Source organism: Candidatus Portiera aleyrodidarum BT-B-HRs (assembly GCF_000300075.1).
GTDB classification, from domain to species: Bacteria; Pseudomonadota; Gammaproteobacteria; order Johnevansiales; family Johnevansiaceae; genus Portiera; species Portiera aleyrodidarum.
On record NC_018677.1, the window covers coordinates 1 to 115,343 of the forward strand.

At 26.4% G+C, this 115,343-nt stretch carries 100 protein-coding genes, 8 tRNA genes and 1 pseudogene (1 of these 109 running past the window's edge); 87 read left to right on the forward strand and 22 right to left on the reverse strand.

Annotation, left to right across the window (positions count from 1 at the left end; genetic code table 11):
• On the forward strand, positions 1 to 1,926 hold the full coding sequence (gene dnaK / locus C530_RS00005) for a molecular chaperone DnaK (RefSeq protein WP_014894920.1): 1,926 nt from the start codon (positions 1 to 3) through the stop codon (positions 1,924 to 1,926).
• Between the two features lie 15 nt (positions 1,927 to 1,941).
• On the forward strand, positions 1,942 to 2,985 hold the full coding sequence (gene dnaJ / locus C530_RS00010; protein WP_014894921.1) for a molecular chaperone DnaJ: 1,044 nt from the start codon (positions 1,942 to 1,944) through the stop codon (positions 2,983 to 2,985).
• A 1,390-nt stretch (positions 2,986 to 4,375) separates the two neighbouring features.
• On the opposite strand, the gene C530_RS00015 is transcribed toward dnaJ, so the two are convergent.
• From C530_RS00015 to rpmH, 15 genes are all read right to left on the reverse strand, one after another.
• On the reverse strand, positions 4,376 to 5,767 hold the full coding sequence (locus tag C530_RS00015; RefSeq protein ID WP_014894922.1) for an NADH-quinone oxidoreductase subunit N: 1,392 nt from the start codon (positions 5,765 to 5,767) through the stop codon (positions 4,376 to 4,378).
• 2 nt (positions 5,768 to 5,769) lie between these two features.
• Entirely contained in the window at positions 5,770 to 7,245 is a 1,476-nt protein-coding gene (locus C530_RS00020; protein ID WP_014894923.1) for a complex I subunit 4 family protein, read from the reverse strand.
• Complete coding sequence (locus C530_RS00025) at positions 7,242 to 9,125, reverse strand: NADH-quinone oxidoreductase subunit L (RefSeq protein ID WP_014894924.1); 1,884 nt, start codon at positions 9,123 to 9,125, stop codon at positions 7,242 to 7,244. The genes C530_RS00020 and C530_RS00025 overlap by 4 nt, the downstream gene beginning before the upstream one ends.
• Positions 9,122 to 9,430, reverse strand: a complete 309-nt coding sequence (nuoK, locus tag C530_RS00030) for an NADH-quinone oxidoreductase subunit NuoK (RefSeq protein WP_014894925.1) — start codon at positions 9,428 to 9,430, stop codon at positions 9,122 to 9,124. Before nuoK ends, C530_RS00025 begins: the two co-directional genes overlap by 4 nt.
• Complete coding sequence (locus C530_RS00035) at positions 9,427 to 9,915, reverse strand: NADH-quinone oxidoreductase subunit J family protein (protein WP_014894926.1); 489 nt, start codon at positions 9,913 to 9,915, stop codon at positions 9,427 to 9,429. Before C530_RS00035 ends, nuoK begins: the two co-directional genes overlap by 4 nt.
• Before the next feature lie 14 nt (positions 9,916 to 9,929).
• Positions 9,930 to 10,469, reverse strand: coding sequence for an NADH-quinone oxidoreductase subunit NuoI (nuoI, locus tag C530_RS00040; protein WP_014894927.1), 540 nt, complete (start codon positions 10,467 to 10,469; stop codon positions 9,930 to 9,932).
• A 1-nt stretch (position 10,470) separates the two neighbouring features.
• On the reverse strand, positions 10,471 to 11,421 hold the full coding sequence (gene nuoH, locus C530_RS00045; RefSeq protein ID WP_014894928.1) for an NADH-quinone oxidoreductase subunit NuoH: 951 nt from the start codon (positions 11,419 to 11,421) through the stop codon (positions 10,471 to 10,473).
• Positions 11,418 to 14,099: an NADH-quinone oxidoreductase subunit NuoG gene (gene nuoG / locus C530_RS00050; protein ID WP_014894929.1), complete on the reverse strand. Its 2,682-nt coding sequence runs from the start codon at positions 14,097 to 14,099 to the stop codon at positions 11,418 to 11,420. The genes nuoH and nuoG overlap by 4 nt, the downstream gene beginning before the upstream one ends.
• Before the next feature lie 6 nt (positions 14,100 to 14,105).
• The gene (gene nuoF, locus C530_RS00055) at positions 14,106 to 15,407 is read right to left on the reverse strand and encodes an NADH-quinone oxidoreductase subunit NuoF (RefSeq protein ID WP_014894930.1); all 1,302 of its coding nucleotides are present in this window, start codon (positions 15,405 to 15,407) and stop codon (positions 14,106 to 14,108) included.
• Positions 15,394 to 15,900 (reverse strand): NADH-quinone oxidoreductase subunit NuoE, encoded by a 507-nt coding sequence (gene nuoE, locus C530_RS00060; RefSeq protein ID WP_014894931.1) that lies wholly within the window; start codon positions 15,898 to 15,900, stop codon positions 15,394 to 15,396. The genes nuoF and nuoE overlap by 14 nt, the downstream gene beginning before the upstream one ends.
• 42 nt (positions 15,901 to 15,942) lie before the next feature.
• Positions 15,943 to 17,706: an NADH-quinone oxidoreductase subunit C/D gene (gene nuoC / locus C530_RS00065; protein WP_014894932.1), complete on the reverse strand. Its 1,764-nt coding sequence runs from the start codon at positions 17,704 to 17,706 to the stop codon at positions 15,943 to 15,945.
• A complete protein-coding gene (locus C530_RS00070) occupies positions 17,699 to 18,346 on the reverse strand; it encodes an NADH-quinone oxidoreductase subunit B (RefSeq protein ID WP_014894933.1) in 648 nt (215 codons plus the stop codon). The genes nuoC and C530_RS00070 overlap by 8 nt, the downstream gene beginning before the upstream one ends.
• Before the next feature lie 18 nt (positions 18,347 to 18,364).
• Positions 18,365 to 18,706, reverse strand: a complete 342-nt coding sequence (gene ndhC, locus C530_RS00075) for an NADH-quinone oxidoreductase subunit A (protein ID WP_014894934.1) — start codon at positions 18,704 to 18,706, stop codon at positions 18,365 to 18,367.
• A 438-nt stretch (positions 18,707 to 19,144) separates the two neighbouring features.
• The gene (locus tag C530_RS00080) at positions 19,145 to 19,468 is read right to left on the reverse strand and encodes a hypothetical protein (RefSeq protein ID WP_014894935.1); all 324 of its coding nucleotides are present in this window, start codon (positions 19,466 to 19,468) and stop codon (positions 19,145 to 19,147) included.
• Positions 19,468 to 19,602, reverse strand: coding sequence for a 50S ribosomal protein L34 (gene rpmH / locus C530_RS00085; RefSeq protein WP_014894936.1), 135 nt, complete (start codon positions 19,600 to 19,602; stop codon positions 19,468 to 19,470). The genes C530_RS00080 and rpmH overlap by 1 nt, the downstream gene beginning before the upstream one ends.
• 3,243 nt (positions 19,603 to 22,845) lie before the next feature.
• On the opposite strand from rpmH, the gene C530_RS00090 reads away from it, so the two are divergent.
• Both C530_RS00090 and C530_RS00095 read left to right on the forward strand, forming a co-directional pair.
• Positions 22,846 to 25,068, forward strand: a complete 2,223-nt coding sequence (locus C530_RS00090) for a DNA gyrase subunit B (protein ID WP_014894938.1) — start codon at positions 22,846 to 22,848, stop codon at positions 25,066 to 25,068.
• Positions 25,069 to 25,700: 632 nt separating this feature from the next.
• A tRNA-Ile gene (locus tag C530_RS00095) sits at positions 25,701 to 25,774 on the forward strand.
• On the opposite strand, the gene glyS is transcribed toward C530_RS00095, so the two are convergent.
• Both glyS and C530_RS00105 read right to left on the reverse strand, forming a co-directional pair.
• Positions 25,734 to 27,695: a glycine--tRNA ligase subunit beta gene (gene glyS / locus C530_RS01475; RefSeq protein ID WP_080585999.1), complete on the reverse strand. Its 1,962-nt coding sequence runs from the start codon at positions 27,693 to 27,695 to the stop codon at positions 25,734 to 25,736. The genes C530_RS00095 and glyS overlap by 41 nt on opposite strands.
• Positions 27,688 to 28,551 (reverse strand): glycine--tRNA ligase subunit alpha, encoded by an 864-nt coding sequence (locus C530_RS00105; RefSeq protein ID WP_014975204.1) that lies wholly within the window; start codon positions 28,549 to 28,551, stop codon positions 27,688 to 27,690. Before C530_RS00105 ends, glyS begins: the two co-directional genes overlap by 8 nt.
• A 2,271-nt stretch (positions 28,552 to 30,822) precedes the next feature.
• Between C530_RS00105 and ilvA the strand changes: the two genes are divergently transcribed.
• From ilvA to C530_RS00200, 19 genes are all read left to right on the forward strand, one after another.
• A complete protein-coding gene (ilvA, locus tag C530_RS00110) occupies positions 30,823 to 32,394 on the forward strand; it encodes a threonine ammonia-lyase, biosynthetic (RefSeq protein WP_014894940.1) in 1,572 nt (523 codons plus the stop codon).
• 26 nt (positions 32,395 to 32,420) lie between these two features.
• Entirely contained in the window at positions 32,421 to 33,194 is a 774-nt protein-coding gene (locus C530_RS00115; protein WP_014894941.1) for a ferredoxin--NADP reductase, read from the forward strand.
• 1,321 nt (positions 33,195 to 34,515) lie between these two features.
• Entirely contained in the window at positions 34,516 to 35,340 is an 825-nt protein-coding gene (gene atpB, locus C530_RS00120; RefSeq protein ID WP_014894945.1) for a F0F1 ATP synthase subunit A, read from the forward strand.
• A 37-nt stretch (positions 35,341 to 35,377) separates the two neighbouring features.
• Positions 35,378 to 35,602 (forward strand): F0F1 ATP synthase subunit C, encoded by a 225-nt coding sequence (gene atpE / locus C530_RS00125; RefSeq protein ID WP_014894946.1) that lies wholly within the window; start codon positions 35,378 to 35,380, stop codon positions 35,600 to 35,602.
• A gap of 54 nt (positions 35,603 to 35,656) precedes the next feature.
• Positions 35,657 to 36,127, forward strand: coding sequence for a F0F1 ATP synthase subunit B (atpF, locus tag C530_RS00130; RefSeq protein WP_014894947.1), 471 nt, complete (start codon positions 35,657 to 35,659; stop codon positions 36,125 to 36,127).
• Positions 36,124 to 36,645 (forward strand): F0F1 ATP synthase subunit delta, encoded by a 522-nt coding sequence (locus tag C530_RS00135; protein ID WP_014894948.1) that lies wholly within the window; start codon positions 36,124 to 36,126, stop codon positions 36,643 to 36,645. Before atpF ends, C530_RS00135 begins: the two co-directional genes overlap by 4 nt.
• An 11-nt stretch (positions 36,646 to 36,656) precedes the next feature.
• Positions 36,657 to 38,189 carry a F0F1 ATP synthase subunit alpha gene (gene atpA / locus C530_RS00140; protein ID WP_014894949.1) on the forward strand — a complete coding sequence of 511 codons (1,533 nt, stop codon included), beginning with the start codon at positions 36,657 to 36,659 and terminating at the stop codon, positions 38,187 to 38,189.
• A 4-nt stretch (positions 38,190 to 38,193) separates the two neighbouring features.
• Entirely contained in the window at positions 38,194 to 39,060 is an 867-nt protein-coding gene (gene atpG / locus C530_RS00145) for an ATP synthase F1 subunit gamma (protein ID WP_014894950.1), read from the forward strand.
• Between the two features lie 23 nt (positions 39,061 to 39,083).
• The gene (atpD, locus tag C530_RS00150) at positions 39,084 to 40,454 is read left to right on the forward strand and encodes a F0F1 ATP synthase subunit beta (protein ID WP_014894951.1); all 1,371 of its coding nucleotides are present in this window, start codon (positions 39,084 to 39,086) and stop codon (positions 40,452 to 40,454) included.
• 220 nt (positions 40,455 to 40,674) lie between these two features.
• A complete protein-coding gene (atpC, locus tag C530_RS00155) occupies positions 40,675 to 41,103 on the forward strand; it encodes an ATP synthase F1 subunit epsilon (protein WP_014894952.1) in 429 nt (142 codons plus the stop codon).
• A 57-nt stretch (positions 41,104 to 41,160) separates the two neighbouring features.
• Complete coding sequence (gene argF, locus C530_RS00160; protein ID WP_014894953.1) at positions 41,161 to 42,180, forward strand: ornithine carbamoyltransferase; 1,020 nt, start codon at positions 41,161 to 41,163, stop codon at positions 42,178 to 42,180.
• A gap of 1,584 nt (positions 42,181 to 43,764) precedes the next feature.
• Positions 43,765 to 44,391 carry a 3-isopropylmalate dehydratase small subunit gene (gene leuD, locus C530_RS00165; protein ID WP_014894954.1) on the forward strand — a complete coding sequence of 209 codons (627 nt, stop codon included), beginning with the start codon at positions 43,765 to 43,767 and terminating at the stop codon, positions 44,389 to 44,391.
• Between the two features lie 6 nt (positions 44,392 to 44,397).
• Positions 44,398 to 45,483: a 3-isopropylmalate dehydrogenase gene (gene leuB / locus C530_RS00170; RefSeq protein WP_014894955.1), complete on the forward strand. Its 1,086-nt coding sequence runs from the start codon at positions 44,398 to 44,400 to the stop codon at positions 45,481 to 45,483.
• Between the two features lie 25 nt (positions 45,484 to 45,508).
• Positions 45,509 to 46,600, forward strand: coding sequence for an aspartate-semialdehyde dehydrogenase (gene asd, locus C530_RS00175; RefSeq protein ID WP_014894956.1), 1,092 nt, complete (start codon positions 45,509 to 45,511; stop codon positions 46,598 to 46,600).
• Positions 46,601 to 46,603: 3 nt separating this feature from the next.
• A complete protein-coding gene (gene truA, locus C530_RS00180; protein WP_014894957.1) occupies positions 46,604 to 47,428 on the forward strand; it encodes a tRNA pseudouridine(38-40) synthase TruA in 825 nt (274 codons plus the stop codon).
• A gap of 20 nt (positions 47,429 to 47,448) precedes the next feature.
• Positions 47,449 to 48,084: a phosphoribosylanthranilate isomerase gene (locus C530_RS00185; protein ID WP_014894958.1), complete on the forward strand. Its 636-nt coding sequence runs from the start codon at positions 47,449 to 47,451 to the stop codon at positions 48,082 to 48,084.
• Between the two features lie 35 nt (positions 48,085 to 48,119).
• A complete protein-coding gene (locus C530_RS00190; protein ID WP_014894959.1) occupies positions 48,120 to 48,722 on the forward strand; it encodes a LysE/ArgO family amino acid transporter in 603 nt (200 codons plus the stop codon).
• A 10-nt stretch (positions 48,723 to 48,732) separates the two neighbouring features.
• Positions 48,733 to 49,998 carry a serine--tRNA ligase gene (gene serS, locus C530_RS00195; protein ID WP_014894960.1) on the forward strand — a complete coding sequence of 422 codons (1,266 nt, stop codon included), beginning with the start codon at positions 48,733 to 48,735 and terminating at the stop codon, positions 49,996 to 49,998.
• Positions 49,999 to 50,576: 578 nt separating this feature from the next.
• A tRNA-Arg gene (locus C530_RS00200) sits at positions 50,577 to 50,650 on the forward strand.
• Positions 50,651 to 50,659: 9 nt separating this feature from the next.
• Here C530_RS00200 and C530_RS00205 read toward each other — a convergent pair.
• Together C530_RS00205 and hisS are read right to left on the reverse strand one after the other, a co-directional pair.
• On the reverse strand, positions 50,660 to 52,240 hold the full coding sequence (locus C530_RS00205; protein WP_014894961.1) for a GTPase: 1,581 nt from the start codon (positions 52,238 to 52,240) through the stop codon (positions 50,660 to 50,662).
• Positions 52,212 to 53,516, reverse strand: a complete 1,305-nt coding sequence (gene hisS, locus C530_RS00210; protein ID WP_014894962.1) for a histidine--tRNA ligase — start codon at positions 53,514 to 53,516, stop codon at positions 52,212 to 52,214. The genes C530_RS00205 and hisS overlap by 29 nt, the downstream gene beginning before the upstream one ends.
• A 1,935-nt stretch (positions 53,517 to 55,451) precedes the next feature.
• On the opposite strand from hisS, the gene lon reads away from it, so the two are divergent.
• From lon to C530_RS00250, 8 genes are all read left to right on the forward strand, one after another.
• Positions 55,452 to 57,776: an endopeptidase La gene (gene lon / locus C530_RS00215; RefSeq protein ID WP_014894963.1), complete on the forward strand. Its 2,325-nt coding sequence runs from the start codon at positions 55,452 to 55,454 to the stop codon at positions 57,774 to 57,776.
• Positions 57,777 to 57,818: 42 nt separating this feature from the next.
• Positions 57,819 to 59,657, forward strand: a complete 1,839-nt coding sequence (ilvD, locus tag C530_RS00220) for a dihydroxy-acid dehydratase (protein WP_014894964.1) — start codon at positions 57,819 to 57,821, stop codon at positions 59,655 to 59,657.
• A 1,669-nt stretch (positions 59,658 to 61,326) separates the two neighbouring features.
• The gene (locus C530_RS00225) at positions 61,327 to 61,581 is read left to right on the forward strand and encodes a tRNA delta(2)-isopentenylpyrophosphate transferase (RefSeq protein ID WP_014894965.1); all 255 of its coding nucleotides are present in this window, start codon (positions 61,327 to 61,329) and stop codon (positions 61,579 to 61,581) included.
• Positions 61,582 to 62,022: 441 nt separating this feature from the next.
• Positions 62,023 to 63,198 (forward strand): ATP phosphoribosyltransferase regulatory subunit, encoded by a 1,176-nt coding sequence (locus C530_RS00230; protein ID WP_014975208.1) that lies wholly within the window; start codon positions 62,023 to 62,025, stop codon positions 63,196 to 63,198.
• Between the two features lie 1,237 nt (positions 63,199 to 64,435).
• Positions 64,436 to 65,860, forward strand: coding sequence for a Fe-S cluster assembly protein SufB (gene sufB / locus C530_RS00235; protein ID WP_014894968.1), 1,425 nt, complete (start codon positions 64,436 to 64,438; stop codon positions 65,858 to 65,860).
• A gap of 1,931 nt (positions 65,861 to 67,791) precedes the next feature.
• Positions 67,792 to 68,529, forward strand: a complete 738-nt coding sequence (gene sufC / locus C530_RS00240) for a Fe-S cluster assembly ATPase SufC (protein WP_014894969.1) — start codon at positions 67,792 to 67,794, stop codon at positions 68,527 to 68,529.
• Positions 68,507 to 69,544, forward strand: coding sequence for a SufD family Fe-S cluster assembly protein (locus C530_RS00245; protein WP_236858727.1), 1,038 nt, complete (start codon positions 68,507 to 68,509; stop codon positions 69,542 to 69,544). The genes sufC and C530_RS00245 overlap by 23 nt, the downstream gene beginning before the upstream one ends.
• A gap of 2 nt (positions 69,545 to 69,546) precedes the next feature.
• Complete coding sequence (locus C530_RS00250) at positions 69,547 to 70,785, forward strand: aminotransferase class V-fold PLP-dependent enzyme (RefSeq protein WP_014894971.1); 1,239 nt, start codon at positions 69,547 to 69,549, stop codon at positions 70,783 to 70,785.
• A gap of 1 nt (position 70,786) precedes the next feature.
• Here C530_RS00250 and mnmA read toward each other — a convergent pair whose 3' ends face one another.
• Together mnmA and infA are read right to left on the reverse strand one after the other, a co-directional pair.
• The gene (gene mnmA, locus C530_RS00255; protein ID WP_014894972.1) at positions 70,787 to 71,851 is read right to left on the reverse strand and encodes a tRNA 2-thiouridine(34) synthase MnmA; all 1,065 of its coding nucleotides are present in this window, start codon (positions 71,849 to 71,851) and stop codon (positions 70,787 to 70,789) included.
• 6 nt (positions 71,852 to 71,857) lie between these two features.
• Complete coding sequence (gene infA / locus C530_RS00260) at positions 71,858 to 72,076, reverse strand: translation initiation factor IF-1 (protein WP_014894973.1); 219 nt, start codon at positions 72,074 to 72,076, stop codon at positions 71,858 to 71,860.
• Positions 72,077 to 72,146: 70 nt separating this feature from the next.
• Between infA and C530_RS00265 the strand changes: the two genes are divergently transcribed.
• From C530_RS00265 to lysS, 56 genes and pseudogenes are all read left to right on the forward strand, one after another.
• Positions 72,147 to 72,218, forward strand: a tRNA-Glu gene (locus tag C530_RS00265).
• Between the two features lie 15 nt (positions 72,219 to 72,233).
• Positions 72,234 to 72,307: transfer RNA gene (locus tag C530_RS00270), tRNA-Gly, on the forward strand.
• 11 nt (positions 72,308 to 72,318) lie between these two features.
• Complete coding sequence (locus C530_RS00275; RefSeq protein WP_014894974.1) at positions 72,319 to 73,257, forward strand: ABC transporter ATP-binding protein; 939 nt, start codon at positions 72,319 to 72,321, stop codon at positions 73,255 to 73,257.
• Entirely contained in the window at positions 73,254 to 74,015 is a 762-nt protein-coding gene (locus tag C530_RS00280; RefSeq protein ID WP_014894975.1) for an ABC transporter permease, read from the forward strand. The genes C530_RS00275 and C530_RS00280 overlap by 4 nt, the downstream gene beginning before the upstream one ends.
• A 14-nt stretch (positions 74,016 to 74,029) precedes the next feature.
• Positions 74,030 to 74,113 (forward strand) — tRNA-Ser (locus C530_RS00285).
• Positions 74,114 to 74,156: 43 nt separating this feature from the next.
• Positions 74,157 to 75,095 carry a phosphogluconate dehydrogenase (NAD(+)-dependent, decarboxylating) gene (gene gnd / locus C530_RS00290; RefSeq protein WP_014894976.1) on the forward strand — a complete coding sequence of 313 codons (939 nt, stop codon included), beginning with the start codon at positions 74,157 to 74,159 and terminating at the stop codon, positions 75,093 to 75,095.
• Between the two features lie 1,069 nt (positions 75,096 to 76,164).
• A tRNA-Gly gene (locus C530_RS00295) sits at positions 76,165 to 76,235 on the forward strand.
• A gap of 7 nt (positions 76,236 to 76,242) precedes the next feature.
• Positions 76,243 to 76,315: transfer RNA gene (locus tag C530_RS00300), tRNA-Thr, on the forward strand.
• Positions 76,316 to 76,333: 18 nt separating this feature from the next.
• Positions 76,334 to 76,406 (forward strand) — tRNA-Trp (locus C530_RS00305).
• 20 nt (positions 76,407 to 76,426) lie between these two features.
• On the forward strand, positions 76,427 to 76,771 hold the full coding sequence (gene secE / locus C530_RS00310) for a preprotein translocase subunit SecE (RefSeq protein WP_014894977.1): 345 nt from the start codon (positions 76,427 to 76,429) through the stop codon (positions 76,769 to 76,771).
• Between the two features lie 15 nt (positions 76,772 to 76,786).
• Positions 76,787 to 77,344 carry a transcription termination/antitermination protein NusG gene (gene nusG, locus C530_RS00315; RefSeq protein ID WP_014894978.1) on the forward strand — a complete coding sequence of 186 codons (558 nt, stop codon included), beginning with the start codon at positions 76,787 to 76,789 and terminating at the stop codon, positions 77,342 to 77,344.
• A 1-nt stretch (position 77,345) separates the two neighbouring features.
• On the forward strand, positions 77,346 to 77,783 hold the full coding sequence (gene rplK / locus C530_RS00320; RefSeq protein WP_014894979.1) for a 50S ribosomal protein L11: 438 nt from the start codon (positions 77,346 to 77,348) through the stop codon (positions 77,781 to 77,783).
• 20 nt (positions 77,784 to 77,803) lie between these two features.
• Positions 77,804 to 78,493 (forward strand): hypothetical protein, encoded by a 690-nt coding sequence (locus C530_RS00325; RefSeq protein WP_014894980.1) that lies wholly within the window; start codon positions 77,804 to 77,806, stop codon positions 78,491 to 78,493.
• Positions 78,494 to 78,529: 36 nt separating this feature from the next.
• Positions 78,530 to 79,030, forward strand: coding sequence for a 50S ribosomal protein L10 (gene rplJ, locus C530_RS00330; RefSeq protein WP_014894981.1), 501 nt, complete (start codon positions 78,530 to 78,532; stop codon positions 79,028 to 79,030).
• Positions 79,027 to 79,392 carry a 50S ribosomal protein L7/L12 gene (gene rplL / locus C530_RS00335; protein ID WP_014894982.1) on the forward strand — a complete coding sequence of 122 codons (366 nt, stop codon included), beginning with the start codon at positions 79,027 to 79,029 and terminating at the stop codon, positions 79,390 to 79,392. Before rplJ ends, rplL begins: the two co-directional genes overlap by 4 nt.
• Before the next feature lie 77 nt (positions 79,393 to 79,469).
• On the forward strand, positions 79,470 to 83,537 hold the full coding sequence (rpoB, locus tag C530_RS00340; protein ID WP_014894983.1) for a DNA-directed RNA polymerase subunit beta: 4,068 nt from the start codon (positions 79,470 to 79,472) through the stop codon (positions 83,535 to 83,537).
• A gap of 41 nt (positions 83,538 to 83,578) precedes the next feature.
• On the forward strand, positions 83,579 to 87,697 hold the full coding sequence (gene rpoC / locus C530_RS00345; RefSeq protein WP_014894984.1) for a DNA-directed RNA polymerase subunit beta': 4,119 nt from the start codon (positions 83,579 to 83,581) through the stop codon (positions 87,695 to 87,697).
• Positions 87,698 to 87,754: 57 nt separating this feature from the next.
• Positions 87,755 to 88,123: a 30S ribosomal protein S12 gene (gene rpsL / locus C530_RS00350; protein WP_014894985.1), complete on the forward strand. Its 369-nt coding sequence runs from the start codon at positions 87,755 to 87,757 to the stop codon at positions 88,121 to 88,123.
• Between the two features lie 4 nt (positions 88,124 to 88,127).
• The gene (gene rpsG, locus C530_RS00355; protein WP_014894986.1) at positions 88,128 to 88,601 is read left to right on the forward strand and encodes a 30S ribosomal protein S7; all 474 of its coding nucleotides are present in this window, start codon (positions 88,128 to 88,130) and stop codon (positions 88,599 to 88,601) included.
• Between the two features lie 26 nt (positions 88,602 to 88,627).
• The gene (gene fusA / locus C530_RS00360) at positions 88,628 to 90,763 is read left to right on the forward strand and encodes an elongation factor G (RefSeq protein ID WP_014894987.1); all 2,136 of its coding nucleotides are present in this window, start codon (positions 88,628 to 88,630) and stop codon (positions 90,761 to 90,763) included.
• A gap of 21 nt (positions 90,764 to 90,784) precedes the next feature.
• On the forward strand, positions 90,785 to 91,984 hold the full coding sequence (gene tuf, locus C530_RS00365; protein WP_014894988.1) for an elongation factor Tu: 1,200 nt from the start codon (positions 90,785 to 90,787) through the stop codon (positions 91,982 to 91,984).
• Positions 91,985 to 91,987: 3 nt separating this feature from the next.
• Positions 91,988 to 92,302 (forward strand): 30S ribosomal protein S10, encoded by a 315-nt coding sequence (gene rpsJ / locus C530_RS00370; RefSeq protein ID WP_014894989.1) that lies wholly within the window; start codon positions 91,988 to 91,990, stop codon positions 92,300 to 92,302.
• Positions 92,303 to 92,304: 2 nt separating this feature from the next.
• Positions 92,305 to 92,889 (forward strand): 50S ribosomal protein L3, encoded by a 585-nt coding sequence (rplC, locus tag C530_RS00375; RefSeq protein ID WP_014894990.1) that lies wholly within the window; start codon positions 92,305 to 92,307, stop codon positions 92,887 to 92,889.
• Between the two features lie 17 nt (positions 92,890 to 92,906).
• Positions 92,907 to 93,521, forward strand: a complete 615-nt coding sequence (gene rplD / locus C530_RS00380; RefSeq protein WP_014894991.1) for a 50S ribosomal protein L4 — start codon at positions 92,907 to 92,909, stop codon at positions 93,519 to 93,521.
• A 2-nt stretch (positions 93,522 to 93,523) separates the two neighbouring features.
• Entirely contained in the window at positions 93,524 to 93,781 is a 258-nt protein-coding gene (rplW, locus tag C530_RS00385; protein WP_014894992.1) for a 50S ribosomal protein L23, read from the forward strand.
• A gap of 21 nt (positions 93,782 to 93,802) precedes the next feature.
• The gene (rplB, locus tag C530_RS00390) at positions 93,803 to 94,603 is read left to right on the forward strand and encodes a 50S ribosomal protein L2 (protein WP_014894993.1); all 801 of its coding nucleotides are present in this window, start codon (positions 93,803 to 93,805) and stop codon (positions 94,601 to 94,603) included.
• Between the two features lies 1 nt (position 94,604).
• Positions 94,605 to 94,883 (forward strand): 30S ribosomal protein S19, encoded by a 279-nt coding sequence (rpsS, locus tag C530_RS00395; RefSeq protein ID WP_014894994.1) that lies wholly within the window; start codon positions 94,605 to 94,607, stop codon positions 94,881 to 94,883.
• Positions 94,884 to 94,896: 13 nt separating this feature from the next.
• Positions 94,897 to 95,238: a 50S ribosomal protein L22 gene (gene rplV, locus C530_RS00400; RefSeq protein ID WP_014894995.1), complete on the forward strand. Its 342-nt coding sequence runs from the start codon at positions 94,897 to 94,899 to the stop codon at positions 95,236 to 95,238.
• A 14-nt stretch (positions 95,239 to 95,252) separates the two neighbouring features.
• Positions 95,253 to 95,933 (forward strand): 30S ribosomal protein S3, encoded by a 681-nt coding sequence (gene rpsC, locus C530_RS00405; protein WP_014894996.1) that lies wholly within the window; start codon positions 95,253 to 95,255, stop codon positions 95,931 to 95,933.
• Position 95,934: 1 nt separating this feature from the next.
• Positions 95,935 to 96,348 (forward strand): 50S ribosomal protein L16, encoded by a 414-nt coding sequence (gene rplP / locus C530_RS00410; RefSeq protein ID WP_014894997.1) that lies wholly within the window; start codon positions 95,935 to 95,937, stop codon positions 96,346 to 96,348.
• Between the two features lie 3 nt (positions 96,349 to 96,351).
• Positions 96,352 to 96,543 (forward strand): 50S ribosomal protein L29, encoded by a 192-nt coding sequence (gene rpmC / locus C530_RS00415; protein WP_014894998.1) that lies wholly within the window; start codon positions 96,352 to 96,354, stop codon positions 96,541 to 96,543.
• Positions 96,540 to 96,791, forward strand: a complete 252-nt coding sequence (rpsQ, locus tag C530_RS00420) for a 30S ribosomal protein S17 (RefSeq protein ID WP_014894999.1) — start codon at positions 96,540 to 96,542, stop codon at positions 96,789 to 96,791. Before rpmC ends, rpsQ begins: the two co-directional genes overlap by 4 nt.
• A gap of 16 nt (positions 96,792 to 96,807) precedes the next feature.
• A complete protein-coding gene (gene rplN / locus C530_RS00425; RefSeq protein WP_014895000.1) occupies positions 96,808 to 97,179 on the forward strand; it encodes a 50S ribosomal protein L14 in 372 nt (123 codons plus the stop codon).
• Between the two features lie 6 nt (positions 97,180 to 97,185).
• Complete coding sequence (gene rplX, locus C530_RS00430; RefSeq protein ID WP_014895001.1) at positions 97,186 to 97,488, forward strand: 50S ribosomal protein L24; 303 nt, start codon at positions 97,186 to 97,188, stop codon at positions 97,486 to 97,488.
• Complete coding sequence (gene rplE / locus C530_RS00435; protein WP_014895002.1) at positions 97,485 to 97,988, forward strand: 50S ribosomal protein L5; 504 nt, start codon at positions 97,485 to 97,487, stop codon at positions 97,986 to 97,988. Before rplX ends, rplE begins: the two co-directional genes overlap by 4 nt.
• 23 nt (positions 97,989 to 98,011) lie before the next feature.
• Positions 98,012 to 98,317: a 30S ribosomal protein S14 gene (rpsN, locus tag C530_RS00440; RefSeq protein ID WP_014895003.1), complete on the forward strand. Its 306-nt coding sequence runs from the start codon at positions 98,012 to 98,014 to the stop codon at positions 98,315 to 98,317.
• A 27-nt stretch (positions 98,318 to 98,344) separates the two neighbouring features.
• Positions 98,345 to 98,728 (forward strand): 30S ribosomal protein S8, encoded by a 384-nt coding sequence (gene rpsH / locus C530_RS00445; RefSeq protein WP_014895004.1) that lies wholly within the window; start codon positions 98,345 to 98,347, stop codon positions 98,726 to 98,728.
• A gap of 607 nt (positions 98,729 to 99,335) precedes the next feature.
• Positions 99,336 to 99,866, forward strand: coding sequence for a 50S ribosomal protein L6 (gene rplF / locus C530_RS00450; RefSeq protein WP_014895005.1), 531 nt, complete (start codon positions 99,336 to 99,338; stop codon positions 99,864 to 99,866).
• Between the two features lie 7 nt (positions 99,867 to 99,873).
• A complete protein-coding gene (gene rplR / locus C530_RS00455) occupies positions 99,874 to 100,227 on the forward strand; it encodes a 50S ribosomal protein L18 (RefSeq protein WP_014895006.1) in 354 nt (117 codons plus the stop codon).
• A gap of 39 nt (positions 100,228 to 100,266) precedes the next feature.
• Complete coding sequence (rpsE, locus tag C530_RS00460; RefSeq protein ID WP_014895007.1) at positions 100,267 to 100,782, forward strand: 30S ribosomal protein S5; 516 nt, start codon at positions 100,267 to 100,269, stop codon at positions 100,780 to 100,782.
• A gap of 116 nt (positions 100,783 to 100,898) precedes the next feature.
• The gene (rplO, locus tag C530_RS00465; RefSeq protein WP_014895008.1) at positions 100,899 to 101,351 is read left to right on the forward strand and encodes a 50S ribosomal protein L15; all 453 of its coding nucleotides are present in this window, start codon (positions 100,899 to 100,901) and stop codon (positions 101,349 to 101,351) included.
• Positions 101,348 to 102,541: a preprotein translocase subunit SecY gene (gene secY / locus C530_RS00470; RefSeq protein WP_014895009.1), complete on the forward strand. Its 1,194-nt coding sequence runs from the start codon at positions 101,348 to 101,350 to the stop codon at positions 102,539 to 102,541. The genes rplO and secY overlap by 4 nt, the downstream gene beginning before the upstream one ends.
• An 85-nt stretch (positions 102,542 to 102,626) precedes the next feature.
• Positions 102,627 to 102,740 (forward strand): 50S ribosomal protein L36, encoded by a 114-nt coding sequence (gene rpmJ / locus C530_RS00475; protein WP_014895010.1) that lies wholly within the window; start codon positions 102,627 to 102,629, stop codon positions 102,738 to 102,740.
• A 12-nt stretch (positions 102,741 to 102,752) separates the two neighbouring features.
• The gene (rpsM, locus tag C530_RS00480) at positions 102,753 to 103,103 is read left to right on the forward strand and encodes a 30S ribosomal protein S13 (protein ID WP_014895011.1); all 351 of its coding nucleotides are present in this window, start codon (positions 102,753 to 102,755) and stop codon (positions 103,101 to 103,103) included.
• A gap of 5 nt (positions 103,104 to 103,108) precedes the next feature.
• Positions 103,109 to 103,501 carry a 30S ribosomal protein S11 gene (gene rpsK / locus C530_RS00485; protein ID WP_014895012.1) on the forward strand — a complete coding sequence of 131 codons (393 nt, stop codon included), beginning with the start codon at positions 103,109 to 103,111 and terminating at the stop codon, positions 103,499 to 103,501.
• Between the two features lie 12 nt (positions 103,502 to 103,513).
• Entirely contained in the window at positions 103,514 to 104,125 is a 612-nt protein-coding gene (gene rpsD / locus C530_RS00490) for a 30S ribosomal protein S4 (RefSeq protein ID WP_014895013.1), read from the forward strand.
• Positions 104,126 to 104,133: 8 nt separating this feature from the next.
• Positions 104,134 to 105,126, forward strand: a complete 993-nt coding sequence (locus C530_RS00495; RefSeq protein ID WP_202947204.1) for a DNA-directed RNA polymerase subunit alpha — start codon at positions 104,134 to 104,136, stop codon at positions 105,124 to 105,126.
• Positions 105,127 to 105,140: 14 nt separating this feature from the next.
• Positions 105,141 to 105,491 carry a 50S ribosomal protein L17 gene (gene rplQ, locus C530_RS00500; RefSeq protein ID WP_014895015.1) on the forward strand — a complete coding sequence of 117 codons (351 nt, stop codon included), beginning with the start codon at positions 105,141 to 105,143 and terminating at the stop codon, positions 105,489 to 105,491.
• A gap of 1,615 nt (positions 105,492 to 107,106) precedes the next feature.
• Positions 107,107 to 107,424 (forward strand): 50S ribosomal protein L21, encoded by a 318-nt coding sequence (rplU, locus tag C530_RS00505; protein WP_014895016.1) that lies wholly within the window; start codon positions 107,107 to 107,109, stop codon positions 107,422 to 107,424.
• Between the two features lie 4 nt (positions 107,425 to 107,428).
• A complete protein-coding gene (gene rpmA, locus C530_RS00510; RefSeq protein WP_014895017.1) occupies positions 107,429 to 107,695 on the forward strand; it encodes a 50S ribosomal protein L27 in 267 nt (88 codons plus the stop codon).
• Positions 107,683 to 108,666 carry an Obg family GTPase CgtA gene (gene cgtA, locus C530_RS00515; RefSeq protein ID WP_014895018.1) on the forward strand — a complete coding sequence of 328 codons (984 nt, stop codon included), beginning with the start codon at positions 107,683 to 107,685 and terminating at the stop codon, positions 108,664 to 108,666. The genes rpmA and cgtA overlap by 13 nt, the downstream gene beginning before the upstream one ends.
• Positions 108,659 to 108,898 carry a 30S ribosomal protein S20 gene (gene rpsT / locus C530_RS00520; protein ID WP_014895019.1) on the forward strand — a complete coding sequence of 80 codons (240 nt, stop codon included), beginning with the start codon at positions 108,659 to 108,661 and terminating at the stop codon, positions 108,896 to 108,898. The genes cgtA and rpsT overlap by 8 nt, the downstream gene beginning before the upstream one ends.
• A gap of 69 nt (positions 108,899 to 108,967) precedes the next feature.
• Positions 108,968 to 110,853 (forward strand): annotated as a pseudogene (locus C530_RS00525) (isoleucine--tRNA ligase); the annotation flags it as partial.
• A 69-nt stretch (positions 110,854 to 110,922) separates the two neighbouring features.
• Positions 110,923 to 111,759, forward strand: a complete 837-nt coding sequence (locus C530_RS01595; RefSeq protein WP_238533391.1) for a class I tRNA ligase family protein — start codon at positions 110,923 to 110,925, stop codon at positions 111,757 to 111,759.
• Between the two features lie 623 nt (positions 111,760 to 112,382).
• Positions 112,383 to 113,309: a peptide chain release factor 2 gene (gene prfB, locus C530_RS00530; protein ID WP_050981383.1), complete on the forward strand. Its 927-nt coding sequence runs from the start codon at positions 112,383 to 112,385 to the stop codon at positions 113,307 to 113,309.
• Positions 113,310 to 114,800: a lysine--tRNA ligase gene (lysS, locus tag C530_RS00535; RefSeq protein WP_014895023.1), complete on the forward strand. Its 1,491-nt coding sequence runs from the start codon at positions 113,310 to 113,312 to the stop codon at positions 114,798 to 114,800. It begins immediately after the preceding gene.
• On the opposite strand, the gene rsmD is transcribed toward lysS, so the two are convergent.
• On the reverse strand, positions 114,765 to 115,343 hold the 3' portion of the coding sequence (rsmD, locus tag C530_RS01480) for a 16S rRNA (guanine(966)-N(2))-methyltransferase RsmD (RefSeq protein ID WP_014895024.1). Its footprint extends 36 nt past the window's final position; 579 of the gene's 615 nt are visible here — the last part of the coding sequence; its start codon lies beyond the right edge, outside the window — the gene reads right to left on this strand; it ends in the stop codon at positions 114,765 to 114,767. The genes lysS and rsmD overlap by 36 nt on opposite strands.

The following is a 115,343-nucleotide window of genomic DNA, read 5'->3' on the forward strand; positions in this document are numbered from 1 at the left end:
ATGATAAGAATTATAGGTATTGATTTAGGTACTACTAACTCGTGTGTTGCAGTTTTAGAAAATGGAAAAAGTCGTGTTATAGAAAATTCAGAAGGTGCCCGTACTACTCCTTCTATAATTGCATATACTGATGATAATGAAATATTAATTGGACAAACCGCAAAACGGCAGGCTGTAACTAATCCGTCTAATACTTTATACGCAATTAAACGTCTTATTGGGCGTAAATTTAATGATGATATAGTGCAAAAAGATATAAAAATGGTGCCATATAAAATTGTAAGTGCTGAAAATGGAGATGCATGGGTACAAGTGAAAAATAGAAAATTAGCACCCCCACAAATCAGTGCAGAAATATTAAAAAAAATGAAAAAAACAGCAGAAGATTATTTAGGGGAAAAAATTACAGAAGCTGTAATAACTGTACCAGCTTATTTTAATGATTCACAAAGACAAGCTACTAAAGATGCTGGGCGCATAGCAGGGCTTAATGTTAAACGTATAATTAATGAACCTACAGCTGCTGCTTTAGCATATGGTATGGATAAAAATAGAGGGGATAAAAAAATAGCTGTTTATGATTTAGGTGGTGGAACATTTGATATATCAATCATAGAAATAGCTGATGTTGACGGTGAAACTCAATTTGAAGTTATGGCAACTAATGGGGATACTTTTTTAGGAGGAGAAGATTTTGATCTTAAATTAATAAACTATATAGTTAAACAATTTAAATTAGAAAGTGGGGTTGATTTATCTGGAGATTCTTTAGCAATGCAACGTTTAAAAGAAGCAGCTGAAAAAGGAAAAATAGAGCTTTCTAGTTCTCAACAAACAGATATTAATTTACCTTATATAACTGCTGATAAAACAGGTCCTAAACATCTTACTTTAAAAATTACTAGAGCTAAATTAGAATCATTAGTTGAAGATTTAATAAAAAGATCGCTTTTACCTTGTAAAAAAGCTATAGATGACGCCAAATTAACTACTAAGGAGATAGATGATATAATATTAGTCGGTGGTCAAACACGCATGCCTTTAGTACAAAAAAAAGTGGCAGAGTTTTTTGGCAAAGAAGCTAGAAAAGATGTAAATCCAGATGAAGCTGTAGCAATGGGTGCGGCTATTCAAGGAGGCGTATTAGGTGGCGATGTAAAAGATGTTCTTTTATTGGATGTCACTCCTTTAACTTTAGGTATAGAGACTATGGGTGGTATAATGACTCCTTTAATAGAAAAAAATACTACAATACCTACTAAAAAAACACAAATTTTTTCAACAGCAGAAGATAATCAAACAGCTGTTACTATTCATGCTTTGCAAGGAGAAAGAAAAAAAGCGTTACAAAATAAATCATTAGGTCGGTTTGATTTGACTGATATACCCCCAGCTCCTCGAGGAACACCACAAATAGAAGTAGCTTTTGATTTAGATGCTAATGGGATCTTAAATATTACCGCTAAAGATAAAGCAACTGGTAAAGAACAGTCTATAATAATCAAATCTTCGGGTGGTCTTTCAGAAGAGGAAATAAATAAGATGATTCAAGATGCAGAAACAAATAAAGAAGAAGATAAAAAATTTGAAGAATTAGTTCAAACAAGAAATCAAGCAGATGGCATGATTCATACAATACGTAAAACATTAAAAGAAATAAAAAATGAAGATGAAAAAAACAAACTTGAATCTTTAATTAATAACTTAGAACAAACTTTGAAAAGTGATGATATCAAAACAATCAAAGAAGATCTTAATAAACTCACTGAAGAATATAGTACAATATATCAAAAAATATATTCAGAAAAAAAACCACAAAATCATAATTCTGAACCAGCACAAAAAAACGCAGAAAAGTCTTCTAGTAAAAAAGAAGGAGATGTTGTGGATGCTGAATATGAAGAAGTTAATAATAAAACAAAATAAAGGCTTGATTTAGTAATGTCCAAACGCGATTATTATGAAATTTTAGGTGTTAATAAAACTGCTGATCAAAAACAAATAAAAAAAGCATTTCGTAGATTAGCTCAAAAATATCATCCTGATAGAAATCCTAACAATAAACAAGCAGAACAAAAATTCCGTGAAATATCTGAAGCGCATGAAGTTCTCTCCGTTAAAGAAAAAAGAAATGCTTATGATAAATTTGGCCATTCAGGATTAGATGGACGGCACACAAATAATAGTTTTCATACAGGTTTTAGTGACATGTTTTCCGATGTTTTTGGAGATATTTTTGGTAATAACAACAACAACAATACGCCTCAAAGAGGTTCTGATTTACGTTATAATTTAAATATTAAACTCGAAGACGCTATTTATGGAACAAAATTAAATATTAATTTAACAAAGCTAGTAAAATGTAATAGGTGTAATGGAACTAGGTCTGAACCTGGTTATAAAAACAAGTATTGTCATAGTTGTAAAGGATTGGGACAAATACGTATGCATCAAGGTTTTTTTTCTATACAACAAACTTGTCAAAATTGTAATGGGACCGGTGAGATTATAGATAAATATTGTATGAGTTGTAATGGGGAAGGACGTATAAATGATAAAAAGATTTTATCAATAAAAATTCCACAAGGTGTAGATAATGGGGACCGTATAAGAATTACAGGAGAAGGTGAATGTGGTGTAAATGGAGGCCCATATGGTGATTTATATGTCCAAATATCTATTAAACCACATAAAGTGTTTACTAGAGAAGGTAAAAATTTATACTGTGAAATACCAGTTAACTTTGTTGATGCTGCATTAGGAGGTATATTAGAGGTGCCTACGCTTGAAGGCAATACGGTAAAATTAAAAATTCCAGCGGAAACACAAACAGGAAAACAATTTAGAATAAAAGGTAAAGGAGTAAAATCAATACGTAGTAACTTACCAGGAGATTTAATTTGTAAAGTAATCATAGAAACACCTGTTAATTTGAATAGATTTCAAAAAGAATTATTACGTAATTTCAAAGCTAGTTTTGTTTAATTTATTAACTTTTTTATTTGTTGTGTAGTTGTCATTTTATTTATTTTTAACTATTTTTCGGTTTTAGTATTTTCTGTCTTCTTAATCGTTGTTTTTATTTTGCTTTTTGTTTTATTTGTTTTTTTTAGATTTTTTATTTTTTTTTGATGGAGTTAGCTGTTATGTTTTTTTGTTCTTATTATTAGTTGTTGTATTCTAGTTTATATTTTTTTATTAGTTATTTTATTTGGCTGTTATGTTTTGTTTGTTAAACTTGTGTTATTTTGTTTTGCTGGTATATTTGTATGTATAGAATTTGTTGTATTATGAGTAAGTAAGGGAAAAGTAGTTATATGCAAAATATCAAAATATAATAAATGATGGTTTAAAACGGTTAAAAGGTTTTTTGTTAACTGGCTAAAATAGTGGTAAGTTTGTTGTTAACAGATTATTGTTATAATTAATAAAAAAAATATATGTTAATATATATAATTGCTTTAGAATTTAGAATTTAGAGGTTAGAGTTGTTAGGTTAGAGGTTTGTTTAAAAGCTTTTAGAGGTTGGTTTAAAGAGTTTTTATTTATTTTTATTAGAGGTTTAATGTTTGCTTTAAAGATTTAAGACTTTATTTATTAGAGGTTATTTGTTTAGAGGTTAGAGTTGTTAGGTTAGAGGTTAGAAGTTTAAATAGTTAAAATGGTTGCTTTTATTATTTATTAGAGGTTATGTGTTATGTGTTAGATTTTAGATTAAAGATTTTATATGTTAAAGGTAAAAGGTAAAAGGTAAAATGTAAAATAAAAGAGGTTAGTTGTTTAGAGGTTATCTGTTGCTGTTGCTGTTGCTGTTGCTGTTAGAGGTTTATTTTTAAAAAAAGTTAATTGTTTAAATGTTTGCTTTTATTATTTATTATTAGATGTTTTCTATGTTATTTTTTAGATGTTAGTTGTTTAGTGGTTATATTAAAGTAAAGTTTTTATATGTAGTAAAAAATTAAAATATTGTATTTATATTATTTATGCTTTTTTTGGTTTTTAATAATAAGTTAACAACTAACATTAACTATCAACAAACAAAACAAATTTACAAGAAACAAATACACTAAAGCTAATAAACAACAAACCTTTTTCCCTTAAGCTATCAACTAATTAACAACAATTTTTACAATTACTAATAAACAACAAACATTTAGTTACGCTAACAAAAATTTACTACAACCATTTCTTTTTAAAATAACAAACATACAACTATATACAAACATACCTTTTGATTTTAACAACACAAAACATAACTACAAATAAAAAAATAAAAGCAAGTAACACATAACTAGCACAACGAAAACAAACAACAAAAAAAAATAAAATTACATATCACATATTTACTTAAAAAAAAGAATATAATTAAATTAGATTAACTAAAGACTCTTATTAACGAAATTATATTTTGTGGAAATAGTCCGAAAACTAAAATAAATAAAGATAAAGATAAAACCAAATAATAAACAAAAGAGTTGAGATCAAAAATAAGTTGTTTTTTATTTACATTCATATATAAAAATGAAATTATTCTAAAATAATAATAAATTCCTATTGAATTGCCTATACCTATAGAAATAAGTATAAACCATAATTGATAATTTAAGGCATTTAAAAATATATAAACTTTACCTATAAATCCTGCTGTTAAAGGTATACCAGCTAAAGATAACAACATTATCGTTAAGACAATAGCTAAATCTGGTTTACTCCAAAATAAACCTTTATAAAAAGATAACGTTTCATTATTTATTAAACTTATAATGCCAAATATACCTAAAGTTGTTAAAGTATAAGTTAATAAGTAAATATTTATTGTTTCAAGTATAAATTTACAAATATGCATTTGCATTGCAATTATTACTGTAAGTAAATAACCCAAATTAGCTATCGATGAATAACCTAATATACGTTTTAAATTATTTTGTTTAAGCGCTAAAATATTGCCAAATAGTATTGTAACAATAGAAATTATAGTAAGTACATTATTTAAAAAACTAGTTATATTGGGTAAGATCATTAACAAACGCATGAAAGCTACAAATACGGAGATTTTAGTAACAGTGGCGATAAAAGCTGTAATTGGGGGCATTGTTCCTTCATAAAGATCTGGCGTATAACTGTGAAAAGGTATAATAGATAATTTAAATCCTAAACTAATTAGAATTAACACAATGCCTATTATTGTCCATAAAGTAGTATTATCATCTAATTTAAAATAATAATTAGTAAACGTTAAATTTCCATAATAAAAATATAATAAAGCCATACCAAACAGTAAAAAACAAGATGCCATAGAAGAAAGTACCATATATTTAATTCCTGATTCCAAAGCTTTTAAATCATTATCTTTATCATTACGTAAATAAATTATTAGCCCATATAAAGCGATAGACATTAATTCTAATCCAATAAAGAAAGTAGTCATATGTATGCTTAAAACTAATAATATAGCTCCAATAGTTGAACAGATTATTAACATATAAACTTCTTCATTTTTATTTAAATATGTATAAGAAAAAATAGAACAATATAAAGCTGATATTAAAATTAAAAACGTATAAAATAAGGAATAATTATCTATCATTATTAAAGGATAAAATAAAGTATGTTTAATCAAAAATATAGATAATAATGAAATTAATAACCCTATTATGGTTATTATAAATATAATTAAATTTTTACGATTAAATGATATAGTAATAATTAATATTATTAATGTTATAAATAAAAAACTAATAGGTAATATTTGTGCATTCTTAATCATTTTTAATAAAAAAACATTGTTTTTTGTGCGATGTTGGTTATAGATTTAATTGATAAATCAAAAATTATTTGAGGATAAAAACCACTAATAAATATTAAAAATAAAATTATACTTAATATATTTACTTCACTGAAATTTAAAAATATATTTTTTAGAGCTTTATTTTTTGTTTTTCCATAATATACTTTATGTATTAAGTTTAATGAATATATAGCTGTTAATATTAAACCTAAACTAGAAATTATAGTTATTTTTGGATATAATTTAAAATTACCTAATAAAATTAAAAATTCCCCGATAAAATTTCCTGTTCCTGGTAAACCTAAGACTGCTAATGTTAATGATAATGCAAAACCAGGAATAGCTCCTAACTTACCAAATAATCCTCCCATAAAACGTATATCAAATGTATTTAATCGTTCATAAAGTAAGCCACTTATTATTATTAAACCCGCAGACGATAATGTATTTGAGATAACAAACATAATAGCGCCTTGTAATGATAAAATATTACTTGAAAAAATACCTATTAAAACATACCCCATATGTGATATGCTTGAATAAGCCATTAATCTTTTAATATTTCTTTGAGAAAAAGCCAAAACTGCACCATAATATATACTGATAATACCAACTATCATTGCATAAGGCGCAAATGAAAGTGATTGTTTGGGAAATAAACCTAAATTTAATCTTAATAATCCATAAGCTGCTGTTTTTATCAAAATACCTATTAAATCCAAGCTCCCATATTTAGGATTTTTAGCCATAACATCTGGTAACCAAGTATGTAAAGGAAAGATTGGTAATTTTATTGCGAAAGAAATAAACAAGCCTAACATTAATAAAACTCCTACTTTGTCCCCGATTTGAGCATTTACTAAACTTTGATACTCAAAAGTTAGTTTTCCAGTTACATAAAAGTTACTTACTACTAAAGTGAAAATTGTTATTAACAATATTACCCCTGAAATTTGAGTATAAATAAAAAATTTTATAGCTATTTGTTCTTTATATGCACTTCCCCACATAGAAATTATAAAATACATTGGAAATATCATTATTTCCCAAAAAAATAAAAATAAAAAAAGATCCATTGCAAGAAACACACCAATAATTGAACCTAAAATCCACAACAAATTAAAATAAAATAATCCAATACATTTATTAATTTCTTTAAAAGAACAAATGATAGATAATAAACCCAATACTACACTTAATAAAACCATACTTAAAGATATACCATCCACTGCTAAATTAAGATATATACCAAATCTATCAATCCATATTGTTCGGTATTTAACCACCCATATATTGGTTGTATTTAGATTTAAATAACATAAATATATGGATAAAACTAACAGTATAATCATAGTAAAAAGAGCTGAACAACGTGAATATTTTATATTTATTTTTTCAAAACTTAAAGATAACAATCCACCGATAAAGGGTATAAATAAAAAACATAACAATATCATAAAATATTACTCATTAATAATGAAGTTATAATACCAACAATAAATATTGTTAAATAAAAACTTAAATTACCATTATGTAGTTTTGTCATTACAGTATAAAAAAACAAAATTACTTTATTTATTATATTATTTATTATGAAAGTAATACAATCAAATTTATTTATCCGAACTAAATATAAATAAGGTATAATTACTAATTTAATATATAACCAATCAAACCCTCCAATAGTATATATAATATTTAGAACTAATTTTCCTAAAACAACTTCAATTATATCCATGTAATAAACATTAGAAAATAAAAATATTTTAGCAGCTATGGTAATACCAACTATGACAATTATTGAAGAAATTATATTACAACAATTTTCTACTTCTATATTATACATTGTAATTTCCTTTTGCATAGGTATTTTAATTAAAGAACCTAAGTAAGTAGATAAAATTAATAATATAAATAAAGGTAAATTATGTGATACATTATATATTAATGGTTTTTGGTTATTAAAAAAAATAATAAACTTATTAATATTTTTGTTAAACATAATTAAAATAGTGCGAAATGTATAAATAGATGTTATAAAAGCACCAACTAAACCTACTATCCAAATCTTGTTGTAGCCACTTATTTTAGATAACAAAATAATTTTTTCTTTTGAATAAAAACCAGCTGTAATAATGGGTAATGCAGATAAAGCTGAACCACCTATAACAAAACAAAAATAATATGCTATTCTTATGTTTTTAGATAAAGATAAAAATATTGATCTAATCTTTAAAATATTTTGTGAGTGTTTACAACTAATTATTAAAGAACCAGCTGATATAAATAATAAAGCTTTAAAAAATGCATGTATCATCACATGAAATATAGCCGCATGCCATGCTTTTATTCCTATAGCTACAAACATATAACCTACTTGACTCAATGTTGAACAAGCCAAAATACGTTTAATATTGTTTTGAGTTAACGCAGAGATACCTGCTAATAATAAAGTAATTGTTCCAATTAAGCCAATTGTATTAAGAGTTATTGGTGCGAGTTCAAATAAGAAATGTGTTCTAATTATAAAATATACTCCCGAAGTGATCATAGTTGCTGCATGAATTAATGCAGAAACGGGAGTTGGTCCAACCATAGCATCAATTAACCAAGTATGTAAAGGAATTTGTGCGGATTTACTTATTGTTCCAAGCATAAACATAAAAGCAATAAGTTCATATCTAAAAGAATTAGTATTATTTAATAAAGAAAATTTAGTTAAAAGTTGTTGAATATCGAAAGTATTAAATTGAATCCATACAAAGAAAATACCTATGGCAAAAAACAAATCGCCTATTCTTGTAGTAATAAACGCTTTAAAACCAGAAATAACATTATTATAAACACGATAATAATAACTAATTAATAAATATGAACAAAATCCTACACCTTCCCACCCTAACAACAATAAAATTAAATTATCACCTAAAATTAATATCAACATATTTAACATAAATAAATTCATGTACAAAAAAAATCTAGACAATAAATAATCTTTCTTATATTTAAAATTTTCACACATATACCAAGTAGAAAATAAATGAATTAATAATCCTATTCCATTAACTATACAAATCATTACTACTGATAAACCATCAATATAAAAATTAAAATTTATTTTTACATCATATATACTAATCCAACTATATAAATGTTCTAAAAAAGGATTAGGTTTTAAATAATAATAAAAGGCTAGTAATATTGCAAATATTGTAGAACTAACTATTGATCCAACACCAATTATACAAACCAATATTTTTGACATACATCTTAAACTAGCTAGTAATAGTGTACTAATTAAAGGAAATAAACAAATTAAAATTAATATCTTCTTCATCCTTTTAACCTACTAAATTTATCTATATCAAAACTTTTTAAATTTTTCTGTAATTGAATTAATAAAGCTAACCCTATACTTATTTCTGCTGCAGCTACCGTCATAATTAAAATAAACATAACCTGACCATCTGGTTGCCCCCAATACTCTCCAGATATAACATAAACATAAGCTGAAGAATTTAACATTATTTCTAAACAAATAAATATAACAATTATATTTCGACGAATTAATAAACCGAATATACCTATAAAAAATAAAATTAAAGATAATATAAAAACATAATCTATGGGGATTAACGTCATTGTTTACGTCCTAAATAAGAAGCAATAATTAATGCTGTTAATAAAATGATAGCGGATATTTCTACAGTAATTAAATATGTTGTAAATAATAAAACACTAAAAGGATGTGGAGTGTGTGGTATTGTACTACCCACTAAAATATTACGATTATTTAAACCATATTTGAGAATAGTGATTAATAATAAACCTAATAAAGTTATTGTCAAACTAGATGTACTTATCCAATTTTTTAAATTAATAAAACTTAATTTCTTCTTAATAGGATTTAGTAACATCATTACAACAAAAACAAATAAGACCATAATTGCACCAGCATAAATAATAATTTCTAAGACTCCAGCATAATTTGCTCCAATAAAAAAAAATATCATAGAAATTGAAATCAATGATATAATAAAGTGCAACAAAGCATGTATAATATTATTACTTATAATAACGTTCAACGTTGAAACTATTGCAATTATTGCTGAAATATAAAATAACACAATTTACCTTTTTATTATGGTAATAACGATTTTACATTTATTGGTTTTTTTTCTTTTTTACCAAAGCCTTTACATTTATCAAAACTAGCTATTCCTGTATTTTCATAAAATTTGTAATTATGATCTTTTCCTGTACCATAAATTAATAAATCTTCTTTTTCAAAAACTAAATCTTTCCGTTTAAATTCTCCTAACTCAAAATCCGGCGTTAATTGAATAGCTGAAGTTGGACAAGCTTCTTCACATAATCCACAAAAAATACAACGTGTAAAATTTATTCTAAAAAATAAAGGATACCAACTTCCATCTTTACGTTCAGCTTTTTGCAAACATATACAATCCACAGGACATACCACTGCACAAAGATTGCAAGCAACACACCGTTCTTTACCGGTATTATCTCTAGTTAATACAATACGACCTCTATAACGTGGTGATAAATATACAGATTCTTCTGGATATTGTAACGTAACTCTTTTATTAAAAGAATGTGTAAATATTATATAAATCGTACGAAAAATACTAAATATTGAAATAATTAATTTTCTTATCATTTTATGTATTGTAGCATAATATTATTATACCTGTTAATAGTAAATTTATTAAATTTAAAGGCAAACAATATTTCCAACAAAAGCTCATTACTTGATAATATTTTGGTCTTGGTATTGAAGCACGAATAATAATAAATAACACAATAAAAACTAATATTTTAGTTATAAACAAAATTAATAAATGTAAACCTGAACAACTCTTATACCCACAAAAAAACAAATTTACAATTAAAATAGAAATTAAAATAATATTAACATATTCACTAATAAAAAACATGCCCCATTTCATTCCAGAATATTCTATGTGATAACCATCTGCCAATTCTTGTTCTGCTTCTGGTTGATCAAAAGGATGTCTATGCGTTACACATATACCAGAAATTAAAAAAGTTATAAATCCTATTGTTTGAGTTATTAAAAACCAAAAATGAGTATTTTGATAGTCAATAATATTTATTAAATTTAATGATCCTGAAATAGAAACTATGCCCATTAAAGAAAGACCTATAAACACCTCATAAGAAATTGATTGAGCTGAAGCTCTAATAGCTCCTATTAAAGCATATTTATTACAACTTGAATATCCAGCAAACAGAATCGAATATACATTTATACCTGCCATAGCTATAACAAATAAGATTCCAACATTATTTAAATCAGTTTCATTATTAATTGCATTTGGTAATATAATAAAAGACAAAATTATTGTAATTAAAGATATAATAGGTGAAAAAACAAATAATTTATTGTCTGAAAAAGGTGGAATCCAATCTTCTTTAAATATAATTTTAATAACATCAGCAATAAATTGAAATATTCCAAACAATCCCACTCTGTTAGGACCATATCTATCTTGCCACAAACCTAAAGCCCTACGCTCGATAAAACTCATAAAAGCTCCACTTATAAATATAACAACTATAAATATAATATGTTTTATTATATTGTTCATTTTATTATTATAATTTTAAAACACATACAAAAAATTTCTAATGGTATTCCTTTAATACCAAACGGAAAACCTATAAACCCATTACGCATATTATTAGTATTTTTAATTATAATATTTACTTCCTTGTTATTAACAATAGCTTTAATTTTAGATCCTGGAGTTACTTTTAGCAATTTTATATCCTGTTTACTTATTTTTATATAAGGCTTTTTTGTACATTTGTTAATAGAATGTGTTAATGCACTATTTTCTTCACTACCTAATAGATGATATATTGGAATAATTTGCCAACGTTTATTTTTTTTAAACCCAACATATTTATAATATGATAAATACTTTTTTTTCTTACAATAATTTATTAACCTAATACCTGGATTGCCTGCATATAATTTTACACCTATTTCTTTTTGAAATTTATTCCATGCTTGAGGCGAATTCCATCCTGGATACCAAGCAAATGCTATTTCAGAACTATTATAACCTTTTGTTGAAAACGTAAAAGTTGAATAAATATCTTTATGAATTTTTTTTTCATGTATTTGAATGTTTGAATTTATAGCAGTGCGTCCACTTAGTCTGTGAGGTAAACGTGCTAAATTTCTTTTCAATTGTGATAAATTTAATATCCTGTTAAAAGCAGGATGATATTTAGAACATACCTTTAGTACATCATTTAAATGTATCCATTCTAACTTACTATTTTTTTTTGCTATAGTTAATGCATGTAACCATCTCCAACTTTCTTTTGTTAAATCTCCAGTACGATAATAACTTGGTTCATAAATTTTAAAAAATCTTTGTGCTCTACCTTCATAATTAATTAAAGTACCATTACCTTCCGCTATAGTTGCTGCAGGTAAAACAACATTAGCCTTATCAATAGTTGTATTTTTTTTATAATCAATCAAAATAATTTTTTTATTTTTTAATGCATTATAAACTAAAGATGATTTCATACGACGATAAATATTATTTTCTAAAATGATTACTGCATCTGCTTTATTTTTAATTAGTTTTTTTATTGCCCAATTTAAAGATTTTCCTCCTAACATAGTAACTCCAACACTATTAGAATCATTACTATTTAGTATTATAGATCCTTTTTTTCCTAAAAATTTAAATGCACGAGATATATTATAAGCAGATTTTAAAACTAAAGAATGTTTTAGTGAACAACCACTAATAATTAATGGTCTTTTTGAGCAACGTAATTTCTTTAAAAGTTTTAATAAAATTTTTTTGTTGTTATTATTAAATGAGTTTAATTTTTTTTTTGGGGAGTTATGATCTATGGAATTAGCTATTGCAAATCCGAATTTTGTAATTTCTTCTTTAGTACATATAACTGTTTCATAAGCTATAGCATCTAATCTAGTTTTATTTGTTGTAAAAATATATATAGGATGTTTATTTTCATTATTAATATTCTTAACATCCCATTCATATATTTTATATTTTTGTGCAATATTAAAAGAACCTCTTTGAGCAGCTTGTCTTACTGCTAATGCAATTCTTGCTGAAATTTGAGTAATATCTTCACCTAAGATAATGATAAGATCGTGATCTTCAATATCAATTATTGAAGAAAAAGGTAAAGCACCTTTATACAAAACATCTATATTTATTTTTAGACACTCTACTTCCCTTTTTTCAATGCCATTAGAAAAATTTTGTTTTCCAACTAACTTGCATAATGCAAAATTACTTTCTATACTTGCTCTTGGAGAACCTATACCTATAACTCTATTAGATGTATTTAACAAAGCAATACTATAATCAATTGCTAAATCTATTGATTTAATAGGATTATTATTTATAAAAGGTATCCGATTACGATTAGAACTATTTATATAACCATAACCAAACCGTCCTCTATCGCATATAAAATAATGATTAATTTTACTATTAAACCGATTTTCTATTTTACGAATTTTACCATACCGTTCTCCTACATTTAAATTACAGCCACAAGAACATCCCGTACAAATGCTTGGAGCATATTGTAAATCCCATTTCCTTGCATAATGCATAGAATATTGTTTATCTGTAAAAACTCCAGTGGGACATATCTCTATTAAATTTCCAGAAAATTCATTTTCTAATCTACCATTCCTAAGTCTACCAAAATATATGTTATTACTACTACCAAAAACTCCTAAATCTTTACCACCAGCATAATCTTTATAAAATCTTATACACCGATAACACGTAATACATCTATTCATTTCGTGATTTATAAAGGGTCCTAAGTATTGGTTTTTATGAGTTCTTTTATTAAAATTATATCTTCTACTATTATGTTTTAGTATCACTGTCATATCTTGTAAATGACACTGTCCACCTTCTTCACATACTGGACAATCATGAGGATGATTAGTCATCATTAATTCTATTATTTTAGAACGACAACTAAAACCTTCTGGATCTTTTGTAGTTATAAACTCATTTTTTTTAATTGCTGATGTTGTACAAGCTATAACTATCTGTCCTAGTGTATCGTCTCTATTATTGTATCTTTTAATGATACATTGTCTACAAGACCCTACACTTCCTAAAATAGGGTGCCAACAGAAATAAGGTATGTCTATACCAAAAGATAAACATATTTCTAATAAATTTTTTTTATTTCTATTATTTTTTATTTCATAATCTTTATTGTCTACATTTATTATTGTCATAATCAATTAAACCATTAACTTATCAAAATCATTACGAAAATATTTTATTGCACTAATTAAAGGTTCACTTGCTCCAGGTGCAAGAGCACAAAAAGTTTTTCCATTTGTTAATTGTTTTGTTAAATCTATCAATATATCTAAATCCTTATATTTACCTTTCTTATTTTCTAAAGTTTTTAATATTTTAACAATCCATGGCAAGCCTTCACGACACGGAGTGCACCAACCACATGATTCTCTATTAAAAAACTTTTCTATATTTTTTAAGAAATATATTATATTAACAGTATCATCAATAGCTAATATTATAGCCGTACCTATTCTTGTACCTAGTTTTCTTATTCCATTTGAACACATTTGCACTTTTAAATGTTTAGGTAATAAAATTCCTGTGCTTGCACCACCTGGTTGCCAGGCTTTTAATTTATAACCCTTTATCATTCCTCCAGCAAACTCTTCTATTATTTCCATTGCTGTTATACCCATTGGAACTTCCCACAATCCAGGATTTTTTACTTTACCTGAACAACCCATAAGTTTTGTTCCATTATCTTCTGATCCAGGTAAACATAACTTCTTATACCAATTAAGACCATAGTTTATAATAGAAGGAATATTACATAATGTTTCTACATTATTTATTACTGTAGGTTTTCCCCACGCACCTAGTTGACCAGGAAAAGGCGGTTTTCTTTTTGGATTTGCTCTATAACCCTCTAATGAATTAATTAAAGCAGTTTCTTCACCACAAATATATCTTCCAGCTCCTGAATGAACACATATATCAAAACAAAACTCAGAATTTAAAATATTTTTTCCTAAAAAGTTTTTTTTACGAGCTTCTTTTATAGCAATATTAATAATATTTATTGCATCAATATATTCTCCTCTTATAAAAATATACCCTTTATAAGAATTATTTGCGTAAGCTGCAATTATCATACCTTCTATTAATAAATGAGGTTCTTGTTCTAATAATAATCTGTCTTTATATGTATTAGGTTCCATTTCATCTGCATTGCATAATAACAAACTTTCTTCATTTGTTAAACTCCATTTTATTCCAGTTATAAAGCCAGCACCTCCTCGACCTTTTAAGCCTGAATCTTTTATTTCTGTTTTTACCTCTTCTGGTGTTGATTTTTTTAATATACGTTTCACAGCAATATATCCTTCTTTTTGTACGTATTCATTTAACCATATTGTTTTACCTTCTTTATTTAATCGCCAAGTCAATGGATGAGTTTCTTTTGATTTTTTTACTATATTTGCTGTACAAACTGACTTTATGCGTTTATTTACAATCATTTTTATAAATTTCCAAAATATTACTTATATTTTTTTTTATTAATTTAGAATAAAGTTCATTATTTATCATCATATTTGGGGCTTTATCACAATTACCTAAGCAACATATAGGCAATAATGTATAACGTTTATCCTTAGTAGTTTCTCCAATACTTATTCCTAACAAAAATTTTAATTGCTTATAAATAAATTCATAACCATTTATATAACACGTGATACTATCACATAACAATATTATATTTGTTCCTACTGGTTGTCTGTAAATTAAATTATAAAATGTGGCTATACTATCGAGTTCCGTTGGAGTTATTCCTATTATCTTTGCAAGATCATTAATAATATTATCAGATATCCATCCTCTATATTTTTGTATTATTTTCAAAGCACCAATTGAAGCTGCTTTACTATTTTTATAATTGTTTTTTTCAATAATAATTTCTGTAATTTCTTCTTTAGTTAATTTTTTAAACCTTTTAAGGTAACTATTTTCCATAATCCATTCCATTCCATTCTATTCTATTGTATTGTATTGTACTTAACGATCTACATCTGCCATTACAAAATCAATACTTGCAATATGTGCTATCATGTCTGGTATGTACGCTCCTTGCATTATTGTAGACAGATGTTGTAAGTTAGGATAACTAGGTGTTCGTATGCGGGTACGATAACTAGTTGCATTACCATCAGAAATTAAATAATAACTATTAAGCCCCTTCGTTGCTTCTATCATTTGAAAATTTTCATTTTGTTCTAATATTGTTCCCCAAGACATTTGTAAAAAATGTGTAATTAATGTTTCTATATTCTTTAACATTTTGTTTCTATTAGGAGGTGTAACTAAATGTTGTTCCATTTTTATACTTCCTTCGGGAATATTATTTATACATTGTTTAATAATTCTTAAACTTTGATACATCTCTTCTATTCTTATATTTGCTCTATCAAACACATCTCCATTTGTACCTATTGGTATATCAAACTCTACTTTATCATAACCGGAATAAGGTCTATTTTTTCTTACATCAAAATTTAAACCTGTAGCTCTTAAATTTGGCCCTGTTATTCCCCACTCCAATGCTTCTTTAGTATTATAAGATGCAATAAATTTAGTACGTTTTCGTAATATGTAATTATTCATCATTGCCTTATTATATTCTTTAAGCCTTTTATTTATCCATTTTATAAAGTTCTTGATTAATTTATACCAACCTTTTGGCAAATCATGAGCCAATCCTCCAATACGAAACCAAGCAGGGTGCATACGAAAACCCGTTATAGATTCGATTATTTCATAACATTTTTGCCTATCTGTAAACGTAAAAAACACTGTACTCATAGCACCTAAATCTTGTAAAAAAGTACCTAAAAACAGCATATGCGAATTTATTCTAAATATTTCCATCATCATAACACGTATTATTTTTGTTCTTTCGGTAACTTGTATCTTTGCGATTTTTTCAATTGCTAATATATAAGGTAAATTATTTATTACGCCACCTGTATAATCAATTCTATCAGTGTAAGGTAAATAACTATGCCATGCTTGTCTTTCTCCCATTTTTTCTGCTCCACGATGATGATAACCTATGTCTGGCATACACTTTTCTATTTTTTCTCCACAAAGCTGCATTATTATTCTAAAAGCTCCATGTGCAGAAGGATGATTCGGTCCAAAGTTTAAAAACATATTATTTTTCTTATTTGAAAGTCCCCATTCGTCAGGAATTAAACATAATGAGTTTTGTTCTTTATATTGCTTATATCTATTTATTTTTAAAACTTTAAATTCAGTTGCACGTGATGGATAATCTTTACGCAATGGATAGCCTTTCCAATTTAAAGGCATTAATACTCTTCTTAAGTTTGGATGGCCATAAAATTTAATTCCAAACATATCATAAACTTCGCGTTCATACCAGTTTGCATTCTGCCAAATTTTGACAATTGATGGTATTACTAAGTTTGGTTCTATTACCGCTACTTTTATTATTAAATCCTTATTATCTTTTATTGACAACAAATGGTAAACCACTGTAAAATCTGCCTTTGGTAAATTTTTTCTGTTATTTCTTAATCTTTCATCTATGCAATGTAAGTCATATAACATGTCTATTTTATATTGTTTGTTTCCATTACGTAAATATTTTATTATATCAAACATTTTATTTTTTTTTACCCATACAACAGGTATTCCCATTAAAGTCTTTTGTGAATACAAAATGTTTTTTTTTCCAAATTTTTTATATAATATTTTTAAAACCATTTGTTCTTGTTTTCTTACTTGTTTATTAAACATTCTTTTGTGTGCGTAATTTTTTTGTTTTAATACGCTTAATATATTTTTTTTGTTTTTGATTTGGCATATCATATCTATAAATCTTCTGATCCCCTATTATCCAAGATAAAGGCCGTCTTTCTTTATGTATTGATTTTTGTAACAATTGTATTCCTTGTAAAAAAGCTTCCGGTCTAGGTGGACACCCTGCTACATAAACATCTACAGGTAATATTTTATCTACCCCTTGTACAACTGAATAACTATCATACATTCCACCTGAATTTGCACAAGAACCCATTGAAATTACCCATTTTGGATCTAACATTTGATCATATAAATGCTGTATTACTGGAATCATTTTGATAAAACAAGTTCCCGCAATTACCATTAAATCTGCTTGCCTAGGTGATGATCTAATAACTTCAGCTCCAAATCTAGATATGTCATGTGGTGATGTAAAGGAAGTTGTCATTTCTACATAACAACAGGATAATCCAAAATTAAAAGGCCATAAAGAATTTTTACGCCCCCAATTAATTAATAACTTTGAAAGTTTTTTAAGTTTACATAACCAAATATTGTTTCTTAGTTGCTCAAAGTTTTTATCTTTCTCTCTAGTGGTTTTTTTAAAATCTAAGTTATTTAATATGTATTTCATTGTTTTCTCCATTTAAAGTTACTCAAACACTCCATTACATACATCATATATTAAACCTACTAATAATATAATAATAAATAAAACTATTTCTATAAAACCTTGCCATCCAATCTCTCTAATTGCACTTGCCCAGCTAAATAAATAAATCGCTTCTAAATCAAATATTACAAATAATATGGCTAAAATATAAAATTTTGCAAAATAATTAATTTTTTTTATTGAATTTATAGAAATTATTCCTGATTCAAAAGGTATTTCTTTGTTAGGCGACCAACTATATCCCCCTAAAATATATGATATTATGCTTATCATTACTAAAATTAATAAGGTGATAATTAAAAAATTCAACAATTTATTCATATCTATATTAATCTCTTTTTTTTTCTATTGATTGTTTTTTATTAGTTAGATCTTTAGAATTTGTATGTAAGATGATGTTTGTTGCTTTTATTTTTAATTAGAGATTAGAGACTTGAGTTTTTGTTTAAAGTTTTTTGTTTTGAGTTTTGTGGTTTGAGTTTTAAGATTAGAGTTTGTATGTTAGAGGCTAGTTTAAAGAGTTTTGTTGTTAGAGGCTAGTTTAAAGAGTTTTGTTGTTAGATGTGTTTGAAAGCTTGTAGCTTGTAGCTTGTAGCTTGTATGTTGTAGAATGTAGAATGTAGAATTTAGATGTATGGTATTTTATGGTTTGTGTGTTGCAGTTTTGTGTTATGTGTTAAAGTTATGATTAAACGGTAGAAAGGGTTAAAAAAAATAGACTAATGTTTAAATAAGGATGTATGGAAAAACAGATTAGTCTTAAATATTATTTACTTTAGTTAATAAATTAGTTAATAACATATAATTTATTGTTTTAAAAATGTATTTGCTTATATAAAAACATAAATAGACTTGAATAAAATTATAGTTAAATATTCTTATATATTCTTTTAATAATCTTTTTAAAATATTACGATAATTTGCTTTGTTTATTATCTTAGTTATAAAAGCTTTATATATTATCGAAGTTTCATTAGTTATAAAAAAACCAACACAAAAAAAATGCTTGTTGATTGCTTTAAAATTATAAGCTTTATTGATGGTTTTATGAACATTAAAAGGTTTAATTACTTTATAATTCATTATTTACAAAGTATGTTACGTTTTTTTTTTCTACGATTTGAAATAATTCTTCTTCCAATCTTAGTACTCATCCGTCTTCTAAAACCATTAACACGTTTTATTTTTATTTTACTAGGTTGAAAAGTTCGTTTCATGAATATCTCCTTTATTTATTTTCTTTAGTATTAATCTATATACTGAACCGGCAAATTTAAATTATATTTAAACCACCAACTAGTTTCTTTTCTTCTGTACCTTAATACTAATTGATATAAATGTACCTTAATACTTAACGAAAGAACTAGATACTTATTTAAGTTACTACTTTCTTTTTAACAAACCTTTGTTTTTTTAAACCCAAAGACTATACCTTTAATAAAAAGCATCAATTTAAACAAACCCAATTTTATGTTTCTATAACCACTACAATTTAACAATACTTCAACAATACTATATCTCTCTTTTTATTTACAATTTAAATTATCAATTGTTTACTAATCAACAAAATACTTACAACTATTTATTAACAACACTGTAATCTCATCTAAACACATTAATCCCTTACTCTACTGTTTTATTTTTTTTACTTGTTGATTCGTTGCTAAATGTTGCTTATTTTTTTATTTATGTTCTGTTTTAGATTATTTTGTTTTTGCTGTATTATTTACTTGTTTAATTGCGTTGAGCTCTCTATGTTTTACCATCGAAATGGTATACTTCTTGTTTTTTTTGTTTTATGTTTATTAATTTATGCTTTATGTGTTTTGATTTTTGTATTTTGTGTTATTTTTACTCTGCTTAGTTTGTCCTGTTGTTATATTGCTTGTTATTTTTTTTTTATTTTATTATGTGTATATTGTTTATGTGACCGTAAACTTTCTATTTTATTACCGTTATACAAGTTTAAACTTTTCAATTTTTGTTAGCTTTTTAAAATGTTCTTATGTATTAAAGCGTCTTTATTTACCATATATGTTATATTGTTACTGTATTATCTTTTCTGATTTTGTGTAGTTGTAGTTATGGTTTATGGTTTGTGGTTTTTGGTTTTTGGTTTTGTACCTGTGTTTTCTGTTATCATTTAGCACTTATGTTTTTTTTTTGTTTGACAATTTTTGTGTTTTCTGGTTTCTATTTTTTTTCTGCTTATTATTTTCTTCTCTTTTATTTTGTTGTATTTTTGTATCAGTGTCTTTATGTTTTGTTTAGTTGTGTTTGAAAAAAATACTATCGGTTATTTAAATATGTTATATGTTTATTAGTAAGGATAAAAGTGAAAGCTGTTATATGCTGCTTAAATTAGATGTTAGATGAGATTTTAAGATGTTAGATATTTGATGGATTGTTTTTAAGAGGTTTGCTGTTAATTATTGTTTTTAAGAGGTTTGTGGTTGGAAGATATGTTTTTATCTGTTAGTTATTAGAGGTTTGTTGTTTTTATGTTAGAGTTTAGAAAGTTTCTGGTTAGAGGAATTTTTGTTTAAAGTTGTTGTTTGATGTGTTTTTTTTAGAGGTTATTTTTTAGTTTATTGTTTTTTTGTTGTTAGTTTTATGTTTTTTCTGATGTTTGTTGCTTTTATTGTTAATTAGAGATTAGAGTTTGGTTTTATGTTTTTGCTTTTGAGTTTTTATGTTTATGTTTATATTTTGTTTTGTTTAAAGTTTATTTATTAGATGTTGTTGTTTAGAGGTTTAGATGTTGGTGTTTTTAGATGTTAGATTGTTTTTTTATCTTTTAGAGGTTATATTATTATTTTTTATGTTTTGATGTTTGATGTTTGATGTTGTATGTTGTTTAAAACAGTTAAATTGTTAGTCTGTTATTTGAAAATTTATTATATGTTATTTGTTTAGATGTTTAGATGTTATTTGTTGTTTAATTATATTATTTTTAAGAATTTATGTTAAATGTTAAATGTTGTACTATTAATAAATTAGAGGTTATATTAGATTTTAGTTTTGTACGAAATTTGATTGAATGATTTTTGAGGTTGTATGTTAGAGTTTTATTTTATTTTTGTATGTATCTATATTATTAGAGGTTAATAGTTGTGTAATGTAACAGAGTTTGTATACCTGCTTTTCTTTTACAACAACAATAAGAACTAACACCATTTGTATGTTGCATTATTTATTTATTAGATGTTGATTTTTTGTTGTTTTGTTAAACTGTTTGCTGTTATGCTTTGTTTTATTAATTAGAGATTAGAGATTAGAGATTAGTAGTTAGTTGTTAATAGAAGTTATAAGTTGTAAGTTATTTTTTTATTTTAATGTGTTGTAGTTTAAACATGAACATGATCATGATGTACGCTATTACATGATAAGAAACGTGTTACTTGTGTTATATAACTAAGTAATACATACAAATGTAAGTTTGTTAGATAATATACAGTAGGCAGTAGGTTTAGTGTGTATAAATGTGTAAAGTTGTCATCAATGTGTTGTGTTAACAGAATTATTGTTTTGATATTTGGTGTGTTGAAGGATATGTTGTTTAAAAGATAATAAAAGTTGTAGAAGAAAAAGGAGATATGTTAGTTTGAATTATAGGAAGGGGTTTGTTGTTTTGGGTTTGATAGAAACTGTGTAAATCGAAAGTCTGGGTTATGGGTCAACAGGTGTATAGTAAATATAAAATGTAAATACGTTAAAAGAGAAGTTAGGTTGGTTATTAAAGGAGGTTTGTTAAAGTATTTGTGTATAAGGTTAAAATTGTGTTATTTGAGTAGTTTGTTAAATTGTTTTGTGTGTGTGTATATGTATGGGGTAGGTTTTTGAGAAAGAAAAGAGTTGTATATTTATGGGGTGGGGTGGGGTTACTATACGATTGGAAAGTAATAGGATTATAGGTTTGATGGAAGACAAAATAATGGACAAGTATTTGTTAATAGTTACTTAACTTAAAAAAGAGTTTATGAAATGGTAATAAAGATGTATAAATGGTGAAGAAGGATGTTAGTATAAGTAAATAATGAAGATTAAAAAAGTCAAAAGGTAATAAACTAAAAAAAAAAGAAGAATCATATTTATAAAAAAAAATGAGTTATTAAAAAGTAAAGAGATAAAACAAAAATTGTTTAAACGGTTACACAGAAATTTTATAAATATATACTAAACTAAAGAAATAAATCAAGCAAATCACAAACGTGATAAAAAATATAATATAAATTACTCAGGGTAATAAAACTTAGTTTTAAGGGATAGTTGTTAATAGATGTCTTTATCAAGATGTGATAGAAACAAATTCTATATATACTTTATATAATAAATATAATAGTTGATTATGAAAAAAAACTATAAATAACAAAAGACTAAATTTCTTTATAACAAGGAATAATTATTTTAATAGATTGTAATAAAAGCATAAGGTTTATTTAAAATGTTTATAATTTTTTATGTATGATTCATCCAAGATTAAGATCTTAAAAGGTTTAGATCCTGTAAAAAAAAGACCAGGAATGTATATAGGCAATACAGATGATGGTACTGGTTTGCACCACATGTTATTTGAACTTATTGATAATTCTATTGATGAATATTTAGCAGGTTTCTGTACAACTATTAGAATACAAATTATAAAGTATAAGATACTAACAATTGAAGATAATGGAAGAGGAATACCTATAGATACTCACTCATTCGGCATATCAGCTGCAGAGATAATTATGACTATATTACATGCAGGAGGAAAATTTGATAATGATTCTTATAACTTTTCTGGCGGTTTACATGGTGTAGGTTTATCGGTAGTAAATGCTTTATCTGAATTTATGAAATTATATATTTATAGAAAAAATAAATCTTATAAACAACTATATTTAAATGGAATACCAACAACGCCTTTAAAAACAATTGGAAGAACAAAAAAAAACGGTACCAAAATAAGTTTTAAACCTTCAACAAAAATTTTTATAAATAGCAGTTTAAATTACAATATAATCTATAAAAGATTACAAGAAATGTCTTTTTTAAATAAGAAATTAAAAATCGTTTTAATAAATAACGAAAAACAAATAGTATTGTATAATGAAGGTGGAATTAAGACGTTTGTTGCAAAACTTAATAATCATAAAACTAATATATGCCCAATTTTTTATTTACATTCAAAAAAAACAAATATGCTTATAGAAGTAGCAGTTCAATGGAATAATTCATTTACAGAATTAGTTAAATGTTACACAAATAATATACCACAAACTGACGGTGGAACTCATTTGTTTGGTTTTCGCACAGCTTTAACAAAAGTTATTAAAACGTATATTAAAAAGGAAAACATAAAGAATAACTATTCTATAAATAGTGATGATATAAAGGAAGGAATAACTGCAATTATAGCTATTAAAATGCAAAACCCAAAATTTTCTTCACAAACAAAAAATAAATTAATATCATCAGAAATAAAAATAGCGGTAGAAAACGAATTAAACAAAACATTTTATCTTTATTTATTAGAGCATCCTAAAGAGTCAAAAAACCTTATAAATAAATTTATTAATTCCGCAAAAATACGAGAATCTTCTCGTAAAGCAAGAAATGTTGCTAGAAAAAGACTAGCTTTAGATGTTGCTAAATTGCCGGGTAAATTATCTGATTGTCAAGAAAAAAATCCAAAAAAATCGGAATTATATATCGTAGAGGGCGATTCTGCTGGTGGATCAGCTAAGCAAGGAAGAGACAGACGTATACAAGCAGTTTTAGCTTTAAAAGGAAAAATAATTAATGTAGAAAAATCAGGGTTTGAAAAAATATTTGTATCAAATGAAATAGTCACGTTAATAACGGCATTAGGTTGTGGAATAGGACAAAAAGAATTTGATATAAAAAATTTACGTTATCATACAATTATAATTATGACAGATGCAGATGTAGATGGTTCACATATAAGAACATTATTATTAGCATTTTTTTTTAGATATATGCCTAAACTAATTGAAAATGGTTATGTATATATTGCACAACCACCTTTGTTTAAAATTAAACATATAAAAAAAGACATATATATAAACAATGAAAAAGATCTACATAAACATACACTTAAAATATGCTTAAAAGAAAAACAACTTCTAAGCAATAAAAAATATATAAGTATAAAGAAATTACTGTTGAAGTATATAAGTGTTTATAATATTTCAAACAAAAGAAAAAAAAGTGATTTAAAATTAGAAAAAAATTATTTAAATGATGCTTATTATCTAAATAAGTTTTATTCTTTCTATTTTTATTTAAATAAATTGGTATTATCATCTAATATCTATTACGTGTTAATAAGCTTTAAAAAACAACTAAACAAATTAAATAATTTTAATGATAAGATTAATTTATTCTTTAATAAAAAGATATTTAAAAGTTTTTATAAACTCTATGATTTAATACAACTTATATTTTACAAATTGTTCTATAAAAGTTTTTATATACAGAGATATAAAGGGTTAGGAGAAATGAATCCTAATCAATTATGGGAAACATCAATGAACCCCTTTAAACGAATATTATTCAAAATGATAATTAAAGACGTTTGTAAAGCAAATTTACTTTTTAATATATTAATGGGTGAGAGCGTTAAACCTAGAAGACACTTTATCCAAAATAATGCGTTACTTGCTAATATAGATCTTTAGTTTTATACTACTACTACAAGTAGTAGTACTTCTTTACTGGTTTTTCTTTTTAATTTCTATATTTTTCTGTAGCTGTTATATTTTTTTTTGTTACTCTTTGCACTTTTTTTTTATTATATTTTTATGTACTTTTAAAGACTTAAGTATTGTTATATCTTTTATATATTTTTATGCTATCTATTATAAACATAATTTATTGTTTCTGTTCTTTTTATGTTTAAAACTGTTTTGGTCGATTTTGGCTTTTGATTCTCTTAGTTAAATGATGTTGTTCTTGCTTTTAGTTTACTTATATTGTTTAAAGTTTATAGATGTTTTATAAGTTTTTGTTGCTTGGGGTAAGTAAATATTGTGTTGTGCAGTGAGAGAAATGTATAAAAGAGGAACAGGAACAGGAACAGGAACAGGAAGAGGAATAGGAATAGGTAGTAGTTAGTGTTATCAGTTAATAGGGGTTATCAGAGTATAAGTTAAATGTAAGATATAATAGAAGTGGTAGCGGGTAGATTCACATATGTAAGTGTAAGTATGTTAAAACTTTTTAAAATAGATAATTTGTATAATGTTAAAGAATATATGAATAATAAAAAGTTGATTTAAAGCATGGTTTGTGAATGCCGCTATAGATGGTAAGGCCTATAGCTCAATAGGTAAGAGCAGAGGACTCATAATCCTTGTGTTGTAGGTTCAAGTCCTACTAGGCCTATAAAATCAGAAAGTCGGATAAAGATATTAAATATAGTTAATAAGATTAAAATGTTGTTTTTAGTTACATTAATATTATTCTGAAAAATTTGAAGAGCTTTTATATATGCGTTAAATTTAGTATGTAGCGTATAACTTATATAAAAAATATCTTTGTAGTTACAATTACCGTTACTTAGTAACTTATTATAGGTTTGTTTAAAAAATAATATTGAATTAAATAATTTATATTCTGCATTTGTTTTTAAATGTCTTATATTAACTGTCTTTTTTAAAAAGCAATTATGTTTATATTTTTTTTTAAATTGTTTTATAAAGTTATTTATTCTTTTATTAATTTCTATTATTTTGTAAATAAACGTATTATTAGTTAATAAATAATTAATTATATAACTCCGTCTAAACAAATCATAAGGACAATAACTTGTATGTTGTATAGAACCAAAACTTGTTTTATAGATATGTATTTTGTAAGTTATAATTAATAGTTTGTCTGTTATAAAACATATTATGTCCTTTACAAAATGATTAAGTTTTAAAAAACAGTTGTACTGAGAAAAGGAATACAGAATCAAAAACCATAAATCTAAATTATATTCATTTAAAATAATAAGTTTTAATATTATATAAGCTAATCTTCTTGTAAAGAAAATATCCTTACTATTATTAAATTTATAACCCAAATAAAAAAAACCTATTAAATCGTCTATTTTATTTGATAGGGATAAAGATATACCTTCTTTTGTATAAGGTAAAATATTTATATATTGATTTGGTAAATATTGTTGATACAATGTTTTATAGATTTCAAGTTTCTCTTTATTTATATAGCAATAATAAGATCCAATTAATCCTTTAAATAAGTTAAACTCATTAACAAAGTATGTAAGGAAATCACATTTTGCTAAATATCCAGCTCTAATAGTAATGTAAACATTTCCACCTATATATTGTACATATTTTTTTAAAATGGTAATAATTCTACGAGTTTTATCAGCTAAAGTACCTAAGTTATATTGAAAAATTACTAATTCTAAATCTTTAAAACGTTCATATAAATTTCTTTTTAAATCATATAGTACCAAACATAAAATATCATAAAAACAAATGTTTATATTCATTTCATAAAAAGTTATTAATTTTTTTTTATTTAAAGTATTTACATTTACAATAACAATGTATTTATTTGTTATAATGTTTTTTTTATTTAATAAAAGAAACCCTTTTTGTTTAAAATTAATAATAAAGATTGTTATTTCCTTCGGAAAATTTTTAAATATTTTATTAAAGTTTATAACTATCGCTACGGGCCACTCAACTAAATGAGTAATAAATCTTAATAGGACTTGATCTATACTTACGACTAAATTATGTTTATTAGAATTATATAAAATCATATGTCTAATTATTTCACATCTATAATTTAATTTAACAAGTACATAACCAGGATACTTTACTTTTAATAAGTATTCATTACTATTTTTTAGTTTTATATATTTTTTACAATGTATTATATGACCATAAGTTTTTCTATTAGACAACATATTAAATAATTTAATGTTTATTATCTTTTTATTAAATAACAAAATAAACCATGTTATAGGACGTATAAACTTTTTTGACTTTTGTCCCCATCTCATTTGTTGTAATGCTGATATCTTTGTTAAAAAGATTTTTATAGCAATTTTAAGTATATGTTTTAATTTATTAACCAAAACTTTGTGTATACTGTCTATATGTATGGCAATACGTCTAGCTGTTGTAAAAACATTTATTGTATTAAAATAAAAATTTTCTTTATTTTGTTTATAGGTATATGTTCTGAATTTTTGGTTTAAAATTCTTATAATATTGTTGATGATAATTTCATTAGCTTTTATAGGTAAGTTTTCAAAACCAACTTCAATAAATAAATTATTCATAATTGTTTATATATTTTTTTGCAATTTCAAAAGCCATAGATCTTACGCGATGTATATACATTTTTTTTTCTATAAAATCTATAATTTTACAAGAATCTAATAAGTTTAAAATGTGTGATGATTTTAATAAATTTTCATAAGCAGGCATGATTAATTTTTTTTGTAATAAATGAAAACACGTAGTTTCATATTTTAAAAACTTTTTTAACAAATTTTGTTTGTTTAAACAATTAAAGTTATAAGTTGATTGTTCTTTTTCATTTTGTAAAAATAGCTCACCATAACTAATATTTTTATTCCATTTTATGTCATATATATCATCTATACTTTGCAAATGCATCGCTATTCTTTCAAGTCCATATGTAATCTCTCCTGTAACAGGAGAACAATCTATACCTCCTATCTGTTGAAAATAGGTAATTTGTGTAATTTCTATATTATTTAACCATACTTCCCAACCTAAACCCCAAGCTCCTAAACTAGGTGACTCCCATTTATCTTCTAAAAATCTTATATCATTTAATTTTAAATTAACACCTAACGTATTTAATGAATCTAAATAAAAATTTTGAAAGTTTTTTGGTGAAGGTTTAAAAACAACTTGAAATTGATAATAATGTTGTAATCTATTTGTTTTATTTCCATATCTACCATCTTTAGGCCTTCTACAAGATTGAACAAAACAAGTTTTAACAACTTTTATAGTTTTATTTATAGACGTAAAAAAAGTAAAAGGATGAAATGTAGCAGCACCTATTTCTAGATCAAAAGGTTGTAAAATAATACAACCCAAATTAGACCAAAACTTTTTTAAACTTAAAATTATTTTTTCAATAGTAATATATTTTTTTTTCATTCTACTTGTTTTCAGTTTATATTTTTTTTATAGGTATTTTTTTATATTAGTGTTTTTTTTTTTAACTTTCAATTCTTTTTTTTTAACTAATTCTTTGTTTTATTATTTTTCTATGTTTATTGCTATTTGCTTTAGATCTTTGCTTTTGTTGTTTTTATAGTTATTTTTAGCTGTTTTTTATTATTTGCCTTTGATATTTGCTCTTGCTCTTGCTTTTGCTCTTGCTCTTGCTCTTGCTCTTGCTCTTGTTATTGTTATTGTTTTATGCATTATATGTTTTGTTAAAATTAATAGTTGTATTAGATAATAGCAGTAGTAAAAAGTTGCAATTGATGTTAGCTCTTGTTTATTATATGTTAGTTTTGGCTGTTAGTTTGTATTGGTTATAGGCTGTTTGTTAAGTTATTAATTGTTAGAGGTTATGTTGTAGTTTGAAAAATTCAGCTTTCAGAATTCAGCTGTTAGCTGTTAGCTGTTAGCTGTTAGTTTAAAGATGTTGCTTTTTAGAGATTAGAGATTATACTGTTTGCTTGAATTGTTTATTAGAGGTTTTAGGAATTGTTTTGTTTGTTTGTTAGTTGTTATTTATTAGAGGTTTATTTATTTTGGAGGTTGTATGTTAGAGTTTTTATATGTTTTATTTGATTTTTTATATTCTATGTTTTTTTTGCTTTCTTTGTTCTTCTCTTTTTAGTATTTTGTATGTTTTTTTCTGTATATTGTTTTGTTTTTATCTGTACTATAGTTAAGCCTTGTATAAACTCTTTCGTCTTTTTCTATTGTCTTTAGTATTATGTATAGCAATACTACTATATTGTGTATGTTTAAATTTTAGATATTGTAGGCATTATGTTGTATTTTAGATATTTAGTTATTTGAGGTTTGAGGTTTTGTTAATTTTGTTAGTTAGAGGAAGTAGGATGTTATTATGTTGGATAGAGCTTGTAGCTTGTATGTTGTAGGTTGTAGGAAAGTATTGGCTAAAAAGATTAAAGCTTTTTGAGGTTATATTGTTAGTCTGTTAGAGGATTTGTTTTAAAATTAGAGGTTAGAGGTTAGAGGTTATTTGTAATTTGTTGTTGATAAAAGTTTTATGTTTGATATTGCTTTTTGTGTTAGCTGTAATTAATGTTTGATATTCTGTGTTAACAGGATAAATGCACGATGTTATAGGAATTGAATTAAAGTTAGCTGTTATAAAGTTTATGGGTTATGAGTAAGGTGTATTTGTGTTAGTAGTTAGGTAAGAAGTTGTTAAAGTAAGGTAGTAGAGGTAGGTTGTTAAATAAGTAAAAGTGTGTTATGTAAAGAAAAAAATAGATTTAGATGATTTGTGGAAGCTGTTAAATAAATTAGTGAAATGCTAAATGTGTGTAATTGGATAGGTTAATGTGGTAAAAAAGGTTTGTAGGTTAGACTAGAACGTGTTAAAGGAAAAAAGAGAGAAGAAATTGTGGTTAGGGGTTGTATAAAGTTTTTTTTATAGGAAAAAGGGTGTGTATAATTATGGTTTTATGAGGTGTTTGTAAGAAGTAATATAAGAAAGGTAAAGAGAAAAAAAGAAATGTAGTATAAAAGAAAAAAGGGTTTGTATAATAATGGTTAAATGCTGTGTTAGGTAAAAGAGAGATATTTGTTTTTGGTAGAGTGATGAGAAGGTTAGTTAAAATGTATTAGATGTTGTTTTGTTTAACATTTGTGGTAAAAAATAGATGAGTAGTTAAAAGATAACTGATAGATGTGGTATATATATGAATTGTTTTAAAGTTAAGTACATAAAATTATTAATTGTTAATGGTATTAGGGGTATGCGTTTTGTTGAATATGTCTTATTAACTTAATTAAAGGTTAAATTTTAGCTTAGATGTTTTATTTGTCTATTATTTAGCGATAACAGGCATTATTGAGTTATTTTCGGTATAGGTAAAGTAAATGTATAATCATATTAAAAATATAAATTAGATGTTATGATTAATAGTTGATTAAATAGAATATAGATAGAGTGGTGTTATTGGTATTAATGGAATAATAGTAAGATTAGTATACAGGTTATATGTAAAAATGGAAGAGTCGGATAGGTTGTCAAAAAAAATAAGAGAAGTTATATAAAAATGGAAGAGTCGGATAAGTTGTCAAGAATATAAGAGATATTATATGAAAAAAAGTAAAGATATTCGGCAATATAAGTTTAAAAAAACAAGTAAAGTCGTACAGTTTTACTAATAGAATAAAATTAAAATCATAAAATAAACAAAAAAAAAAGAAATAAATATGAATAACAGTGAATATAAAAGATATAACTTCATAGTAGAGAATTATGTAAAAAAAATACTTAAAGCAAAAGTGTATGAACTTGCTAAAGAAACACCTTTAGCTTGTACGCCGTTACTTTCTACTTATTTAAAAAACAACATATTTATAAAGCGTGAAGATTTACAACTAAACTTTTCGTTTAAAGTTAGAGGCGCTTATAACTGTATGAGAAACTTATTAAAAAATAAGAATATTCAATGCGTAATTACAGCTTCAGCTGGAAACCATGCACAAGGAGTTGCTTTAGCGGCAAAAAAATTGGGTATAAAATCAATTATTATTATGCCAAAAGTTACACCTGAAATTAAGGTTTTATCTGTACAATCGATTGGATGTGAAGTTTTAATAAAAGGTGATAATTTTAATTCGTCTTTAAAGTATGCGTTAAGTTTAGTAAAGAATTATGGTTATACTTACATACCTCCTTTTGATGACACAGAAGTTATTGCAGGTCAAGGCACTTTAGCGATGGAAGTATTAAAACAATATAAAAATAAAATACATGCAATATTTGTTCCAGTTGGCGGAGGAGGATTAATTGCAGGTATTACAGCGTATCTAAAATATTTACGTCCTAAAATAAAGATCGTTGGTGTAGAGCCAGAAGATTCTGCTTGTTTAAAAGAAGCAATTAAATATGGTTATCCAATAACATTAAATACTATAGACATGTTTGCAGAAGGAGTAGCAGTATCACGGGTTGGAAAGAAGCCTTTAAAGTTAATAAAAAATATATTAGACGATCTAATAACTGTTAATATAGATGAAATGTGTAGTGCAGTAAAAGATATATTTGAAAATACAAGAGCATTGGCAGAAGTTTCAGGAGCTTTATCTTTAGCTGGTTTAAAAAAATATATAATAAAACAAAACATTACAAATAAAAATTTAATTTGTGTTAATACTGGAGCAAATATTAATTTTGACAAATTACAATATATAGCACATAGAACAGCACTAGGGGAAAACAAAGAATTAATATTAGCTATAAAATTACCTGAATCTATAGGGAGTTTAAAAAGTCTATGTAATATAATAGGAAACAAGAAAAGGTTTACTGAATTAAATTATCGGTTTTTAAATAAAAAAAAAGCAAATATATTGATAGGTTTAAAAATAATTCCAGGGAATGAAGATAAAAAATTAGTAATTAATAATATACGTAAGGCTAAGTTTTTAGTTAAAGATATGAGTTCAAATGAATTAATAAAAATACATATTCGTCATTTAATTGGAGGACAAGTAAATAAATTTACAAATAAAAAAAATTATAAAGAAGAATTATATTGTTTTGAATTTCCAGAAAAAACAGGAGCATTAATAAAATTTTTAAATAGTTTACCAGAAATATTTAATATTTCTTTATTTCATTATAGAAATTATGGCTATGCCTATGGTCGTGTTTTAATAGCTATTCAATTATATAAAAATAAAAAACAACAAGTAGAAAGTAATTTAGATAAGTTAGGTTATAGATATTGGAACGAAAGCAAAAATGTTGCTTATAAAATGTTTTTAAATCAAAATTGAAAATAATTATGTAATGGAGAATTTGATTGAAAAGTTTTTGTCTTGAAAAAATTTTAAACGTTGTTCATTGGAATCATAATTTATTTAGTTTTTTTATTACCAAACATAAAACTTTTCGTTTTAATAATGGGCAATTTATACTTATTGGTTTAAATAATAATAAATACTATAAATTAATAATAAGAGCTTATTCTATCGTTACCCCCAATTATGCAAATCATATTGAATTTCTTTCAATAACAATAAAAAACGGAAAATTTACATCATTATTAAAAAATATAAAAATTGGTGATTATATACTAATAAGTACAAAATCTTCTGGAAGTTTAATACTTGATAATATTCGAATTGGTAAAATTTTATATCTTTTATCTACTGGAACTGGTTTAGCACCATTTATAAGTTTAATACAAGATCCACTGATATATAACAGGTTTGACAAAATTATTTTAATACATGGAGTAAGTTATATAAAAAATATAGCATATAAAACTTTTGTTAATAAAAACATTTTTTATAGGTATATTGTTAACATAAAAACAAAGTTAATTTATTATCCAACAATTTCTAGGGAAATTTATATAAATAAAGGTAGAATAACAGAGCTTCTTATTAAAGGAACCTTATTGAAATGTTTAAAGTTACCTTTTCTTAATTTTCATTATGATAAGTTAATGTTATGCGGTAATAGAGCTATGTTACAAGAACTTATATATTATTTAACTAAGTTATCTTTTAGATTTTCAATAATAAATAATCCAAATGATTTTGTATTTGAATATTCTTTTATAAGCAACTAAATTCACTAAAATGTATTTTACGATTTACGACATATTACTAACTTATACTACTAAATATAACATAACAACACATTTGCTAACATCTTTACGAATTAATTTATATACCAGATATACGGTTTCTTATAATTTATAACTGCTTTTTATATCAATTTACTATAAAAACCAAACAATCGTTTAACCTTTCAAACAATTTTTAATTTTTATAAACAGCACAATTTTCATATACACCACTATCACTCTAGTTTTACAGTTACCTTACACCAAGATAAATAAGAAAAAGCACTTAGCTAAATTTTAATAACTTAGCCATTATCAATTTACCTTTTATATATAACATACTCCCATTGTCTACTAGTCCATTAGATCAAATTGACATAACTAATACAGTATCTTTAACAACACAATAATATATTTAACAACTGTACATAACCTTTTAAATAGTATTAAACTTTAACTTTTAACACAAGACAGCTTAACACAACCTACCATTAAGACCTTAAACAATGGCCAATAATTTCAACAAACATAAGACTTACACATACAGATAACAAAACATATCATATAACGTATTAAAAGATATACAGATTACACATAACACAAAAGCATAAATTATCAATAAATATAAAAAAAAAAGCAGTTACCTTAAACCTCTTTAATACAACAACCTCTAACAAACACCTCTTACTATTAACTACCAACTATCTAACATCTTTAAATAAACATCTAACAAACAAACCACAAACCACAAACCACAAACCACACATCAAAAGTCTTAAAAGCAAACAACCTACAACCTACAAATAAACAAAAGCTATAATCTTAAAATTTTTAAGCAACAACTAACCTAGTTTTATTTATTATACAACTCTTTTTCGCTAATAATTAATTAAATACAACAGCAATAATATATCCTCTAATAACTTAAAGCTTTAAAACACAAACCATCTAAAGTGACAAATCTGAAACAGTGTAAAATAAATAAAAAGGAAAAAAAAAGTTAACAATCAAACTAACAGCAAAAAAAATAAAAAAGAACACAAGCAGAAAACAAAAATCAGAAAAATTAACACAGAACATAAACAAAAATCAGAACACAAGCAAAAATTAACATCATAAAACAAAAACATAGAGAAAGAAAAAAAAAGAGAAATAATATTGATTTTAAACTTAACACAAAACAAATATAAAAGAATTCAGCAAAAACATACAAGCGAAAATCACACAAGCAGAAAACATAAAAGTATAAATAAAAACGCATAACATAAATACATAAATAAATAAACATATAAAAGAAAATATATAAAAACGCAGAAAACATATTATGAAAAATTTAATTTATACGAAGTATATAAAACATCATTTGCAAAATTTAACAGTTGGACTAACGAAAAAAAACGTTTGGGTATTAGCACATAATATAGAACAAATAAAAAGTATGGGTTTTATTTCAATTAATTTAGATTCAATATTGGTTTCTATAGTTATTGGTTTATTATTCTTTTTTGTATTTAAAAAATGTTCGTTGTTATTGAATTATACAACTAGTCCTAAAGGGTTAAGAAATGTAGTAGAATATATAATTGAAAACATAAACAACATAATAATTAATAACTTTAAATATAAAAATGATTTAATAGGACCGCTGTCAGTAGTTATTTTAATGAGTATTTTATTAATGAATTGTATAGATTTGTTACCTATTGATGTTATAAATATATTTTTATATTGGCTAAAATTAGATCAAAACATTAAAGTGTTAGCAACATCAGATATAAACATCACAGCAGGTATGGCAATAAGTGTGTTTTTTATAATAAATTTTTATGATATTAAAAACAAAAGCTTAACCGGGTTTTTGAAAGAAATTTGTACACATCCATTTAACAAGTTAGTTTGTATACCGTTTAATATTATTCTAGAAATAATTAATTTATTAATGGAACCTTTATCTTTATCTTTACGTTTATTTGGAAATATGTTTGCTTCAGAAGTTATATTTATTTTAATAAATATGTTACCTTTTTGGATGCAATGGATTTTAAGTTTCATTTGGGGAATGTTTCATATTTTAATAATACCTTTACAATCTTTTATTTTTATGATGTTGACTATAATTTATTTCAATAGATCGTATAAAACTAATTAATTAAGATGAAATCAATAAACATGGAGAAAACATAAAAATGGAAATTTATATAGCAGCAGCTATAATGATAGGTTTAGGTGCGGTAGGAACGGGAATAGGCTTTGGTATTATAGGGGGTAGATTGTTAGAATCAACTGCACGACAACCAGAATTAAGTAATTTATTATTAACTCGTACTTTTTTAATGACAGGATTAATAGATGCTGTACCAATGATTGGTGTAGGTATTGCTTTATATTTAATTTTTGTAGTAGCAGGTTGAAAGGAATCACTTACATTAAGTTAAAACGTTAAGGTTAAGGTTAAGGTAATCTTTGTGAATATTAATTTAACTATTTTATGTGAAGTTATAAACTTTTCTATTTTAATATGGTGTTGTAAAAATTTCATTTGGCCGCCAATAAAAAAAAATATATTAGATAGAGAAAAAACAATAAATAATGCTTTAACAGCTGCTAATATAGCAAAAAAAGAATTATATAAAGCAAAAAAAGAATCAAAATATATTTTATGTATAGCAAAGAAAGAAGCAGATTTAATATTAGAAAAAGCACGATTACATCACAATGTAATACTTGAAAAAGCAAGAAATATATCGAAAAAAGAAAGTGATATTGAATTAAAAAACAGGAAAAAGTTATTTGAAGAGCATTTGGCAATTAGAAAAAAAGATTTGCATGAAAAACTAATAAAAGTATCTTTAATCGGTTTAGAAAAATTATTAGAAAGTTCAATAAATATAAACATAAATAAAGAAATTTTTAAAAAGTTAGTAAACAAAATATGAAAATATCTGTAAAATTAAAAAAAAACAACCCATATTTAAAAGCATTATGGACAGTATCAGTTTTATCAAAAGATTTAGATAAATGGAAAAATAGAATAAAAATTGTTGAGTTTATTTTAAATTATTATAAAAAAAATAATGTATGTAAAAGTTTTTGGGTTAAGACACAATTAAAAAGGGTTTTAGATACAGACAGTTTAAAAGTAATAAAGTTATTATTAATAGCTAATCAAAATAAGAAAACAAAATATATTTTATTGTATTATGAAAATAAGATACTACAACAATATAAGATTATGAGTATAGAAATACTTAGTGCTTTTATAATGAACAAAAAGCAAAAACAACAAATAACAAACAAAATAAGTTTAAAATTAAAAAAAAAAATTTTTATAATAAAGATCAAAATAAAAAAAAAGATAATGGGTGGCTTTATTATAAAGCTTAAAAATATAAATATAGATTGTTCAATAATCGGTAGATTAAATAAATTAAAAAATAATATATTAGGGTATTAGGATGATGAATTATGAAACAATTAAAGTTTTCTGAACTTAGTAATATAATCAAAAAAGAACTTACAAATATTAAGTTTCAATTAGATTTGAAAAATGAAGGAATCATTATAAATGTATTTGATGGAATCGTTCGAATGTATGGATTATATGATGCTATGTATGGTGAAATAATAGAATTTGTGGACAATATTTTTGGTTTAGTCTTTAATATTGAACGCACGAATGTAGGTATAGTGATCTTAGGCGATTATAAGAATCTTTCAGAAGGAATGAAAGGTAAATGCACAGGTAACTTATTAAAAGTACCTGTCGGTTTAGAACTAATTGGTAGAGTTGTAGACACATTAGGAATTGCTATAGATGGTAAAGGAACAATAAAAACAAAAAAAAAAGATTTAATTGAAAAAATAGCGCCAGGTGTTATCTGCAGAAAAACTGTAAATCAACCATTAAACACAGGTATAAAAGCAATAGATTCAATGATTCCAATAGGTTTAGGGCAAAGGGAATTAATTATTGGTGATAGAAATGTTGGAAAAACATCGCTATGCTTGGATGTAATTTTAAATCAAAAAAATAAAGATATAACTTGTATATATGTTGCTATCGGGCAAAAAAAATCTAATGTTGTAAAAATTGTAAATGTTTTTGAGAAATATGGAGCTATGAATTATACAATAGTAGTTGTTGCTTCGGCATCAGACCCGGCTATAATGCAATATTTAGCCCCTTATACAGGTTGTACGATGGGTGAATATTTTCGTGATAGAGGAAAAAATGCAGTAATTGTATATGATGATTTAACAAAACAAGCTTGGGCATATAGACAAATATCATTGTTGTTAAAAAGACCACCAGGAAGAGAAGCTTATCCGGGGGATATTTTTTATATCCATTCAAAATTATTAGAAAGAGCTTGCAGGGTTAATAAGAAGTTTGTTGGTAATCAGACAAAAGGAAGAAGAAATACAACGGGGTCATTAACAGCTTTACCAATTATAGAAACAAAAGGTGGAGATGTATCAGAGTTTATTCCTACAAATGTAATTTCTATAACCGATGGGCAAATTTTTTTAGAAACAAATTTATTTAATAATGGCATAAGACCTGCAATAAATGTAGGTTTATCAGTGTCAAGAGTAGGTGGTTCTGCACAGACTAAAATTATAAAAAAATTAGGATCAGGTATTCGTTTATCTTTGGCTAAATATAGAGAGTTAGAATCTTTTGCACAATTTAGTTCAGAATTGGATAAAATAACTAAAAAACAAATTATTAAAGGAAGAAATATAACAGAATTAATGAAACAAAAGCAACTAAACAAAAGGAGCGTAGCTGAATTAGCAATTTTATTGTATGCTGCAAATAAAGATTATTTAAACGATGTAGATATAAAAAAAATAGCTTTTTTTGAAAACGAACTAATAAAATATTTAAATATAAAATATAAAAAAATAAGAAATTTGATAAATAAAAAAGGTAAAGAAGAGTATATAGAGCAATTAAAACAAATATTAGAAAAATTTAAAGAAAATCATAGGTAAAAAATTGATAATAGCGACAAAAGAAATAAAAGTACAAATTGAAACTATAAATAATACAAAAAAAATTACTAGTGCTATGGAAATGGTATCAGCTTCTAAATTGCGTAAAATACAAAATAGAATGTTATTAAGTAGGTATTATACTCAAAAAATAACAGCGTTATGTATCCGTATTTTAACTGATCAAAATATAAATTATAAAAATAAGTATATTACTTTAAATAAAAAAAATAAAAAAACTTGTTATATTTTAATAACGAGTGATAAGGGACTATGTGGAGGTTTAAACATAAAGGTATTCAGAAAATTATTAACTTATATAAACAACAATAAAAACAATTATTGTTTTTGCACTATAGGAAGAATTGGTAATAAATTTATAAAAAAATATGGTGGAGAAATTGTATGTTATATAAAAAAAATAGGAGAATATCCCAAAACCAATGAGTTTTATAATTTAATAAAACTAATAATCAAAGATTATGATGAAAATAATATTGATTGTATTCAAATAATATATAATAAATCAATAAATTCAATCAAATCATTACCGATAATAAAAACGATTTTACCTCTAACTAGAAATATAAAAGAAGAAATCATAAAGAAAATAGTTTATATTTATGAAACTTATGATTTTAATAAATTATTAAATAATATCTTAACTAAATATGTTGAAGCTCAAATATATCAATCTGTATTAGAAAATATAACTTGTGAACAATCAGCGCGAATGATGGCAATGAAAAAAGCAACAGAAAATGCCAACAATTTAATAATAGATTTAAATAATACTTATAACAAATTAAGGCAAGAAAATATAACGCAAGAAATTTCTGAAATAGTAAATGGAGCCGCAGCATTAGTATAATTATATTACCACAAGGAAATAAAATGAATGGAAAAATTGTCCAAATTATTGGTGCAGTAATTGACGTAGAATTTAAAAATAATAACTTACCTAAAATTTATTATGCATTAAAAGTAGTAAACCTTAGTTTAACTTTAGAAGTTCAACAACACATCGGTGATAATATAGTAAGAACTATAGCTATGGGATCAACTGAAGGTATAAAGCGAAATTTAAAAGTGATAAACACAAAATCTCCTATAAAAGTACCCGTAGGTGTTCAAACATTAGGTAGAATAATGAATGTTTTAGGTGAAACTATAGATGAAAAAGGCCCAATTAATGAGAAAACAAATATGTCAATTCATAAAAAACCACCTAAATATATAGAACAATCTATTAATAATGAAATTTTAGAAACAGGTATTAAGGTAATAGATTTAATGTGTCCTTTTGTTAAGGGAGGTAAAATAGGCCTTTTTGGTGGTGCTGGTGTCGGAAAAACTGTAAACATGATGGAATTAATTCGAAATATAGCGATCGAACATTCAGGATTTTCTGTTTTTGCAGGAGTAGGCGAAAGAACACGTGAAGGAAATGATTTTTATAATGAAATGAAAGTGTCTAAAGTTCTTGATAAAGTTGCTCTAATTTATGGTCAAATGAATGAACCATCAGGTAATAGATTTCGTACAGCATTAACAGGCTTAACAATTGCAGAGGCATTTAGAGATGAAGGTAGAGATGTGTTATTATTCATCGATAATATATATAGGTTTACATTAGCAGGGACGGAAATATCAGCTTTATTAGGAAGAATGCCTTCGGCTGTAGGCTATCAACCGACATTAGCAGAAGAAGTTGGGATGTTACAAGAAAGAATTACTTCAACCAAAAAAGGGTCAATTACATCAATACAAGCAGTTTATGTGCCAGCTGATGATTTAACAGATCCATCTCCATCGGCGATTTTTTCTCATTTAGATGCTACCATAGTATTATCTCGCAAAATTGCAGAGTTAGGCATTTATCCAGCTATAGATCCTTTAGAATCAAATTCTAGGCAATTAGATCCTTTAGTAGTGAGTAAAAACCATTATAAAGTTTCTTTAAAAGTACGAAAGATTTTACAACGTTATAAAGAATTGAAGGATATAATAGCTATTTTAGGGTTAGATGAATTGACTGAGGAAGATAAAAACATTGTAAATAGAGCTCGTAAAATTCAAAACTTTTTATCACAACCTTTTTTTGTTGCAGAGATATTTACAGGTAAAGTAGGTAAATATGTAAAAGTTGAAGATACTATTTTAGGAGTAAATCGTATTTTAAATGGAGAATTTGATGAAATTCCTGAACAAGCTTTTTATATGATTGGTGATATTGAAGAAGTTAAAACTAAATATAAACCATAATCACAATAAAAACATCTTACCATTAACACCTCTTTAAACATCAACACCTCATAATATAATAACAGTTTGTACCTACATAACGAAATAAAAGATCATACAGCATAATTAAAGTAAGCTAAAAAGTCTCATAAAAATAGGCAAAAAATATAACACAGAAAAAAAACAAAAAAATATAGTAATAAAAAACATAAATATAAAAGAGAGTAGACTTGGAATTCATATGAACAGTATTCAATGTGATATTATGAGTATAGACTGTTTAATCTTTTCAAAAAAAATAAAACAAATAACAGCAATTGGTACGGAAGGGGAATTAGGCGTTTTATCAGGACATACCCCATTTATAACACAATTAAATTCAGGTCCTTTAATAATTACACATATTAATAATAAGAAAGAAATTTTTTATTTAGATGGTGGTTTAATTGAAGTTGAATCAAATATGATTTCATGTTTATCTTATTCTATTATTAAAGCTAATGAGATTAATGAATATGAACTAACTAAAAATATTAATGAAGCTAAAGTTTTAATTAAAGAAAAATCATCAACAATAAATTATACACGCGCAATTGCAGATATATCTTTAGCACATTCTCGCTTACGTACTTTAAAACAATTTAAAACTACATTAACTAACAATGCTTAACATAAACTAAAATATATACAAAAAATGAAAGACTAAACCGTGTAAGGAAAAAAGTAAATGAATTTACGTAATAGGAATCTTTTAAGCTTAATGAATCATACTAAAGAAGAAATCAATTATTTATTAAATCTAGCAAGTTATTTAAAAAAGTCAAAATATATAGGTAATGAATATCCTAGATTAAAAGGTAAAAATTTAGCTTTGCTTTTTGAAAAACCATCAACTAGGACTCGGTGTGCTTTTGAAATTGCAGCTAAGGATCAAGGTGCTAATGTAACTTACATTGATTCTAACTCTTCTCAACTTGGAGCAAAAGAAACTATTAAAGATACAGCAAAAGTATTAGGTCGTATGTTTGATGCAATTCAATATAGAGGTTTTAGCCAAAAAATAATTGAAGAGTTAGCAAAAAATTCAGGTATCCCGGTTTTAAATGGATTAACAAATGAATTTCATCCAACACAAGTTTTAGCTGATGTATTGACTATGTTAGAGCATAGTAACAATAAATCTTTTAATAAAATAAAATATGTTTATTTAGGTGATGCACGTTACAACATTGGAAGATCTTTATTGTTAATTGGTGCAAAACTTGGAATGGATGTACGAATTGCTGCTCCTAAACAATTTTGGCCAGAAGAAAAATTTTTTATATTTTGTAACAACATAGCAAAAAAAAACAATTCAAAACTACTTTTAGTTGAAGATCCTTATCTTGCTGTAAAAAATGTAGATTTTATATACACGGATGTTTGGGTTTCTATGGGAGAAAGCGAAGAGGTATGGTGTGAAAGAATTAATTTTCTTTCAAAATATCAAATAAATAACGAACTTATAAAACATACCAATAATTTTAAAGTTAAAGTAATGCATTGTTTACCCTCTTTTCACAATACTGAACCATTTGTTATAAATAACTTATTTAAAAAACATAAGCTTATAAAAAACAATCAAACTTTATTGAATGGTTTTGAAATTACTGATGATATTTTTGAATCTTCATTTAATATTTCTTTTGATCAAGTTGAAAATAGAATACATACAATCAAAGCTATTTTGGTTTCTACGTTGAGTTAACCCCAAACTACTATAACTTTAATCAATAACTATTTTAACAACCTCTTTTAACACTTCTCTACTTTACAACTACTTTATTATTACCTACAACAACAAACAATTGTCAAATAACATAATAGTATAAAAAACAGAAATAGACCTCTAATAATAAAGCCATCCTCTAAAAACAATATAACACATAACAACAACAACTATGCTTAAATACAATAACAAAAATCATCTAACAGATAAAAACTCTAACAACAAACCTCACCTCTAAAATCTTAAAAGCAACATCAAACAACATACCTCACCTCTAAAATCTTAAAAGCAACATCAAATAACTAACAGATAAAAAAAACCATCTTAAAACTTTAAAGCAACTTCTTTTTAAAAACCATCAAACAACAAAAAATAATAACTATCCTCTAAAAAATAATCAAAAACCTCTACATAACAACAAATAATATATAAAAAACAACATATTACTTCTAACCAACAACCAACAACCAACAACCAACTACCAACTACCAACTACCTACTACCTACTACCTACAACCTCTAACCTAACAACTCTAACCTCTAAACTCTAATAACTAAAACTCTAAACAAATAACAATTTTAACATCTAATAAATAAACCTACAACCTAAAAATATAACCATTTTATTTTAACATCTAAACTCTTACCTCTTTAACATCTTTAAATAAACATCTACAAAACAACAAATAACCTCTAACGTTTCTAAAAAACCAATCTCCAATTAACATCAAACAACCTCTTACACAGAAATAAGTAACATCTAACACATAACAACATAAAAAGAAAAAGATCTAGCAAATTTATTATAAAAACATAACTAACCCTCTAACAAAAAAAAACATAAATAAATAAACAACAAAACTAATAATCAATAACAACAAACCTCTAACACCTAATTATTTAACAATTAACAATATTTAAGCATAAGTTGTATTACATAACAAAAACACAAAACAATATTTAATAAAATTATAACAAATAAGAATTGAAATAATTAATAATACAACAAACTTATAAAAAAAGAAGAAGGTAAAACAGCTAACAAATAGTTATAAAAAATAACAACAAACGACTAACAAAAAAAAAGAAATAACAAAGAATAAACAAAAAGCAAAAAATAAAGAGGTAGTAACAAACCTAAAACCTAAAACCTAAAACCTCAAACCTAACAACTCAAACCTCAAACCTCAAACCTCAAACCTCAAACCTCAAACCTCAAACCTAACAACTCAAACCTAAAACCTAAAAAACAAACATCTAACATCAAACATCAAACAAATAAACTCTAAATAACAAAAAAAGAACATAAAAACTAAGAGTAAACACTAACAAAAAAAATATAACGCATAAAAAGAAAACAAAAGCTAAAACAACAGACATCTAATATAAAACATATAAAGCTAAAGAGAAACAAACGGTTGTATAAAAAGAAAATAAACATAACACATAACAGAAAAAAGTAGTAACGGCGCGGGAAAGTTTGTAAAAAAAAAAACGAAAAAAAAACACAATAATAAAAATAAGAAAGCAGTTTAAATAGGTATTTTGCTGTAGAGGTTTAAAATGGAAAAAATTATTAAGCACAAAGGATTAGTTGTACCTATAAATAGATCAAACATAGATACTGATTTAATAATTCCTAAGCAATTTTTAAAAGCAATAAATAGTAGTGGATTTGGTTTAAATTTATTTGATGGATTGCGGTATATTGATGAAGGTTATCCAGGAAAAAAAAACAGATTAATAAATAAAGATTTTGTTTTAAATAAATCTAGATATAAAGGAGCTAGTATATTATTAACACGTAAGAATTTTGGATGTGGAAGCTCTAGAGAACATGCAGTTTGGGCACTTAAAGAGTATGGTTTTAAAATAATTATAGCGCAAAGCTTTGCAGAAATATTTTATAATAATGCATTAAAAAATGGTATTCTAATTATAACGGTCAAAAAAAATTTGATAAAGGATCTGTTTTTATCTGTTTGCAAAGAAAAAGGTTATATGGTAAATATAAATTTACCAAAACAAATATTATATAATAAAAGTGGAAAAAAGTTTAAGTTTACAATAGATCCGTTTAGCAAATACTGCTTAGAAAATGGGTTAGATGATATAGGGATTACATTTAAAGAAATAAAACTTATTAAAAAGTTTGAACATATTCATAACAAAAAAAATCCTTGGTTATAAAATAATATGAAAAATGAAATTTTGATTTTACCTGGTGATGGTATAGGGCCCGAAGTGATCAATGAAGCAGTTAAAGTAATTAAAGTTTTGCAAAAAAAGAAATTAATTAATTCAGTTATTCGTTATGCGAAAATTGGCGGCTATGCAATAGATACAGTTGGTTTACCACTTCCAAATGATACATTAAAAGCAGCAAAAGCATCTCGCTCAATTTTATTAGGTGCTGTAGGAGGTCATAAGTGGGATAATATAAAAGACTTTAATAAACGCCCGGAATATGGATTGTTAAAATTACGTAAATCATTAAAGTTTTTTGCTAATTTAAGACATACTTGTTTTAATCCACAAGTATTATCATCAAGCATAAAATCAGAAAAATTATCAAATGTTAATATTTTGCTTGTAAGAGAATTAAGTCAAGGTATTTATTTTGGTAAGCCAAGAGGTGTTTTATATAATAAATATTTTTTACGACATGGTTATAACACATCAAAGTTAGATGAAAAAGCAATACGTAGAATTGGTATAATAGCTTTTGAAATTGCTAAAACCCGTAAAAAAAAAATTTGTTCAGTAGATAAAGCTAACGTTCTAGAAGTTTCAAGGTTATGGAGAGAAATAATTTCTGATTTAGCCAAGTCATATCCGGAAGTAAAAGTTTCTCATATGTATGTTGATAATGCCGCTATGCAAATTATATTATCACCAAAAATCTTTGACGTAATTGTTACTGGAAATATGTTTGGAGATATCATCTCTGATGAAGCGGCTAATTTAACGGGATCAATAGGTATGTTGCCTTCAGCTTCTATAAATTCAATAGGACAATCTTTATTTGAACCTTGTCATGGAAGTGCTCCAGATATTGAAAATAAAGGAATTGCTAATCCTATTGCTACAATTTTATCAGTTTCAATGATGTTACATTTTTCCTTACAAAAACCTTTATTATCTAAATATTTAAATGCTTCTATAAGTAATGTTTTGAAGAAAGGATTTCGTACAGCAGATATAAAATATACTGGAATAAAAATAGTTTCTACAAAACAAATGGGTGATTTAATTATTGAAGAATTTGAAAAATTAATTTAAACAAAATTATTAGGAAAATCAATTAATGCTTAAAATGGGTTTCGTAGGTTGGAGAGGTATGGTAGGTTCAGTTTTAATTCAACGTATGCTTGAAGAAAATGATTTTAATTATATTGAACCTATTTTTTTTTCTACAACTAAATTTGGTAAAACAGGTCCTATTTATGCCACAAAGATACAAAATGCTTATGATTTAAACAAACTAAAAAAATTAAATGTCATTATTACTTGTCAAGGAGGGGATTATACAAATCGGATTTATAAGAGTTTACGTAATACTGGTTGGAACGGTTATTGGATTGATTCATCAAGTAAACTTAGAATGGATAGTAATTCAATTATTGTTTTAGATCCTATAAATATTAAAATTATAGAACAAAGTTTATATTTAGGCATAAAAAATTTTATTGGAGGAAACTGTACAGTCAGTTTAATGTTGTTAAGTTTGGGTGGTTTATTTCAAAATAACCTTATAGAATGGATTACTTCTATGACATATCAAGCAGCTTCAGGAGCTGGATCAAAGCATATGATTGAGTTATTAAATCAGATGCGTATACTTGGTAATATCGTTAAGAAAAATAACAATGCAAAATCAATTTTAGAAATAGATTCAAAAATTACTAAGTTTATGGGTAAGCTACCAATAAAAAATTTTGGAGCTCCTATAGCTGGGAGTTTAATGCCTTGGATAGACAAAAAGATGGATAATGGACAAAGTAAAGAAGAATGGAAAGGAAATGTTGAAACTAATAAAATATTAGGTTGTTCTCCTAATACAATTAAAATAGATGGTATATGTGTGAGAATTGGTGCTATGCGTTGTCATTCTCAAGCATTTTTTATTAAGTTGAAAAAAAATATTCCTATAAAGGATATAGAATCAATAATTAAAGAACATAATCCTTGGGTAAAAGTTATAAAAAATAATAGTACTCAAAGTTTAAAAAAATTAACACCAGCAGCAGTAACAGGTACTATGTCAATACCAATAGGGAGATTACGTAAAGCTAGTATAGGAAGCAAATTTATAACTGCATTTACAGTAGGAGATCAACTATTATGGGGGGCAGCAGAACCTATAAGAAGAATGCTAAAAATACTCGTTAATAGATAACTTATGACTTTGTTTTATAATTTAAATTTTATTTATGGACGTATAGTTTTAGGTGTTGAATATATTGGTTGTGAATATTTTGGTTGGCAACTACTTAAACATTTTAATACAATACAACAACAAATAGAAGAAGCTTTAAAGTATTTTACAGGACATTCAATTACTTTAAAAGCTAGTTCGCGAACAGATTCTGGGGTACATGCAATAAAGCAAATAGCGCAGTTTGATACATTTATATGTCGTAGTCAAAAAGCATGGGTATTAGGTCTAAACTCTAAATTACCTAGTGATATACGAATTCGTTGGGTCGTTAAAGTATCTGATAAGTTTAACTCGCGTAAAGCAATTGCTAGAAGATATAACTATTTAATCTATAACAAGTTTGTACATTCAGCTTTAATAAGGAATACTAGGATTTGGCAGAAAAAACCTCTAAATATAAAGAAAATGCATATTGCTGCTCAAAGTTTGGTTGGAAAACATGATTTTACATCTTTTCGTTCTTCAAGTTGTAAATCTATAAATACAATTAAAATTTTACATTTTATTGAAGTTCGTAGCTATGGTCCAATAGTTATAATTGATATACAAGCAAATTCATTTTTACATCATATGGTAAGAAATATTGTTGGAGTATTAGTAGACATAGGTAAGTGTCGTCGTTCAGTAAAATGGTGCAAAAATTTATTATTAAAAAAAAATCGCAAAGAAGCAGGTAAAACAGCAACAGCAAAAGGATTATATTTGGTTGATGTTCTATTTAATAAAGAATTACAAGATCAACTACCAACAGAATATATAGGTTCACATCAGTTATTTTATATTTAGAAAAATGGAGTATATTTAAAATGAAAACTAAACGAGTAAAAGTAAAATATTGTGGAATCACTAATAAAGAAGATCTAAAAGATGCTGTAAATTCTGGAGTTGACGCACTAGGTTTTATACTTTGGCCTGGTAGTAAACGTTCTGTTGATATTCATCGGTTAATTCTTTTATCTACTAAAGTTCCTGTTTTTGTTTGTCGTGTTGGTGTTTTTTTTAATCAAAGCTATGACTTTATATCTTCTTGTACTCCTTTTTTGGATAGTTTACAATTTCATGGTAATGAACATTCTAAGTTTTGTAATTTATTTAAGAAACCATGGATAAAAGCATTACGTATGTCTCATAATATAGACCTACTGATGGAATCAGAAATTTACAGCAAAGCATATGGGTTACTTTTAGATACTTATTGTGCATGTTTACCAGGAGGTACAGGAAAAAGTTTTGATTGGTTTAAAATAAAACAAAACCTTAACAATAATATAATTTTAGCAGGTGGATTAAATTCTTTAAATGTAAATAAAGCTATAAAAATAGTTTTACCATATGCCGTAGATGTTGCTAAAGGTATTGAATTATCAGAAGGTATAAAAGATCATTATAAAATGAATGCTTTTGCTATAGCCGTTAACAAAGCTAATATATTGTTTTTTTAGGCAAACTTTTTATTAAAAATAATAGGATAGACACAATGGGTTTATTATCTGGATGCAATGGTTTAATATTAGGTGGAGCTTTAATTATAGTTATAGGAGCACAAAATGCATTTGTTTTAAATCAAGGATTACGTGGTAATTATCCTTGGATGGTTGCATTTATATGTGCATTGTGTGATGTAATATTAACTGCAACCGGTGTTGCAGGACTTTCAGTTTTTATTCAAAACCATAAAGATTTTATTATTATAGCACGTTGGATAGGTATATTTTTTTTAATATTACAATCTATAAAAGCGTTTGTACGTATGCGTGAATCAGAACAACTACAACTTCTAAAAAATTGTTATAAAGGAAGATTAAGTATTTTTTTTTATACCCTTGCTATTACATTACTTAATCCACATGTTTATTTTGATACTTTATTAATGTTAGGTACTATTGGGGCATCTCAGGCTTGTCCATTTATGTTTGTTTTAGGCGCTGGATTAGCTTCTTTTTTATGGTTTTTTAGTTTAATTTTTATAGCTAGAACATTTAAATTATTACTAGCGTCTTCTAAAGTATGGAGATTATTGGATTTAATTACGGGAATAATTTTGTTATTTGTCGCTTGGCAATTACTACTACCTTTTTAAATAAAAATATATGTTAGATATTAAATTAATTTGCAACAATTTTAATAATGTTGTTAAAAAATTAGCCAGCCGTGGTTATGAATTAGATATTAAAAAAATTAAAACGTTGCTAGAAATACGCAATAAGTTTAAAACTAATACTGAAACTTTACAAAATAAACGCAATATTATATCTAAAACTATAGGAAACAACAAGAATTATATATTAAAAGTACAAAAGTTATTTGTAAAAGTAAAAAAAATAAATCATAAACTTCATAAAAATATTTTATGTTTAGAAGTAACCAACAAAAAAATTTATAATATTTTATTTAAAATACCAAACTTACCACATAATAGTGTACCAATTAAAACCAATATAGAGATAATACGTTGGGGAGTTCCTAAATCATTTAACTTTTCCATACGTGATCATATTAAGATAGGCTTATTAAATGGTGATATTGATTTTGAATTAGCAACTAAAATAACTGGTTCTAATTTTACTTTAATACGTGGAAATTTAGCTAAATTACATCGTGCTTTAATACAATTTATGTTAGATAAGCAAATTAATGATCATGGTTATGAAGAAATGTATGTGCCATATATAATTAATAGAACTTCTTTAGTAGGTACAGGTCAATTACCTCAATTTAATAAAAATGTTTTTGAACTTGAAGGAGAAAATGAATATTTTCTTATTCCTACAGCTGAAGTCCCTTTAGTTAATAGTGTCAGTGGTAAACTTTTCAATGTTAATGATTTACCAATTAAATTAACAGCACATTCTCCTTGTTTTAGAAACGAACCTGTATCTTATGGAACTGATTCTCGTGGTATGTTGAGACAGCTACAGTTTGATAAAATAGAATTAGTTCAAATAGTACATCCTGAAAAATCTTATGTTGTATTAGAAGATATGACTAACCATGCTGAAGAAATTTTAAAAGCATTAAATTTGCCTTATAGAGTTATAAGTTTATGTAAGGAAGATATTAGTTTTTGTGCATCTAAAACTTATGATATAGAAGTTTGGATTCCTAGTCTTGAAACTTATTTAGAGATTTCATCGATATCTAATTGTGAGGATTTTCAAGCAAGAAGAATTAAAACTAGATTTCGTATTAATAAAGACAAAGCAAAGCCTAAATTTGTACATACACTTAATGGCTCTGGACTAGCTGTTGGTCGTTGTTTGTTAGCCGTATTGGAATATTATCAAAACGAAGATGGCTCTATTACAGTTCCAGATAGTTTGCGCTCTTATATGTGTGGTATTAACCGTCTTTATTAGTTCTTTTTTTTTTAGTTTTTGCTGGTTTTTTCTTTTAACCCTTACTACTACATATACCCCTAACATAAAAACACAATTTACCACTTTTTGCTAATAACTACACTACTTTTACAAATACATAACTATTTAACAACACCTACTGTTATATTTTTATATTCTTAATAACTTTTAACTATAATTAAACAATAACTAATAGTTAACAATATAAGCTATTAATTAACATCACAAAAGCATTAAACCTAAGTGCTAAACACAACTACATAACAAACTTTTTAACACAATATTCCATTTAATAATACAACTACAATTCATAATTTTTACAAAACACAAACAATTAAACTGCTAACACATAAACACATAAGCATTTATACTATCAGCTATAAAAAATAAAACAAAACTACATAACTTTTAAGAACAAACAAACAAATGATTTTTAAGCTAACAGCTTTTAATCAAATAACAACTTTTTACATAACTAACCCTCTAACAAAAAAAACATAAAATATAAGTCATTACAATATTTTGTATATACTACTAAAACATAACAACACAACAAGAACAGCAAAAAAAACAAAAAAGCGCCTGTAACTCAATTGGACAGAGTATTTAACTACGAATTAAAGGGTTGGAGGTTCGATCCCTCTCAGGCGTATTATAGTTTCTAAAAAAAATGAAGTTGTAAAAATAGGTTTGTTATATTGAGTTTTTGTACAAGAAAATTAAATAAATATCTTTTATAATGATTTGGTAAACTTTGTTTGGTTGTTTGCCCAAAAACAACAATAATTATAGGATTTATATTTATTTGTTTTGCTAATAATAATTTAAAATTATGCTTGTTTTTAAAGAGGGGTTTTTTTTTTATTGCTAAATTTAGCAAGTTTGTTAAAAATTTAATAGACCAAAATTTTGTCTTTAAAAACACAAATAAGTCAAGAGAATTAAAAATGGAAACGAAATTATAAAGATATAAAGCAGAAATAAAATGCATGGTTAAAATTTTTGTAAATTGATATAACTTAGAATACAACAACTGATGTATAAACATAATTTGTTTGTTATTGATTGCATCACATTTATTAAAAATTAAAAATAAATGTTTTCCTGAAAATAAAATCTGTTTTAAAAGAAAGATATCTTGTTCGAAAAAGCCCCTAGTTGCATCGATAACATAAAAAACAATATCATAGTGATGTATAAACTTACTAAATAGTTTAAGTTGTTTTATAGTGTTAGTTATTCCTTTTGTATCTGTTAACAGAAATAAATGATTTTTATAGAGGATTTTAATCGTTATATTTTCTCGTGTAGTACCAGGTTGATGATTAATAATTAAACGCGTTTCTTTTACTAAGCTATTTATTAGTGTTGATTTCCCAACATTGGTTTTACCAATAATACATATATTTGTAAGATTACTAGTTTTATGATTGTTGTTTTGTTTATGCTTATTTTGGTTAGTTGTTATTTGTTTAAAGGCTTTGAGTTTAATAGGATTTTTATTAATAGGTTGTTTTATGGTTGTTATTTGTTTAAAACTTTTGATAATATTTTTATGTTTGCTGTTTATTAATAGATTGTTATTGGTTATTTTATGATGTGTGTTTTTGATTTTGAGAGTTTTGTTTTGTGTATGCTGGTTAGTTTTTATTATGTTAGTTGTTATTTTAAGATGTGTGTTGTGAAGTAAAAAGGGTTTAAGTGTTGTGTTTTGTGTTTGATTTATATAATTGGTTTTATTATCATTAGACAAAATACCAGAAATTCTTGTTAACAAATGTTTTATATTAATTTTGTGTAAAGCAGAAATAAAAAGTGTTTGATCGTCATAATTTAAATAATTAAAAGAACACGGTATCATATAATCAATTTTGTTAATAATAAATATTATTGTTTTATTTTTTTTTTGTAAAAACTTAATGATTTTTTTGTAAAAAGAATCTAAGTGACTGTAAGCTGTTATTAAAAACAAAATGATATGTGCTTCTTGAATAGCTATTTTTGTTTGTTTATTTATACAATAGGTTAGATTGTTTGTTTTATAAGAAAAGAAATCAGTAGAAAGTGCAGCTGTATCTATTAAAGTGCAGTTTTTATTATTTAGTTGTAATATTCCATACTTTCTATCTCTTGTAAAAAAAGGAATATTGTTTGTTATAGAATCTTTATTTTTTGTTAAGCAATTAAACAATGTTGATTTTCCTACATTGGTTTTACCAATTATTGTAATAATTTGACTCATAATAAAATATTGATTTCAGAGTGTTTATTAACGGTTTTAAAGCTAATAAGTTTTGTGTTTTTTTATATAAATCTTTTATAGACACTTTATTCTTTTGAACTTCATTCTCTCCATAAATTAAAAGAATATTTATGTTATTTTTCTTTGCTTTATATATATTTTTTTTAAAAGATGTATCACAAAAAGTGTTTTGTATAATCAAATTAGGTAATTCATTACGAAGAAACTCTAATAGTTTAATTGATTTAATTATAATAGTTTTTTTATTTGAAATTGTAATAAAACAAACATGACTTTTAATTTTCATATTAGTTGGAAGTTTATTTGTGGTTTTTAATAACAATATTGTTCTTTCTAAGCCTATAGCACAACCTATAGCTGGAGTTTTTTTACAATTAAAAAATTTTAATAAATAATCATACCTACCACCAGCACATATAGTATTTTGACTACCTAAAGCTTTCGTTTTCCATTCAAAAACAGTGCGTGAATAATAATCTAAACCTCTTACTAAGTTTTTATTTATTTTGTATTTGATGTTTGTGTAATTTAAAATCTTTTTTAAATATTCAAAATGTTTAATAGATTTTTGATCTATATAATCTAATATGTTTGGAGTATGTGTTACTATATATGTTATATTCTTTACTTTAGTATCTAATAATCTTAAAGGATTTTTATACATCTTATATATTAGATTGCTATCTAAATAATTTTTAAACTTTTTTAAATACTTGAACAATATATTTGTGTATAATCGTCTTGATGTTTTTGAACCCAAAGAATTTATTTCTAAATGTAAATATTTTTGCACCCCTAATGCCTTGAATATTCTATTTGTCATTATTATTATTTCTGAGTCCATCTCTGGACCATGTTTATTAAAACTTTCTACTCCAAATTGATGAAATTGCCTAAACCGACCATTTTGAGGATTTTCATATCTAAACATTGGACCAACATACCACACTTTTTGTGTTTGATTTGTCATATGATTTTCTAGTATAGATCTAATTATAGAAGTAGTGTTTTCAGGTCTTAATGTTAATTGTTTTTGCTTTTTATCCTTAAACGTATACATTTCTTTTTTTATTATATCTGTAGTTTGTCCTAAAGAGATGGTAAATAAATTAGTTTGTTCAATAATTGGTGTTCTAATCTCTAAATATAAATGCTGATATAAAATCATTTTAATTTTATTTTCTATATATTGCCAAATAACAGATTTTTTAGGTAGAATATCATTCATACCTTTAAGAGATTTTATTGTTATCATAAACTATATCTGTTATATTGTTTTGTTTAAACAAAGATTATATTTACTTAAATACTAAATAAGCAATATTAAAACTACATTGCTAACTAGATTTAAATAATAGAAAATACAATATGTAAAAAAACTCTAATAATAAAACAATTTTTTTAACACACACAAATAATCTACTCAACGCCATTTTACAATCTTAATTTAATTCTTTCCTTTCTTATACAAACATAATTCTTTTTAACAAATAACAATTACCACTTCTACATACAATACAATTTTCTTTTCTTTTAACCAACACCATTAAACCACAACATTTTTATTTAATAACTTTTTAACAACAAAACTTCTACTAATACTACTGTTTAATAAGCCATGATTTTTATTTTCTTTTCTTTCTTTTTTTATCATTTATCACAAACAACAAATTCTTAACCAAATACATACTTGAGATTGCTAACACATAACATAATTATCATACAAAAAACATCCTTCTGCTAACATTTGCTAACTTATAACACAAAACACAAACAACAACATGTTACCATCCATTTATTTTTTTTATATAACATATTTTTTTCATTCTACACTTAACCTTTAAACATAGTTTAGAAAAAATATAACTACACAAGTCTTATATATCAAACTAAACTAATATAATATAACATAACATAACATATAATAAATGAAATACACAAACCAAAAATTTAACAAAAATCACTAATACACAATCAAAAAAAAAAACTATATATAATAACAACATACAGCTAAAATATATACAAAACAAAAAAAACAAGAAAGAATATACACGGTTTAGTAAAAAGCAATAACGATATAAAAATTTAAAGAATAAACAAAAACACTGAACAATAACACAATTTTAAAGATATTTTTTTTAAGTACAACACAATTTTTAATAAATAATATAAAACTATTAGTTTTACACAACCACTTACAAACTAGTTATAAATTAGTTTTTCAACTTACATCAATACCAATACAACCATCTCTTTAGCAATACTACATAGTGTTGTATTTATTATTTACATTATTTATAATTAGCATAACAAGTTACGATATTAAGCATTAAACAAACAACATCAAAAATAACAACAATCCTAAATTATTAAATATACTTCAAAATTCACAACTCTTTTAAGTACAAAAAATTCTATACATTAATCATAAAACATAAGACATAAGAACTATTTAACAACCATAACCACAATTCACAAAACATAAAACATAAGACATAAGAACTATTTAACAACCATAACCACAATTCACAGCAAAACAAATATTTTTATAATACATATAACTCAAATATGTTAACGAAATTAAGAAAGAACAGATAACACCTAACAACTAAAAAAAGACAAAACAGCAAATAACAAATCTAAACGGACATAAAGCATAACATATAACCCAACTTAGCAAAATAAAATACAATAGAGAATAAAAATACAGCAATTAAATAAATTCAGCGTTAATCAAAACATAAAAGAAGAACACATACAGCAACTAAATAAAAAGATTAAACTAAAACTCTAACATAAAGCAAACACAAACGCACATACAGATAACACAAATACAAAACACATAACAACTAATACAATGAAAATAACAGCTAAAAGTTAACACAAAAACTAAAAAACATAAAATATAAGAACGAAGACATATAAAATAAAAAAGCACAAAACAAGGAGTAAACAAGCTTATATAACAAAAATATATCCTCTAACACATACCTACAAAACTGCCAACTAACATCAAACATAAACACATAGATCTTAAAATAGAATACATATAACTCAAAACAAAAAAAAAACAATAACAAACAGAAAAAAAGTTAAAGCGAAAATATATAAAATCAAAAAAAACAAAAATCAGAAAACTAAAGAAAACGAATAACACAGAACAAAAACAAAAATATAAAGGACGAAAATAGTGTCAAATAATCAAATATTGCCAGAAAGTATTTATTTACTGCCCATAAATAATAGGCCGTTTTTTCCAGCACAAATACAGCCATTACTAATAGATAAAAATAGATGGGTTGAAACTATAAAAAGAGTGTTTAATACAAAACATGGTTGTTTAGGCTTAAGTTATGTTGGAAACAATAAGATTGTTGAAGAAAGTCCAAAAATTAAAGAATTTCCTATGATGGGAACAATTGTAAAAATCCATCGTACAGATGGAGATCAAATTCAATTGATAGCTCAAGGTTTAAGACGTTTTAAAATAATAAATTGGATATCAAATAAAGCTCCATTTTATGTAGAAGTTATATATCCTAAAGAAAATATAAATAAAGAATCAAATGAGACACGCGCGTATGCAATTGCTATGATAAAAGGAATAAAAGAATTATTACCAAATAATCCATTATATGGTGAAGAATTAAAAAAATATTTAAATAGATTTAGTCCTAGTGATCCAGGCCCATTAACTGATTTTGCAGCAGCAATTACATCAAATAAAGGTAAAGAGTTACAAAATATTTTAGAAACATTATCAATTTTAAAACGTATGCAATTAGTGCTACCTTTGTTAAGAAAAGAAATAGAAATTTCTAATTTATATAATGAAATATCACAAAAAGTAAATTTGCAAATGCATGAAAGACAAAGAGATTTTTTTTTAAGAGAGCAATTAAAACTTATACAAAAAGAATTAGATATAAAAAAAGACGAAAGAAAAACAGATATAAATACATTTAAAAAACGTATAAAAAGGTATAATTTATCAACAAAAGCAAAAAATAAAATAAACGAAGAAATAAATAAATTAAAAATATTAGACATAGGATCTCCTGAATATAGTACAACTCGTAATTATTTAGAATGGTTAACAAAAATTCCTTGGGGAATTGTCTCGAAAGATATAATTGACATAAAATATGCACGGAAAATATTAAATAACAATCATAATGGTTTAATTGATATAAAAGAAAGAATTATTGAATTTTTAGCTGAATGTACTTTTAAAGGTACTGTAGGAGGCTCAATTTTGTTATTACTAGGTCCACCCGGTGTGGGAAAAACATCGATAGGAAAATCTATAGCTAATGCTTTAGGAAGAAAATTTTATAGAATATCATTGGGTGGTATACGTGATGAAGCTGAAATAAAAGGACATCGGAGAACTTATGTAAGTTCAATGCCAGGAAAAATAGTTCAAGCATTAAAAGATACTCAAGTCTTTAATCCTGTCATTATGTTGGATGAAATAGATAAAATTAGTCAAACATATAATAATGATCCAGCATCGGCTTTGTTAGAGGTATTAGATTCAGAACAAAACAATGAATTTTTTGATAATTATTTAGATATAAAGGTAGATTTATCTAAAGTAATTTTTATATGTACAGCAAATCAAATAGACACAATTCCCATACCTTTATATGACAGAATGGAAGTGATTCGATTGTGTGGTTATATTTATGAAGAAAAATACACTATAGCGAAAAAATATTTATGGCCTAGATTATTAAAAAAAGATAATTTACCTAAAAAAAGTATAAAAATTACCTCGCCAGCATTAAAACAAGTTATTGAAGGATATGCTAGAGAATCAGGAGTAAGAACTTTAGAAAAACAATTACATCGTATTATTCGTAAATCAGCAGTGAAATTATTACTAAATAAAAATAAAGTGATCAAAATTTCAAAAAATAATTTAAAAAATTATTTAGGTTTACCTAAATTTAAAAAAGAACCTTCGTTGAAAGGTATAGGTGTAGTAACAGGATTAGCATGGACGCAACTAGGTGGTGTGACTTTACCAATAGAAGCTGTTAAAATAAATAATTTAAAAAATGGATTAAAATTAACAGGCAATTTAGGTAGTGTAATGAAAGAGTCAGCCAAAATAGCATACAGCTATATATTAGCGAATATAAATCATTATAAGATAAATAAAAAGTTTTTTAATAAATATTTTATACATTTACATGTTCCAGAAGGCGCAGTGCAGAAGGATGGCCCTTCTGCAGGTATTACTATGACAACAGCTTTAATATCTTTAGCTACGTTAAAAAGTATAACAAGAATTATAGCAATGACCGGAGAAATTACGTTAACAGGTAAGGTATTAGCAGTAGGAGGAATAAGAGAAAAAATAGTAGCAGCTAGAAGAAGTGAAATATTTGAAATATTACTACCAAAAGGAAATAAAAGTGATTTTGAAAACTTACCAAATTATTTAAAAAAAAATATAAAAATTCATTTTGTTAAAGACTATAAAGATGTTGCAAAACTAGTATTTTAACATATTGTTGATTCTTTTAGTTATTTATTAGGTAAATAAAACATGAATACTTATAGATCGTATACAACGACAAAAAAAACCATGGTTGGAGCACGAGCTTTATGGCGTGCGACGGGAATGAAAGATAATGATTTTTATAAGCCAATAATAGCAATTGCTAATTCTTATACAGATTTTGTGCCTGGTCATATCAATCTAGATAAGGTAGGAACTATTATAAAAAAGTCAATTATAAAAAATGGAGCTAACGCAAAAGTTTTTAATACTATTGCGATAGATGATGGTATCGCTATGGGTCATAGCGGAATGTTGTACTCGTTGCCTTCAAGAGAACTTATAGCGGATTCAATAGAATATATGGTAAATGCGCATTGTGCTGATGCTTTGGTTTGTATTTCTAATTGTGATAAAATAACGCCAGGTATGTTAATAGCTTGTTTTAGATTAAATGTACCTACAATATTTGTTTCGGGGGGTGCAATGGAAGTAGGTAAGTTAAAAAAGGAAAAAAAAAATATAAATTTAGTTGATGCAATAATAATAAGTGGATCAAAAGATAAAAAAAAAACAAAAAGATTAGAAATAGAAAAAAATGCATGTCCTACTTGTGGTAGTTGTTCAGGTATGTTTACAGCAAATTCTATGAATTGTTTATTAGAAGTGTTAGGTTTGACATTTCCAGGCAATGGGACGTTGTTATCAACTCATAAAAACAGAAAATTATTATTTAATAAAGTAGGCAAACGAATTGTAGAATTAACTAACGAATATTATAACAAGAACAAAAAAGTTTTACCTCGTGATATTTGTGTAAAAAATTCGTTTGAAAATGCGATGATAATGGATATAGCAATGGGTGGATCAACAAATACAATACTTCATTTATTAGCGATTGCTACAGAAGCAAACATAAAGTTTAAATTAAAACATATAGATATATTATCAAAAAAGGTGCCTCAATTATGTAAATTATCTCCAAATACAAATAAATATTATATTGAAGATTTTCATAGAGCTGGAGGTGTTTTTGGATTGTTAGGAGAATTAAATAAATTAAATTTATTAAATATTAAGGTATCCACTGTACACAGTAAAACATTAGAAAAAGCTCTATATAAATGGGATATTATGTGTTCTAATGATAAAAATATATTAAACTTTTATAAATCAGCTCCTGGGCGTATAATAACAACAAAAGCGTTTTATCAGAACAATCAATGGACTGCATTAGATAAAGATAGAGTTACTGGTTGTATACGTAATCTAAACAATTGTTACTCCTCAGATGGAGGTCTAGCTATTTTGTTTGGTAATATAGCAGAAAAGGGATGTGTTGTTAAAACAGCTGGAGTTTATAGAAAAAATTTATTATTTAAAGGAAGGGCTAAAGTTGTATATTCGCAAGAAAAAGCCGTCCAACAAATATTAAAGAATAAAATAAAAAAAGGGGACATTTTAATTATATGTTTTGAAGGACCTAAAGGTGGCCCTGGTATGCAAGAAATGCTATATCCTACCTCTTATTTAAAATATAAACATTTAGATAAATATTGTGCTTTATTAACGGATGGAAGATTTTCAGGTGGTACTTCAGGTTTATCCATTGGACATATATCTCCAGAAGCAGCTGAGTATGGCAATATAGCATTGGTTGAAGATAATGATGTAATAAGTATTAATTTAAAAGAAAGATATTTAAATGTATTGATTAATAAAAAGTTATTAAATAATCGTAGAAAAATAATGATTAAACTTTATAAAAACAAATGGACGCAAATAACTAACCGTAAGAGAAAAATAACTAACACGTTGAAATTGTATTCACATTTTGCTACATCAGCAGATACAGGTGCTACAAGAAAAATAATATGTTATAAATGATTTACTTTTTTTTATAAAAAGACTTTACACATTACATTCCAATAAATAAAACAAAACAAAACGTAAATAACTATATTTTCATAATTTTTATAAAACAAATCATAACAAAGTTCATAGTTTTTATAAAACAAATCCCAACAAAATCCATAGCTTTTTCGTTAGAAAAAAAATTACAAAACAAAGAAATAAATTTTAAATAGAAGAAAAACTTTATATAAACAATTCAACACTTTAAATCTCTTAACTAATGATTTTTATCTTATTCAATATAAACATATAAAGATTAAGCTTTATATATAATAGATATATTAACAAACATATTGTTAACCAATATTTAAACTTTTATTTTTAAACAAAACATCAATTATATATTATTAGTTTAATATATTTTTTTTTGAATTTGATTTGGATTACATAAAGATTTTAACTTGAATAATATCTACTAAACTTAAAACTTACTAAACAACAAGTTTTTTATAGACACAACTATTCAAACACTCCATATCTGTTCTATCTTTTCTATTTTTCACATCTAATTTATTTTTACACAGGAAAATAATAGGCATTTATACTTGTGTACATGTGTTTTTTTTTATCGGTATCGTTAATACGTAATATATGTTTTTAGATATACGTTTAAAATAAGTATTTTATATTTTCTTCAAATAACTAATACTAAATATTTTGTTTTTATACAATTAATGTTTTTTTACAAACATATTAATACCTTTTTGTTCAATTTATCATTACAAATTCTATTAAATAACAACAAAACCTTATTTTACTTGTATACCGTATGACATATATATTTTTCAAACTATACAATACAAAATACAACTCTTATAGTTAGTTAAGTATTAAACAAACAAGTTTAAGCATTTATAATTTTAACAACAAAATTAACTTAACCAATAAATTTAAAAGAAACAACTACTATAAACAAACACATTAATCTACTATTTAAACATTACATCCACTACTAACAATTTAACCCTTAACCCTTTTCTACATCTACATTCATTAAACCTACAGCATATTTTACATAGTATATACAACCTTCTATATATTAGTAAACTTTACAAGTCTATACAAAAAAGAATAGTTACTATACAGCATACAACTTTAAGCAATAAACAACATACAGCAGAACCCAATAAATCCATTAACCATACTAATAAAAAAACTGTAATACAAAAGCTAAACAAAAATATCATCTAAAACCATAATAACAAACAAAAAAAAATACAACACATAACATAGAAAAAGTAGAAAAAAAAAACAACAAAATAGCATATAGACAAAAAAAAAGAACAGTAAACAGCAAAGAAAAAGAGAAAAATTATACAATACAGAAAAAGATGGTTATATAGTAAAGAAAAAACCATAAAAACACAGAAAGCTAACCATCAAAACTAAACAAAAGACTACGTAGATAAATAGAAATATATATAAAAAGTATAAAAAAAATAAGAATATAAGTAAAATTAGATATGGGGACCACAGCATCAGGAAAAAAAGTTAGCTATAACTTTAAAAGAATATAAAATTGTGAGTTAATTAGTGTAGATTCAGCTATGGTTAATAGAAAGATGGATATCGGAACAGCAAAACAAAAATATAGATATCATGAATTAATATATATAAAAATAATAATGAAAAATATTTAGATTTGGATTTTCGTAAAGAAGCAATAAAAACAATTAGTAAGTTAGGAAAGATTCATATTTTAGTTTGTGGTACAATGTTTAATTTAAAAACTTTATTAGAAGGAATAGCAACAATAACTTTTTACAATATTAAATTAAGCAATAAGTATTGTTTATTATTTAATAATAAATTATTTCATAAAACTGTATTAAAATTATATAATAAAGACATTTATCGAATAAAACGATTATTAGAAGTATATTTAAATACTGATTAATTAATATTGGAAAAACAATAATAAAAATTTAAATGAAATGTAATAAAAATTATTATTAAACACAATAACAAGGAAAACTTATATAAAACCGTGTTAATACGTTTAAATATTATTTTTGAAAAAGCTTTCATCACACAAGTATAAATGTTAACGTTTATGAAAAATATGTATTTAGAATTACCTGAAAATCGAAGTATAGGTTATCGGAAAATTGGTGACTTTGTTGATGAAAAATATAATTATTTTATTTTAAAAGATAAGATTTAATCAGCTAATAGAAACTTAGCAAAAAAAAAATTATGGTTACAAAAATATAAAGATGCTTTTTTGTTAGATGCTTATAAACATAAAAATAGAAATAGAGATTAGGTTGTATAATTAGTTGAAATAAATATTACAGAAGAATGGAAAAAAAAATATATTATATAGTATTATAAATGTATGAAAAATTATGAAAAAAATTTATTACCTGATGGTATAAAGGAAATATTACCCCCACAATCTATAAATATAGAGAATTTAAGAAAAAAATTATTAAATTTATATTATAAATATGGTTATAACTTAATTATACCTCCCCATATAGAGTTTTTAGAAACATTATTGAATGTTGTAGGATATGATTTAGAACTACAAACAGTTAAGTTAATTGATATGTTAAGTGGTAAATTAATTGGTTTAAGTGCAGATTCAACACCTCAAATTGCTAGGATAGATTCTAATGTATTAAAAAACAAAGGACCGTACAGGGTGTGTTATTGCACAAATGTGTTTCGTGCTTTTCTTGATGAAGATCAGAATGATTTAGAAAGAACGCCTATACAAGTAGGAATAGAATTGCTAGGATATAAAGGTTTAGAAGCAGATATTGAAATAATAATTCTTACTATAAAAAGTTTAATAGTATCTGGCGCAAAACATATAAATTTATCAGTTGGACATATTGGCATATATAAAGTATTAGTAAAAAAATCTAAAATAAAAAAAAAATATTTAAAACAGTTGTTTGAAGCCATAGACAATAAATCATATACTGATGTAGATCTTTTAATAGATAAAATAAACGTTGATTTTAAAGTAAGGAAAATATTTAAACTGCTACCTAAATTACATGGTGATTTTAAGATTATACAAAAAGCATATAAAACAATATCGTATATTAAAGAAATAAAAGTACTGTTAGATGAATTAAAAGAAATCTATAAGCTTATAAATAAAAAAGTAAAAAATATCTCTATATATTTTGATTTATCAGATTTAAAAGGTTATCAATATCATAATGGTTTTATATTTACAGCTTATGTGTCTGGTGTCGTAAAACCATTAGCAAAAGGAGGTAGATATGATATTGGTCAAAAATATGGAAAGCAAAGCCCAGCCACAGGGTGTACTTTTGATTTAAATTTACTTATATCCTTACATGAGAAACAAGAAAATATAAAAGAAGGAATATTAGCACCTTTTTTAGAAGATAAAAAATTAGAAAAAAAAATAAATGAGTTAAGATTTTATGGAGAACAAGTTATACACGAATTACCAGGAGTTTGTACGAAGGAAAATAATTGTAACAGAAAGTTATGTTTAATAAAAAAAGAATGGCAAATAAGATGTTTATAAACAAAATAAAGATTATGTTGAGACAAGAATATAGTTTTAAATACTATTAATACAATTTGTGATGAATGTAAAGCAAAAGTAGTAGATTATGTAACTTATTTATCCATAAATACAGTCGTTCGATAAAATTGTGGTCATACACTAGTTAGAAAAATAAAATTAATACCATAAGTTAGTTTAAGATCGAAGGAAATTTGTATAATAAGCAAAGGAGTCGTTAGTTCATAAAATAATTTGTTGAAGTAAATAGACATTATAAAACTTAATAAAAGATTTATTATTTCATAATAATGTTTAAAAAAAATTGACTAACATGTACTGTTAGATATAGCAATAGAAATTTATTTAAATCAACAAAAATCGGCACTACTAAGTGTGTAATTTTCCCAGTATACGAAGACATACTAGCTATAAGATTTATTAAAATTAGTGATATCTTATTTAAGGAACAGTTTTATTTTAAAGATACAATAAGTTAAATTTTTAGTTTTGTATTGAAAATTCTTTTATAAATAAACAATTTACATTAAAATCAAGTCTTTGAGCACACAATTGTTTTACTAAAAAGTTTACGTAAGTTCTTTTAAAAAAAATATAATAAATGTTAAAAAAAAATTTTTTGTCAAAGGTATTTTGTTAGGAGCACAATTTAAAAATTAGATATAGACTTATCCCTATGTTACGAGCTCAACTACTATTTATTTGTGGTCTTATCCCTATGTTACGAGCTCAACCACTATTTATTTGTGGTCTTATCAATTGTACTTGTGGTTTTTATAACTTAACAATACAACTAATTGTCTTTAAAAAAAGAAAATAGGTATATATTTATTTATTAAAGCAAACGAACAAGGTAAAAACACTGGTATTTAAAAGAAGCTGTTTATTGTTTAGTAAGTAAAGTTTGTTATATATTAATAATAATAAAATATATGCTTAAGTAAGTTATAGGTTTTAGAACTTAAAAAAAAGATTAAAGCATATGTCTTGATTTAAAAAATTAGTATAAATACAACAGTCTTAAAAACAGTATAAATACAACAGTCTTAAAAACGTGAAAGGTTTGAGGCAACCCAATAACGGTACTGTGAATTAGCTTAGAAAACATTACCAAAATAATCAAAAGTTAATATTAGGTTTCTATAGAAAAAACAAAATATTTAACTCGTGATTAGATCGCCATGATAAAATATTAAGGATACTATCATATTAAAATTTACTTTAAGAGAAACAATAGGTGAGAAATACAGATAAAACTTTAGTAAAATTGTTTGATAAAAAAGACTATAAATATGGTTTTAAAATAAACATCGCTAGTAACGTACAGTTACCAGGTTTAAATAAAAAAATAATACGTAATTTATCGAAACAGAAAAAAGAACCAAAATGGATGTTAAAATGGCGATTAGAAGCTTATTTAAAATGGTTAAAGATGAAACCACCCTTTTGGGCTATATTTAAAACACCAGAAATAAATTATAAAGAAATGTCTTTTTATAGCTCGCCCCAAAAAAAATATTTAGATAAAAAGTTATTACATGTTTACAAAAAATTAGGTGTGAATTTGTATGATAAAAAAAAACAAACAATAGCTATAGATGCGGTTTTAGATTCAGTGTCAATCGCAACTACATATAAAAAAAAATTATATAAATTAGGAATTATTTTTTGCTCTATTTCAGAAGCAATAATGAAATATTGTGATCTAATACAACTATACTTAGGGTCAGTTGTACCGAATGATGATAATTATTTTGCTTCATTAAATTCTGCAGTATTTACAGATGGATCTTTTGTGTTTTTACCAGAAGGAAAAAAAAGCCCTATAGAATTATCAACTTATTTTCGTTTGAACTCTGAAAAATTAGGACAATTTGAAAGAACTTTAATAATATGTGAGAAAAGAGCAGAAGTTTCTTATTTAGAAGGTTGCACAGCAACTATATACGATTCGAATCAATTGCATGCTGCTGTCGTTGAATTAATAGCTTTTGAAGAGAGTTATATAAAATATTCTACAGTACAAAATTGGTATCCAGGTAATAAATTTGGCAAAGGAGGCATTTATAATTTTGTAACCAAACGTGGTTTATGTAAAGGAATAAAATCAAAAATCAGTTGGATTCAATTAGAAACAGGCTCAGCAATAACATGGAAATATCCTTCGTGTATCCTGTTAGGTGATTTTTCGAAAGGTGAATTTTATTCAATGGCCATAACAAATAATAAACAAAAAGCTGATACGGGAACTAAAATGATTCATATAGGGAGCAATACAAAATCTACAATAATTGCTAAGGGTGTTGCTATTGGTAAGTCTAAACAAGCTTATAGAGGTTTAGTTAAAATTAGCAAACACGCCAGTAACTCAAGCAATTTTACTCAATGTGATTCATTAATAATAGGCAAAACAAGTACTATTTACACAATACCTTATCAAGCTATAAAGAACGATACGGCAATAGTAGAACATGAAGCTACTGCATATAAAATAAATAAAGAAAAAATGTTTTATTTAATGCAACGTGGTATAAATAAAGAAAATACTATAAATATGATAGTAAATGGCTTTTGTAAAGATATTTTTCAAAAATTGCCAATGGAGTTTGCAGTTGAAGCGTCTGCTTTGTTAGAAATTACATTAGAAGGGTCGTTAGGTTAAACTTTTTTATGCTTTAGTGTTTACTTGTTTTATTTTATGCGTTATCTGTTATCTTTTTTGTTGCTTTTTTACTCTTTTTGTTATGTTGTTTAGCTTATATCTGTTTAATGTCATTTAAAACATTTGTGTTATGTTTGTTTAATGTTGTGTAAGTGGTTTAGCTGATAAATGTTGTTTATAATAAAGAAATTATGCGTTTAGTATTGAATTTATTTTTGGTAAATTGTTTTGCTTGAATGCTAATGTATAAAAAAAAAGATGTTGTAGTAAATTTATAGTTAATTAGTTAGTAAGGATTAAAATGTTAAGCAGTTAGGTTTGTTATTGGTTTTGTGTTTGCTTAATGTTAAAGCAGTTAGGTTTGTTTTTGCTGTTTATGTTAAAGAAGGTATGAAAGTTGTATCGTTTAGAAAATAGATAAACTAAAAGCTTGGTGTTAAATTACTTATTTTATGTTAAAGGTTAAGTTTTGGATAAAACTGTTGTGTGTGATAGGTAAACTAAAAGCTTTTATGAAAATATATTATGCTTAAAGAATAGGTTGTTGCTTGTTTGTTTAAGGGTAGGTGTAGAAACAGTAAAGGTGTTGTATTTTGTATAAAAATAGAAAAGAGTAAAAGTATAAAGGGGTAAAGGTTAGTGGAGTGGTTAAATGTTAAGTAGTTAGATTGTAGGTCTTTAGGTTTGTTTATTTTTGCTTAAGGTTTGTTTGTTTTGTGAGTGGTGTTAGTGGTTAAATTAAAGGCTAAATAGTTGGTGGTTTTTTTTTTGCTTGAGATATAGGTTTGTTGGTGTATGGTATGGTTTGTAGTAAAATATAAAGGTTTTGTGATTTGTTTATGGCTTTGTATTAAATGTTTTTGCTTAATCTTATATTTTTTTAAATTCTGTATTTATGGTTGTTGTTTTTTATAACTTAAAAAGTTAAACTCAGTTCTCTTTTTATACCAATGTGTATATAATGTTTTAAGGCTTAATGCTATAGGTTTTAGGTCGTTATGTAGTTGTGGTTTTATTTTTTGTTGACTTTTTTCTTTTTCTTTATGTTTAGTTTTTTTTATGCTTATTTAAATTCCATTTTTTTCGTTGTATTATTTTACATATAAGTGTATTTGTATCTACGTATTGTATTATAAACTATAAAGGTTGTTGTATAAATATATAGTAAAAAAAAAGAAAGAAATGAAAGTAGGTAGATGTTGTATAGCTAAAAAAAAAGATGGTGTTAATAGTTTGTGTTCGTAAAAGGTTTGTGTTAAGAGGTGTTAGAAGTAGGGTTTGTGTTAATAAAATGTGAGTTTGTATTTAGCTGTATGTGTAAAGTGTGTAAGCTGTAAAAATTGTGGATTACGTATTGTAATTTGTAAGCAGCTGTATGCATGGTGTAGTGTGTTTATGGTATATAGTCGGTTCTGTGGATATGGGTTGTAAATTAAAATATTGTTGTTTTTTTTTATAGAAAACAAAAGAGCTAATAAGAAATTGATTGTTTTGTATTAACAAAAGAGCTAATAAGAAATTGATTGTTTTATATATATTGGTGTAGTGTGTGTAAAAAATATTATGTAGAAGTGGTAAGTTAGTTTTGAAAGTTTTGTTATGTATTGTGGTTGGTGTGTTATGTTCAACATATTGTAAATAGGTGAGTTATTATATCAGTTGTATTCATATGAAAAAAGTATGGTGTAAAAGTATTAAGTTTATTGACTAATTTATATATTGTATAATTAAAACTAAAAAGTTTATGGTTAAATTAAAAGCTAGTAGCTCTAAGTTCTTAGTTTAAGGTTTATATTATAAATGCTGTAGGGTAATAGGTTTAAAGTAAACGTTTTAAAAATGATGTTGTTAGTAAATTATGTTTGTAAAATAAATATGCTGTATGGTTAGAAAGAAAAGTAATGTAAGTAAATATTAATGGTTATATTAAAATGTTAAAAATAGAGAATTTAAAGGTTAATATAAAAAAAAATAATATATTACAAAGTATTAACATAAAGATAAAAACAGGTGAATTACATGTAATAATGGGGCCAAATGGGTCAGGGAAATCAAGTTTAGTATCAACATTGGTTGGAAAAGAAAATTATACAATAAAGAACGGGAAATTGTTTTTTAATGGTATTAATATTTCAGAGCTAAACATAGAAGAAAGATCTAAAGTTGGAATGTTGTTGAGCTTTCAAAATCCCATTTCTATAGCAGGCGTTAAAAATATATATTTTTTACATACAGCTTTAAATGAAAAATTAACGTATTTACAAAACGAAACAATAACTGTTTTACAAGTAATAAAAAAAATAAAACAAAAAATGAAATATTTAAAAATAGAAAAAAAACTTTTAAATAGAGATGTAAATGAAGCATTTTCAGGTGGGGAGAGAAAAAAAAATGAACTTTTACAAATGTTATTGTTAAAACCAAAAGTCGCTTTACTTGATGAAATAGATTCAGGATTAGATATAGATTCAATGAAAGTTGTATCAAATGGAATAAATTTGATTAAATCTAAGAAATGTTCGATTGTTTTAATTACTCATTATAAACGTATATTAAATTATATAGAGCCTAATTTTATACATATTTTAGTTGATGGAAAGATTATAAAATCGGGTGATAAAACTTTAGTAAATGAAATAGACCTCTTTGGTTATAAAAATTATGTGTGATTTATTAAATATTGATGCTTATATGATTGTATTTATAGATGGTAAACTGTCAAAAAAATACTCAAATGTAATTAACTCATGTGAAGTAAATATAATTTATTTAAAAAATAATCTTATGAATAAAGAAACTGATAAAATAAAAAAAAAATATTACACTTATAGTGGTTTAATACTTAATTTAAAATCAAATATAAAAATAAAAAAACCAATTTATATGTTACATATTTCAAAACAAAAAATATATAAACAAATTAATTTAAAAATATTAGTTTTGGTTGAGAAAAAGCTAAAAATACAAATTTTAGAGCATTATATAAATAAAAGTAGCAACAAACATATAAATAATATAAAAATGGAAATGAATATTAGTGACGAGGCAAAGATTACATGGTTTCATTTAGTTGCTTTAAATACAATAGATTATTGTTTATCAAATATTGTTGTAAATCTAAGTAAATATAGTAATTGTGAGTTTTATAATATAAAGATATATAGCTATTTTTTGTATTATAACTTAGAAATTAATTTAAAAGATGAATATAGTAAATGTGATGTGGTAGGGTTGTTTTCTCCGAAAGATAAAAATTTTATAAGAAATAACATAATTATTAATCATATAACGAGTTTTACAAAATCTAATGTAAATTATAAAGGTTTAATAAGTTCGACAGGACTTTTACATTGTTATATCAACATAAAAAAAAATATAAAAAATATATATGGCATTCAAAAATCTTCAAATATATTATTGTCTAATAAGGCTACGATTAAAACAAATCCGAAATTAAAAATAAAATCAAAAGATGTGGTCTGTACACATAAAACTATTGTTGGTAAAATAAATGAAGATTATATTTTTTATTTGAGAACAAGAGGATTAACAAAACCGTTAGCTAAATCATTAATATTATTAAGTTTCATTAATGACTTTTTAACTAAAATTGAAATAAAAGCGTTTAAACGATATTTAGGTTGTACAAAAATAATAAAGTTAAAAGATGCTTATAGACAATAAAAATGTTAATAAATTATATAAAACTAAAAAACAAAATTCTTAAAATAAGAGAAGAGTTTCCTATATTAAAAAATTGTATACACAAACTATATGAGTTAATTTTTTTTGATAATGCAGCGACAAGTCAAATGCCAAACAATGTAATTAACATAATGAATGAATATAATAACTATTATAATGCTAATATACATAGAGGAATAACTTATTTATCAAAGGAAGTTACAATAGCATATGAACGCACAAGAAAAATGGTTTGTAAAAGTATAAATGCAAAATATAAAGAAGAAATTATATTTACAAAAGGAACTACAGAATCTATTAATATAATATCAAATAGTTATGGTAATTTATTAGACAAAGGAAGTGAAATTGTAATTTCTATGATGGAACATCATTCAAATATCCTACCTTGGAAAATTTTATCAATAAATAAAGGATTTAAATTAAAAATAATCCCAGTAACAGAAACTGGGTTAATAGATATAAAAAGATTTCACAACTTATTGACACATCAAACGAAATTAGTAGTTATAACACATGTTTCTAATGTATTAGGTACAACAAACAAACTTAACATATTATCAAAAATAGTTCATAAAAAACAAGCTTTAATATTAATAGATGGAGCGCAAGCTATTTCCCATAAAAAGATTGATGTACAAAAAATAAAGATAGATTTTTATGTTTTTTCTGCCCATAAAACTTATGGTCCAACTGGAGTTGGTATACTATATGTACGGTTAGACATCTTAAACAAGATGGATCCTTGGCAATATGGTGGAGACATGGTAAAGTATTTTAGTTTTTTTAAAGAACAAATTATATATTCAGAATTACCTTACAAATTTGAAGCCGGTACACAAACAATATGTAATATTATAGCTTATTATTCGTCTTTAAAGTGGTTAACAAAAAATTTAAAGTTGATTAAAACTTGGGAAAAACTTTTAGTATATTTTATCATTAAAGATTTTCAACAAATAAAAACAATTCATATTATAGGAAGAAGTAAAAAAGTTTCAGTGGTATCTTTTCTTATTGAAGGTATTAATTCACATGATATAGGGTTAGTATTGGATAAATATGGAATTGCTATTAGAACGGGCCATCATTGTGGCCAACCCATATTAACTAATTATGGAATAAATACAGTTTGTAGAGTCTCATTTGCCTTATATAATAATTTAGAAGAAATAAACACGTTTATAAGAACATTAAAAACACTAATAAAAATATTTTAACTTAGGTTCTATTATAAGTGCTAGAAATAATAGCGCCACCGAAACAAATATTATTGTGATATAAAACAATTGTTTGTCCTTCAGTTATGCCTTTTTGTTTATATAAAAAAGAAACTTTTATGTAATTTATAAAGTTATAAACGATACACTGTTGATCTATTTGTCTATATCGTATTTTAGCATATAAAGTAATTTTATTAATTGTTTTATCAAACGGATTTTTAAGCCAAATTACATTATTTGCAATTAAAGAATTAGTATATAAAATTTTATTTTTGGTCTTAGCGACAGATAGAATATTTTTATGTATTTTTTTTTTTATAACATACCAAACAGTTTTATTAAAAGTTTTGGTGATATTAAATCCATTAGTTTGTCCATTTGTATAAAAGAAAAGGCCTTTATGTTGTCCGATAATAAGGTTATTTTTTGTTACGATGTTACCAAAGTTAAACGGAAAAAACTTGTTTAAAAAAGATGTAAAGTTGTGATTTCCTACAAAACAAATACCAAAAGATTCTTGTTTAAAATTTAATTTATAAAAAAGAAAGTTTGCAAGTTTACGTATTTCAAATTTATTATAAAATCCTATAGGAAAAAGAAGTTTGTGAATATAATATTTATTTATATTATAAAGGTAATAACTTTGATCTTTATTTAAATCAAGACTTTTAAAAAACAACTTATTTGTTAATCTAATATAATGGCCAGTTGACATATAATCAGCGTTTAATACATTAAACGCATATTTTGTTAATAAATTAAACTTTATTTCTTTATTACATAAAGAATCTGGATTTGGGGTTTTACCATAAATAAATTCTTGAAGAAAAGTTTTAAAAACATTACTCCAATATTCAGATGTAAAATTTACAATATGTAAAACTATTTTTAATCTATTACATATATATTTAACATCAGAAACTTCGTTTTGTAGTTTACACTGACTGTTTAACTCCCAATTTTTCATAAATAACCCTTCAACCTTATATCCTTTTTGTAACAGTAAAAACGCACATAAAGAAGAATCTATTCCTCCAGACATACATACAATAATTTTTTTCATAATAACTTACCGCGAACGATATATTATACGACCTTTTGTAAGATCATAATGTGTTATTTCAACTTTTACTTTATCTCCTGTTAAAATTTTTATATAATTTTTTCTAATTTTACCAGATATATGTGCTGTTATAACATGCCCATTGTCTAATTTAACTCTAAACATGGTGTTTGGTAATGTGTCTATAATTCTTCCTTCCATTTCTATTGTGTCTTTTTTTTTCATATCTTCTTACTTCCTTACATATTTTTTATTGACATTTTTTACCTTTGATTTAATAATATTATCTTATTCTGTCCCTTTCGTCTAGTGGTTAAGACACTGCTCTTTCACGGCAGTAACATGAGTTCAATTCTCATAGGGGACAAAAGAAAGAAGAAAGGCGGAAATAGCTCAGTTGGTAAGAGTGTCACCTTGCCAAGGTGAAGGTCGCGAGTTCGAGTCTCGTTTTCCGCTAAGAAGGAAGTATGAAAAAATTAGCATTAAATATAAAAAAATTAACAAAAATTTATAAAAAAAAGAATTATGCGTTAAAAAATATAAATTTAGAGGTTAGAAAAGGAGATTTTTTTGCAATATTGGGACAAAATGGAGCAGGAAAATCAACAACAATAGGAATAATAAGCTCTTTAATAAAAAAGACTTGTGGAAAAATAAAAATTTTTGACACAGATATAGATAAAGAAAATTCAAAAGCTAAATGTAATTTAGGTTATGTATCGCAAGAATACAATTTAAATCAATTTGAAAAGGTTGAAAATATTCTTTTTACACAAGCAGGATTGTATGGCATCTCAAAGAAGTTTTCTAAAGTACGTATTTATAAATTGTTACAAGATTTAAGTTTATTTAAACAACGAGAAATAATAGTTAAAAAGTTATCAGGTGGAATGAAAAGAAGATTAATGATTGCGCGTTCTTTAGTACATAATCCAAACTTGTTGATTTTAGATGAACCAACAGCAGGGTTAGATATTGAATTAAGAAAAAATATATGGGATTATATGTACAATATAAATAAAAAAGAAAAGAAAACTATTATTTTAACAACACACTATTTAGAAGAAGCTGAAAGATTGTGTAGAAATGTTGCAATTATAAAGAAAGGTAGAATTATAAAAAATACAAGTATGCAATCGTTATTAAGTAAAATAGATAGAAATACATTTTTATTAGAAACAAAACATCCTTTAAAAAAAATTCCTTACATTACAGGAGTAAAATTACAAAAAAAAGATTCTTATAACTTTATAATTTCATTAAAAAAAGGAACAAAATTAAATGAGATTTTTAATATATTTGATAAAGCTAACATAGAGATTGTGGCTATGCGGAATACTTCTAATAGATTAGAAGAAAGGTTTTTAAATATAATTGAAAAAGCTAACATAGAGTATAAGATTTGAAACAAAAAAGAACTATTATAGCACTTAGTACATTAATTAAACGAGAAGTTGGTAGATTTTTACGAATTTGGCCACAAACTCTATTACCATCGTCAATTACTACTACCATGTATTTTTTTATTTTTGGTAAATTAATAGGTTGTAAATTAGGTAATATGGATGGTTTAAGTTATATAACTTATATATTTCCAGGTTTAATAATGATGGCGGTAATAACAAATAGTTATTCAAATGTAGCGTCTTCTTTGTTTGGTAATAAATTTCAACGTTCTATAGAAGAGTTACTCATATCTCCTATGCCTAGTTTTTTGCTAGTAGACGGTTTTATTTTAGGGGGGTTGTTTAGAGGTTTATTAGTAGGTTTAATTGTTACTTTTGTAGCTTTACTTTTTACAAAAATAAATATTGTACATCCTTTTTTAACAATAGTAATAGTGATTTTAACATCTATATTATTTTCATTAGCAGGTTTTATTAATGCATTAGTAGCGAAAAAATTTGATGATATCTCAATTATCCCGAGTTTTGTTTTAACGCCTTTAACTTATCTTGGGGGTGTTTTTTATAATATAAATTTACTACCAGAGTTTTGGAAAAATTTGTCATTAATCAATCCAATAGTTTATATTGTGAATACTTTTAGATATGGGATTTTAGGTGGCTCAGATCTTGTTATAGGAAAATCATTAATTGCAATAATTATATTTATATTATTTTTTTATATAGTTTCATTACGTTTATTAAAAAAAGGTATATAGTTAGTCTGAATATTGGAGAGGTGTCCGAGTGGACTAAGGAGCACATTTGGAAAGTGTGTAAGTTTTAGACTTCAAGGGTTCGAATCCCTTTCTCTCCGTTAAATCAAAGAACATAAAGATCATTAGGAGAATAAAATAAATATGCAAATAGGTATTATTGGTTTAGGTAAAATGGGAGGTAATATTTCTAAAAAATTTTTAAAAAATAAATATACTTGTTATGTTTTTGATAAAAATAGAAAGAATATAAAACACATAGAAAAAAGGGGAGCACTAGGCGTAAACTCTTTAAAATGCTTGGTTTTAAGTTTATCGAACCCTAGAACAATTTTGTTAATGTTGCCAGCAGGGAAAATAACGGAAAAAATCATTTTAAAAATCACAAAATATATGGAAAAAGGAGATACGATTTTAGATGGGAGTAATGGGTATTTTAAAAAAGATATCAAAAGATCTGAACAATTATTTATAAGAGGAATTAATTATCTAGATGTAGGTGTTTCAGGGGGAATATGGGGTTTAAAACGAGGTTATTGTATGATGATCGGAGGAAATAAAAAGATTTTTGAAAAAAAAACGACTATATTTTTTAGTTTATCTTCAGACAATTCAAAATGTTATATGTATTGTGGTAAAGTTGGTTCAGGGCATTTTGTTAAAATGATACATAACGGTATAGAGTATGGAATGATGCAATCTTATGCCGAAGGTTTTGATATAATTCATAATATAAACAACAAACATGTACTTTATAAACATCGTTATAACTTAAATATATATGATATTTCTGAAATATGGCGTAGAGGAAGTGTAATTGAGTCTTGGTTGTTAGATTTGATTTCTATTTCTTTAGCGCACGATGTCACTCTCAATGATTTTAGTGGTAAAGTGAATGATTCAGGTGAAGTGCGATGGCTTGTACAAACAGCTTTAGAAGAATCAATGCCCTTAGACGTTTTAACTACCTCTTTATATGTTCGTTTTAAATCGAGGTATAATAATAGATATGGTGATAAATTGCTATCAGCTATGCGCAAACAGTTTGGTGGCCATATAGAACTTTTATATCCTTCTTCCTAATTACTTCTTTTTTTTTTACTTGTTGTTTTCTTTTTTCTTTATAGTCTTTTTTATACCAACATCAAACATCAAACATCAAACATCACCTATCACCTATCTAACATCTATAACTTCTTACTAACAACCAAATATCAACTTCTTACTACCAACATCTAACAACAAAATGGCTAACTAACTAACTAAAACATATAAACACCAACTACTAAACTATAACCATATAAATACAATAATATAACATATAAACACAACAAACTAAATAACGAAACACAAAAATATAACAGAAGACAAGATACTAAACTTCAAAATTATAACTAGAAACAACAAACAACAAACAACAAACATCAAACATCTACCTACAAACTACTTAAATACACACATATAACTACAAACTAATAACTTATAAACATATTATATAAAAAATAAATAATAATAACATATATATGTATAAAATATAAAAAACTATATATAAATACAAACTTTTAAAAGCAACAAATAACATCTAAATAAAAACAAACTAACAACTCTAACCTCTAACATTCTTTATTCATACATATAACATCTAATAACTAACATAACTTTAATATTACATATTAGTAATTAATATAACCGAAACCAATAAAACAACACCAGCAAATATATAAATTCTAAATAACATAGAACAATATAACGAAATAACAATATACCATATATAAACAACATATATGGAAAGATAAAGGCAGATAAAAAAAAAGAAAGCAAACATATGATATCTAATAACATCATCTAAATAACATTAAACATATAACTTAGAAGAAAAGAAACATCTAACAGCAAAAATTACACTAAACATATAACATAAATAAAAAAGCTATAAAAAGGGAAAGATAATTAAGAACAACACATCTAAACACTAAATATTAAATATAACAGGTAATAAAAAACAAAAAATTATAAATGCTAACAGCTATAAACATAAAAACTTAAGAATTAAGAAAAATAAAACTGCAAAAAACAAAGAATCAGATGAGCAATACTGCAAAACTACACTATATAAGTAAATAACACAGAACAAAGCATGCCACATAAACAGGCGAACATAGTTTAAGGGTAAAACATTAGCCTTCCAAGTTAATGATACGGGTTCGATTCCCGTTGTTCGCTAATAATCGCTCATGTAGCTCAGTTGGTAGAGCACACCTTTAGTAAAGGTGAGGTCAACGGTTCAATTCTGTTCATGAGCTCAAGCAGTTATAGTTGTAAGGTCAGTAGCTCAATTGGTAGAGTAGCGGTCTCCAAAATCGAAGGGTGGGGGTTCAATTCCCTCCTGGCCTGAAGAAAAAATAGGAAAAACGATGAAAAAAAACAAGCAAAGCAAAAAAAAAGATTATTTAAAGTTGTTGTTTTCTATTCTGAATATATTAATTGCAATGTATTTATTAAAAAAAAATAAATATATATTTTTATGTTTGTATAGTTTGAGTTTATATTTAATGTTAGTTACTGTAAAAGGAAAAGAATTAAGAATTATAGGAAAGATTGCAAAAAAAGAAATACAAAGTGTAGTGTGGCCAAAAAAAAAAGAAATAATAAAGACAACAAGCGTAGTTTTATTAATTATATTTATAATAAGTATTATAATATGGACATTAGATACTTTAATTAGTGGATTAATAACAATTATGATAAATCAAAGCTAGTTAAAGGGAAAACAAGTGAAAAAAAGATGGTATGTTGTTAATATATATTCAGGTTATGAAAAACAAGTTATAAGTGATTTAAAAACTAGAATTAAAAGATATAAATTAGAAACAGCATTTGGAAAAATGATAGTACCTTCAGAAACTTTGTTTGAAAAGATAATAGTACCTTCAGAAACTTTGTTTGAAAAGATATCAGGTAAAATACGTAAAAGTGACCGGCAATATTATCCAGGATATATATTAGTAGAAATGGAATTAAATGATAAAACATGGAATTTAGTAAATGAAACAAAAAGAGTAGTTAGATTTATAGGATCAAATGTAAAAAAACCTGCCGTTATAAAAAAAAATGAATTTAAACAAATACTAAGTAATGTAAAAAAACATATAGATCAAAAACTTTTAAAATTAGGAGAAAGAATAAGAGTGCTAGAAGGTCCTTTTGCTGAGTTTACAGGTATTGTAGAAGAAATAAATTATGAAAAAAAGAAAGTTAAAATTAGTGTTTTAATTTTTGGCAGATCAACTCCAGTAGAAATAGACTTTTATAAAGTAATTAAGGATATCTAAAATGATTGATAAAAAAAAAATAATAAATGTAGTTAAAATACAAGTAGAAGCAGGTAAAGCAAATCCTAGTCCACCAATAGGACCTATCTTAGGACAACAAGGAATAAATATAATGGAGTTTTGTAAGAAATTTAATTTAGAAACTCAACATATAGAAACTGGTATGCCAATTCCCGTAATAATAACGATATATTCAGATAGAAGTTTTACTTTTCGGATAAAAAATCCCCCTGTGTCAAGTTTATTAAAAAAAATCATTGGTATAGAAAAAGGATCAAGTGAAAATAATAAAAAAAAAATAGGAAAAATAACAAATAAACAAATAAAAGAAATAGCAAAAACTAAAATGCATGATATGAATGTAATAAAAATAAAATCAGCCATAAATTGTATAAAAGGTACAGCAAAAAGTATGGGTTTAGATATAATAGATGATTAAATAAAACGAGGCAGGTAAAAATGGGACCGTTTTCCAAAAGAAAAAAAATAATACAAAATAATATTAACAAACATCAAAACTATAAAATAAAGGAAGCGATAGAACAGTTAAAAAAATATAGTTTAGTAAATTTTGTTGAAACAGTAGAAGTTGTTATAAAATTAGGAAAAAAAAAAGTTTTAAATAAAGTAATAAAAAATACATTAAATATACCTTATGGTTTAGAGACTAATAAAAAAAATATTGTGTTTGTAAAAACAAAGGAACTTAAAGAAAACGAAATAAAAAGTTTATTAAAGTTAGGTGTAGATACATTAAGTCTAGATGAAATCAACAACGCCAAAAACAAATATAAAATTCATTATATTTTATGTGAATCAAAAAGTGCAGATATATTAAGACAAGCACATTTAAAAGCAAAAGTATACATGATAAATAACGAAAATCTTACTAAAAATATTTTAAACAAAGTTAACGAAATAAAAAAAGGAAAAATCACTTATTGTGTAAATAAACATGGTAGAATAAACACAGTTATAGGAAAAATAACTTTTTCGATAAAAGAAATTAAAAGAAATTTAAAGGCTTTAATAAAAGATGCTTTAATAAAAAAATCAGTATGCAATACAAGTAATATATCAGATATATATATATCGACAACAATGGGTCCAGCATTAAGGCTTGATAAATGTGAAGTTAGATTTTTGTGATACTGGCATACAATCACTCATAAAAGGAGTAAGAGTTTGAAAAAAAAAATAAAAAACAAAGCATTAATAATAAAAACAATAAATAAAAATATAATTGAATCAACATCAATTATGGTAGTAAACTATAAGTATATTAATTCAATAAATATGAATGTATTATATACAACAGCAAAAAAAAAAGATGTTAAGTTGTATGTTGTTAGAAATAGATTACTTATCAAAGCAATAAAAGGAACAAAATATGAAGGTTTAAAGGATTATGTGCAAGGACAGATAATGCTATGTTTTTCTAAAAAAAATATAAATGATAGTTTGGTGTTATGGAAAAAATTAAAATTAAAAGAAGAAAAAATAAAAACATTATTTTATGAAGGTAATTTAATAAAAACAGATAAAAGAATAATTTTAGGAAAAATAAACATATCTGATACAAAGAAAATATTGTTAAAAACAATGATAATGTTAAAGATAAATACAATAGGCAGATTAATATATATATTAATGCTTTTAATAGAAAAAAGGGAATTAGAAAAATGAATAAAGAAGAGATTATAGAAATTTTATCTAAAATGAATGTATTAGAATTGATAGAGTTAGTGTCTGAAATGGAAAAAAGATTTAAGATTAACAAAGATAATATATTTAATAATAACACTAATAATAATAATATTAAGAAAAAAGAGAAAAAGTTAGAATTTGATTTGATTTTAAAATCAATCGGTGAAAAAAAAATTGGCGTAATAAAAATTGTCCGTGAGATAACAGGATTAGGGTTAAAAGACGCTAAATTAAAAGTAGAAAGTGCACCTGTAACTATAAAAGAAGCTTTAACTAAAGAGGATGCTGAAAAAAATAAAATAAAATTAGAAAGTGTTGGGGCAAAAGTAGAAATTAAGTAAGCAAATAAAAATAAACACAATATAGTTATTAACTATAAATTTTGTAAATGTATAAGAAGTATAGGAGTGTATTATAGATGGGTTCTTCATACACGAAAAAAACCAATATTCGTAAAATTTTTGGTAAAATACCTCAGATAATGGAGGTACCTTATTTATTATCTATTCAAATAGAATCATATAAAAATTTTTTAAAAAAAAAAACAAATATAGGAATAAACGCAGCATTAAATTCAATATTTCCTATAAAAAGTTTATCAGGAAAAGCATTATTAGAATACGTGGATTATAACTTAATGAAGCCAGTTTTTGATGTGAAAGAATGTAAAATAAGAGGTATGACATATTATTCTAATTTGCGTGTTAAAATGAGGTTAGTTATTTTTGATGAAATAGAAAAACAAAGAATTATAAAATATGTAAAAGAGCAAGAAGTATATATGGGTGATATACCTTTAATAACAAAAACTGGTACATTTGTAATTAATGGAACAGAACGGGTAGTAGTATCACAATTACATAGAAGTCCTGGTTTGTTTTTTGATAATGATCATAATAAAAATTATTCAATAGGCAAATTAATTGCTACTGCAAGAATAATACCTTATCGTGGTTCTTGGTTTGATTTTGAGTTTGATCAACGTGATAATATTTTTGTACGAATAGATAGAAGAAAAAGAATCCCTGTAACAGTTCTATTACGCGCTTTAGGTTTAAATAATGAAAAAATATTAAATTTGTTTTTTGAAATAAATAGCTTTAAAATTGCAGAGAAAAATATTATTTATTGGGAAAATTTTAAGCCATATAAAATAAGAGGGGACGTATCAAGTTTAAATATAGTAGATCCTAAATGTAAGAAAATTATAGTCGAAGAAGGTTGTAGAGTTAATAAAAATTTGGTTTTAAAATTAAACGAATTAAAAATAAAAAAAATAAAAGTACCAATAGAATATTTAATAGGAAAAATATTAGTTAATAAACAAGTTAATAAAATAACTAAAGAAGACATATATAACAGTAATACAAAACTAAATTTAAAAAAAATAAACAAATTATTAAAAAATAAAGTAAAAAAAATAAATACAATATATACAAAGGATTTGGATACAGGTTCGTTAATTTATGAAACTATAAAGGGTGATACAACAACAACTCAAATGGAGGCAATATTGGAGATATATAGTATTATGCGGCCAGGAGAACCACCAAATAAAGATTCAGCAGAATTAATATTTAAAAGTTTTTTTTTGTCGCTTGAGAAATATAATCTGTCAGCAGTTGGTAGAATGAAAGTTAATAGTAGACTAAATAAAAAAAATAAGAAAGGTAGTGGAATAGTAAATGCTGAAGATATAATAGATGTGACAAAAGAATTAATACAAATTAGAAATGGTTTTGGCGAAATAGATGATATAGATCATTTAGGAAATAGACGTATTCGTAGTGTTGGAGAATTGGCAGCAAATAATTTTAAATCAGGATTATTGCGAGTTGAACAATCTATAAGAGAAAGGTTGTTGTTAACAGAATCTGATGAAAAACTAAGGCCTAAAGATCTAATAAATGTTAAACAAATCACAGCTGCAATGAAAGAGTTCTTTATTTCAAGTCAATTATCCCAGTTTATGGATCAAACAAATCCTTTAGCTGAAATTACTCATAAAAGAAGGATCTCAGCGTTAGGACCAGGGGGGTTAACACGAGATAGAGCAGGATTTGAAGTGCGGGATGTACATTCAACTCATTATGGAAGGTTATGCCCTATAGAAACTCCAGAGGGACCAAATATAGGGTTAATAAATTCTTTGGCGACATATAGTAAAATAAATAAATATGGATTTTTAGAAACACCTTATAGAAGAGTAGAAAACAGGAAAGTTTCGAAGGAAGTTATAAAATTATCAGCAATAGAAGAAGCAGAATATGTGATAGCGCAAGCTTCGGTAAGAGTAAATAAAAACGAAGAATTAAAAGATGAATTAGTGCAAGTAAGAAGTAAAGGGGAAACTACTTTTATGCAAACAGATAAAGTAAATTTAATGGATGTTTCACCTTGTCAAATAGTTTCAATAGCGGCTGCTTTAATTCCATTTTTAGAACATGATGATGCTAATAGAGCATTAATGGGCTCAAATATGCAAAGACAAGCAGTTCCAACATTAATAGCAGAAAAGCCATTAATAGGTACTGGGATGGAAAGAATAGTAGCAAAGGATTCAGGCGTTTGTATCAAGGCGAAACGTAGTGGTATTGTAGAAGTTGTAGATTCAAAAACAATTGTTATTCGTGTGAATGAAAATGCTTTAGATGGAAATGAATATTGTGTAGATTTATATAATTTAAATAAATATATGCGTTCAAATCAAAATACATGTCAAAATCAAAGAACAATAGTAAACGAAGGTGACATTATAGAAGTAGGAGATATTTTAGCAGATGGTACAGCCGTAGATACCGGAGAGTTGGCTTTAGGACAAAATATGAGAATAGCATTTATGCCTTGGAATGGTTATAATTATGAAGATTCGATTATTATTTCAGAAAGAGTAGTTAGAGAGGATAGATTTACTACAATTCACATTCAAGAAGTAACATGTATATCACGCGATACTAAGTTAGGTCATGAAGAAATAACATCAGATATACCAAATGTAAGTGAAGCATCGTTAAGTAAATTAGATGAATCTGGCATTGTATATATTGGAGCGCAAATAAAAGCAGGAGATATTTTAGTAGGTAAAGTTACTCCAAAAGGGGAAAAAAAATTAACACCAGAAGAAAAATTGTTACGTGCTATATTTGGAGACAAAGCATCAGAGGTTAAAGATACATCTTTACGGGCAACTACAGGTACTATAGGAACAGTTATAAATGTACAAATATTTACAAGAGATGGCATAAAAAAAGATTTAAGAGCAAGGGAAATAGAAAAAAGGAAGATAGAAGAAATAAGTAAGGATTTAAAAAAAGCATATCGTATAACAAAAGAAATAACAATAAAAAGATTAAAAACAGTAATAACAGGTAAAGAAGCATTAAAAGGGCACAAAATACAGAAAGGTGAGATTGTAAATGATGAGTATTTTCAAAAAATAAAAAATACAAAACAATGGTATAAATTAAGAATGAAAGATGATCAGTTAAATAAAAAAATAAAAAAAACAAAAGAGCAAATAGAAAAACTACATGAAGAAAAGGAAAGGTATTTTATAGAAAAAAAAAGAAAATTAATTCAAGGTGATGATTTAGCTCCAGGGATTTTAAAAGTTGTCAAAGTTTTTTTAGCGATAAAAAGAAAAATACAACCAGGAGACAAAATGGCAGGACGACATGGAAATAAAGGAGTAATATCTGCTATTAAACCTATAGAAGATATGCCTTTTGATAAAAAAGGTGAACCAGTAGATATAGTACTTAATCCATTAGGAGTTCCGTCACGTATGAACGTTGGACAAATTTTAGAAACACACCTTGGAATGGCGGCTCATATGTTAGGTATAAAAATAAATATTTTGTTAAAAGAAAAAACAAAGGTAAAAGAAATAAGAATATTGATAAAAAAAATTTTTAATAGAATAGGATTTTGTAAACAAGAAAACTTAGAACGTTTACAAGATGAGGACATAATTAGATTAGCGAATAAATTTTCAAAAGGAGTTCATTTAGCAACACCAGTTTTTGATGGAGCAACAGAAAAAGAAATAAAAGCATTGCTTAAATTATCAGGAGTTCATAAATCTGGACAAGTACCTTTATATGATGGCTGTACTGGAGAAAGGTTTGATAGAAAAGTAACAGTAGGTTATATGTACATGTTTAAATTAAATCACTTGGTTGATGATAAAATGCATGCAAGGTCAACAGGCTCATATTCGTTAGTTACTCAACAACCATTAGGTGGAAAAGCTCAATTTGGAGGACAACGTTTTGGTGAAATGGAAGTATGGGCATTAGAAGCTTATGGTGCTGCATATACTTTACAAGAAATGTTAACAGTAAAATCAGATGATATTGGAGGGCGCACAAAAATGTATAAAAGTATTGTTGATGGAGATTATACAATGCAGGCTAGTATGCCGGAATCATTTAATGTGTTAGTAAAAGAAATAAGATCATTAGGTATAGATGTAGAAAAAGAATAAAAAAAAATAAATAAGTATTTGTTTGGGGGTGGTAAAACCGTATGAAGGAGTTGGTAAAGAAAATAAAATCAAAAACATATTATGAAGAGTTTGATGCAATAAAAATTTCATTAGCATCTCCAGAAAGGATACGATCATGGTCATATGGTGAGGTGAAAAAACCAGAAACAATTAATTATCGTACATTAAAACCTGAGAGAGATGGATTGTTTTGCGCAAAAATATTTGGTCCTATTAAAGATTATGAATGTATTTGTGGTAAATATAAACGAATGAAACATAGAGGAATAATATGTGAAAAATGTGGCGTTGAGGTTACTAAAACATGTGTACGCAGAGAAAGAATGAGTCATATTGAATTAGCATCTCCTGTTGCCCATATATGGTTTTTAAAATCATTACCAAGTAGGATTGGCATTTTATTAGATATGACGTTAAGAGATATAGAAAGAATTTTATATTTTGAAGTCTTTGTAGTAATAGAACCAGGTATGACAAATTTAAAGAAAGGTCAATTATTAAATGAAGAAAAATATTTTGAAGCATTAGAAGAATATGGTGATGAATTTAATGCAAGAATGGGTGCAGAAGCTATAAAGTTTTTGTTAGAAGACATAGAGTTAGTAGAACAACTAGAGAAAATCAGAAGCGAAATTAAACAAGTACATTCAGAAAATAAAATAAAAAAATTGACTAAACGGTTAAAATTAATAGAAGCATTAAAAATATCAGGAAATAAACCAAGTTGGATGATTTTAGAGGTTTTACCTATATTACCTCCAGATTTAAGACCTTTAGTACCATTGGATGGAGGTAGGTTTGCAACGTCAGATTTAAATGATTTATATAGGCGTGTTATCAATAGAAATAATAGATTAAAAAGATTAATTGAATTAAAAGCTCCAGAAATCATTGTTCGCAATGAAAAAAGAATGTTACAAGAAGCAGTAGATGCATTGTTAGATAACGGAAGAAGAGGAAGAGCAATTATAGGTTCAAACAAAAGACCGTTAAAATCATTAGCAGATATGATAAAAGGAAAACAGGGAAGATTTCGTCAAAACTTATTAGGTAAACGTGTAGATTATTCAGGAAGGTCGGTAATTACAGTTTGTCCAAAATTAAGATTAAATCAATGTGGTTTACCTAAAAAAATGGCTATAGAATTATTTAAACCGTTTATATATTCAAAATTACAACGAAATGGATACGCAGCAACTATAAAAGCAGCAAAACTTTTGGTTGAAAAAGAAGTGCCAGAGGTCTGGGACATATTAGCTGATGTAATTTGTGAACATCCAGTTTTGTTGAATAGAGCCCCCACTTTACATAGATTGGGTATTCAAGCGTTTGAACCAATCTTGATAGAAGGTAAAGCAATACAATTACATCCATTGGTCTGTGCAGCTTATAATGCAGATTTTGACGGGGATCAAATGGCAGTGCATATACCTTTAACATTGGAATCACAATTAGAAGCTAGAGAATTAATGATGTCAACAAATAATTTATTATCTCCAGCAAATGGAGAACCTATAATTGTGCCTTCACAGGATGTAGTTTTAGGTCTATATTATATGACAAGGGAGACTTGTAATGGAATAGGTGAAGGGCTGATCTTTTCTAACATAAACGAAGTAGAAATAGCTTATAGCAATAAAAAAGTGGACTTACATTCTCGTATAAAGGTCCGTTTGACAGATTGGATAAAAGATGATAAACAAAAAGTAAGTACACAGACATCAATACGACATACGACTGTAGGTCGTGCTCTTTTATATGGTATGTTGCCAAATGGAATGAGTTTTGAATTAATAAATAGACCAATGAAAAAAAAAGTAATATCTAATTTGATTAATTTAGTTTATAGAAATATTGGATTAAAAAAAGCTGTGAACTTAGCAGATAAACTTATGTATACAGGTTTTAAACTAGCTACTTTGTCAGGTGCATCAATTGGCGTTAATGATTTTGTTATACCGACTGAAAAAGAACACATAATAAACAAAGCTGAAAAAGAAGTAAAAGAAATAGGTAAACAATATATTTATGGGCTTGTAACTTTAGGAGAAAAATATAATAAAGTTATAGAAATTTGGTCCAAAGCTAATGATAAAGTTGCAAAAGCTATGATGAATGGTATATCTAAATCAGTTGTGATAGATAAATCTGGAAAAAAAGTTGAACAATATTCTTTTAATAGTGTTTTTATTATGGCTGATTCAGGATCCAGAGGAAGTGCAGCTCAAATTAGACAATTAGCAGGAATGCGTGGCTTGATGACAAAACCAGATGGGTCTATTATTGAAACGCCTATAACAGCAAACTTTCGTGAAGGATTAAATGTTCTACAATATTTTATATCAACTCATGGTGCCAGAAAAGGCTTAGCAGATACAGCATTAAAAACAGCTAATTCAGGATATTTAACTAGAAGATTAGTAGACGTAGCACAAGATGTCGTGATCACAGAAATAGACTGTAATACACAAGAGGGTTTATTAATGTATTCAATTATAGAAGGAGGGGATATTATTATCTCAATCACTGAAAAAATTTTAGGTAGAATTTTAGCAAAAAATATTTTAGATTTAAAGGGGAGAATTTTAATTAAAGCAGGCACACTGTTAGATGAACTATGGTGTAAAAAAATTTATAGATTAGGAATAGACGAGGTTGTTGTACGTAGTATTATTAGATGTGCAACACAATATGGTGTTTGCGTTATGTGTTATGGTAGGGATTTATCAAGAGGGAAGTTAGTAAATATTGGTGAATCAGTAGGGGTAATAGCTGCGCAATCAATAGGCGAGCCAGGTACTCAATTAACTATGCGTACATTTCATATAGGTGGAGCAGCATCACGAACGTTAATAAAAGATAATGTTCAAGTAAAATATGGTGGTATAATAAGATTTCATAATATGAAAGCAGTAGAACGAATTGATAAAAAGTTAATAGTTGTGTCTCGTTATTGTGCTATATATATAATAGACAAAAAGGGTAGAGAAAAAGAATACTATAGACTACCATATGGTGCAGAACTAAATATTAGAGAAGGATGTTTTGTTGACGCAGGTACAACAGTAGCAAATTGGGACCCTCATACACATCCAATTATTTCAGAAATATCAGGTTATATAAAGTTTATCGATATTGAGGAAGGTTTGACGATGCATAGTACTGTGGATGAAATGACCGGTATCTCTTCGATAGAAATATTAGATTTAGGTATTAGACCCCTACTAGGAAGAAATAAAAGACCAAGAATTATGTTACAAGATGAAACCGGAAAAGATATATCATTGCCTGGTTATAACACGCCTGTACAATATATTTTACCTGGTAATGCTTTGATTACAGTAGAAAATGGTAGAAAAATAGGCGTAGGGGAAACAATTTCAAGAATACCCGTAGAAGCATTAGGAAACAAAGACATAACTGGAGGGTTACCCCGTGTTGCAGAATTGGTAGAGGCAAGAAAGCCTAAAGAATATGCAATATTGGCAGAAATAACAGGTCAAATTTTATTTGGTAAGGAAACAAAAGGTAAACGGCGAATAATAATAAATTCAGAAGAAACAGGTAAAAAAAAAGAAATATTAATTAATAAAGGCCGTCAAATATGCGTTTTTGAAGGGGATAAAGTAGAGAAAGGAGAAGTAATTTCTGATGGCCCAAGTAATCCACATGATATATTACGGTTGTTGGGTGTAGAGGAGTTATCAAAGTATATTATAAATGAGATACAAGAAGTTTATAGATTACAGGGTGTTGGAATAAACGATAAACATATTGAAGTTATAATAAGGCAAATGTTACGTAAGGTAATAATAAAAGATTCAGGAGATAGTGAATTTATAAAAGGTGATCAAGTTGAAGTAGGATCAGTATTAGAAACAAATAGAAAGTTATATAAATTGAAAAAAAAAATAATTAGTTTTGAAAGAATATTATTAGGTATTACTAAGTCATCGTTATCAACACCATCATTTATTTCAGCAGCATCATTTCAAGAAACAACACGTGTTTTAACAGAAGCAGCAGTTAAAGGCAGCTATGATAAGTTAAGAGGTTTAAAAGAAAATGTCGTTGTGGGGAGATTAATTCCTGCAGGTACTGGTTTAGCATACCACAATGACCGTCGGAGAAAAATTTAGCTATTGTTTAACTGCCGACTGTTTACATAAATTAAATCATATTTTTATAAGACTATAATGATAACAATAAATCAATTGATTAGAAACAAACGTAGAATAATTAAAACAAAAACCGATGTACCAGCATTACAATCTGGTCCACAAAAAAGAGGAGTTTGCACAAGAGTTTATACAACTACACCAAAAAAACCAAATTCAGCTTTAAGAAAAGTATGTAGGGTTAGATTAACTAATGGTTTTGAAGTAACATCTTATATAGGAGGGGAAGGCCATAATATACAAGAGCATTCTGTCGTTTTAATACGAGGAGGCAGGGTAAAAGATTTGCCTGGTGTAAGATATCATACAATAAGAGGAGCATTAGATACATTTGGGGTAAAGAATAGAAAAACTTCACGATCAAAATATGGAACAAAACGAGGTTAAAATAATGTCAAGACGAAATATAGCCAGGAAAAGAGAAAAAAAAACAGATAATAGATTTAAAAGTGTAAGATTAGCTAAGTTTATAAATCATATAATGTTGAATGGAAAAAAAGAATTGGCAGAGAGAATAGTGTATGGTGCATTAAACAAAATAAATAAAGTTTTTAAAAAAAATATAGCACTAAGTTTGTTTGAAAAAGCATTAGAGAGTATAAAGCCTATGGTAGAAGTTAAAACACGACGTATAGGTGGAGCGAATTATAATATTCCAGTAGAAATTAGATCTGAAAGGAGAGATACATTAGCAATGAAATGGTTAGTTAAAGCATCAAGAGATAGACACTCAAAAAAAATGAAAATCAGATTGTATGAAGAAATATTGGATGCAATAGAAGGTAAAGGTTTGGCTATTAAAAAAAAAGAAGAGATTCATAGGATGGCAGAAGCTAATAAAGCATTTGCACATTATAGGTTTTAAAGAAAAAGTTATTAAGGAATAGTCTTGTGGCTAGAAAAACCTCAATAAATAGATATAGAAATATAGGCATAATTGCACATGTTGATGCTGGAAAAACAACAACTACAGAACGTATTTTATTCTATACAGGGAGATCTCATAAGTTAGGAGAGGTACATGATGGGACTGCAGCTACAGATTGGATGGAACAAGAGCAAGAAAGAGGTATAACTATAACATCAGCAGCAGTAACAACTTTTTGGAACGGCATGAAAGGACAATACAAAGAACATAGAATAAATTTAATAGATACTCCAGGTCATGTTGATTTTACTATAGAAGTTGAACGGTCGTTAAGAGTTTTGGATGGAGCAATAGTTGTTTTATGTGGATCATCAGGCGTGCAAGCTCAAACGGAAACGGTATGGAGACAAGCAAATAAATATAAGGTACCACGTATTGTTTTTGTAAACAAAATGGATCGACCAGGAGCAGAATTTTTAAGCGTGGTAAAACAACTGGAAGAAAGATTAAATTGTAAAGCAGTTCCAGTTCAACTAAATTGGGGGGTAGAAGAAACGTTTAAAGGCATAATAGATTTAATTGAAATGAAAGCAATTTATTGGTGTGAAAATACAAATGGAAGTGAATATAAAATAGTAAACATACCAAAAGAATTAAAAGTTCTATCAAAACAATACAATGAATTAATAAAGGACATAGCAGCAGAATCAGAAGAAAGTATATTAGAAAAATATTTTGAAGAAGGAAGTTTATCTAAAGATTTAATAAAAAAGGGTTTACGTATTAGAAGTTTAAAGAATGAAATTGTTTTAGTAACATGTGGATCGGCTTTTAAAAACAAAGGTATTCAACCATTGTTAGATGCAGTAATAGACTATTTACCATCCCCTTTAGATATAGATCTTTTAAAAGGAAAAAAAAGTATATTTATAAACAAAAAAGCAGACATCAAAAAATATATGGCTGATGATAATGCAAGTTTTGCAGCTTTAGCGTTTAAAATAGCTACAGATTCGTATGTAGGCAATTTAACATTTGTAAGAGTTTATTCAGGAAAAATAAAATCAGGAGATAAAGTATACAATTCAATAAAAAACAAAACTGAACGGATTGGAAGAATCGTTCAACTACATGCTAATGCTAGGGAAGATATTAAAGAAATATTAGCAGGCGATATTGCAGCATGTGTAGGTTTAAAAGTTACAACAACGGGTGATACACTTTGTTCTGTTAAAAATAATATTATTTTAGAGAGAATAGAGTTTCCAGAACCTGTATTGGCAGTTGCTATTGAACCCAAACATAAAGATGATCAAGAAAAAATGATTTCCGCTCTTAATAAATTAGAAAAAGAAGATCCTTCTTTTAAAGTAAATTATGATAAGGAAATTGGTCAAACTATAATTTATGGAATGGGTGAGCTGCACATTGAGATTATTGTAGATCGGATGCGTAGAGAATTTAAAGTAGAAGCTAACATAGGTAAACCTCAAGTAGCATATCGCGAAACAATTAACAATATAGTCAAACAAGAAGGTAAATTTATTAGACAATCAGGAGGTAGAGGTCAATATGGCCATGTTTGGTTACGTATTGAACCTTTTAAAAAAGTTGATAAATCTAACGACAAAGAAATCAACAATAAGTTTTGTTCAGAAATAGTAGGAGGTACAATACCTAAAGAATTTATCCCTGCAATTGAAAAAGGTGCATACGATCAGTTAAAAAACGGTGTATTAGCTGGATATCCATTGATAAATGTTAAAGTTACTGTATTTGATGGTTCTTATCACGAAGTTGATTCGAATGAAAATGCATTTAAAGTAGCTTCATCAATAGCGGTAAAGGACGGAGCAATAAAGGCTGATGTAGTTTTACTAGAACCAATAATGAAAGTAGAAATTACAACACCAGAACTATTTATGGGAGATGTGGTAGGCGATTTAAATCGTAGAAGAGGGATTATACAAAGTATGGAAGATAATTTCAATGGAAAAGTTATAACAGCTATGGTACCATTAAAAGAAATGTTTGGTTATGCAACAGTTTTAAGATCTAACACTCAAGGAAGAGCAAGTTATACAATGAAGTTTGAACAATATGAGAAAGCACCAGATATAGTAAGTAGAGAAGTTATAAAAAAGAATAAAGAATATTAAATGAAAAAGAGGGTTATATTTGTGGCTAAAAAACTTTTTAATAGGTCTAAAGAACATTTAAATGTTGGCACAATAGGACATGTAGATCATGGAAAAACAACATTAACAGCAGCATTAACGCGGGTATCATCAGAAATATATGGTAGTGAATTGAGAAAGTTTGATACAATAGATAATGCACCAGAAGAAAAGCAAAGAGGTATTACAATAGCAACAGCTCATGTAGAATATGAGTCTAAAATACGCCATTATGCACATGTAGATTGTCCTGGGCATGCAGATTATATAAAGAACATGATAACAGGTGCAGCTCAAATGGATGGAGCTATATTGGTGTGTTCAGCATCAGATGGTCCGATGCCTCAAACAAGAGAACATATTTTATTAGCACGGCAAGTTGGTGTTCCATATATTGTAGTTTATTTAAATAAAGCTGATTTAGTAGATGATACAGAATTATTGGAATTGGTAGAAATAGAGATTAGAGAATTGCTATCAGAATATGAGTTTCCAGGTGAAAAAACACCTTTAATTGTAGGTTCTGCTTTAATGGCGTTAGAAGGGAGAGATATAAACGGTATGGGAAAGAGTTCAGTAATAAAATTAGTTGAAGCATTAGATACTTATATCCCTTTGCCAGAACGTGCTATAAACAAACCATTTTTGATGCCAATAGAAGATGTATTTTCTATTTCAGGAAGAGGAACAGTTGTAACAGGTAGAGTAGATCGGGGTATAATAAACGCAGGAGAAGAAGTTGAAATAATAGGTTTAAAAGACACCATAAAAACAACGGTTACAGGAATAGAAATGTTTAGAAAAATACTTGATGAAGGTCGTGCAGGAGAAAACATAGGAGCTCTGTTACGTGGTATTAAGAGAGAAGATGTTGAAAGAGGTCAAATACTAGCAAAACCCGGGTCAATAACACCACATACACAATTTGAAGCAGAGGTTTATATTTTAAAAAAAGAAGAAGGCGGCAGGCACACGCCATTTTTAAAGGGCTATAGACCTCAATTTTATTTTCGAACCACAGATGTCACGGGCACGTGTGAATTAAAAGATGGAGTGGATATGGTAATGCCTGGTGATAATGTTAAGATGATTATTAATTTAATAGCTCCTATAGCAATGGAGGAGGGTTTAAGGTTTGCTATTAGAGAAGGGGGTCGTACAGTAGGAGCAGGCATAGTTGTGAATATATTAAGAGACAAATAAAAAATGAAAAAGCAAAAAATTCGTATACGTTTGAAATCGTTCTCGAAAATATTAATAGAGAAGTCAGCGAAAGAAATAGTAGAAACAGCAAAACGTACCGGAGCACAAATAAAAGGACCAATTTCGCTACCAAATAAGGTAGAAAGGTATACAATTTTAATATCTCCACATGTTGATAAGGATGCCAGGGATCAATATGAAATTCGTACTCACAAACGGTTAGTAGATATTTTAGAAAAAAATGATAAAACTATAGATGCATTAATGTGTTTGGAATTAGCAGCGGGCGTAGATGTACAAATTAAGGTAGGGCCATAAACATGGTTGGAGTAATTGGTAAAAAAATAGGTATGAGCGTAATCTTGAATGCTAATGGTATTTCAATACCAGTTACTATTATAGAGGTATTACCTAATAAAATATTAAATATAAAAACAAAGAAAATTGATGGATATAATGCAATACAACTTACAAATGGTAAGCTTTTAAAAAAAAAAGTAGCAAGATTAAAGGAATTTAGAGTGAGTAGTCAAGATATAAAACATTTTACTTGTCAGGATAAACTGACGGTATCGTTTTTTAAATTGGATGACGTTGTGAAAGTAAGTGGTTTAACTAAGGGCAAAGGATATCAAGGTACTATAAAAAGGTGGAACTTTAATTCACAAAATAAGAGTCATGGAAATTCACTTTCTCATCGTACATCAGGTTCAACAGGGCAATGTCAAACTCCGGGACGTGTTTTTAAAGGTAAAAAAATGGCAGGTAGAATGGGGAATGAAAAAAAAACAGTATCTAATTTAAAAGTTATAAAAATAAATATAGAATTAAATTTAATAATTATAAAAGGGGCAGTGCCAGGATATAATGGCCGTGAAGTTTTTATAAATAAAACAAAGTGTTGAATATAAATGAGAAACGCATGAAGATCAAACTTAGAGATACAACTGATACAATTAAAGTATCAAAAGAAGTATTTGATATAGATTTTAAACCGGCATTAATTCATCAAGTAATAACGTCGTATATACATAATTCAAGGCAAGGAACAAAAGCACAAAAAAATTATAAAACTATTCGTGGTGGTGGCAAAAAACCTTGGAAGCAAAAAGGAACAGGACGAGCACGTGCAGGCAGCATAAGATCACCTTTGTGGAGAGGTGGTTGTATAACGTTTGCTGTAACACATAAAACAGTTTACAAAAAAATTAATAGAAAAATGTATAAGTTAGCAATGTGTGCAATAATTTCTGAATTATTACGTCAAAAAAGATTGATTGTTTTAAATGAAATAAAGTTAAATGTTATCAATACAAATTTTATAAAAAGTAAAATGGAAGAGTTAAATATAAACTTTTCAAAAACTCTTATAATAACCGAAACATGTGAAAATAAAATTGAGTTATCTTCACGTAACATATCTAATGTAGAGTCTATTAAGGTAGGGTCTGTAAATCCGATAATCCTTATAAATACAAATAAAGTATTAATAACATTAGCAGCCTTACGTAAGTTAGAGGAAAAGTTTAAGATATAGTTATGAAATATAAACAAAAATTATTTAAAATTTTATTAGGACCACATATTAGTGAAAAAGCTTTGTTAAAATCATCTCAAGGTAGCTATGTATTTAAAGTATCGAAAACAGCTATAAAGAAGGAAATAAAGCAAGCGGTAAATATCTTGTTTGAAAAAAAGGTTGATTCAGTTAGAGTTGTTAATGTACCAAAAAAAAAAAGAGGTAGGTATAAAAAAGCATATGTAAAATTATTAAAAGGTGAAACTATCGAAGAATAAAATTAAGATGGGTGAGTTAAAATGTCGTTATTAGTTAAAGTAAAACCAACATCGGCTGGCATAAGGCATGCTATAAAATTAAAACAAAGAAAAATATTTAAAGGTAGGCCAATTAAGCAGTTGATAGTAATAAAAAAAAAACATGGTGGACGAAACAATAAAGGTAGAATTACTGTGCGTCATATTGGGGGGGGACACAAACAATATTATAGACAAATTGATTTTAAGAGAAATAAGGATAATATAACCGCAATTATTGAACGAATTGAGTATGACCCTAATAGAAATGCAAATATAGCTTTAATTAAATATAAAGATGGAGCAAGAAGTTATATTATTTCCACAAAAGGAATGAAAGTAGGTTATTCTATTGAATCAGGTACAAATGTACCTATCAAGATTGGTAATTCATTACCATTAAAAAAACTTCATTTAGGAACTAAAATTAATTGTGTTGAATTAAAACCAGGTAAAGGTGCTCAATTAGTCCGCAGTGCAGGAAATTATGCACAAATAAGTTCTATAGATGGAAGATATGTTTTTATACGGTTAAGGTCTGGTGAGATACGTAAACTAAAGTCAGATTGTCGTGCAACAATAGGTGAAGTAAGTAATTCTAAATATAATCTTTGTAAATTAGGTAAAGCTGGGGTAAACAGATGGAAAGGAATACGTCCCACAGTAAGAGGTGTTGCCATGAATCCTGTAGATCATCCTCATGGCGGGGGTGAAGGTCGTACTAGTGGAGGCAGGCACCCAGTAACCCCTTGGGGAAAAATGACTAAAGGTTATAAAACACGTAAAAATATAAGGAAGTTATAAGATGCCACGTTCTATAAAAAAAGGCCCTTTTATTGATAAACATCTTTTTGAAAAGATAGAAAAAGCATTGAAAAGTAATGAAAAAAAAACAATAAAAACTTGGTCCAGAAGGTCTATGATATTACCAGATATGGTAGGATTAACAATCTCAATACATAATGGAATAAAACATATACCTATTTATATTACAGAAGAAATGGTAGGTAGAAAGTTAGGGGAGTTTGCTATTACACGGACTTTTAAAGGTCACAAAAAAGGTTATGTAGCTGATAAAAAATAATTGGGAAATAAATATGGAAGAAGTAAGTGCAAAGTTATGTGGTGTACGGTTATCTGCCCAAAAAGCTAGATTGGTAGTGAATCTAATTAGAGGTAAATCAGTAAATAGAGCATTAGAAATTTTAAATTTTACATCAAAAAAAGCAGCGAAGTTTATAAACCAAACACTTAAAACAGTAATGTACAATGCGAAAAATAATAAGGGTATGAATATTGAAAAGCTAATAATTTCAGCTATTTGGATAACCGACGGTAAAACGTTTAAAAGATCTTTACCAAGATCTAAAGGTCGTACTGATATAATTAGAAACCGTACTTGTCATATTAATATCAAGGTAACTGAACTTATTATTTAGTAAGGAACATAAAAATGGGAAAAAAAGTACATCCAATAGGCATGAGATTAGGGGTTATCAAAAATCATTTGTCAACATGGTATGCAGAACAGAAACAGTTTTCTTCTTTATTGAAGAAAGATATAGAAATTAGAAATCTTATAGAAAGCCGTTTAAATTATGCTAATATCAACATAAGTCGAATATGTATTGAACGCACTGCTAACAATGCTAGTGTAATAGTTTATACAGCTAGACCAGGTAGGATAGTAGGATCAAAAGGAGACGAAGTAGATAAATTAAGAGATGAAGTAAATAAAATTATGGGGGTAAAGGTACAAATAGATATTGAAGAGATAAAAACACCAGAGATAGATGCTAAAATCATCGCTCAAAAAATTGCACTACAACTAGAAAAACGTGTAATGTTTCGTCGTGTAATGAAAAGAGCTGTACAACTTGCTATTAGATTTGGTGCTAAAGGCGTTAAAATAAAATTATCAGGTAGATTAGGGGGATCAGAAATTGCTAGAAAAGCATGGTACAAAGAAGGTAGAGTACCTTTGCATACTTTACGCGCAAATATAGATTTTTATAAAGAAGAAGCATTTACTAGTTATGGTGTAATAGGGATAAAAGTTTGGGTTTTTAAAGGAGAAAGAATAGGAGTTGTGGAAGAAGCTAAGCAATTAGATTATAAAAAAAATAAGGTGTAAAATGTTACAGCCTAAAAAGACAAAATATCGCAAACAACAAAAAGGACGTAATAGAGGTGTAGCTAATCGTGGAAATGATGTGAAATTTGGTGAATTTGGTATGAAAGCATTGGTTAATAGCAAAATAACTTCAAGACAAATAGAAGCAGGTCGAAGAGCTATTACTAGGCATGTAAAGCGTGGTGGCAAAATTTGGATACGTGTTTTTCCAGATAAACCAATCACAAAGAAACCACTTGAAGTACGTATGGGAAAAGGCAAGGGATCTGTAGAATTTTGGGTTGCACAAATAAAACCAGGACGAATAATTTATGAAATAGAAGGAGTAAATGAAGACGTAGCAAAAGAAGCTTTAGGATTGGCAGCTCAAAAAATGCCATTTATTACTCAGTTTGTTGAAAAGGTTATTATGTAAGTTATGTTAAGTATAATGAAGGAAGAAAAAAAAATTGAAGAATTAAATAAGAAAGTATTGTCATTATTAAATAAACAATTAAAGTTAAGAATGCAAAAAAGAATAGGACAAGAAAACAAAATGCATTTATTAAAAAAGATACGTAGAGATATTGCTAGGTTAAAAACTAGAATAAAGGAAAAAAGTGTAGTATGAAAAGTAATATAAAAGTAAGAAAAATAAAAGGTAAAGTAGTTAGTAATAAAATGAATAAAACAATTGTAGTTTTAATAGAAAGACTTTTTAAACATAAAACTTATGGTAAATATATTAAACGATCAAAAAAAATAAGTGTACATGATTCAAAAAATAAAGCAGAAATCGGAGATATAGTTGAGTGTGCAGAAAGTTTTAAAATATCTAAAACAAAATCTTGGATTTTAATAAAAATTTTGAAAAGTTAAACATAAAAGTTGAAAAATGATACAAACACAAACTAACTTAGAATTAGCCGATAATAGTGGCGCAAAAAAAGTACAATGTATAAAAGTATTAGGCGGTTCTCGTCGTAGATATGCTAATATAGGCGATTTGATAAAAATAACAGTTAAAGAAGCAATACCTAAGGGTAAAGTAAAGAAAGGGCAAGTAATGAAAGCCGTAGTTGTACGCACAAAAAAAGGTATAAGACGTAAAGATGGTTCAATTATTAGATTCGATAGTAATGCAGTTGTTTTATTAAATAATACTAATGAACAACTTGTAGGTACTCGTATTTTTGGCCCTGTAACAAGAGAGTTACGTACAGAAAAATTTATGAAGATTGTGTCTTTGGCATCAGAGGTGTTGTGAAAATGTATGTATAAACTTAGACGTAAGGATGAAGTAATCGTTATATCTGGTAAAGACAAAGGTAAAGTTGGAAAAATTAAACGGATTTTAAAACAGAAAGTTTGGGTAGTAGGGATAAATATAAGAAAATTTCATAAAAAAAATAAAGGTAATAGCATAGGAGGTATAATTAAACAAGAAGCATCAATTAATTGTTCAAATATAGCTATATTTAACTCAGAAGTAGGTAAAGCGGACAAAGTTAAACTTATTAGTAAAAATGGTTTTAAAACACGCATGTTAAGATCAACTAACAAGCCACTTAAATGAAGAGTATAAAATTGAAGTATATTAACATAATGAGAATACCAACTATAAGTAAAGTTACTTTAAATATTGGTTTGGGTAAATCAGTAGAACAAAATGATAAACGTTTACTTGAAACAGCAGAACAAGACTTCAGAAAAATTACAGGACAGCAACCAATTATTACAATGGCTCGCAAATCTATTGCTAGTTTTAAATTACGTATAGGTTTTCCTATTGGTGTCAAGGTAACTTTAAGACGAGCCCGTATGTGGGAGTTTGTAGATAGATTAATTAACATAGCTATTCCACGACTCAGAGACTTTCGTGGTTTAAATAAAAAGTCATTTGATGGTAATGGAAATTTAACATTAGGTTTAAGAGAACAAATAATATTTCCAGAAATTGATTATGAAAAAGTTAATGGTATACGCGGTTTAAATGTAACTATAACAACTACAGCAAAAACAAATGAAGAAGGTTTTGAGCTTCTTCGTACTTTAGGATTTAAATTTACTAAATAATTAATAAAAGAGGTCTTAGTTAAATGGCAAAGAAGAGCGTTATAGAGAGAGATCTTAAAAGAAGACGTCTCGTTAAAAAATATTATTTGCGTCGAAGGACTTTAAAACAAATAATTAATAATATAAAAACATCTTATGAAGAAAGATTTAAAGCACAGTTAAAATTACAAGGTTTACCTAGAGATTCAAATCCAATAAGACAAAGGAATAGATGTTTTATTACAGGAAGACCCAGAGGTTTTTACAATAAATTTGGACTAAGTCGTAATAAACTACGGGAATCAGCAATGACTGGCTACATTCCTGGTTTAACTAAATCAAGTTGGTAATCTAATGTATAATAGGAGGGCATAACAATGAGTATGCAGGATACTATTGCAGATATGTTAACAAGATTGCGTAACGCACAATTAGTTTGTAAATCAGAAGTTGTGATACCAATATCAAAATTAAAGTTAGAAATATCACGTATTTTAAAAGAAGAAGGTTATATTTTATATTATGCAAACGATAAAACAAATATAACAGTAAAATTAAAATATTTTAAAGGTCAACCGGTTATTTCAAATATAAAACGTATTTCTAAGCCTTCTTTACGTATTTATAAAGGAAAAGATCAGTTAGTAAAAATAGATGATGGTTTGGGAATAGTAATAGTTTCAACTTCTAAAGGACTAATGACCTCGTCTGAAGCAATAAAACGAGCACTTGGCGGTGAGGTTATTTGTATCGTACATTAAGTTTTTGTTTACATTAATCTATGTATAAGAGTTTAAAAAAATCGCTTTTCATTTAAAGATTTTGCTAAAATTAGATAGTTGATGTTAGTTATTGTTTGTTAGAGGTTAAAGGTTTGTTTAAAGATTAAAGCTTTTAGTTATTAGAGTTTTTTGTTTTGTTGCTTTTTATGTATTTAGATGTTAAGAGGTTGTTTTTGATTATATTAAAATCTGTTTGTTTTTTGTAGCAAACATTGTAGAAGGTTTTGTAAACAGTTGTATAGAAACAATTAGGGAAATACTTAAGGTTAATTTAGAAGAGGTATGGTAATTGGTATTGGTTATATAAAAAGAGAAAAGTTGTACAAGAACAAAGAATATATGTTGTTTAGATGTAGGTTAGTTAGAAGGTTAAAGAAGTTATAGGATTGTTGCCGTTAGTAAATGATCGAATGTATGATTAGGTTTTTTAAAATAATAGTTGTAAAAAAAAAAAGTAGTAAGATGGATATAGAAAAGCAAGAAAAAAGATAAAAACAAAGAAAAATTAAAAGAAATAATATGTAGCCGCGAAAAACATACGAAAAATGGTAATAATTAAAGAAAGATACAAGTATAAGGAAATAAAGTGTCAAAAATAGCGAAATGTCCAATAAAAGTACCAAAGAACGTAGAGATACTATTAGATAAAGAAGTTGTTATTGTAATTGGAAAGAATGGAAGATTGTTTTTAAGTAAACCTTCTTCAGTAGTAATAGTAAAAGATCAACAAAAATTAATATTTAATTCTAAAAAAAAAGATTGGGTAATAACTGGAACAATAAGGGCGTTGGTTAATAATATGATTATTGGAGTATATAAAGGATTTACTAGAAAATTAGAAATAAATGGAGTAGGATATAGAGCAAAAATATTTGGTAGAATCATTAATTTAATGCTTGGGTATACCCATAGAATCGAATATAAATTGCCTAAAAATATATTTGCAGAAACACATAGTAAAACTTTAATAATTTTAAAAGGCGCGGATAAACAGAAGTTAGGAATAGTTGCTGCTGAAATTCGTGCAGTTCGTCCAATAGAACCTTATAAAGGTAGAGGAATACGTTATACTGAAGAAAAAGTTGTGTATAAAGAAGTTAAAAAAAACAAGGGTTAATAAAAGTATGAATTTAAAAAAAGAAAATAGAAAAAAAAGAATTAGATTTAAAATATGTAAAAAGTTAAAGCGAGAACGTATTTGTGTAAACAAAACCTCAAAACATATATATGCGCAAGTTGTATCAGCAGATGGAAAAAAGGTATTGGTAAGTGCTTCTACTTTAGAAAAAGATATAAAAAAAGAAACTAAAAATATGAATCAAATGGAAGCAGCAAAAAGAGTAGGAGTTATTTTGGCTAATCGTGCAAAAAAAAAAAGTGTTATAAATAAAGCATCATTTGATCGTTCTGGTTTTAAATATCATGGACGCATAAAAGAAGTAGCTACAGGGGCTCGCAAATGTGGTTTGATATTTTAAAGCAAATTATAATAAAGAAAAAAGTATAAGGGAACAGTGATGAAGCCTGAAAATAATAAAAAAAAGAGAGAAACTGATTTTAAAGAAAAATTAGTAAAGATCAATCGTGTTTCTAAGGTCGTAAAAGGAGGCAGAATATTTGGATTTTCTGCAACTATAGTTATCGGTAATGGAAAAGGTAAGATTGGATTAGGTAAAGGTAAAGCAAGGGAAGTGTCAGTTGCTATTCAAAAAGCGATTGAAAAAGCCAAAAGAAAGTTGTTTGTTATTAAGTTAAAAGGCGATACTTTACAACATAAGATTTATAATACATATGGTGCTTCTAAAATTTATATGCAGCCAGCTTACAAAGGGACAGGTATTATTGCAGGAGGTGCTATGAGATCAGTATTAGAAATAGCAGGTATATATGATGTATTAGCTAAATGCTATGGATCAACTAATCCAATAAATGTAGTAAAAGCGACTTTGAACGGATTGAAAAAAATGTATGATTCAGAATACATACAAAAAAAAAGAGGAGTAGATAAGATTCGTAGCGACTTAGATACATAAACAGATTATGATTTTGCTTAAGTAACTTAGGTAAGTTAGTACAATAATGATTGGTTTAGAGCAGTGTAAGTTAACGAGAAGAAAAAGTTAAAGTGAAGTTAAAGGAGAAAGTACAATTGAAATTAAATAAACTAATAAATTGTGTTATAGGATATAAAAAAGAAAAAAAAAGACTAGGTAGAGGGATAGGATCAGGAACAGGAAAAACGTGTGGTAAAGGGCATAAAGGTCAAAAAGCAAGGTCAGGAAAGAAACTTAAAAGAGGTTTTGAGGGTGGTCAATTACCTTTAAAACGTACAATACCTAAAATGGGTTTTGTTTCAAGAAAATATGGCGGTTCAGAAGAAGTACGTTTTTGTGATTTGTCAAGGTTACAACGAAAGTTAATAGATATAGATGCTTTAAAAACAGCTAAATTAATAAAAAAAAATACTAAATCGGTTAAACTAATAAAATCAGGCAAAGTTAAAAATAAAAAAGTTGATATTATTAATATTAGAGGTTTAACCGTAACAAATGGCGTACGTAAGATTATAGAAAAGTTTGGGGGAAAGATAGAGATTAAATGATTAGTAAAATTTATCAAGATATTATAAAAAAAATGAGGTTTATTTTAGTTGCAATAATAATTTATAGAATTGGAGTTCATATAACAGTACCCGGAGTAGATTGTTTTAAAGTTCATAATTTCATTCAAGCAAATAGTGCAATTAGTTTGTTTAATATGTTTTCTGGTGGAGCATTTGAGAGATTGAGTATTTTTTCAATTGGTTTAATGCCTTATATATCTGCATCAATAATAATGCAAGTCATCACAGGAATGTTTCTAGACGTTGAAGTATCAAAACATAAGTTAACGAGTTACTTAAGATATCTTACTTTAATGTTATCTGTTATACACTCATTAGTAGTTTCGATTTTCTTTTTAGAGAAATCAGTTGTATATTATAAAAAAAGTGTTGTTTATTTAACGATTATTTTAACATTTGTTACAGGTGCTATATTTTTAATGTGGTTAGGTGAACAAATAACTGATAAAGGTATAGGTAATGGGATTTCACTGATAATATTGTCAGGTTTAGTATCAGTAATACCAAATGCGTTAGGAAGAACATTATTTTTAACAATAAAAGATTCCTCATGGATGTATATACAAATCTTAAAAGTTGTAATTTTAGTACTGATAACTATCATTTTAGTAGTAGTGATCGAGAGTGGGCAAATAAGAATTAAGGTCAGTTATCCACGCAGATTAATAGGAAAGAAGCTGTATGCTACTCAAAGTAGTTATTTACCTCTAAAATTAAATATGGCAGGGGTAATACCAGCTATTTTTGCTTCAAGTAGTTTGATAATTACAGCTTCAGTAGGACAGTGGATCAATAGATCAATACTACCACAGTTAAGTCCAGGTCAACCTTTATATATTATGTTTTTTGTTTTGTCTGTAATATTTTATTCTTTTTTTTACACAGCAATAGTTTTAAATGCAAAAGAGGTATCTATTAATTTAAAAAAATCGGGAGCTTTTATTCATGGTATGAGGCCAGGTAAACAAACAGCGGGTTTTATATCTAAAGTATCAAGCCGTTTAAATTGGTTTGGCGCAATATATATTGTATTTTTTTCTTTAATACCACAATTAATTATGGTATATTGTAAAATACCCTTTTGTGGTGGAGGGATTTCAATATTAATAATGGTAGTCGTTGTTTTGGATTTTTTATCGCAAATACAGTCTTATTTAACGGCAAATTAATATGAGTTGGCAACAAGCAACAAAAAAAAACACAGATACTTTACATAATACATGATCGATAAATAGGCATATTAGGGTATCTATAATGAAAGTGAGAACATCTGTAAAAAAAATTTGTATAAACTGTAAAATAATACGCAGAAAAGGAATATTAAGAGTTATTTGTAAAGATTTACGTCATAAGCAACGGCAGGGTTAGGAGAATAAATGTATGGCACGTATTGCAGGAAGAAATATACCAGATAACAAGCAAGTCTGGGTTTCATTAACATATATCTATGGAATAGGAAAGTATAGAGCTAATAGTATTTGTAAAAGAATAGGTATAGACAGAAATGTAAAAGTAAGAGATTTAAATTCTATACAATTAGATAAAGTACGTAAACAAATTTGTAAATTTGTAGTAGAAGGAGAATTACGTCGTGAGGTTTCAGTTAATATTAAAAGGTTGATGGATTTAGGATGTTATAGAGGTTTAAGGCATAAAAGATGTCTTCCGGTTCGCGGACAACGTACAAAAACAAATGCACGGACTTGTAAAAATATTAACAAAGGAATATAAAATATATGGTAACAAGAAAATCTAGAAAAAAAAAAGTACTAAAAAAAAAAGAAATTATAAATGCAGTAGCACATATAAATGCTTCTTTTAACAATACTATTGTTACAATAACAGATAAAAATGGTAATACTTTAGCTTGGGCAACTTCAGGGGGGGCTGGTTTTAAAGGATCGAGAAAAAGTACTCCGTTTGCTGCGCAAACGGCAAGTGACCGTGTAGCAAAATCAGCAGCAGAATGTGGAGTAAAATATATAGATGTTATAGTTAAGGGACCAGGTCCCGGCCGAGAGTCAGCAGTTAGAGCATTGAATTCTCATGGTATAAATGTAAAAAGTATAACAGACGCAACTCCAATACCACATAATGGATGTCGTCCACCTAAAAGAAGAAGAGTATAAAGGAAAAAGTATATGGCACGGTATTTGGGACCAAAATGCAAATTGTCTCGTAGAGAAGGAACAGATCTATTTTTAAAAAGTGGAATGGTATCTATTGAAGAAAAATGTAAATTTGATAAGATTCCGGGACAAAATAAAAAACATCGTACAAGAATAACAGAATATGGAAAGCAATTACGTGAGAAACAAAAAGTTCGAAGAATATATGGAGTTTTAGAAAAACAATTCAAGAATTACTATAAAAAAGCAGCAAAAAACAAAGGTGCAAAAGGAGAATATTTGTTACAAAGTTTAGAAGCAAGATTAGATAATATAGTTTATAGAATGGGATTTAGTGTAACTCGTGCAGAGGCACGACAATTAGTAAATCATAAAAGTATAAAAGTCAATGGTAGGATAGTAAATATTTCATCTTATAAAGTTACTGTGGGTGATTGTATTTCTATAAGGGCAAAATCTATGAATCAAACAAGAATAAAAAATGCGCTTGCTATTGCTAATAAAGTAAAATGGGTTCATGTAGATGAAAAAAAGATGGAAGGAATTGTAAAGTATTTACCTTCAAAGATTTCTACAGATATTAACGAAAAGTTGATTGTAGAATTATATTCTAAGTTTAAATAGGTATTTATATTATGAGTTCAGTTAACGAGTTTGTACGTCCAAGTAAAATAAATGTAGAAGCGATTAGTAATAATCATGCAATTATAAGTTTAGAACCTTTAGAACGTGGATTTGGTCATACTTTAGGAAATGCATTGCGTCGTATTTTATTATCTTATATGCCTGGGTGTGCAGTTGTTGAAGCGGAAATAAAGGGAGTACAGCATGAATATAGCGTAATAGACGGTATTAAAGAAGATGTAATAGAAATAATTCTTAATATTAAAGAAATTGCAATTAAACTGTATGGTATTGATGAAATAGAGCTAGAATTAAAGAAAATAGGTTCAGGAGTAGTAAAAGCAGGAGATATAAAGGCAAGGCAGGATGTAGAAATAATAAATCCAGATCATGTAATTGCACATTTAAATGATCATGGAGAACTAAATATGAAATTGCGTTTTGTTAGAGGAAGAGGGTATGAACCAGCTTATTTACGTAATAAATCAGATAAAAATTTTGGTCGCATACAGATAGACGCAAAGTTTAGTCCAGTGAAGAGAGTCGCATATTTTGTAGAATCAGCAAGAGTAGAACAAAAAACGGATTTTGATAAGTTAATAATAGAGTTAGAAACTAATGGAACATTAGACCCAGAAGAAGCAATACGAACTTCAGCAAAAATTTTAAGAAATCAATTAGATTTTTTTGTTGATTTATCATGTGAAAACAAAAAACATGTAGAAAATGAGGTAGAACCTGACCGGAGAACAGATACAAAAATAGATAAAGCTTTACTTTTACCAGTTGAAGATTTGGAATTAACAGTTAGAAGTGCAAATTGTCTTAAGGCTGAAAATATATTTTATATTGGCGATTTAGTTAAAAGAACAGAAGGTGAATTATTAAAGACACCTAATCTTGGTAAAAAATCATTAAATGAAATTAAAAAGGTTTTAAAGGTTAGAGGTTTAGCATTGGGTATGCATATTGATCTCTGGCCACCTGGAAAAAAAAACTAATAGAGGTTAAATCTATGCGTCATCGTAAAAAAGGTCGTCATTTAAATAAAAGTGTTTCACATCGTAAAGCATTGTTTAAAAATTTGTGTTTTTCATTAATCAAACATGAAATGATAAGAACAACATTGTCAAAAGCTAAGGAATTACGTCACTATATAGAGCCGTTAATTACCTTATCTAAAAAAGACACCGTATCTAATCGTAGATTAGCCTTTAATAAGATACCGTCTAAAGAACTTGTAGCAAAATTATTTACAGAACTAGGTCATCGTTATTTAATGCGTAATGGCGGTTATATAAGAATTATTAAACAACGTTTGAGACCTGGAGATAATGCTATAATAGCCTTAGTTTTACTTGCATAATTATTCTCACAACAAAAATATAAACATCTAAATCTCTCTCTCAATTCACTACATCATCACTTTTGTTCTATTATAAAACATCTTATTTTTTTTATAATGAACATCCAACTAATCATCTATATAATTATAATTTGGTTATCTATTAACATCTTAATCGATAAAATAAAATAAAAACTCACAATTCTATATATTATATACCAGTCAAACAACATTTGTAAAAAAAAGGCATTTGGCATTTACCAATTTTCATCACAACCCATCAATTATTTAATATATATATATAGCACATAATTAAAGAGCGATTGTAAATATAACTTTAATTACATCAAACTAGGTACATATTGTTTCTTCTTTTTAATCATGTCTAAAATATATCTTAATTCTCTTCTTAAACTAATAATACATAAAATACAACGGATTTTACTACAACTGTGTTAACATTACATATTATACAATATACATATTTTTATTCATTTCACACTACGTCTCGTCTATACGCTAACATATTTCACTATTCCTCTAACATCTAAATAATTCATCACAACTAACAACAATTTACATCCGTTTCTCATTACTAAACATCAATCTACTAACTACTATTCACTAACATAAACAATTTTTAAACTTATCCTCTTCATCCTTTTGAAACTCATAACACCTATTAACTCATTATTTAACGTACAACTAATACTAATACTAATACAAATACATTATACCTAAACTTCTATCTACAATAACAACTACAACTTACACAATACTCCTAACTCATTCCACCCTTTACTTCTTTCTTATAACACAAAACTACAATTCAACAAAATCAGATATTTTTTAACACATAACTACAAACTTCATAATCAAACAACTCATGCTATGCTAACATTACACTAATAAGTTAAAAGCAAAAAAAAATACAACAAACAAAATAAAACACACAAGTGCTAAAAAATAAAATAGATATGACAAATAAAAAAACACAACTACTAACACATAATAAAAGACACAAATGATAACACAAAACAATATCATGAACAAAACAACAACACCTGCTATAAAAATAATAAACAAAACTTTCTCTTAAACAACATAAAGCACAGACTATATTAAATATCATTAAGCTTATAACATACAAAAAACAAGATTATAATAGAAAACATAAAAAGAAAGAGATCACATAACACAACAAAAAAAATACATAACACAAAATCATAAAGGCTAAATATTAAATAAAAAAAAATAACACCTCAAAAAGCAAAAGATAAAGTAATAAAAACAAGCACTAAATACTTAATCATAATTCACAATGCAGATAGAAAAACCTAAAGCATTAAAAATATAAAATTAGAGCAAAAATTAATTTATAAAAAACAAGCTTAAAATAAGTTAATAAGCGAAGAAAGTTGTACAAGTAAAATAGTAAAAAATACACAACAGCACAGATGCATGATATAATACAGAAAACAAAACAAATAACAGTTCATTTAAAACAAATAAAAATTACCCACAAAAAGAAATAATAGAAGAATCACAAACAAAAAAAAAGAAAAGCAAGATGGTATGTTAGTTAAAACAACAACAAATAAAATGAAATACCTTAAAATGCAGAAGGAGATAAGGTATGTATGCAGTTATAAAATGTGGAAATAAACAATTTTATGTAAAAGAAGGACAAAAAATTAAAATAGACAAAGTAAAACTTGAAATTGGAGACGTTATTGTAATAACTAAAGTTCTTTTAATAAATAAAAAAAATAAAATAATTAAAATAGGAAGACCATTTGTTAAAACAGCTACGGTTAGTGCAGAAATAATTGCACATAAAAGAGAAAAAAAAATTAAAATAATACACTTTAAAAGGCGGAAACACTATATGAGACATAAAGGACACAGACAATGGTTTTCTGAAATTAAAATTATTAATATAAAAGGATATTGATGACATGGCTCAAAAAAAAGCTGCAGGTAGTTCAAGAAATGGAAGAGATTCAAATTCTAAACGATTAGGTATTAAGATATATGGTGGCCAATATGTTATTTCTGGAAATATAATCGTTAGACAACGTGGTACTAAAGTTCTTGCTGGACACGGTGTGGGAATTGGAAGAGATCATACATTGTTTGCATTAATTAACGGTTGCATTTTTTTTTATAACATTAAGAAGGGTAACCGTAAACGTAAATGCGTTAAAATTGTATGCAGTTTATAGATGAAACTTATATTTTAATTGAAGCAGGTACTGGTGGAACTGGATGTTTAAGTTTTAGTAGTTTGTTACGTGGTTCTGATGGAGGGAATGGTGGTACTGGTGGTAATATCTTTTGTATTGGAGATAAATATCTAAATACATTGTTTTTTTTAAATTATAACAAAGTTTATAAAGCACAAAATGGTGAAATTGGAAAGCCTAAAAAACAAAATGGCAATAAAGGTAAAGATGTTTTTATAAAAGTACCCGTTGGAAGTATGTTGAGAGATGCTCAAACTTGTGAGTTAATAGGGGAAATTATAATTCATAGGCAAAATATTAAGGTTGCTAAAGGAGGTACTAGTGGAATTGGTAATTTTAAAACAAAACGAAGTAAAAACATGAAAGGTACAATAGGAGAAAGTCGTAATCTATATATTGAATTAATATTGTTGGCTGATGTAGGTTGTTTAGGCATACCTAATTCTGGTAAATCTACGTTGATTAGATCAATTACGTCCGCATTGCCAAAAGTAGCACGGTATCCATTTACTACATTAAGACCTTTTTTAGGATTTGTAAAGTTAAATAAGACGTATAGTTTTATCATTACAGACGTACCCGGATTAATAATTGGTGCATCTCAAGGGCTAGGTTTGGGATTAAAGTTTATAAAACATTTAAATCGTATAAAAATTATTTGTAATTTACTAGATGTCATGTGTAATAAAGTTTTAGATACTACATTAGGAATTATTAGCGAAATTAAAACTATATATATTGACATGTTTCAGAAACAGAGGTATTTAGTTTTGAATAAGTTAGATAAGTTACCTAAATATAAAAAATCACAAGTAATAGAAATTGTTATTAACGGGTTAACTTGGCGTAATAAGACGACTTTGTTTATTATATCTGCTAAAAAAAAATATGGTTGTTATGAATTAAAAAAATCAGCATTAACTTATTTGAAAAGAGGAATAAATGGATAAAAACAGAGCACGACGTCAACAAAATTCAAGCAAACGTTCAATTGTACGTACTTACATAAAGCGGGTATTAAAAGCAATAAAATTAAAAAAGTTTAAGTTGTGTATTGAGGAGTTTTATAAAGCACAATCTGTATTTGATATATTAGCTGATAAAAATATTATTTCCAAGAGAAAATCAGCACGTATAAAAAGTAGGCTAAATTTACAAATAAAAAAAGAATTACAATGTTAAGGTTAGGGCTATTAAGTGATTAATGTTCGTTATAATAATACATTAAATTTACCAAAAACAACTTTTCCAATGAGAGGAAATTTGTCAATTAAAGAACCTATTCGTTTGAATAAATGGAAACAAAGTGAAATTTACAAAAAATTACGGCAAGATCGTAAAGGTTGTAAGAAATTTATTTTACACGATGGTCCACCTTATGCAAATGGTCACATACATATAGGTCATGCAGTTAACAAAATTCTAAAAGACATTATTATAAAATCTAAAAATTTAGAAGGTTGTGATTCCTGGTATGTACCAGGTTGGGATTGTCATGGTTTGCCTATAGAACTAAACATATTAAAAAATAATAACGGTAAGTTTTTAACTTCTAATAAAATTATGTTGTATTGTCGAAAATACGTAGAGAAACAAATTTATAGTCAAAAAGTAGATTTTATTAGGTTAGGTATATTAGGTGATTGGGATAATGCGTATCGCACAATGGATTTTATTAATCAAGCAGGCATAATAAGATCTTTGTCTGCAATTGTTAAAAAAGGTTATGTGTTTAGAGGATTAAAACCAGTAAATTGGTGTTTTCAATGTAGTTCAGCGTTAGCTGAATCAGAAGTTGATTTTTTAGAAAAAGTTTCAGAATCAATAGATGTTGCTTTTTTTTGTATTGATAATTATAAGTTAGTCAAAAATTTTGGTGTTAATAATTGTATAGAAAAACCAATAGAAGTAGTCAGTTGGACGACGACACCTTGGAGTATTCCAGCTAATCAAGCAATACATGTTCTCGCTTTTTGTATTTATGTTTTGGTCGATGTTGGTGTAAAATTTATACTTTTAGCAGAACAATTAGTTGAGAATTGTTTAAATCGATATCAATTAAACGGAAAAATAATTGCTAAAACGTTTGGAAAAGAGTTAGAAAAAGTTAGATTAAAGCATCCTTTACATAATATAGATGCATTTTATGATAGAATAACAAATATATACATAGCAGATTATATAGCAATAAAAACAGGAACAGGAATCATACATGCTTCTCCGGCATATGGAGAAGACGATTTTATTGTTTATAGTAATCTTCAATATAATGAAAATATGTTGAAACTAGTTAAAAGTAATGGATTTTATATAAAATATTTATCTGTATTTGGAGGTCAGCTAATATGGATCGCTAATTCAGAAATTATAAATAACTTGAATAATAGAATTATTGCTAAAGAATTAATATTACATAGTTATATGTATTGTTGGCGTCATAAAAACCCATTGATTAAAATGGCCACTTCGCAATGGTTTGTTGGAATGGATGTTGGTAAAATTTCACTACGTAAAAAGGCTTTAGATTGTCTAAAAAACGTAAAAGTTTATCCGTCAAGTGGTAAAACACGTTTGTATCACATGATTAGTAATCGACCAGATTGGTGTATCTCTAGGCAAAGAAGTTGGGGTGTGCCTATTCCTTTTTTTATAAAAAAAAAAGGTGTTTATTGCACCAACGTATAATAGAGATTATGGAAATAATTGCAAAAAAGGTTCAAAACGAAGGTAGTGAAGTCTGGATTAAAATTAAAAGTTGTGAAGTTTTTGGAGATGAAGATATAGTATATAAAAAAATTACAGATATTTTAGATGTTTGGTTTGATTCCGGAACAACGCATAATCATGTCTTGCGTGGGTCTAATTTTATTTTACAAAAAGAAGATAAGGCTGATTTGTATTTAGAAGGATTAGATCAATATAGAGGTTGGTTTCATACCTCATTAATCACGTCCGCAGCTATATCTGGCCATGCACCGTTCAACAAATTATTAAGTCATTGTTTTACTGTTGATAAGAACGGACAAAAAATGTCTAAATCAATAGGCAATGTTGTTTCTCCACAAACAATAATAAGCAAATACGGAGCTGATATATTACGTTTATGGGTTGTTTCAAAGGATTATGAATCTGAAATGACTATGTCTGAAGATATTATACAACTAATTGCTGATTCTTATAGAAGATTACGCAATACAACAAGATTTATGATAGCTAATTTAAGTGGTTTTGATCAATCTAAACATGGTATAGATCCAGAAAAATTATTAGCTTTAGATAGATGGGCTTTAGATATATCTGCAAATTTTCAACACGCTATAAAAAATTCATATAAAGATTATCGTTTTGTTGATATCTATCAACAGCTTTGTAATTTTTGTACAAGAGATTTGGGAAGTTTTTATTTAGATATTATTAAAGACCGCCAATACACTACTCAAAAGAATTCTTTATACCGTAGAAGTTGTCAAACAACATTGTATCATATAATTGAAGCTATGTCTCGTTGGATAACACCAATATGTACTTTTACTGCTGAAGAAATTTATGAAAGTTTATCTGTAAAACGGTATAACAAAAGTGTTTTATTAGAAACTTATTACAGAGAATTAAATCCACTGCCTAAAGGTTTAGTTATGGGAAGAGTGTTTTGGAAAATAATCAAAGCAGTTAAATCAGAAGTAAATAAATGTTTAGAAAATTATCGAAAAAAAAATATAATTAAAAGTTCATTAGATGCTAAGGTTACTTTATATGTATCCGAAACTTATTACAAAATTTTGTCTTTGTTGAAAGGAGAATTGCGGTTTGTTTTAATTACATCCTCTGCTTTTTTAAAAAAAAGTGTTAATAAAACAAAAACAGCAATATTTACAGGTTTGTCAGGTTTACAAGTATTAGTTCAAAAAAGTAAGTACAAAAAATGTGAGCGTAGTTGGGAACTTTTACCAGATGTTGGTAGATATAACAAACACCCTAAATTGTGTGCTAGATCTATTGATAATTTGCCTAGAGGTCCAGGTGAAGTACGTTTATATGTCTGATTAATGTTTTGATAGCAGGCTTTTGTAAATGTGTCTGGCTGATAGATTATAGTCAAAGTAGTTTTGGCCTGTAGGTATTGTTTTATTAGCTTTATTAACTTTAAATGTTTTAGTGTCCTTTAGTTTTTGCAATGTATACTTTACGGACATGCTGTGTTTATTTTTTTTTACTTTAAATAAAAAAAGTTAAACTATACTAAAATCGGTTGTATATAAAAAAATATATGGTTGTTACCTAGTTTGTTAAGTAAGGTTTTATTAACTAATAATTGTAACAACTTTTAAATATAGTTTATATTAGGATAAACATACAAAAAAGTAAAAAAAAAACAAATAGTGTGTTTGTATAATAGTTTAAAAAAAGTATTTGTTAATAAGTAGTGAGATAAAGTTAGATTTTATGATTATTTGTAGTTGGCTAATTAATTTTGTATGTAGTTGTTGTAAAAAAGAAAGTAATGTTGTTGTTTAAATAGTAATAGTAATAGTAATAGTGGTAGTGGTAGTGGTTAAGGTTAAAGTAAAAAGGAAAACACAAGTTATGTTATGTAATGAGAAAGGAATAAAAAAAATAAAAAATAAAATACAAGAATTATACGCTAGGTTTTATAGAAATAAGGAATATTTTTGACGAATGTCATGAAAACAAAAAGGCTATAAACAATGTTGAGAATGGTATTTATAATAATGCTGAGTTATTACACTTAGCTATAACTGAGTTAGATTCAAAACCGCTAAGTTTTATAAAACAAGACATATTTTTTTTTGAAAAAGAACTGGCAAAGTTAGATGCTGTTCGGTTGTTTTCAGGCGACTTTGATAAAAATAATGCTTATGTTGAAATAAAAGCAGGTTCTGGCGGTGTAGAGTCACAAGACTGGGCAAATATGTTAGTACGCATGTATTCAAGATGGGCAGTAACTCATGATTTTAAAACAGAAACAGTAAATTTAAATATAGGTGAATTGTTAGGAGTAAAATCTGCAACTCTTCATATAAAAGGTGACTATGCTTTTGGATGGATGCGTACTGAAAAAGGTATTCATCGCTTAGTTCGTAAAAGTCCTTTTGATTCAAGTAAACGGCGGCATACTTCTTTTACATCTGTTTTTGTTTATCCAGAAATAACAAGTAAAGTACATAATATAAAAATAAATACAAAGGAATTAAGAATTGACACTTACAGATCAAGTGGTGCAGGCGGGCAACATGTAAACACTACTGATTCCGCTGTAAGAATAACGCATTTGCCTACAAAGATCGTTGTTGAATGTCAAAGTGAACGCTCTCAACATAGTAATAAAGAACGAGCATTAACGCTATTAAAAACAAAATTATACGATTTTGACAAAAAAAAAGGTGAAGTAGAAAGAATAAATATAGAAAAAAAAAAAGCAGGAATATGTTGGGGTAATCAAATTAGATCATATGTGTTAGATGCTCAGAGAATAAAAGATTTACGTACCGGAGTCAAAAATAATAATTGTGAAAAAGTATTAAATGGTGAGTTAGATTTGTTTATAGAGGCAAGTATAAAGCAAGGATTATAAATGATTATAAAAAATTATTTAATTAAAGATCGTTTAAATAAGTTACAAGTATTGAGTAAAACCGCGAATAAAGCTGGAAAAAGTGCATTTTATAATAAATTTCGTCGTACTAGTTTAGCAAAAAGTTTAAAAAAAATTTTTGGAGAAAAGAATAAAAAACAATTGGTTAATTTAAAGTTAACAACAGCAGTTGCAGGACGTATTATGCGTAAAAGGGGGCCTTTTATAGTTGTTCAAGATGTAAGTAGTAACATTCAGCTTTATATAGATAAAAAAACAATTTCTAATGAAATTCATAAATATATAAAAGATTGGGATATTGGAGATATAATTGGAGCAATAGGTGACATTGATAAATCAAAAATTGGTGAACTATATTTATTGGTTAAAAAAGCTTATATTTTAACTAAAAGCATAAGACCTTTACCAAGTAAATTTCACGGTATAAAAGATCAAGAAATTAGATATAGGCACAGATATTTAGATTTTATTATGAATAAAGAGGTACGTAAATCGTTTAAAATTCGCACACGTATTATATCGGCGCTTAGAAATTTTTTTTATGAACTTTATTTTTTAGAAGCAGAGACTCCTATATTACATTCAATGCCAGGGGGAGCAATAGCAAAACCTTTTGAAACTTATAATTATTCATTAAATATAAAATTGTATTTACGAATCGCCCCTGAACTTTATTTAAAAAGGTTAGTTGTTGGTGGTTTTGAACGTGTATTTGAAATAAATAAAAACTTTCGTAATGAAGGCCTTTCAACTTGGCATAATCCTGAATTTACTATGTTAGAATTTTATTGGGCTTTTGCGACTTATAAGGATTTGATGGAAATCACAGAACATATGATAAGATTTGTTGCGAATGAAGCGTTAGGTACAACAATTATTAACATCGGAAAGATTTTAAACATTGATTTATCAGAACCTTTTGATTGTTTAAGTATGCGAGACTCGCTCATTAAGTATGGTAAAACTTTTTCAATTAATAACTCTGATTTTTATGATCTAGAAAATTTGCTTTTTTTATCTAAACGAATTGGATTGACCGTAGCTAACTATAACAATTATGGAAATTTACTTAATAAACTATTTGAAGTAATTGTAGAACGAAAATTAATTAAACCAACTTTTGTCACAGACTATCCAGTAGAAGTTAGTCCTTTAGCAAGAAGTAAAGATAGTAACCTGAATATAACAGAAAGATTTGAATTGTTTATAGGGGGTAGAGAAATAGCTAATGGTTTTTCGGAATTAAATGATTATATAGAACAATCTAACCGATTTTATTTGCAATTGAGAAACAAATATACTTATGATTTGAGTAATTTTGATATGGACTATATACGTGCCTTAGAATATGGAATGCCTCCAACTGCTGGAGAAGGAGTAGGAATTGATCGTCTTGTTATGATACTTACAAATAAAGATTCAATTCGAGATGTATTACTTTTTCCTTTGCTGCGTAGCCGTAAAGTTTAAAAACCGACGATAAAGAAGTATATGATAGTTCCCTAAAGTAAGCTCTTTATATAAAGTCCATGTATTTGGTAACAAGAATAGATCTAACTTAGATTCAACTTCTAAGTATATTAAGGCTTTATCATTAAGCCAACCGTTCAATTCTAATAAGTTAATGCTAGGATATGCTAAACCTCTACAAAAAGGTGGATCTATAAAAATTATATCAAAAGAGTTAGAGGCAACTTTATTAATGTGCTTTATTGAATTAGTTTTTATAATTCTAACAGACTTACAAAATTTAAGTTTTTTTTTATTAAGGTACAAATTTTTAACAAAAGATTTGTTAGTTTCAAGGAATAACACATATTTTGCACCTCTAGATATAGCTTCAAAACCTAGTGAACCGCTACCAGCGTATAAATCAAAAATAGTTTTATTGGTTATATCATTTTTTATCAAATCAAAGAAAATTTCTCGCACATTAATTAATGTAGGTCTAACGCATCTACCGCCATGAAGATTGGTATATGGTAAATTAAGGATACTACGTTTTTTACAACC

Excerpts from the sequence above, each read along its gene's own strand:
- rplB (WP_014894993.1), top strand. The coding sequence starts at position 93,803 with ATGTCGTTATTAGTTAAAGTAAAACCAACATCGGCTGGCATAAGGCAT.
- C530_RS00080 (WP_014894935.1), bottom strand. The coding sequence starts at position 19,468 with ATGAATTATAAAGTAATTAAACCTTTTAATGTTCATAAAACCATCAAT.
- C530_RS00230 (WP_014975208.1), top strand. The coding sequence starts at position 62,023 with ATGAAAAATTATGAAAAAAATTTATTACCTGATGGTATAAAGGAAATA.
- rplV (WP_014894995.1), top strand. The coding sequence starts at position 94,897 with ATGGAAGAAGTAAGTGCAAAGTTATGTGGTGTACGGTTATCTGCCCAA.
- nuoF (WP_014894930.1), bottom strand. The coding sequence starts at position 15,407 with ATGATTGTAAATAAACGCATAAAGTCAGTTTGTACAGCAAATATAGTA.
- C530_RS00015 (WP_014894922.1), bottom strand. The coding sequence starts at position 5,767 with ATGATTAAGAATGCACAAATATTACCTATTAGTTTTTTATTTATAACA.
- C530_RS00105 (WP_014975204.1), bottom strand. The coding sequence starts at position 28,551 with ATGAAAAAAAAATATATTACTATTGAAAAAATAATTTTAAGTTTAAAA.
- C530_RS00020 (WP_014894923.1), bottom strand. The coding sequence starts at position 7,245 with ATGATATTGTTATGTTTTTTATTTATACCCTTTATCGGTGGATTGTTA.
- rplE (WP_014895002.1), top strand. The coding sequence starts at position 97,485 with ATGAAGAGTATAAAATTGAAGTATATTAACATAATGAGAATACCAACT.
- rpsC (WP_014894996.1), top strand. The coding sequence starts at position 95,253 with ATGGGAAAAAAAGTACATCCAATAGGCATGAGATTAGGGGTTATCAAA.
- rplL (WP_014894982.1), top strand. The coding sequence starts at position 79,027 with ATGAATAAAGAAGAGATTATAGAAATTTTATCTAAAATGAATGTATTA.
- rpsJ (WP_014894989.1), top strand. The coding sequence starts at position 91,988 with ATGAAAAAGCAAAAAATTCGTATACGTTTGAAATCGTTCTCGAAAATA.
- rpsG (WP_014894986.1), top strand. The coding sequence starts at position 88,128 with ATGTCAAGACGAAATATAGCCAGGAAAAGAGAAAAAAAAACAGATAAT.
- C530_RS00250 (WP_014894971.1), top strand. The coding sequence starts at position 69,547 with ATGTTAATAAATTATATAAAACTAAAAAACAAAATTCTTAAAATAAGA.
- dnaJ (WP_014894921.1), top strand. The coding sequence starts at position 1,942 with ATGTCCAAACGCGATTATTATGAAATTTTAGGTGTTAATAAAACTGCT.
- truA (WP_014894957.1), top strand. The coding sequence starts at position 46,604 with ATGACTTTGTTTTATAATTTAAATTTTATTTATGGACGTATAGTTTTA.
- rplR (WP_014895006.1), top strand. The coding sequence starts at position 99,874 with ATGAATTTAAAAAAAGAAAATAGAAAAAAAAGAATTAGATTTAAAATA.
- atpC (WP_014894952.1), top strand. The coding sequence starts at position 40,675 with ATGAACAGTATTCAATGTGATATTATGAGTATAGACTGTTTAATCTTT.
- C530_RS00135 (WP_014894948.1), top strand. The coding sequence starts at position 36,124 with ATGAAAATATCTGTAAAATTAAAAAAAAACAACCCATATTTAAAAGCA.
- secY (WP_014895009.1), top strand. The coding sequence starts at position 101,348 with ATGATTAGTAAAATTTATCAAGATATTATAAAAAAAATGAGGTTTATT.
- C530_RS00090 (WP_014894938.1), top strand. The coding sequence starts at position 22,846 with ATGTATGATTCATCCAAGATTAAGATCTTAAAAGGTTTAGATCCTGTA.
- nuoE (WP_014894931.1), bottom strand. The coding sequence starts at position 15,900 with ATGGAAAATAGTTACCTTAAAAGGTTTAAAAAATTAACTAAAGAAGAA.
- C530_RS00325 (WP_014894980.1), top strand. The coding sequence starts at position 77,804 with ATGGGACCGTTTTCCAAAAGAAAAAAAATAATACAAAATAATATTAAC.
- C530_RS00025 (WP_014894924.1), bottom strand. The coding sequence starts at position 9,125 with ATGAAGAAGATATTAATTTTAATTTGTTTATTTCCTTTAATTAGTACA.
- atpA (WP_014894949.1), top strand. The coding sequence starts at position 36,657 with ATGAAACAATTAAAGTTTTCTGAACTTAGTAATATAATCAAAAAAGAA.
- rpmC (WP_014894998.1), top strand. The coding sequence starts at position 96,352 with ATGTTAAGTATAATGAAGGAAGAAAAAAAAATTGAAGAATTAAATAAG.
- hisS (WP_014894962.1), bottom strand. The coding sequence starts at position 53,516 with ATGATAACAATAAAATCTCTTAAAGGTATGAATGATATTCTACCTAAA.
- C530_RS00070 (WP_014894933.1), bottom strand. The coding sequence starts at position 18,346 with ATGAAATACATATTAAATAACTTAGATTTTAAAAAAACCACTAGAGAG.
- dnaK (WP_014894920.1), top strand. The coding sequence starts at position 1 with ATGATAAGAATTATAGGTATTGATTTAGGTACTACTAACTCGTGTGTT.
- rplN (WP_014895000.1), top strand. The coding sequence starts at position 96,808 with ATGATACAAACACAAACTAACTTAGAATTAGCCGATAATAGTGGCGCA.
- rplX (WP_014895001.1), top strand. The coding sequence starts at position 97,186 with ATGTATAAACTTAGACGTAAGGATGAAGTAATCGTTATATCTGGTAAA.
- rpsH (WP_014895004.1), top strand. The coding sequence starts at position 98,345 with ATGAGTATGCAGGATACTATTGCAGATATGTTAACAAGATTGCGTAAC.
- lysS (WP_014895023.1), top strand. The coding sequence starts at position 113,310 with ATGATTATAAAAAATTATTTAATTAAAGATCGTTTAAATAAGTTACAA.
- rpoC (WP_014894984.1), top strand. The coding sequence starts at position 83,579 with ATGAAGGAGTTGGTAAAGAAAATAAAATCAAAAACATATTATGAAGAG.
- rpsM (WP_014895011.1), top strand. The coding sequence starts at position 102,753 with ATGGCACGTATTGCAGGAAGAAATATACCAGATAACAAGCAAGTCTGG.
- ilvD (WP_014894964.1), top strand. The coding sequence starts at position 57,819 with ATGAATACTTATAGATCGTATACAACGACAAAAAAAACCATGGTTGGA.
- rplW (WP_014894992.1), top strand. The coding sequence starts at position 93,524 with ATGAAATATAAACAAAAATTATTTAAAATTTTATTAGGACCACATATT.
- argF (WP_014894953.1), top strand. The coding sequence starts at position 41,161 with ATGAATTTACGTAATAGGAATCTTTTAAGCTTAATGAATCATACTAAA.
- leuD (WP_014894954.1), top strand. The coding sequence starts at position 43,765 with ATGGAAAAAATTATTAAGCACAAAGGATTAGTTGTACCTATAAATAGA.
- rplD (WP_014894991.1), top strand. The coding sequence starts at position 92,907 with ATGAAGATCAAACTTAGAGATACAACTGATACAATTAAAGTATCAAAA.
- C530_RS00185 (WP_014894958.1), top strand. The coding sequence starts at position 47,449 with ATGAAAACTAAACGAGTAAAAGTAAAATATTGTGGAATCACTAATAAA.
- nuoK (WP_014894925.1), bottom strand. The coding sequence starts at position 9,430 with ATGACGTTAATCCCCATAGATTATGTTTTTATATTATCTTTAATTTTA.
- rpsL (WP_014894985.1), top strand. The coding sequence starts at position 87,755 with ATGATAACAATAAATCAATTGATTAGAAACAAACGTAGAATAATTAAA.
- rplU (WP_014895016.1), top strand. The coding sequence starts at position 107,107 with ATGTATGCAGTTATAAAATGTGGAAATAAACAATTTTATGTAAAAGAA.
- ilvA (WP_014894940.1), top strand. The coding sequence starts at position 30,823 with ATGAATAACAGTGAATATAAAAGATATAACTTCATAGTAGAGAATTAT.
- infA (WP_014894973.1), bottom strand. The coding sequence starts at position 72,076 with ATGAAAAAAAAAGACACAATAGAAATGGAAGGAAGAATTATAGACACA.
- rplQ (WP_014895015.1), top strand. The coding sequence starts at position 105,141 with ATGCGTCATCGTAAAAAAGGTCGTCATTTAAATAAAAGTGTTTCACAT.
- C530_RS00205 (WP_014894961.1), bottom strand. The coding sequence starts at position 52,240 with ATGAGTCAAATTATTACAATAATTGGTAAAACCAATGTAGGAAAATCA.
- rpmA (WP_014895017.1), top strand. The coding sequence starts at position 107,429 with ATGGCTCAAAAAAAAGCTGCAGGTAGTTCAAGAAATGGAAGAGATTCA.
- rplP (WP_014894997.1), top strand. The coding sequence starts at position 95,935 with ATGTTACAGCCTAAAAAGACAAAATATCGCAAACAACAAAAAGGACGT.
- cgtA (WP_014895018.1), top strand. The coding sequence starts at position 107,683 with ATGCAGTTTATAGATGAAACTTATATTTTAATTGAAGCAGGTACTGGT.
- rpsN (WP_014895003.1), top strand. The coding sequence starts at position 98,012 with ATGGCAAAGAAGAGCGTTATAGAGAGAGATCTTAAAAGAAGACGTCTC.
- rpsE (WP_014895007.1), top strand. The coding sequence starts at position 100,267 with ATGAAGCCTGAAAATAATAAAAAAAAGAGAGAAACTGATTTTAAAGAA.
- rpsS (WP_014894994.1), top strand. The coding sequence starts at position 94,605 with ATGCCACGTTCTATAAAAAAAGGCCCTTTTATTGATAAACATCTTTTT.
- rpsT (WP_014895019.1), top strand. The coding sequence starts at position 108,659 with ATGGATAAAAACAGAGCACGACGTCAACAAAATTCAAGCAAACGTTCA.
- atpB (WP_014894945.1), top strand. The coding sequence starts at position 34,516 with ATGAAAAATTTAATTTATACGAAGTATATAAAACATCATTTGCAAAAT.
- rpsD (WP_014895013.1), top strand. The coding sequence starts at position 103,514 with ATGGCACGGTATTTGGGACCAAAATGCAAATTGTCTCGTAGAGAAGGA.
- nuoH (WP_014894928.1), bottom strand. The coding sequence starts at position 11,421 with ATGAACAATATAATAAAACATATTATATTTATAGTTGTTATATTTATA.
- rpsQ (WP_014894999.1), top strand. The coding sequence starts at position 96,540 with ATGAAAAGTAATATAAAAGTAAGAAAAATAAAAGGTAAAGTAGTTAGT.
- rpsK (WP_014895012.1), top strand. The coding sequence starts at position 103,109 with ATGGTAACAAGAAAATCTAGAAAAAAAAAAGTACTAAAAAAAAAAGAA.
- C530_RS00190 (WP_014894959.1), top strand. The coding sequence starts at position 48,120 with ATGGGTTTATTATCTGGATGCAATGGTTTAATATTAGGTGGAGCTTTA.
- nuoG (WP_014894929.1), bottom strand. The coding sequence starts at position 14,099 with ATGACAATAATAAATGTAGACAATAAAGATTATGAAATAAAAAATAAT.
- rpoB (WP_014894983.1), top strand. The coding sequence starts at position 79,470 with ATGGGTTCTTCATACACGAAAAAAACCAATATTCGTAAAATTTTTGGT.
- leuB (WP_014894955.1), top strand. The coding sequence starts at position 44,398 with ATGAAAAATGAAATTTTGATTTTACCTGGTGATGGTATAGGGCCCGAA.
- rpmJ (WP_014895010.1), top strand. The coding sequence starts at position 102,627 with ATGAAAGTGAGAACATCTGTAAAAAAAATTTGTATAAACTGTAAAATA.
- rplC (WP_014894990.1), top strand. The coding sequence starts at position 92,305 with ATGGTTGGAGTAATTGGTAAAAAAATAGGTATGAGCGTAATCTTGAAT.
- glyS (WP_080585999.1), bottom strand. The coding sequence starts at position 27,695 with ATGAATAATTTATTTATTGAAGTTGGTTTTGAAAACTTACCTATAAAA.
- C530_RS01595 (WP_238533391.1), top strand. The coding sequence starts at position 110,923 with ATGATAGCTAATTTAAGTGGTTTTGATCAATCTAAACATGGTATAGAT.
- sufC (WP_014894969.1), top strand. The coding sequence starts at position 67,792 with ATGTTAAAAATAGAGAATTTAAAGGTTAATATAAAAAAAAATAATATA.
- atpD (WP_014894951.1), top strand. The coding sequence starts at position 39,084 with ATGAATGGAAAAATTGTCCAAATTATTGGTGCAGTAATTGACGTAGAA.
- serS (WP_014894960.1), top strand. The coding sequence starts at position 48,733 with ATGTTAGATATTAAATTAATTTGCAACAATTTTAATAATGTTGTTAAA.
- rpmH (WP_014894936.1), bottom strand. The coding sequence starts at position 19,602 with ATGAAACGAACTTTTCAACCTAGTAAAATAAAAATAAAACGTGTTAAT.
- ndhC (WP_014894934.1), bottom strand. The coding sequence starts at position 18,706 with ATGAATAAATTGTTGAATTTTTTAATTATCACCTTATTAATTTTAGTA.
- gnd (WP_014894976.1), top strand. The coding sequence starts at position 74,157 with ATGCAAATAGGTATTATTGGTTTAGGTAAAATGGGAGGTAATATTTCT.
- nuoI (WP_014894927.1), bottom strand. The coding sequence starts at position 10,469 with ATGATAAGAAAATTAATTATTTCAATATTTAGTATTTTTCGTACGATT.
- atpE (WP_014894946.1), top strand. The coding sequence starts at position 35,378 with ATGGAAATTTATATAGCAGCAGCTATAATGATAGGTTTAGGTGCGGTA.
- rplK (WP_014894979.1), top strand. The coding sequence starts at position 77,346 with ATGATTGATAAAAAAAAAATAATAAATGTAGTTAAAATACAAGTAGAA.
- secE (WP_014894977.1), top strand. The coding sequence starts at position 76,427 with ATGAAAAAAAACAAGCAAAGCAAAAAAAAAGATTATTTAAAGTTGTTG.
- nuoC (WP_014894932.1), bottom strand. The coding sequence starts at position 17,706 with ATGTTTAATAAACAAGTAAGAAAACAAGAACAAATGGTTTTAAAAATA.
- asd (WP_014894956.1), top strand. The coding sequence starts at position 45,509 with ATGCTTAAAATGGGTTTCGTAGGTTGGAGAGGTATGGTAGGTTCAGTT.
- C530_RS00275 (WP_014894974.1), top strand. The coding sequence starts at position 72,319 with ATGAAAAAATTAGCATTAAATATAAAAAAATTAACAAAAATTTATAAA.
- mnmA (WP_014894972.1), bottom strand. The coding sequence starts at position 71,851 with ATGAAAAAAATTATTGTATGTATGTCTGGAGGAATAGATTCTTCTTTA.